General features: G+C 70.6%; 84 protein-coding genes. 33 read left to right on the forward strand and 51 right to left on the reverse strand.

What is annotated here, in order from left to right; genetic code table 11:
* Positions 1-552 precede the first annotated feature (552 nt).
* The gene (trpS, locus tag ACFY1E_RS05155) at positions 553-1,590 is read left to right on the forward strand and encodes a tryptophan--tRNA ligase (protein ID WP_389071658.1); all 1,038 of its coding nucleotides are present in this window, start codon (positions 553-555) and stop codon (positions 1,588-1,590) included.
* Here the strand turns inward: trpS and ACFY1E_RS05160 are convergent.
* The gene (locus tag ACFY1E_RS05160) at positions 1,518-2,549 is read right to left on the reverse strand and encodes a GlxA family transcriptional regulator (protein ID WP_389071660.1); all 1,032 of its coding nucleotides are present in this window, start codon (positions 2,547-2,549) and stop codon (positions 1,518-1,520) included. The genes trpS and ACFY1E_RS05160 overlap by 73 nt on opposite strands.
* 75 nt (positions 2,550-2,624) lie before the next feature.
* On the opposite strand from ACFY1E_RS05160, the gene ACFY1E_RS05165 reads away from it, so the two are divergent.
* Positions 2,625-3,212 (forward strand): cysteine hydrolase family protein, encoded by a 588-nt coding sequence (locus ACFY1E_RS05165; RefSeq protein WP_389071662.1) that lies wholly within the window; start codon positions 2,625-2,627, stop codon positions 3,210-3,212.
* A gap of 197 nt (positions 3,213-3,409) precedes the next feature.
* Here ACFY1E_RS05165 and proC read toward each other — a convergent pair whose 3' ends face one another.
* The 3 genes from proC to ACFY1E_RS05180 all read right to left on the reverse strand — a co-directional run bounded on the left by proC (position 3,410) and on the right by ACFY1E_RS05180 (position 6,096).
* A complete protein-coding gene (gene proC, locus ACFY1E_RS05170) occupies positions 3,410-4,222 on the reverse strand; it encodes a pyrroline-5-carboxylate reductase (RefSeq protein WP_389071664.1) in 813 nt (270 codons plus the stop codon).
* Positions 4,223-4,510: 288 nt separating this feature from the next.
* Positions 4,511-5,302: an ABC transporter permease gene (locus tag ACFY1E_RS05175; protein ID WP_389071666.1), complete on the reverse strand. Its 792-nt coding sequence runs from the start codon at positions 5,300-5,302 to the stop codon at positions 4,511-4,513.
* Positions 5,299-6,096: an ABC transporter ATP-binding protein gene (locus ACFY1E_RS05180; protein WP_389071668.1), complete on the reverse strand. Its 798-nt coding sequence runs from the start codon at positions 6,094-6,096 to the stop codon at positions 5,299-5,301. Before ACFY1E_RS05180 ends, ACFY1E_RS05175 begins: the two co-directional genes overlap by 4 nt.
* Before the next feature lie 249 nt (positions 6,097-6,345).
* Between ACFY1E_RS05180 and ACFY1E_RS05185 the strand changes: the two genes are divergently transcribed.
* Positions 6,346-7,779, forward strand: coding sequence for a SulP family inorganic anion transporter (locus ACFY1E_RS05185; protein WP_389071671.1), 1,434 nt, complete (start codon positions 6,346-6,348; stop codon positions 7,777-7,779).
* Here the strand turns inward: ACFY1E_RS05185 and ACFY1E_RS05190 are convergent.
* The 4 genes from ACFY1E_RS05190 to ACFY1E_RS05205 all read right to left on the reverse strand — a co-directional run bounded on the left by ACFY1E_RS05190 (position 7,743) and on the right by ACFY1E_RS05205 (position 10,186).
* Positions 7,743-8,513 carry a class I SAM-dependent methyltransferase gene (locus ACFY1E_RS05190; RefSeq protein ID WP_389071673.1) on the reverse strand — a complete coding sequence of 257 codons (771 nt, stop codon included), beginning with the start codon at positions 8,511-8,513 and terminating at the stop codon, positions 7,743-7,745. The genes ACFY1E_RS05185 and ACFY1E_RS05190 overlap by 37 nt on opposite strands.
* Positions 8,514-8,947: 434 nt before the next feature.
* Complete coding sequence (locus ACFY1E_RS05195) at positions 8,948-9,451, reverse strand: EamA/RhaT family transporter (RefSeq protein ID WP_389071675.1); 504 nt, start codon at positions 9,449-9,451, stop codon at positions 8,948-8,950.
* Between the two features lie 43 nt (positions 9,452-9,494).
* On the reverse strand, positions 9,495-9,665 hold the full coding sequence (locus tag ACFY1E_RS05200; RefSeq protein WP_389071678.1) for a hypothetical protein: 171 nt from the start codon (positions 9,663-9,665) through the stop codon (positions 9,495-9,497).
* A 194-nt stretch (positions 9,666-9,859) separates the two neighbouring features.
* Complete coding sequence (locus ACFY1E_RS05205; RefSeq protein WP_389071680.1) at positions 9,860-10,186, reverse strand: SH3 domain-containing protein; 327 nt, start codon at positions 10,184-10,186, stop codon at positions 9,860-9,862.
* Positions 10,187-10,368: 182 nt separating this feature from the next.
* Here ACFY1E_RS05205 and ACFY1E_RS05210 point away from each other — a divergent pair, with 182 nt between their 5' ends.
* On the forward strand, positions 10,369-12,483 hold the full coding sequence (locus ACFY1E_RS05210) for a serine/threonine-protein kinase (protein ID WP_389071683.1): 2,115 nt from the start codon (positions 10,369-10,371) through the stop codon (positions 12,481-12,483).
* Positions 12,484-12,532: 49 nt separating this feature from the next.
* On the opposite strand, the gene ilvD is transcribed toward ACFY1E_RS05210, so the two are convergent.
* The 4 genes from ilvD to ACFY1E_RS05230 form a co-directional block, all read right to left on the reverse strand.
* On the reverse strand, positions 12,533-14,386 hold the full coding sequence (ilvD, locus tag ACFY1E_RS05215) for a dihydroxy-acid dehydratase (RefSeq protein ID WP_389071685.1): 1,854 nt from the start codon (positions 14,384-14,386) through the stop codon (positions 12,533-12,535).
* Positions 14,387-14,534: 148 nt separating this feature from the next.
* Entirely contained in the window at positions 14,535-15,149 is a 615-nt protein-coding gene (locus tag ACFY1E_RS05220) for a TetR family transcriptional regulator (RefSeq protein WP_389071687.1), read from the reverse strand.
* Positions 15,146-15,967 carry a sugar phosphate isomerase/epimerase family protein gene (locus ACFY1E_RS05225; RefSeq protein WP_389071690.1) on the reverse strand — a complete coding sequence of 274 codons (822 nt, stop codon included), beginning with the start codon at positions 15,965-15,967 and terminating at the stop codon, positions 15,146-15,148. The genes ACFY1E_RS05220 and ACFY1E_RS05225 overlap by 4 nt, the downstream gene beginning before the upstream one ends.
* Before the next feature lie 150 nt (positions 15,968-16,117).
* Positions 16,118-17,050, reverse strand: coding sequence for a Ppx/GppA family phosphatase (locus ACFY1E_RS05230; RefSeq protein WP_389071692.1), 933 nt, complete (start codon positions 17,048-17,050; stop codon positions 16,118-16,120).
* 71 nt (positions 17,051-17,121) lie between these two features.
* On the opposite strand from ACFY1E_RS05230, the gene ACFY1E_RS05235 reads away from it, so the two are divergent.
* Positions 17,122-17,997, forward strand: a complete 876-nt coding sequence (locus ACFY1E_RS05235) for a hypothetical protein (RefSeq protein ID WP_389071695.1) — start codon at positions 17,122-17,124, stop codon at positions 17,995-17,997.
* Between the two features lie 12 nt (positions 17,998-18,009).
* On the opposite strand, the gene ACFY1E_RS05240 is transcribed toward ACFY1E_RS05235, so the two are convergent.
* Complete coding sequence (locus tag ACFY1E_RS05240) at positions 18,010-19,692, reverse strand: hypothetical protein (protein ID WP_389071697.1); 1,683 nt, start codon at positions 19,690-19,692, stop codon at positions 18,010-18,012.
* A 230-nt stretch (positions 19,693-19,922) separates the two neighbouring features.
* Here ACFY1E_RS05240 and radA point away from each other — a divergent pair, with 230 nt between their 5' ends.
* Positions 19,923-21,332 carry a DNA repair protein RadA gene (gene radA / locus ACFY1E_RS05245; protein ID WP_389071700.1) on the forward strand — a complete coding sequence of 470 codons (1,410 nt, stop codon included), beginning with the start codon at positions 19,923-19,925 and terminating at the stop codon, positions 21,330-21,332.
* An 81-nt stretch (positions 21,333-21,413) separates the two neighbouring features.
* Positions 21,414-22,538, forward strand: coding sequence for a DNA integrity scanning diadenylate cyclase DisA (disA, locus tag ACFY1E_RS05250; protein WP_123966706.1), 1,125 nt, complete (start codon positions 21,414-21,416; stop codon positions 22,536-22,538).
* A 156-nt stretch (positions 22,539-22,694) separates the two neighbouring features.
* Here disA and ACFY1E_RS05255 read toward each other — a convergent pair whose 3' ends face one another.
* Positions 22,695-23,507: a hypothetical protein gene (locus ACFY1E_RS05255; protein WP_389071702.1), complete on the reverse strand. Its 813-nt coding sequence runs from the start codon at positions 23,505-23,507 to the stop codon at positions 22,695-22,697.
* Positions 23,508-23,657: 150 nt separating this feature from the next.
* On the opposite strand from ACFY1E_RS05255, the gene ACFY1E_RS05260 reads away from it, so the two are divergent.
* The 5 genes from ACFY1E_RS05260 (at position 23,658) to cseC (ending at position 28,185) form a co-directional block, all read left to right on the forward strand.
* Positions 23,658-24,605, forward strand: coding sequence for an A/G-specific adenine glycosylase (locus ACFY1E_RS05260; protein ID WP_389071704.1), 948 nt, complete (start codon positions 23,658-23,660; stop codon positions 24,603-24,605).
* 262 nt (positions 24,606-24,867) lie between these two features.
* Complete coding sequence (locus tag ACFY1E_RS05265; RefSeq protein ID WP_030942678.1) at positions 24,868-25,407, forward strand: SigE family RNA polymerase sigma factor; 540 nt, start codon at positions 24,868-24,870, stop codon at positions 25,405-25,407.
* Positions 25,395-26,039: a hypothetical protein gene (locus ACFY1E_RS05270; protein ID WP_389071707.1), complete on the forward strand. Its 645-nt coding sequence runs from the start codon at positions 25,395-25,397 to the stop codon at positions 26,037-26,039. Before ACFY1E_RS05265 ends, ACFY1E_RS05270 begins: the two co-directional genes overlap by 13 nt.
* 77 nt (positions 26,040-26,116) lie before the next feature.
* Complete coding sequence (gene cseB / locus ACFY1E_RS05275; RefSeq protein ID WP_344406213.1) at positions 26,117-26,821, forward strand: two-component system response regulator CseB; 705 nt, start codon at positions 26,117-26,119, stop codon at positions 26,819-26,821.
* Positions 26,710-28,185, forward strand: a complete 1,476-nt coding sequence (cseC, locus tag ACFY1E_RS05280; protein WP_389073316.1) for a two-component system sensor histidine kinase CseC — start codon at positions 26,710-26,712, stop codon at positions 28,183-28,185. The genes cseB and cseC overlap by 112 nt, the downstream gene beginning before the upstream one ends.
* A gap of 268 nt (positions 28,186-28,453) precedes the next feature.
* On the opposite strand, the gene ACFY1E_RS05285 is transcribed toward cseC, so the two are convergent.
* Complete coding sequence (locus ACFY1E_RS05285; protein WP_389071709.1) at positions 28,454-30,031, reverse strand: MDR family MFS transporter; 1,578 nt, start codon at positions 30,029-30,031, stop codon at positions 28,454-28,456.
* Positions 30,032-30,156: 125 nt separating this feature from the next.
* Here ACFY1E_RS05285 and ACFY1E_RS05290 point away from each other — a divergent pair, with 125 nt between their 5' ends.
* Positions 30,157-30,753: a TetR/AcrR family transcriptional regulator gene (locus ACFY1E_RS05290; RefSeq protein WP_389071712.1), complete on the forward strand. Its 597-nt coding sequence runs from the start codon at positions 30,157-30,159 to the stop codon at positions 30,751-30,753.
* 14 nt (positions 30,754-30,767) lie between these two features.
* Here ACFY1E_RS05290 and ACFY1E_RS05295 read toward each other — a convergent pair whose 3' ends face one another.
* Complete coding sequence (locus tag ACFY1E_RS05295) at positions 30,768-31,463, reverse strand: M23 family metallopeptidase (RefSeq protein ID WP_389071714.1); 696 nt, start codon at positions 31,461-31,463, stop codon at positions 30,768-30,770.
* A gap of 459 nt (positions 31,464-31,922) precedes the next feature.
* Here ACFY1E_RS05295 and ACFY1E_RS05300 point away from each other — a divergent pair, with 459 nt between their 5' ends.
* Positions 31,923-32,522, forward strand: coding sequence for an HAD family acid phosphatase (locus ACFY1E_RS05300; protein WP_389071717.1), 600 nt, complete (start codon positions 31,923-31,925; stop codon positions 32,520-32,522).
* A 69-nt stretch (positions 32,523-32,591) separates the two neighbouring features.
* Here the strand turns inward: ACFY1E_RS05300 and ACFY1E_RS05305 are convergent, their stop codons facing one another.
* The gene (locus ACFY1E_RS05305; protein ID WP_115906674.1) at positions 32,592-35,117 is read right to left on the reverse strand and encodes an ATP-dependent Clp protease ATP-binding subunit; all 2,526 of its coding nucleotides are present in this window, start codon (positions 35,115-35,117) and stop codon (positions 32,592-32,594) included.
* A 430-nt stretch (positions 35,118-35,547) separates the two neighbouring features.
* On the opposite strand from ACFY1E_RS05305, the gene ACFY1E_RS05310 reads away from it, so the two are divergent.
* Complete coding sequence (locus ACFY1E_RS05310) at positions 35,548-36,159, forward strand: SCO3374 family protein (RefSeq protein ID WP_389071719.1); 612 nt, start codon at positions 35,548-35,550, stop codon at positions 36,157-36,159.
* Positions 36,160-36,167: 8 nt separating this feature from the next.
* On the opposite strand, the gene ACFY1E_RS05315 is transcribed toward ACFY1E_RS05310, so the two are convergent.
* From ACFY1E_RS05315 to ACFY1E_RS05360, 10 genes are all read right to left on the reverse strand, one after another.
* A complete protein-coding gene (locus tag ACFY1E_RS05315) occupies positions 36,168-36,503 on the reverse strand; it encodes an Lsr2 family protein (RefSeq protein ID WP_007498879.1) in 336 nt (111 codons plus the stop codon).
* Positions 36,504-36,788: 285 nt separating this feature from the next.
* Positions 36,789-37,340 carry an amino-acid N-acetyltransferase gene (locus ACFY1E_RS05320; protein WP_389071721.1) on the reverse strand — a complete coding sequence of 184 codons (552 nt, stop codon included), beginning with the start codon at positions 37,338-37,340 and terminating at the stop codon, positions 36,789-36,791.
* Positions 37,341-37,349: 9 nt separating this feature from the next.
* Positions 37,350-37,757: a BlaI/MecI/CopY family transcriptional regulator gene (locus ACFY1E_RS05325; protein WP_389073318.1), complete on the reverse strand. Its 408-nt coding sequence runs from the start codon at positions 37,755-37,757 to the stop codon at positions 37,350-37,352.
* A gap of 180 nt (positions 37,758-37,937) precedes the next feature.
* Positions 37,938-38,117: a hypothetical protein gene (locus ACFY1E_RS05330; RefSeq protein ID WP_389071723.1), complete on the reverse strand. Its 180-nt coding sequence runs from the start codon at positions 38,115-38,117 to the stop codon at positions 37,938-37,940.
* A gap of 73 nt (positions 38,118-38,190) precedes the next feature.
* On the reverse strand, positions 38,191-38,850 hold the full coding sequence (locus ACFY1E_RS05335; RefSeq protein ID WP_389073320.1) for a hypothetical protein: 660 nt from the start codon (positions 38,848-38,850) through the stop codon (positions 38,191-38,193).
* Between the two features lie 129 nt (positions 38,851-38,979).
* Positions 38,980-39,777: a type III pantothenate kinase gene (locus ACFY1E_RS05340; RefSeq protein WP_030942637.1), complete on the reverse strand. Its 798-nt coding sequence runs from the start codon at positions 39,775-39,777 to the stop codon at positions 38,980-38,982.
* Between the two features lie 9 nt (positions 39,778-39,786).
* Entirely contained in the window at positions 39,787-40,764 is a 978-nt protein-coding gene (nadC, locus tag ACFY1E_RS05345; RefSeq protein ID WP_389071725.1) for a carboxylating nicotinate-nucleotide diphosphorylase, read from the reverse strand.
* A gap of 5 nt (positions 40,765-40,769) precedes the next feature.
* Positions 40,770-42,491 (reverse strand): L-aspartate oxidase, encoded by a 1,722-nt coding sequence (locus ACFY1E_RS05350; protein WP_389071728.1) that lies wholly within the window; start codon positions 42,489-42,491, stop codon positions 40,770-40,772.
* The gene (gene panC / locus ACFY1E_RS05355) at positions 42,488-43,486 is read right to left on the reverse strand and encodes a pantoate--beta-alanine ligase (protein ID WP_389071730.1); all 999 of its coding nucleotides are present in this window, start codon (positions 43,484-43,486) and stop codon (positions 42,488-42,490) included. Before panC ends, ACFY1E_RS05350 begins: the two co-directional genes overlap by 4 nt.
* A complete protein-coding gene (locus ACFY1E_RS05360) occupies positions 43,483-44,412 on the reverse strand; it encodes a DUF2520 domain-containing protein (RefSeq protein WP_344406231.1) in 930 nt (309 codons plus the stop codon). Before ACFY1E_RS05360 ends, panC begins: the two co-directional genes overlap by 4 nt.
* Positions 44,413-44,598: 186 nt before the next feature.
* Here ACFY1E_RS05360 and ACFY1E_RS05365 point away from each other — a divergent pair, with 186 nt between their 5' ends.
* Positions 44,599-45,849, forward strand: a complete 1,251-nt coding sequence (locus tag ACFY1E_RS05365) for a threonine aldolase family protein (protein WP_389071732.1) — start codon at positions 44,599-44,601, stop codon at positions 45,847-45,849.
* Here the strand turns inward: ACFY1E_RS05365 and ACFY1E_RS05370 are convergent.
* Positions 45,839-46,054: a hypothetical protein gene (locus ACFY1E_RS05370; protein WP_389071735.1), complete on the reverse strand. Its 216-nt coding sequence runs from the start codon at positions 46,052-46,054 to the stop codon at positions 45,839-45,841. The two genes, ACFY1E_RS05365 and ACFY1E_RS05370, sit on opposite strands and share 11 nt — an antisense overlap.
* Positions 46,055-46,211: 157 nt before the next feature.
* Between ACFY1E_RS05370 and ACFY1E_RS05375 the strand changes: the two genes are divergently transcribed.
* Positions 46,212-47,315, forward strand: a complete 1,104-nt coding sequence (locus tag ACFY1E_RS05375) for a DUF5937 family protein (protein WP_389071737.1) — start codon at positions 46,212-46,214, stop codon at positions 47,313-47,315.
* 42 nt (positions 47,316-47,357) lie between these two features.
* Here the strand turns inward: ACFY1E_RS05375 and ACFY1E_RS05380 are convergent, their stop codons facing one another.
* From ACFY1E_RS05380 to ACFY1E_RS05390, 3 genes are all read right to left on the reverse strand, one after another.
* Complete coding sequence (locus ACFY1E_RS05380; RefSeq protein ID WP_389071739.1) at positions 47,358-47,990, reverse strand: AAA family ATPase; 633 nt, start codon at positions 47,988-47,990, stop codon at positions 47,358-47,360.
* 50 nt (positions 47,991-48,040) lie between these two features.
* Complete coding sequence (locus ACFY1E_RS05385) at positions 48,041-48,712, reverse strand: response regulator transcription factor (RefSeq protein WP_115906689.1); 672 nt, start codon at positions 48,710-48,712, stop codon at positions 48,041-48,043.
* A gap of 114 nt (positions 48,713-48,826) precedes the next feature.
* On the reverse strand, positions 48,827-50,026 hold the full coding sequence (locus ACFY1E_RS05390) for a sensor histidine kinase (protein ID WP_389071741.1): 1,200 nt from the start codon (positions 50,024-50,026) through the stop codon (positions 48,827-48,829).
* 118 nt (positions 50,027-50,144) lie between these two features.
* Here ACFY1E_RS05390 and ACFY1E_RS05395 point away from each other — a divergent pair, with 118 nt between their 5' ends.
* Entirely contained in the window at positions 50,145-51,158 is a 1,014-nt protein-coding gene (locus tag ACFY1E_RS05395; RefSeq protein WP_389071743.1) for an SAM-dependent methyltransferase, read from the forward strand.
* Positions 51,159-51,183: 25 nt separating this feature from the next.
* Here ACFY1E_RS05395 and ACFY1E_RS05400 read toward each other — a convergent pair whose 3' ends face one another.
* Positions 51,184-52,335, reverse strand: a complete 1,152-nt coding sequence (locus ACFY1E_RS05400) for an NADH-quinone oxidoreductase subunit D (RefSeq protein WP_389071744.1) — start codon at positions 52,333-52,335, stop codon at positions 51,184-51,186.
* A gap of 31 nt (positions 52,336-52,366) precedes the next feature.
* Here ACFY1E_RS05400 and ACFY1E_RS05405 point away from each other — a divergent pair, with 31 nt between their 5' ends.
* Together ACFY1E_RS05405 and ACFY1E_RS05410 are read left to right on the forward strand one after the other, a co-directional pair.
* A complete protein-coding gene (locus ACFY1E_RS05405; protein WP_389071747.1) occupies positions 52,367-52,879 on the forward strand; it encodes a PH domain-containing protein in 513 nt (170 codons plus the stop codon).
* Complete coding sequence (locus ACFY1E_RS05410; protein WP_389071749.1) at positions 52,876-54,213, forward strand: PH domain-containing protein; 1,338 nt, start codon at positions 52,876-52,878, stop codon at positions 54,211-54,213. The genes ACFY1E_RS05405 and ACFY1E_RS05410 overlap by 4 nt, the downstream gene beginning before the upstream one ends.
* Positions 54,214-54,668: 455 nt before the next feature.
* Here ACFY1E_RS05410 and ACFY1E_RS05415 read toward each other — a convergent pair whose 3' ends face one another.
* Both ACFY1E_RS05415 and ACFY1E_RS05420 read right to left on the reverse strand, forming a co-directional pair.
* Complete coding sequence (locus ACFY1E_RS05415; protein WP_389071752.1) at positions 54,669-56,039, reverse strand: hypothetical protein; 1,371 nt, start codon at positions 56,037-56,039, stop codon at positions 54,669-54,671.
* 135 nt (positions 56,040-56,174) lie between these two features.
* Positions 56,175-57,302: an alpha/beta hydrolase gene (locus ACFY1E_RS05420; RefSeq protein WP_389071754.1), complete on the reverse strand. Its 1,128-nt coding sequence runs from the start codon at positions 57,300-57,302 to the stop codon at positions 56,175-56,177.
* Between the two features lie 224 nt (positions 57,303-57,526).
* On the opposite strand from ACFY1E_RS05420, the gene ACFY1E_RS05425 reads away from it, so the two are divergent.
* From ACFY1E_RS05425 to ACFY1E_RS05450, 6 genes are all read left to right on the forward strand, one after another.
* On the forward strand, positions 57,527-59,335 hold the full coding sequence (locus ACFY1E_RS05425) for a phosphatidylglycerol lysyltransferase domain-containing protein (RefSeq protein WP_389071756.1): 1,809 nt from the start codon (positions 57,527-57,529) through the stop codon (positions 59,333-59,335).
* Between the two features lie 129 nt (positions 59,336-59,464).
* Positions 59,465-60,343: a dihydropteroate synthase gene (gene folP / locus ACFY1E_RS05430; protein WP_389071758.1), complete on the forward strand. Its 879-nt coding sequence runs from the start codon at positions 59,465-59,467 to the stop codon at positions 60,341-60,343.
* The gene (locus tag ACFY1E_RS05435; protein WP_389071760.1) at positions 60,340-60,843 is read left to right on the forward strand and encodes a nuclear transport factor 2 family protein; all 504 of its coding nucleotides are present in this window, start codon (positions 60,340-60,342) and stop codon (positions 60,841-60,843) included. The genes folP and ACFY1E_RS05435 overlap by 4 nt, the downstream gene beginning before the upstream one ends.
* A 248-nt stretch (positions 60,844-61,091) precedes the next feature.
* Positions 61,092-61,451: a dihydroneopterin aldolase gene (folB, locus tag ACFY1E_RS05440; protein WP_389071763.1), complete on the forward strand. Its 360-nt coding sequence runs from the start codon at positions 61,092-61,094 to the stop codon at positions 61,449-61,451.
* Complete coding sequence (gene folK / locus ACFY1E_RS05445) at positions 61,448-62,059, forward strand: 2-amino-4-hydroxy-6-hydroxymethyldihydropteridine diphosphokinase (protein WP_389071765.1); 612 nt, start codon at positions 61,448-61,450, stop codon at positions 62,057-62,059. The genes folB and folK overlap by 4 nt, the downstream gene beginning before the upstream one ends.
* 68 nt (positions 62,060-62,127) lie before the next feature.
* Positions 62,128-62,613, forward strand: coding sequence for a DUF3180 domain-containing protein (locus ACFY1E_RS05450; protein ID WP_389071768.1), 486 nt, complete (start codon positions 62,128-62,130; stop codon positions 62,611-62,613).
* Positions 62,614-62,666: 53 nt separating this feature from the next.
* Here the strand turns inward: ACFY1E_RS05450 and folE are convergent, their stop codons facing one another.
* The 6 genes from folE to dacB form a co-directional block, all read right to left on the reverse strand.
* The gene (gene folE, locus ACFY1E_RS05455; protein WP_389071770.1) at positions 62,667-63,272 is read right to left on the reverse strand and encodes a GTP cyclohydrolase I FolE; all 606 of its coding nucleotides are present in this window, start codon (positions 63,270-63,272) and stop codon (positions 62,667-62,669) included.
* A gap of 141 nt (positions 63,273-63,413) precedes the next feature.
* Complete coding sequence (gene ftsH, locus ACFY1E_RS05460) at positions 63,414-65,453, reverse strand: ATP-dependent zinc metalloprotease FtsH (protein WP_389071772.1); 2,040 nt, start codon at positions 65,451-65,453, stop codon at positions 63,414-63,416.
* A gap of 195 nt (positions 65,454-65,648) precedes the next feature.
* Positions 65,649-66,209 carry a hypoxanthine phosphoribosyltransferase gene (gene hpt, locus ACFY1E_RS05465; RefSeq protein WP_030942590.1) on the reverse strand — a complete coding sequence of 187 codons (561 nt, stop codon included), beginning with the start codon at positions 66,207-66,209 and terminating at the stop codon, positions 65,649-65,651.
* A 53-nt stretch (positions 66,210-66,262) separates the two neighbouring features.
* Complete coding sequence (gene tilS / locus ACFY1E_RS05470) at positions 66,263-67,306, reverse strand: tRNA lysidine(34) synthetase TilS (RefSeq protein WP_115906706.1); 1,044 nt, start codon at positions 67,304-67,306, stop codon at positions 66,263-66,265.
* 192 nt (positions 67,307-67,498) lie between these two features.
* Positions 67,499-68,623 carry a zinc-dependent metalloprotease gene (locus ACFY1E_RS05475; RefSeq protein WP_389071776.1) on the reverse strand — a complete coding sequence of 375 codons (1,125 nt, stop codon included), beginning with the start codon at positions 68,621-68,623 and terminating at the stop codon, positions 67,499-67,501.
* Positions 68,624-68,701: 78 nt separating this feature from the next.
* Positions 68,702-70,321 (reverse strand): D-alanyl-D-alanine carboxypeptidase/D-alanyl-D-alanine-endopeptidase, encoded by a 1,620-nt coding sequence (gene dacB / locus ACFY1E_RS05480; protein ID WP_389071778.1) that lies wholly within the window; start codon positions 70,319-70,321, stop codon positions 68,702-68,704.
* Positions 70,322-70,400: 79 nt separating this feature from the next.
* Here dacB and ACFY1E_RS05485 point away from each other — a divergent pair, with 79 nt between their 5' ends.
* Both ACFY1E_RS05485 and ACFY1E_RS05490 read left to right on the forward strand, forming a co-directional pair.
* A complete protein-coding gene (locus tag ACFY1E_RS05485; protein ID WP_010044289.1) occupies positions 70,401-70,892 on the forward strand; it encodes an inorganic diphosphatase in 492 nt (163 codons plus the stop codon).
* Positions 70,893-70,996: 104 nt separating this feature from the next.
* Complete coding sequence (locus ACFY1E_RS05490; RefSeq protein ID WP_389071781.1) at positions 70,997-72,667, forward strand: threonine/serine exporter ThrE family protein; 1,671 nt, start codon at positions 70,997-70,999, stop codon at positions 72,665-72,667.
* A 90-nt stretch (positions 72,668-72,757) separates the two neighbouring features.
* Here the strand turns inward: ACFY1E_RS05490 and ACFY1E_RS05495 are convergent, their stop codons facing one another.
* Positions 72,758-73,615, reverse strand: a complete 858-nt coding sequence (locus ACFY1E_RS05495) for a DedA family protein (protein WP_389071783.1) — start codon at positions 73,613-73,615, stop codon at positions 72,758-72,760.
* A gap of 177 nt (positions 73,616-73,792) precedes the next feature.
* On the reverse strand, positions 73,793-74,575 hold the full coding sequence (locus ACFY1E_RS05500) for a MerR family transcriptional regulator (protein WP_389071786.1): 783 nt from the start codon (positions 74,573-74,575) through the stop codon (positions 73,793-73,795).
* A gap of 278 nt (positions 74,576-74,853) precedes the next feature.
* On the opposite strand from ACFY1E_RS05500, the gene ACFY1E_RS05505 reads away from it, so the two are divergent.
* Positions 74,854-76,254 (forward strand): glutamate decarboxylase, encoded by a 1,401-nt coding sequence (locus tag ACFY1E_RS05505; protein ID WP_389071788.1) that lies wholly within the window; start codon positions 74,854-74,856, stop codon positions 76,252-76,254.
* Between the two features lie 191 nt (positions 76,255-76,445).
* On the opposite strand, the gene ACFY1E_RS05510 is transcribed toward ACFY1E_RS05505, so the two are convergent.
* Both ACFY1E_RS05510 and ACFY1E_RS05515 read right to left on the reverse strand, forming a co-directional pair.
* Positions 76,446-77,087 carry a PadR family transcriptional regulator gene (locus ACFY1E_RS05510; protein ID WP_389071791.1) on the reverse strand — a complete coding sequence of 214 codons (642 nt, stop codon included), beginning with the start codon at positions 77,085-77,087 and terminating at the stop codon, positions 76,446-76,448.
* 24 nt (positions 77,088-77,111) lie between these two features.
* Positions 77,112-77,651 (reverse strand): DinB family protein, encoded by a 540-nt coding sequence (locus ACFY1E_RS05515; protein WP_389071793.1) that lies wholly within the window; start codon positions 77,649-77,651, stop codon positions 77,112-77,114.
* Between the two features lie 267 nt (positions 77,652-77,918).
* Between ACFY1E_RS05515 and ACFY1E_RS05520 the strand changes: the two genes are divergently transcribed.
* Complete coding sequence (locus ACFY1E_RS05520) at positions 77,919-78,401, forward strand: hypothetical protein (protein WP_389071795.1); 483 nt, start codon at positions 77,919-77,921, stop codon at positions 78,399-78,401.
* A 42-nt stretch (positions 78,402-78,443) separates the two neighbouring features.
* On the opposite strand, the gene ACFY1E_RS05525 is transcribed toward ACFY1E_RS05520, so the two are convergent.
* Complete coding sequence (locus ACFY1E_RS05525) at positions 78,444-79,904, reverse strand: aldehyde dehydrogenase family protein (protein ID WP_389071798.1); 1,461 nt, start codon at positions 79,902-79,904, stop codon at positions 78,444-78,446.
* Between the two features lie 95 nt (positions 79,905-79,999).
* Positions 80,000-80,824 carry a helix-turn-helix domain-containing protein gene (locus ACFY1E_RS05530; protein WP_389073323.1) on the reverse strand — a complete coding sequence of 275 codons (825 nt, stop codon included), beginning with the start codon at positions 80,822-80,824 and terminating at the stop codon, positions 80,000-80,002.
* A gap of 355 nt (positions 80,825-81,179) precedes the next feature.
* On the opposite strand from ACFY1E_RS05530, the gene ACFY1E_RS05535 reads away from it, so the two are divergent.
* Positions 81,180-81,674 (forward strand): ATP-binding protein, encoded by a 495-nt coding sequence (locus ACFY1E_RS05535; protein WP_389071800.1) that lies wholly within the window; start codon positions 81,180-81,182, stop codon positions 81,672-81,674.
* 93 nt (positions 81,675-81,767) lie between these two features.
* Here the strand turns inward: ACFY1E_RS05535 and ACFY1E_RS05540 are convergent, their stop codons facing one another.
* The 5 genes from ACFY1E_RS05540 to rpmG all read right to left on the reverse strand — a co-directional run bounded on the left by ACFY1E_RS05540 (position 81,768) and on the right by rpmG (position 84,119).
* Positions 81,768-81,986, reverse strand: a complete 219-nt coding sequence (locus ACFY1E_RS05540) for a DUF397 domain-containing protein (RefSeq protein WP_115913352.1) — start codon at positions 81,984-81,986, stop codon at positions 81,768-81,770.
* A 305-nt stretch (positions 81,987-82,291) separates the two neighbouring features.
* A complete protein-coding gene (rpsR, locus tag ACFY1E_RS05545) occupies positions 82,292-82,561 on the reverse strand; it encodes a 30S ribosomal protein S18 (RefSeq protein ID WP_389071803.1) in 270 nt (89 codons plus the stop codon).
* A gap of 5 nt (positions 82,562-82,566) precedes the next feature.
* On the reverse strand, positions 82,567-83,694 hold the full coding sequence (locus ACFY1E_RS05550) for a GTP-binding protein (protein ID WP_389071805.1): 1,128 nt from the start codon (positions 83,692-83,694) through the stop codon (positions 82,567-82,569).
* Positions 83,691-83,945 carry a type B 50S ribosomal protein L31 gene (locus tag ACFY1E_RS05555; RefSeq protein WP_389071808.1) on the reverse strand — a complete coding sequence of 85 codons (255 nt, stop codon included), beginning with the start codon at positions 83,943-83,945 and terminating at the stop codon, positions 83,691-83,693. Before ACFY1E_RS05555 ends, ACFY1E_RS05550 begins: the two co-directional genes overlap by 4 nt.
* A gap of 9 nt (positions 83,946-83,954) precedes the next feature.
* The gene (gene rpmG, locus ACFY1E_RS05560; protein ID WP_389071810.1) at positions 83,955-84,119 is read right to left on the reverse strand and encodes a 50S ribosomal protein L33; all 165 of its coding nucleotides are present in this window, start codon (positions 84,117-84,119) and stop codon (positions 83,955-83,957) included.
* Positions 84,120-84,193: 74 nt separating this feature from the next.
* On the opposite strand from rpmG, the gene rpmB reads away from it, so the two are divergent.
* Positions 84,194-84,430: a 50S ribosomal protein L28 gene (gene rpmB, locus ACFY1E_RS05565; RefSeq protein WP_389071813.1), complete on the forward strand. Its 237-nt coding sequence runs from the start codon at positions 84,194-84,196 to the stop codon at positions 84,428-84,430.
* Entirely contained in the window at positions 84,430-84,735 is a 306-nt protein-coding gene (gene rpsN, locus ACFY1E_RS05570) for a 30S ribosomal protein S14 (RefSeq protein ID WP_389071815.1), read from the forward strand. Before rpmB ends, rpsN begins: the two co-directional genes overlap by 1 nt.
* Positions 84,736-84,819: the final 84 nt, after the last annotated feature.

Genomic DNA, 84,819 nt, shown 5'->3' on the forward strand with positions numbered 1-84,819 from the left:
CTTTCCAGGTTCCCGCTTTCGCGTTTCCCTTTCCGGCGGTTCCGACTCTATCAGATCCTTTCGGGCCTGACTCCCAGTCAGAGGGGCTGTCCTCCTGGCCGTTGGGCCGTTCCGACGAGTGAGACTTTAGCGGATTCCCGGCCCCCGAGCTAATCGGGGTCCGCGTCCTTTCGAACGTGGATTCCTCATTTCGCAAATACGCATGCCAATAAAGCGACGCCAGACAGATCGACTGGTCGTCGAGTAGTGGTTGGTACTTGCGAAGTGGCTGTCCGGGGACCGACCGCAGTCGGCGCTCACGTCGGACAACTCGGAGAACACTACGTAGCGCGCGGGGGTGTGTCAACTTGCCTCCCGGCGGCACCCGGGAGGCGTACCCTGAACGGCATGACTACGCGTACGTGTACCCAGCAGTGGTGGGCCGCCTGACGGCGGCCGTACTGACGTATGCGTTCAACGGCCGCCGCCTCGGCGGCCGTTCTCGTTTCTCCCTCCAGAGCTCCTGAGGGTCGGCCGCCGGGACGGCGGTCTCGACCAGGAGGTGGAGAAGAGATGACGCGGGTTTTCAGCGGGATCAAGCCGACCGGGCACCTGACGCTGGGGAACTACCTGGGAGCCATGCGGCAGTGGGCCGCGGTGGACCAGCACCGGGCGGATGCGCTGTTCTGCATCGTCGATCTGCATGCGCTGACCGTGGACCACGATCCGGCCCGGGTGCGCAGGCTCAGTCGGCAGGCGGCGACGCTGTTGCTGGCAGTGGGTCTGGATCCGGCGCTGTGCACCGTGTTCGTACAGAGTCATGTCGATGAGCACGCGCGGCTGTCGTACGTCCTCGAGTGTGTGGCGACCGACGGTGAGATGCGGCGGATGATCCAGTACAAGGAGAAGGCTGCGCGTGAGCGCGAGCGGGGTGGGAGTGTGCGGCTGTCCCTGCTGACGTATCCCGTGCTGATGGCGGCGGACATCCTGGTGTATGGGACGGACGAGGTGCCGGTGGGGGACGACCAGGCGCAGCATGTGGAGCTGACGCGGGATCTGGCGGTGCGGTTCAACCAGCGGTACGGACATACGTTCGTGGTGCCGAAGGCCACGCTTCCTGCGGTCGCGGCGCGGGTCATGAATCTGCAGGAACCGACGTCGAAGATGGGGAAGTCGGACGACCGCGGGCCGGGGATCGTCTATCTGCTCGACGAGCCGGACGTGGTGCGGAAGAAGATCATGCGCGCAGTGACCGACAGTGGGCGGGAGATCGTGTACGACAGGGAGGAACGGCCCGGCGTGACGAATCTGCTCGAGATCCTGGCGGCTTGCACGGGTGGGAACCCGGAGACCTTGAGCGGTGTATATGAGTCGTACGGGTCCTTGAAGAAGGACACCGCAGAGGCCGTGGTCGAGCTCCTCAGGCCCGTACAGGAGAGGCACAGGGCGCTGTGCGCTGATCCTGGCTATGTGGAGGGGGTGCTGCGGGATGGTGCGGAGAGGGCGCGGGCGTTGGCCCGGCCGACCGTGGATGCCGCTTATCGCGCGATCGGGTTGCTGCCGGCTGCTTCTGATACCGGTGCGGGTGTGGTGCTGAACGCTGCGCGGTAGGCGCGCGGGCTGGTGGCGAGGCGCGATGCGAAGTGCTGGCGCATCGTGACCTCGCTGCCGAAGCCGGCGCGGCGGGCCACTTCGGGCATGGGCAGGTCGGTGCGTTCGAGGAGTTTCTGCGCTGCGGCGATGCGCTGGTCGAGGAGCCAGCGGAGCGGGGGCGTGCCGGTCTGCGCGGTGAAGTGGCGGGCGAAGCTGCGCGGGGACATGCCTGCGTGGGCGGCCAGGTCGGCCACGGTGAGCGGTTCGTGCAGGTGGCGCAGGGCGTGCTCGCGTACGGCGGCGAGGGTGTCGGCGTCGCGGTCCGCACGGGGTGTGGGGTGCTCGATGAACTGTGCCTGGGTGCCGGTGCGGAAGGGGGCGGTGACCATCGAGCGGGCGATGGTGGCTGCGGCTTCGGCGCCGTGGGACCGGCGGACGAGGTGGAGGCAGAGGTCGATGCCGGCCGCGGTGCCGGCTGCGGTCCAGAGGTTGTGGTCCTCGATGAACAGGGCGTCGGGGACGACGGTGACTTGGGGGTGGTGTGCGCGGAGGAGGCTGACGAGGTTCCAGTGGGTGATGGCGCGGCGGCCGTCGAGGAGGCCGGCCTGGGCGAGGGTGAAGGCGCCGCCGCAGAGGGCCGCGATGGTGGTGCCGTGGGCGTGTGCGCGTCGGAGCGCGTCGAGGACGGGGGTGGGTGCGGGTGTGAGGTGGTCGTCGAGGCCGGGGATCACGATGAGGTCGGCGCGGGACAGCCAGCTGAGGGTGCGGTCGGGGTGGAGGGTCATGCCTCCGCGCATGGGGACGGGGGTGGTGGCGTCGGCGGCGACCCGGCGCAGGTCGAAGGCGGGGGCGCCACGGTCGGTGCGGTCGGTGCCCCAGACCTCGGTGATGACGGAGACGTCGAAGGCGCGGATGCCGGGGAAAGCGACGAGGGCGACGCGGTATGTGTCCTCTGCTGCGTTCTCCGCGTTTCCCATGGGTGGCAGTAAACCATCGATCGCTGGCTTTTCACCCTCTGGGGTGGTGGTGCTCCCGGCGGCAGGATCGTGGGCATGGAGATCGCAGAGAACGCAGCGCTGGTGGTCGTGGACGTGCAGAAGGGCTTCGACGAGGCCGACTTCTGGGGGCCGCGGAACAACCCGGAGGCCGATGACAACATCGCTTCGCTCATCGACGCGTGGCAGGTGACGGGACGGCCGGTCGTCTTCGTACGGCATGACTCGCCGAAGCCCCGGTCGCCGCTGCGGCCGGGGTACGAGGGGAACGCGTTCAAGGAGTACGTGGAGCAGCGGCGCGGCAAGGGCGCCGGTGGGGCCGAGCTGTTGATCACGAAGAGCGTGAACTCGGCGTTCTACGGGACGCCGGATCTGGATGCCTGGCTGAAGGCGGAGGGGATTTCGCAGCTCGTCGTGGCCGGGATCCAGACCAATATGTGCGTGGAGACGACGGCTCGGATGGGCGGCAATCTGGGCTACGACGTGCTGGTCGCGTATGACGCGACGTACACCTTCGATCTGGAGGGGCCGTTCGGCTGGCGGCGGAGTGCCGACGAGGTTGCGCAGGCGTCGGCGGTGTCGCTGCACGGGGGCGGTTTTGCGCGTGTGGTGGCCACGAAGGAGGTGGTGGACGCGGCGGGGTGACCGCCCCCGGTGGGCGCTGGGGTCTGTCGTTCGGGTCAGGTCCGCTGTAGCTGACGGCGCTTCCCGGCTGCCCAGAGCGGGGTCATGGGGGTCCCCCCGCTCGAGCAAAGCCGAGGGGGCGCGTGCAGCTGCAAGGCGGAGGAGGCTGTGACGTCAGCCGCTGCCGCGGCGGGCGGCGCGGAGCCGAACGACAGGTACTAGTCCTTCTTGCCGGAGGCGAGTTCGCGGCTGCGGTCGCGGGCGGCTTCGAGGGCGGCGATGAGGGCGGCTCGGACGCCGTGGTTCTCGAGTTCGCGGATGGCGTTGATGGTCGTGCCCGCGGGGGACGTGACGTTCTCGCGGAGCTTGACCGGGTGTTCGCCGCTGTCGCGGAGCATCGTCGCGGCGCCGATCGCGGACTGGACGATCAGGTCGTGGGCCTTGTCGCGGGGCAGGCCGAGCAGGATGCCGGCGTCCGTCATGGCTTCGACCAGGTAGAAGAAGTACGCCGGACCGGAGCCGGAGAGCGCGGTGCAGGCGTCCTGCTGGGACTCGGGGACGCGCAGCGTCTTGCCGACGGCGCCGAAGATCTCCTCGGCGTGGGCGAGGTGGTCGGCGGTGGCGTGGCTGCCGGCGGAGATGACCGACATGGCCTCGTCGACGAGGGCGGGGGTGTTCGTCATGACGCGGACGACCGGGGTGCCGGTGGCGAGGCGGTCCTCGATGGAGGCGGTGGTGATGCCGGCGGCTCCGCTGATGACCAGGCGGTCGGCGGGGACGTGGGGGGCGAGTTCGTCGAGGAGGGTGCCCATGTCCTGCGGCTTGACCGTGAGGATCAGGGTGTCGGCGGTCTTGGCGGCTTCCGGGTTGGTGACCGGGGTGACGCCGTAGCGGGTGCGGAGTTCTTCGGCTCGCTCCGGGCGGCGGGCGGTGACCAGGAGGTCGGCGGGGGGCCAGCCGCCGCGGATCATTCCGCTGAGCAGGGCTTCGCCGATCTTTCCGGTGCCGAGGACTGCGACTTTCTGGGTCATGGCTGGGGTGCCCTCCGGGGGTGCGTCGTCCGGGGTACATCGTCGCACCGGGGGTGGGTGGGTGGCTCGGGTGTCCGGTGGGCGGGACGTTGGCGGGTGGGTCCCCGTCGGGTTTCTCGCCCCCGCCGCCCCTACCCATCCCATCCCCAGGGGCTCCGCCCCTTCGACCCCGCCAGGGGGCTCCGCCCCCTGCACCCCCCATCGGCCTGAACGGCCTCGTCCTCAAACGCCGGACGGGCTGACAATGCGGACCGCCCAGGAAAAGGGAACGGGCCGCGGTGACGAGGTTCATGCCGTCCTTCGCCTCAGTGTTGCCGCCCCCAAGCCCAGTACCAGCAGGGCGCAGCCCGCCACGATCAGGGCGTCGCGGATGAAGTTGGCGGTCATGTCGGTGTGTTTGAGGACCTCGTTCATGCCGTCCACGGCGTAGGACATGGGCAGGACGTCGGAGATCGCTTTCAGGGCCGGGTGCATGTTGTCGCGCGGGGTGAACAGGCCGCAGAGGAGGAGTTGGGGGAAGATCACGGCCGGCATGAACTGGACCGCCTGGAATTCGGAGGCGGCGAAGGCCGAGACGAAGAGGCCGAGGGCGGTGCCGAGGAGGGCGTCCAGGAGGGCGACCAGGAGGAGCAGCCAGGGGCTGCCCGTGACGTCCAGGCCGAGGAACCAGACCGCGAGGCCCGTGGCGAGGGCGGACTGGATGATCGCGAGGGTGCCGAAGGCGAGGGCGTAGCCCGCGATCAGGTCGCCCTTGCCCAGGGGCATGGCGAGGAGGCGTTCGAGCGTGCCCGAGGTGCGTTCGCGCAGCGTGGCGATGGACGTGACCAGGAACATCGTGATGAGGGGGAAGATGCCGAGGAGTGATGCGCCGATGTTGTCGAAGGTGCGCGGGCTGCCGTCGAAGACGTAGCGGAGCAGGAACAGCATCACGCAGGGGATGAGGATCATCATCGCGATGGTGCGCGGGTCGTGGCGGAGCTGGCGCAGGACCCGGGCCGCGGTGGCGGCGGTGCGGGAGGCGTTCAGGGCACCGGTGGGGGCGGGTGTCGTCGCCGTACCGGTCGGGGTCGTCGTGCTCATCGGGTGGTCTCCTTCTCGCGGGCGGCGGTGGCCGCCTCGTCGACCAGGTGCAGGAAGGCCGCCTCGACCGTTTCGGAGCCGGTGCGGGTGCGCAGGGCTTCGGGGGTGTCGTCGGCGAGGATCTCGCCCTCGCGCATCAGCAGGAGGCGGTGGCAGCGCTCGGCCTCGTCCATGACGTGGGAGGAGATGAGGAGGGTCGCGCCGCGGTCGGCGGCGATGGAGTGGAAGAGGGCCCACAGGTCGCGGCGGAGGACCGGGTCCAGGCCGACGGTGGGTTCGTCGAGGACCAGGAGTTCGGGGGCGCCCAGCAGGGCGACCGCCAGGGAGACTCGGTTGCGCTGGCCGCCGGAGAGGTTGCCGGCGAGGGCGTCGGCGTGGGAGGTGAGGTCGACGTCGGTGAGGACGCGGTCGATCTCGCTGCGGCGGTCGGAGGTGGAGCGGCCCGGGGCGAGGATCGCCGTGAAGTAGTCGAGGTTCTGGCGGACCGTCAGGTCGTCGTAGACGGAGGGGGCCTGGGTGACGTAGCCGATGCGGGTGCGGAGGGTGGGGTGGCCGGCCGGGCTGCCCAGGACCTCCAGGGTGCCGGTGACCTTGGCCTGGGTGCCGACGATCGAGCGCATGAGGGTCGACTTGCCGCAGCCGGAGGGGCCGAGGAGGCCGGTGATCTGGCCGCGCGGGACGGTGAAGTCGAGGCCGCGCAGGACGGTGCGGGGCCCGCGGGTGACGGTGAGGCCTTTGGCCCGGACGGCGGGGGGCGGGGGGTCCGCGGTGCCGCCCTCGGAGTAATTCATCATGCGATGAATAATGCTCCGGGGCGGTAGCGCCGTCAAGCGATTCCGTCGGGGGGTGCGTTCGGCAGCGCAGGCGCGTGGCGGCGCGATCGGAGGGGGAGAGTCCGGTCTGCGCGCCTCCGCGTTCACCGGTCGGAAACGCGAACCGGATGCGGAACCAACTCCCGTTCCTGACAATGGATTTCACTTCGCCGTGCCCTCCCCCGGCTCGGCGCCCACGCATCTCCCCTCACCGATGGAGGTGCTGTTGTCATGCGCTGTCGCATACGCAAGGCCGATCTGTTCGCTTCGCTGGTCGTCTTCCTGGTCGCGCTGCCGCTGTGTGTGGGCGTGGCCATCGCTTCCGGAGTCCCCGCCGAGCTGGGGCTGGTCACCGGGATCGTCGGCGGGTTGGTCGCCGGGGCGCTGCCCGGCAGCAGCCTGCAGGTGAGCGGGCCGGCGGCGGGCCTGACGGTGCTCGTCTACGAGGCCGTCGACACGTACGGCGTCCAGGCGCTCGGCGTGCTGGTGTTGGGGGCCGGGCTGCTGCAGCTGGGGCTCGGGGCGCTGCGGCTCGGGCGGTGGTTCCGGGCCGTGTCCGTGGCCGTGGTGCAGGGGATGCTCGCCGGGATCGGGCTGCTGCTGGTCGCCGGGCAGGTGTATGCGATGGGCGATGCGGCCGCGCCGGCGAGCGGGCCGGGGAAGATCGCCGGGCTGGTGTGGCTGCCCGGGCGGGTGGATGCGGGGGCGTTGTCAGTGGCGGGTGCCACTATGGCCGTACTGCTGCTGTGGCCGCGTTGGCGCAGGGGTGCGCGGGTGGTGCCTGCGCCGTTGGTCGCGGTGGCGGTGGTGTCGGCCGTGACCGGGGTGTGCGGCCTGGATGTGCGGCGGGTCGAGGTGCGGGGGCTCGTCGATGCGGTGCGGGTGCCGGGGGCGGCGGACTTCGGGCGGCTTACGGAAGTGGGGGTGATCGGGACCGTTGTGGCGTTCGCGTTGATCGCGTCGGCGGAGTCGTTGTTCAGCGCGGCGGCGGTGGACCGGCTGCACCGGGGGCCGCGGACGGACTTCGACCGGGAGCTGATGGCACAGGGCGCGGGGAACGCGGTGTGCGGGGTGCTGGGAGCGTTGCCGATGACCGCGGTGATCGTACGCAGCGCGGCCAACGTTCAGGCGGGGGCGCGGACCAAGGCCTCTCGGGTGCTGCACGGGGGGTGGCTGCTGCTGTTCACGGTCGTCCTGCCCGGTGTGCTCGGGCTGATTCCGGTGGCGGCGCTGGCCGCGCTGCTGGTGCACGCCGGGTGCAGGCTCCTGCCGGTGCGGGAGGCGCGGGTGCTGTGGCGCGAGCACCGTGGGGAGGTCGTGGTGCTGGCGGTGACGGCTGGGGCGATCGTGCTGGGGAATCTGCTGGAGGGGGTGTTGGTGGGGCTGACGCTGGCCGTGGCGAAGACGGCGTGGGACATCAGCCATGTGCATGTGGAGACCGAGGACCGGGGAGAGGCGGGGATCGTCGTACGGGTGCTGGGGCATGCGACGTTCCTGCGGCTGCCGAAGCTGCTGGACGCGTTGGACGCACTGCCGCACGACCGGGAGGTGCGGCTGGAGTTGGGCGGGCTGCGGCATGTGGACCATGCGTGTGCGGCGGCCCTGGAGGGGTGGGCCGCCGCGCGCGGTCATGAGTTGATCGCCACGAGCAGGTCGACGACGTAGGTCTCCTCCAGGATCCCGTCCGGGAAGGCGGCGAGCAGGTGGTCGCGTTCGTCGCCGAGGATGGCCGCCCGGCGTTCCTCGGTCTGCACGAGGAACGCCGAGTGGCTGCCGATGTTGGCGAGGTGCGTGTCGATGGTGACCGGGCGGCTCCAGCGGACATGGCGGCGGGTGAAGTCGAGGGTGCCGGTCGGGTCGGCGAGGGCGGTGGGGGCTCCGTTGCCGGTCCGGTCGACCTCGCGCCTGATGCCGAAGTGGCGCTCCAGGCGGCCGGCTTGGGCAGCCTGCCACGGGACGCCGAGGTCGGTGGTGTTCCACCACAGGGCCAGCGCTCCGCCCGGCCGCAGCACGCGCAGGGCCTCCGGGACCGAGCGGGCGGGTTCGGTCCAGTGCCAGGCCTGGGCGTAGGTGAGGAGGTCGGCGGAGGCGGTGGCGAGCGGCAGCTCGTTGCCGTTGCCCCGGACGATCGGGAGGCCGGGGTGGGCGCGGCGGAACTCGACCGCCATCCCGTCGCCGGGCTCCACGGCGACGACGTTCGCGCCGCGGGCAGCCAGAAGCGCGGTCGCGATGCCCGTACCGGCGCCGATGTCCGCGACGCGGGCGCCCTGGATGGGCCGGCCGGTCAGATCCTCGATGACGTCGAAGAGGGCCGGTGGATAGGAGGGGCGGTTGGCGGCGTACTGGGCTGCGGCGGCGTTGAAGGAGTGGGCGCGGGTGGACTGCGAGGGGGCGGTCATGAGGCCATGGTGGCGTGGGTTGGGTGCAGGGGGCAGCGAGTTTTCGGTGAGAGAACCAGGCTCCGGCGGGTGGTCTGTGCTGCGCGCCGAGCTGTGCGGCGCCTGGCTCGGGGCCGCGGGCCGGACTGCAGCGCGGGGCGGCGGCCGATGACAGCCGCGGCTTCGACGATCCGGCAACCTTGTGCGCGTGCCGACGACGCTGCTTGCGGCCCTGCGGCGCGGGCCGGACCGGACCTGACCTGGCCGAGCCGAGAGCAGCAGCGCCCAGCCGATCGACGCCGGCCGAACCAAGCCCGGCACCGCCCGGCCGATCGCCCCGGGCTGAGCCGAACTCTGCAGGTCAGCCAGCCCCAGCCGAAGCCACCCATCGGCCTCCAGCCAAGCCGAGCCCACAGGCCCAACAGCCCAACCGCGGCGCGGCGGAGACGCACCGCTCAGGAACGGCGGCGTTTCTTCGACGGGTTGCCTGTGCGGCGGGTGGTGCGGTTCCTCTGTCGGGTGAGGGCTGCCTCGTACTCCTCGCGGTGGAGCTTTTCGCCGGGGGCCTCCGTGAGGGAGCGGAAGAAGTAGGCGAGCAGGGAGCCGACGAAGCCGATGGCCAGGAGGCCGCGGAGGGAGGCCTGGCGGGCGGGGTCGGGGCGCTTGCCGAAGCCGTCCCAGGTGTTGCGGAAGGCGAGGGCGCTGCAGATCGCGAACATGGCGACGACGAGGACGGTCACGAAGGCGCCGCTGTCGGCGAGTTGGAGGCCCTGGTAGGCGAGGCGGAGGACCACGCAGGAGGCGGCGGCGGTCAGGAGGGAACCGGCGGCCACCCCGATGCGGCGGGATGTGTAGCCGCTGTCGTGGTTCACCCAGGTGGTGCCGAAGAAGCGCAGGGGTTCTGGGCGGGGGCCGCCGGGGGAGCCCGCGGTGCCGTCGGTGCCGGTTTCGTCGCTCACGGGACGATTATGGCTCCGGGGCGGCGCGGGCTCCCTTCGGGGATCAGCCGCAGCGGGAGGCTACGTAGCCGTCGGTGCCGGTGTTGACGTAGGCGTCGGAGACGTATTCGCCGCTGTCGATGTTGTCCCAGATGTTCGACGTGCCGTAGTAGCCGGAGACCGTCGTGCCCGTGGTCTGGCAGAAGATCGGGACCCTCGTGTCCGCGGGCAGCACCCGCACGATGGTGTAGTTCGTGCCGGGTCCGCTGCGAACGTTCAGCCGGACCCTGGAGCCGTCGGGTAAGTGGGTACGGTCGTCGCGTCCGCCGTGGCTGCCGAACCCATCACCATGAGAAGGGCACCGGCGGCGCCCCCCAAAAGGGCAGATCTACGTCTACGGGAAGTCATCAGGATCCCTCAGGTTGGGCGTCAGCCGCAGCGCGGAGCCACGTAGCCGTCGCTGCCGGTGAGGACGTAGGCGTCCGAGACGAACTGGCTGTCGTCGATGTTGTCCCAGATGTTCGAGGTGCCGTACGGACCCGACACCGATGTCCCCGGGGTCTGGCAGTAGATCGGGACCTTCGCGCCTTCGGGCAGGATCCGGACGATGCTGTACTGGGTCCCCGGGCCGCTGCGGACATTGAGGCGGACGCCCGGTGCCACCGAGTAGTAGCGCACGGACGCCGTCACGGCGGCTGCCGTCGTGACGGCCTCCCCCTCGTCTCTCGCGGCCTCTTCGATGCGGTCAACAGACATGAAAAACCTCCCCCGTTGTGCCCCATGAAAGCCATGGGGTCCCGTTCATTCCCCTAAAACACGCCATGAAACACATGTACGCGACTGGCACGCGAACGCTAGCAAGCCGCCTCCGTATCGCACGAGTCATCGACTAGGCTCCGTGCGTCGCGCGCGCGGACGAACAGTACGGGGGTGGTTCCATGGCGCCGCATCAGAACACCGGGGCGGGCGCGGAAGCGGAACTTCCCGAGTACGCCGGTCACTACCGTCTGGAGTCGTGTCTCGGCTCGGGCGGCATGGGTGTCGTGCACCTCGCGCGGAGCACCTCCGGCATGAAGCTCGCGGTGAAGGTCGTGCACACCGAGTTCGCCAAGGACCCCGAGTTCAGAGGGCGTTTTCGGCAGGAGGTGGCGGCGGCTCGGCGGGTGAGCGGTGCCTTCACGGCCTCCGTCGTCGACGCCGATCCGGAAGCGGAACGGCCGTGGATGGCCACACTGTTCATTCCGGGCCCGACCCTCTCCGAACACGTGAAGCGGAACGGGCCGATGCCCCCGGCGCAGCTGCGTCGGCTGATGGCGGGACTGTCCGAGGCACTGCGCGACATCCATCGGGTCGGGGTGGTGCACCGGGACCTGAAACCGAGCAATGTGCTGCTCGCCGAGGACGGTCCCAAGGTCATCGACTTCGGTATTTCTCGGCCAAAGGACAGCGAACTGCGGACCGAGACCGGGAAGTTGATCGGTACGCCGCCGTTCATGGCGCCCGAGCAGTTCCGTCGGCCCCGGGAGGTCGGGCCGGCTGCCGACATCTTCGCGCTCGGGTCCGTGCTGGTGCATGCGGCGACGGGCCGCGGCCCGTTCGACTCCGACAGTCCGTACGTGGTCGCCTACCAGGTCGTGCACGACGAGCCGGACCTGACCGGCGTACCGAAGGACCTGGCGCCGTTCGTGTTGCGCTGTCTCGCCAAGGAGCCCGAGGACCGGCCCACCCCGGACGAACTGATGCGGGAGTTGCGGTCGGTCGCGGCCTCGTACGACACGCAGGCGTTCATACCGGCGCAGCGGCGGACGCTCGAGGCCCCACCGTCTGCGGAACCCCGTGTCGAGGAGCCGGAGTCGGAGCCGCAGCGGCCGTCCGAGCGGCACCTGCGCAAGAAGGTGCTGCTGGCGGCCGGGGCACTCGTGCTCGTGGCAGGTGGGCTGCTCACCACGGTTCAACTGCTCGGTGACGCACCCGCCCCGTCGCACGGCACGGCGCCCACCGCATCCCCCGCGAGGTTCCGTGCGTGGACGGCGAAGCCCGTGTCCGGGGGCGCCGGGCCGGTCAGGTGTTCGTACGGAGCGGGAAAGCTGCTCTGCGCCCAGCCCGGTCTGGTGTTCGCCCTCGACGCCTCGGACGGCGGTCTGCTGTGGCGGCACCGCACCGACACGACCCGTTGGATCGCTCCGCCGGTCCTGTCGGGCGGTCTCGTGCAGCTGCCTCTCACCGACCGGGGCCGGCATCTGGAAGCGCTCGATCCTGCCTCGGGCAAGGTGCGCTGGGAGCGGAAGGTGCCGGCGTACGACTCGGTGCAGCCGGCGCGGAACATGCTTCTGCTGGTCCGTGCGGACGGCACGGTCACCGGCGTGGACAGCGCGTCCGGGACCACCAGGTGGTCCCGAGCGATACGTGGGCACAAGGCGCTGGCCTTCTCCTCCTTCGCCGGTGATCCGCTGGCGTACCTGGCGAGCGTCTCCGGCGACGGGGCGCACACGCGTGTCAGCGCCGTGGATCCCGTCACGGGTGAGGTGCGGTGGGACGCCCGGCTGAAGGGCGCTCTGCAGCCCTGCGGCTCCTCGGGCGGCTTCGTCTTCTTCACGGCCGTCGACGGGGTCTACGGCGACACACAGGCGGTGGTTCGCTACGACCCGCGGTCCGGGTCGGCGCGGAGAGCGGCGCTTTCCCTCCCCCTGACGAGTGCCCGTGCCGGCGTGCGCGAGGGCGTGGTCCAGCTGCTGGCCACCGGCGGGTCCCTGGAAGCCGTGGACACGGGCACGGGCAAGCAGCTGTGGACCATCGAGACCTCGGTGAGCCGGGGTTCGGCACCGGTCTCCGACGGCCGCCATGTCTACGTCAGCGCCGCCGACGGACGGCTGCTCGCGGTCGACGCACGCAAGGGGATCCTGGAAGGGCAGACTCCGGCCCGTCTGGGCAGGAACCAGGACCAGGTGATGGACACCATCCCCGCACCCGTCCTCGCCGACGGCCACGTCTACGCCACCGCCCCCGACGGCACCGTCTTCGCCGTCGACGCCCGCAAGCCCTCGGACTGGTGACGCGGAGAGGGCCGCCCCGCAGGGGACGGCCCTCTCGGAAGTGCAGTGCTCAGCCCAGCTTCGAAACGTCCCGCACCGCGCCCTTGTCCGCGCTGGTTGCCATTGCCGCGTAGGCCCGCAGGGCCGCCGACACCTTGCGCTCCCGGTTCTTGGGCGCGTACACGCCGCCCAGGGCCTGCTCGCGGCGGGCGAGCTCGGCCTCGTCGACCAGGAGCTCGATCGTGCGGTTCGGGATGTCGATGCGGATGCGGTCGCCGTCCTCGACGAGCGCGATCGTGCCGCCGGAGGCCGCCTCCGGGGAGGCGTGGCCGATCGAGAGGCCAGAGGTGCCGCCGGAGAAGCGGCCGTCGGTGATCAGGGCGCAGGTCTTGCCGAGGCCGCGGCCCTTGAGGAAGGACGTCGGGTAGAGCATCTCCTGCATGCCGGGGCCGCCCTTGGGGCCCTCGTAGCGGATGACCACGACATCGCCGTCGGTCACCTGCTTGTTGAGGATCTTCTCGACGGCCTCCTCCTGCGACTCGCAGACGACGGCCGGGCCCTCGAAGGTCCAGATCGACTCGTCGACGCCGGCCGTCTTGACCACGCAGCCGTCCACGGCGAGGTTGCCCTTGAGCACCGCGAGGCCGCCGTCCTTGGAGTACGCGTGCTCGGCGGAGCGGATGCAGCCCTCCGCCGCGTCCTCGTCCAGCGCCTCCCAGCGCTCGGACTGGGAGAAGGCCTCGGCGGAGCGGACGCAGCCGGGGGCCGCGTGCCACAGTTCCACCGCCTCGGGGGACGGGGAGCCGCCTCGCACGTCCCACGTCTTCAGCCAGTCCGCCAGGGACGGGCTGTGCACCGCGTGCACGTTCTCGTTGAGGAGACCGGCCCGGTGCAGTTCACCCAGCAGGGCCGGGATGCCGCCGGCGCGGTGCACGTCCTCCATGTAGTACGTGCGGGTCTTCGCGACGTTCGGAGCGACCTTCGCCAGGCACGGCACGCGCCGCGAGACCTCGTTGATCTCCTCCAGGCCGAACGGGACGCCCGCCTCCTGAGCCGCGGCCAGCAGGTGCAGGATCGTGTTCGTCGAGCCGCCCATCGCGATGTCGAGGGCCATCGCGTTCTCGAAGGCGGAGAAGGTCGCGATCGAGCGCGGCAGGACCGTGTCGTCGTCCTGCTCGTAGTGGCGGCGGGTGATGTCCATGACGGTGCGGGCAGCGTCGACGTAGAGCTGCTTGCGGGCCGTGTGGGTGGCCAGGACCGAGCCGTTGCCCGGGAGGGAGAGGCCGATGGCCTCGGTCAGGCAGTTCATCGAGTTGGCGGTGAACATGCCGGAACAGCTGCCGCAGGTCGGGCAGGCGTTCTCCTCGATACGGAGGATGTCCTCGTCCGAGATCTTGTCGTTCACGGCATCCGAGATCGCGTCGACCAGGTCGAGCGTGCGGACCGTGCCGTCGACGAGGGTGGCGCGGCCGGCCTCCATGGGGCCGCCGGAGACGAAGACCGTCGGGATGTTCAGGCGCAGCGCCGCCATCAGCATGCCGGGCGTGATCTTGTCGCAGTTGGAGATGCAGACCAGGGCGTCGGCGCAGTGCGCCTCGACCATGTACTCCACGCTGTCCGCGATCAGGTCGCGGGACGGGAGCGAGTAGAGCATTCCTCCATGCCCCATCGCGATGCCGTCGTCCACGGCGATGGTGTTGAACTCGCGCGGGATGCCGCCTGCCTCGGTGATCGCCTCGCTGACGATCCGGCCGACCGGCTGCAGATGGGTGTGGCCCGGCACGAACTCCGTGAAGGAGTTGGCGACCGCGATGATCGGCTTGCGGCCGATGTCCGCGCCGGGTACACCGGAGGCGCGCATAAGGGCGCGGGCGCCCGCCATGTTGCGGCCGTGGGTGACTGTGCGGGACCTCAGCTCGGGCATCGTCGCTCGCTCCTTCAGAGTCTGCTGTCAGAGAGTTCGGAGAGTTCTGACTGAGTCGAGCGTACGCCCGTTGCTCCAAGGGATGGACACCGTGTCCGGAATGCGGGACGTGCGTCTCGCACACAGGGCAGGACCTCGCATCGGGGCGTCAGGGCCCGGTCAGGTGCCCCTGCACCACCGGCGCCACCCGCGCGATGATCTGCTCCACGTCTGCCGACGCCAGCGGCTCCACCTTGATCACGTATCGCAGCATCGCGCACCCCACCAGCTGCGCCGCCGCCAGCTCGGCGCGCAGCTCCGCGTCCGGCCGGTCCAGCTGGGCGGCGACGCGGCGCAACAGCTGGGAGGCGACCAGCCGGCGGAAGACGGCCGCGGCGGCCTCGTTGTTGACGGCGGAGCGCACGATCGCCAGCAGGGGCGTACGGGTGGTGGGGTTCTCCCAGATGCCGAAGATGAAGCGGGTGAGCCGCTCGCCGACGCCGTCCGGCGGACCGTCGGCGAGCGCCTCCGGCGCGTTCAGCGCGGGCGCGAAGGCGACCTCGATCGCGGCCTCGAAGACCTGCTCCTTGGTGCCGAAGTAGTGGTGCACCAGCGCCGAGTCCACGCCGGCCGCCTTGGCGATGCCGCGCACGGAGGTCTTCTCGTACCCGCGCTCGGAGAACTCCTCGCGGGCCACGGTCAGGATGCGGTCGCGGGTGTCGGCGGACTCCGTACGGGGGCGCCGGCCACGGCGGCGTGCGGTCGGGTCGGGGGCCTCGGTCACGGTCTGGGCACCCGCACCGCGGAGGCGAGGTGGAGGCGGGTGAAGGCCAGCGCCTCCGCCAGATCGGCCTCGCGTTCGGCGCCGGACATGGCGCGCCTGGTGTTGACCTCGATGACGACGTGACCGTCGAAACCGGTCAGGGCGAGACGTTCCAGCAGCTCGGCGCAGGGCTGGTTGCCGCGGCCGGGGACGAGGTGCTCGTCCTTGGCCGATCCCCTGCCGTCGGCGAGGTGGACATGGCCGAGGCGGTCTCCCATGCGGTCGACCATGTGCAGCGCGTCGGAGCGGGCCGTGGCGCTGTGACTGAGGTCGATCGTGAAGTGACGGTAGTCCTCCTTCGTCACGTCCCAGTCGGGGGCGTACGCGAGCATCTCGCGGTCGCGGTAGCGCCAGGGGTACATGTTCTCGACGGCGAACCGCACGTCCGTCTCGTCGGCCATGCGCCAGATTCCGGTGACGAAGTCACGGGCGTACTGGCGCTGCCAGCGGAACGGCGGGTGGACGACGACCGTGGTCGCCCCGAGCTTCTCGGCGGCCGCCTGGGCGCGCTGGAGCTTGGTCCACGGGTCGGTGGACCACACCCGCTGCGTGATGAGCAGGCAGGGGGCGTGCACGGCGAGGATCGGGATGCGGTGGTAGTCGCTGAGTCTGCGCAGCGCCTCGATGTCCTGGCTGACCGGGTCGGTCCACACCATGACCTCGACACCGTCGTACCCGAGGCGCGCGGCGATCTCGAAGGCCGTTGCCGTGGACTCCGGGTACACGGAGGCCGTGGACAGCGCGACCTTCGCATCCGGGATGCAGACTGGCTCCGCCATGCCGACAGGTTACGGGGTGCGGTGGGTCGTCTGCGGTGCGCCTGTTCGCCGTTGTGGGGTTCGCCACTGGCGGGTGCGGCTTTCGTTGCGGCTTGTCGCGCCCCGCGACGGAGTCGCTGATGTCACAGCCCCGCGCCCCTACCGGGGCGCTCACACCGAGCCCATGTGGTCCAGTTTGCGGAGGATCACGCCCTCCCTGAGTGCCCACGGGCAGATTTCCAGGCTCTCCACGCCGAACAAGTCCATGGCGCCCTCCGCCACCAGGGCGCCCGCCAGTATCTGGCCCGCTCGGCCCTCGCTCACGCCCGGGAGTTCCGCCCGCTGGGCCGCCGACATGCCCGCCAGCTGCGGGACCCACGCTTCCAGGGACTCGCGCTTCAGATCGCGCTGGACGTACAGGCCCTCCGTCGACCGGGCCGCGCCCGCGATACGCGCGAGCTGCTTGAAGGTCTTCGAGGTCGCCACGACGTGATCGGGCGCGCCGAAGCGGCTGAATTCGCCGACCGTGCGGGCGATCTGCGCCCTCACGTGGCGGCGCAGGGCCCTTACGGACTCCGGGTCCGGCGGGTCGCCGGGCAGCCAGCCGGCGGTGAGGCGGCCGGCGCCGAGCGGGAGGGAGACGGCCGCGTCCGGCTCCTCGTCGATGCCGTACGCGATCTCCAGGGAGCCGCCGCCGATGTCGAGGACGAGCAGCTTGCCCGCGGACCAGCCGAACCAGCGGCGGACGGCGAGGAAGGTGAGCCGGGCCTCCTCCTCACCGGAGAGGACCTGCAGCTCCACGCCGGTCTCGGCCTGCACGCGCGCGAGGACGTCGTCGGCGTTGCCGGCCTCGCGGACGGCGGAGGTCGCGAAGGGGAGCACGTCCTCGACGCCCTTGTCCTCGGCGGCCTGCAGGCACTCGTGGACGACGGCGATCAGTTTGTCGACCCCCTCGGGGCCGATCGCTCCGCTCTCGTCGAGCAGTTGGGCAAGGCGCAGCTCCGCCTTGTGCGAGTGCGCGGGCAGCGGGCGCGCGCCCGGGTGCGCATCCACCACCAGCAGATGCACCGTGTTCGATCCCACGTCGAGGACACCGAGTCTCATGTACGGAACGCTACTGCCACCTGGGCGGTCCTCCGTATGGGATGGCGCCGAGAGACCCGTACGCTGGTCCTGTGCCAAAGACGAAAAGGGCGAAGGACGACAAGGCAGCCAAGGCTGCCAAGGCTGCCGAGTCCGCCAAGGGTTCTTCGCAGGTGAAGCCACCGCAGTCGGCGAAGCTGTCGAAGAAGGCCAGGGAAGCGGACGAGAAGGGCCTCGACTTCGCGCGCGCGTGGGTGGAGTTCCCTGATCCGGCGGACGACGAGCAGGTCTTCCGCTGCGATCTGACATGGCTCACCTCTCGCTGGAACTGCATCTTCGGCAGCGGCTGCCAGGGCATCCAGGCGGGCCGCGCGGACGACGGGTGCTGCACGCTGGGCGCCCACTTCTCCGACGAGGACGACGAGAAGCGCGTCGCCGGGCATGTGGCGAGGCTCACGCCCGACATCTGGCAGCACCATGACGAGGGCAGGAAGCACGGCTGGGTGTCCGAGGACGAGGACGGCGACCGTCAGACCCGTCCTTTCCAGGGCTCCTGCATCTTCCAGAACCGGCCCGGGTTCGCGGGCGGCGCGGGCTGCTCGTTGCACATCCTGGCGCTGAAGGAGGGCCGCGAGCCGCTGGAGACAAAGCCGGACGTGTGCTGGCAGCTGCCGGTGCGGAGGACGTACGACTGGATCGACCGGCCCGACGACACCCGTGTGCTGCAGGTGTCGATCGGTGAGTACGACCGCCGGGGCTGGGGCCCGGGCGGCCACGACCTGCACTGGTGGTGCACGTCGGCGACCTCGGCGCACGGCGCTGGCGACCCGGTGTACGTGTCCTACCGGCCGGAGCTGACCGAGCTGATGGGCAAGGCCGGCTACGACCGCCTCGTGGAGCTGTGCGAGCAGCGCCTGGCCGCGCAGCTGCCGCTGGTCGCGCCGCATCCGGCGGACCCGGTCGACTGACGCGGGCTGCGCTCACGACGCCGTAGGGCTGGGGTTCCCGCTGTCGGCGGGCGGTGGTGCCGGGTCGGACGGGGCGGTGTCGGTGGGCGTGGGATCGGGGGCAGGGGACGAGGGCGGGGCGCTCGGGGTGGGGTCCGAGGCGGTCGGGGTCGGTTGCGGGTCCGGCGGGGGCGGCGGGGTGCCGGGGCTGCTCGGTCCGGGGGCGGTCGGGCTGGGTGCGGCGCCGTAGCCCTCGATGGAGACGACGGCCCCGGACGGTGAGACGGCCACGTGTGCGCTCCACGGTCCGGACGGCTCGCGCAGATGGTCGACGTACACCTTGATCGTCAACGATTCGCCGGGTGCGAGCGTTCCCGAGGACTGGCTGAGGTAGAGCCAGGCGGCTCCGGTCGACGCGGACCAGTGCACGGGCGCGGGTCCGGTCGCGGTGAGGGTCACGAGCGTGGTGTCGCCGTGATGGCCTGCCGACACATGGAGGTGCCCGGCGCTCTTCCCGCTGAGGCCGGTGACGCTGATGACCTCCACGGAGATGTCGGGCCGTCTGTGGCCTCTGCCGAAGTCGCCGCCGGGCCGGGGGCCGGCGTTGCCGGCGTTCTCGTAGCCCCCGCCGGACGCCTCGCCGCCCAGGCTGACCGGGCCGTGCGCCTCGCCGGCGGTGGCCGAGCGGCCGTCCGCGCCCTCGGCCGGTGAGCCCCGGTAGGCGGCCCACAGGGCGAACACGGGGGCCGCCACCACGGTCGCGACGACCGTCGTCGTGACGGCACGCGCGCGTAGGCGGTCGCGGCGGGCGGCGCGGTCCTTGGGGTCCATCGGGAAGCCGCGCCGGTCGAACCGGGGAAGAGCGCCGCCACGCGCGCGTGGCTGATGGGTGACCGCCATGTGCAGGGCCGCGCGGGGCGCCTCGAGGACGGGCAGCTCGGCGGGGGTGATCGTCGCACCGGGCCAGCGGCCGGGGATGGCACGCTCGGCGCTGCGGCGACATCGCGGGCAGTCGTCCACGTGCCGGACGAGCTCCTTGCGCAGGGCCGAGCTGAGCACGAGCTGGTTGTCACCGGTGAGCCGGGCGACGTCCGGGCAGCCGCCGGTCTCGACGACGGCGAGGGCCGCGCGCGTGCGCTCCACCTCGCAGGCGGCACAGGCCAGCAGTTCGCGGGCGGTGGCGAGGCCGAGGCCCAGTACGGCGGCGACCTCGTGGGCGGCGAGGTGGTGGCGTACGGCGAGTTCGAGCGCCTCGCGCTGCTCCGGGCTGGTGCCGGCGGCCTCCGGCCAGGCCAGCAGGGCGAGTTCGCGGCGGCGCTCCTCCTGGATCTCGTCGGCGACGGGGGGCTCTGCCGACCGCTGCTTGTCGGTGCTGCGCCGGCCCGCCGCGTGCGTGCCCTGACGTTTCTGCCTGGCCTCTGCCAGCTTGCGCAGACAGGCCCAGCGTGCCAGTGCGTACAGCCAGGCGCGGCGGTCCCCCGGCGCCTGGGGCCCACGGCGTTTCTCGGCGAGCGCGAGGGCCTCGCCCAGGGCGGCGGTCGCCGCGTCGTGGTCGCACAGCACCGACAGGCAGTAGGTGAACAGTCCGTCCAGATACGGCTCGTAACGGCCGGGTGGCCGCTGCGCGAGCGTGCGCGCAGCGGCACGGTCACGTGCCTCCCGGCGCGCCTGGTCTGCGCCGGTGATACGGGGCGAGGTCTCCGGGCTGCTGCTCATCCGTGGACCGTAGGCGGCTCGGGATGAACCCTTCTTCCACCTTGAGCACTTTTAATCCATACGGGTGAAACGATCCCTCAATCGGGTACAGGAACCGCGTGTTCCGTGGCTGATTACCGACGGTGATGGCCGGTTCGTGGAGTGTCGGATCATGTGCTCGGTGGGCGCGCGGCCAGCGTCCGCGCCCGGACCGTCCCGCGTTGTCAGTGGGCTCGGTTACGGTTCTCCGCATGGCTGCCCGTACCAAGTCCACCAAGGACCGCCCGTCCTACCGCTGCACCGAGTGCGGCTGGCAGACGGCCAAGTGGCTCGGCCGCTGCCCCGAGTGCCAGGCGTGGGGGACGATCGAGGAGTACGGCGCGCCCGCGGTCCGTACGACGACACCGGGGCGCGTCACCACCTCCGCGGTGCCCATCGGCCAGGTGGACGGGCGCCAGGCCACCGCCCGCTCGACCGGTGTGCCCGAGCTGGACCGGGTGCTCGGTGGCGGGCTGGTGCCCGGCGCGGTGGTGCTGCTCGCGGGCGAGCCGGGCGTCGGCAAGTCGACGCTGCTGCTGGACGTGGCGGCGAAGTCGGCGAGCGACGAGCACCGCACGCTGTATGTCACCGGTGAGGAGTCGGCGAGCCAGGTGCGGCTGCGCGCCGACCGCATCAAGGCCATCGACGACCATCTGTATCTCGCCGCCGAGACCGATCTGGCCGCCGTGCTCGGCCACTTGGACGCGGTGAAGCCGTCGCTGCTGATCCTGGACTCGGTGCAGACCGTGGCCTCGCCGGAGATCGACGGCGCCCCCGGCGGCATGGCGCAGGTGCGCGAGGTGGCCGGCGCTCTCATCCGCGCCTCCAAGGAGCGCGGGATGTCCACCCTCCTTGTGGGGCATGTCACCAAGGACGGGGCCATCGCCGGGCCCCGGCTCCTGGAACACCTCGTGGACGTCGTCCTCCACTTCGAGGGCGACCGGCACGCGCGCCTGCGGCTGGTCCGGGGCGTCAAGAACCGCTACGGCGCCACGGACGAGGTCGGCTGCTTCGAACTGCACGACGAGGGCATCACGGGCCTCGCCGACCCGAGCGGACTCTTCCTGACCAGACGTGCCGAACCGGTCCCCGGTACCTGTCTGACGGTCACCCTGGAGGGCCGCCGCCCCCTGGTCGCCGAGGTCCAGGCGCTCACCGTCGACTCGCAGATCCCCTCGCCGCGCCGTACCACCTCGGGCCTGGAGACCTCCCGCGTCTCGATGATGCTCGCCGTCCTGGAGCAGCGCGGCCGGATCAGCGCGCTCGGAAAGCGGGACATCTACTCCGCGACGGTCGGCGGGGTGAAGCTCTCGGAGCCCGCCGCCGACCTCGCCGTCGCCCTCGCGCTGGCCTCTGCGGCCAGCGACACCCCGCTGCCCAAGAACCTGGTCGCGATCGGCGAGGTCGGCCTCGCGGGCGAGGTCAGACGGGTCACGGGCGTCCAGCGGCGACTCGCCGAAGCACACCGTCTGGGCTTCACACACGCGCTCGTTCCGGGCGACCCGGGCAAGATCCCTCCGGGGATGAAGGTCCTGGAAGTCGCCGACATAGGGGACGCTCTGAGAGTCCTTCCACGCTCCCGTCGCCGAGAGGCCCCACGGGACGAGGAGGACCGCCGGTAGACTTTGCCCTGGTCTCGCCCGTCCGTACGAACAGAATGTGTGACACGGGGGCGCCCCAGAACCTGCGACCGGAGGAGTGCAGTGGCAGCCAACGACCGGGCGGCAGCTCCCGGAAAGTCCGGCGGGAGTTCCGGTGCCGATGGCCTGATGCGCGCCTCATTGAGCGCCGTGGCTCCCGGCACGGGCCTGCGCGACGGACTCGAGCGGGTACTCCGCGGCAACACGGGCGGTCTCATCGTGCTCGGCTTCGACAGGACCGTCGAAACCATGTGCACCGGCGGTTTCGTGCTGGACGTCGAGTTCACGGCCACCCGCCTGCGCGAGCTGTGCAAGCTCGACGGCGGCATCGTGCTCTCCTCCGACCTGTCGAAGATCCTCCGGGCGGGCGTGCAGTTCGTGCCCGACGCGACGATCCCGACCGAGGAGACGGGCACCCGGCACCGCACCGCGGACCGCATCTCCAAGCAGGTCGGCTTCCCGGTCGTCTCCGTGTCCCAGTCGATGCGTCTGATCGCCCTGTACGTCGACGGTCAGCGCCGCGTGCTGGAGGACTCCGCGGCGATCCTGTCCCGCGCGAACCAGGCCCTCGCGACCCTGGAGCGCTACAAGCTCCGCCTGGACGAGGTCGCGGGCACCCTGTCGGCGCTGGAGATCGAGGACCTGGTGACGGTCCGCGATGTGTCGGCGGTGGCCCAGCGCCTGGAGATGGTGCGCCGCATCGCCACCGAAATCGCGGAATACGTGGTCGAACTGGGCACCGACGGGCGTCTCCTCGCCCTGCAGCTCGACGAGTTGATCGCAGGCGTGGAGCCCGAACGCGAGCTGGTCGTCCGGGACTACGTCCCCGAGCCCACCGCCAAGCGCTCCCGCACCGTCGACGAGGCCCTCTACGAGCTGGACGCCCTCACCCACGCCGAGCTCCTCGAACTGCCCACGGTGGCAAGGGCGCTGGGCTACACGGGCTCGCCGGAGGCACTCGACTCGGCGGTCTCGCCCCGCGGCTTCCGCCTCCTGGCCAAGGTGCCGCGCCTCCCGGGCGCCATCATCGACCGTCTCGTGGAGCACTTCGGAGGCCTGCAGAAACTGCTCGCCGCAAGCGTCGACGACCTCCAGACGGTCGACGGCGTGGGCGAGGCCCGCGCCCGCAGCGTACGCGAGGGCCTGTCCAGGCTGGCGGAGTCGTCGATCCTGGAGCGGTACGTCTAGCCAAGCCGCACTGAGACCGCTGCGGTTCGGCCGCGTCCCTCAGGGGCGCGGGGCTGTGTCGACATGCGGCTCCGCCGCGCGGGCGCGACCAGCCACGACGCGGCCGCAGACGAACGACGGCCCATCGCGGCGCACCCCAGCGGAGCGCCCAAGCGCCTAGTCGTCCTTGAGCATGAACGAAATCTTCGATTTCGCGAACCCCGGCGCCGCCGCCTCCACCAGATACGTACCCGCCCCGGCCGACCCCGCCGGAGGCGTCGCGCACTGGGGGGCGCTCGGCTTGCGGTCCCACTTCACGGTGTAAGTGATGCTGCTGCGGTTGGGCACCCGGAACACCAGGCTGCCCGGGCCCTGGGGGCAGTCGGCGGACGACCAGTAGTTGTTGTCGCTGCCCGCCTCGGTGATCGTCAGCACGGCACTCTTCGGCCCGAGGTCGATCTTGCAGTCGAGCCCCGAGGTGTTCGTCGCGGTCAGCAGCAGAGTCGGCGTCTGGCCGGGCGAGTACGTGTTGTGGAGGCTCCGCACCGTCAACGTCACTGCGCTCGTGGTGCAGTTGGGGATGGAGGAACTCGCCGGAATCGTGTCGCCCCGGCCGACCCCGATACCGGAGCCGGCACCGGCCGTACCGCCGCCGGCCGACCCGTCGGAGCCCCCGGACCCGGAACCTGAACCGGAACCGGACCCCGAACTGCCCCCGGAATCCGACCCGCTGGAGCCCCCGCCGCTCGACTCGTCCCGCCCGCCCGGCGCTTGACTGATCGCGGGACCCGAACTCGACGGCCCCGCAGTGATCGTGGGCGCGGGGGTGTGGCCGTTCGCCCCGTCGTCCTTCTTGCCGCCGCCACCGCCCGACAGGACGATCCACGTGATCAGCAGCGCCAACAAGGCAACCACAGACACGAGTACGGCCCTCCGGCGCCAGTAGATGGAGGAGGGGAGCGGCCCGACAGGATTGCGCAGAGATCCCACGGCGCAAACTGTACGAGAGATCGGGCGGTTCGCTGGCCCCACCCGCCGCCGGTTCGTCAACTTTTCCGGATCATCATTCCGGTCCGCACGACGCACCGCGCGCGGGACGGCGGCCCAACCGACCGGGGCCATGGCAGGATCGGAAACGCCATGACTGCGCCCACGAAGCCCCCGCACAGCAGCCCCGCCGACGGCCCGGCCGACACGCTCGCCGGCTCCCCTCTCGGTGAGGACCTTCACGCCCCTGTCATCGACTGGTTCGACGAACACGCCCGCGACCTTCCGTGGCGGCTCCCGGAAGCCGGCCCCTGGGGTGTGATGGTCAGCGAGTTCATGCTGCAGCAGACGCCGGTCAGCCGTGTGCTGCCCGTCTACGAGCAGTGGCTGGCCCGCTGGCCGCGCCCCGCCGACCTGGCCCGGGAGGCACCGGGTGAGGCGGTCCGCGCCTGGGGCCGGCTCGGCTACCCGCGCCGCGCCCTCAGGCTGCACGGCGCCGCCGTGGCCATAACGGAACGGCACGGCGGCGACGTCCCGACCGACCACGCCCAGCTCCTCGCACTGCCCGGCATCGGCGAGTACACGGCCGCGGCCGTCGCCTCCTTCGCGTACGGGCAGCGGCACGCGGTGCTCGACACCAACGTCCGGCGGGTCTTCGCGCGTGCCGTCACCGGCGTCCAGTACCCCCCGAACGCGACCACCGCCGCCGAACGCAAGCTCGCCCGCGCGCTGTTGCCCGAGGACGAGAGGACCGCGGCGCGCTGGGCGGCCGCCTCCATGGAGCTCGGCGCGCTGGTCTGCACCGCCAAGAACGAGACCTGCCACCGCTGCCCCATCGCCGCGCAGTGTGCGTGGCGGCTCGCGGGCAAGCCCGAGCACGAGGGGCCGCCGCGGCGCGGCCAGACGTACGCGGGGACGGACCGGCAGGTGCGCGGCAAGCTGCTCGCCGTCCTGCGTGAGGCCCATGCGCCCGTGCCGCAGTCGGCCCTCGACCGGGTGTGGCACGAGCCGGTGCAGCGCGCGCGGGCGCTCGACGGGCTCGTGGCGGACGGTCTCGTGGAGCCGCTGTCCGGTGGTTTGTATCGGCTGCCGTTGACGTAACCCCTCGTAACGTCACGCCGGATTACATACACCCGACCTGCCAAATCGCCCCATAGCAGCGCAATTCGGTGTAGCTGTTTACCCCGTTCCTACGTCCGTTACACAACCGACGTACAGCCGATTGCTAGCCGAGCGTTGTCTCGGACAGCGCCGTGACAACACCTCCGTAGCTTCATTTGCGTGCCCGGCAGAAGCGGGCTGTTACGGAGCAGGCCGACGGCGATCAAGCCGGCGGGCAACGGGGATCAGGAGGCGGTTCGACATGGCGCAGGGCGAGGTGCTCGAGTTCGAGGAGTATGTCCGCACGCGGCAGGACGCGCTGCTGCGCAGCGCCCGCCGGCTGGTCCCGGACCCCGTGGACGCGCAGGACCTGCTCCAGACCGCGCTGGTGCGGACCTACGGCCGCTGGGAGGGCATCGCGGACAAGCGGCTCGCGGACGCCTACCTGCGGCGCGTGATGATCAACACGCGGACCGAGTGGTGGCGGGCCCGGAAACTGGAGGAGGTCCCCACCGAGCAGCTGCCGGACGCCTCGGTCGACGACTCCACCGAGCAGCACGCGGACCGCGCCCTGCTGATGGACATCATGAAGGTGCTGGCTCCCAAGCAGCGAAGCGTCGTGGTCCTGCGACACTGGGAACAGATGTCGACGGAGGAGACGGCCGCGGCCCTGGGCATGTCGGCCGGAACGGTCAAGAGCACGCTGCACCGGGCGCTCGCCCGGCTCCGTGAGGAGCTGGAGAGCCGCGATCTGGACGCACGCGCGCTGGAGCGTGGGGAGCAGGAGCGTTGCGCGGTCTGACCGACTCGGGCCGAGGGACCTTGCAGGCGGCGTACACGGCGATGGCCGTGCTCGCCGCCCTCGCCCTTTTCGCCTCCGCCTGCGGTACCGGCGGCACCGGAGCCCGTGACGAGGGCCCGGCGCACGCCGACTCGGTGCTGGGCGCCGCTGCCACGCCCACCGCCTCGCCCATGCCCAGCCCGTCGAAGACGGTGCATGTGGACGCGGCCAAGCTCGTCAAGGACGATCCGATGGTCTCGGCGGAGGTCAAACACGGCCTGAAGCCGTGCGTCGCGGACAAGTACCCGATCGAGGTGTCGTACGGCAGACTGACCGGCGGATACTCCGACGACGTGGTGGTGAACGTGCTGACCTGCGGGGACGAGATCGGAGTCGGCTCGTACGTGTATCGCGAACACGGCGGTCGGTACGAGAATGTCTTCCGGACCGAGGAACCCCCGGTCTACGCGGAGATAGACCGCGGCGACCTGGTGGTGACCAAGCAGGTGTACCAGAAGGACGATCCGATGACGAGTCCGTCCGGTGAGATCGTGACCACGTACATCTGGGCCTCGGGCCACTTCGTCAAGCGGTTCATCACGCGCAACGACTACAGCAACGCCGTCGGGGGCGACGCGACGCCGTCTTCGTGAACCGTTCGGGCCGCTCGGACCGATCACCCGGCAGCAGTGCGTACGCCACGACCGACACGAGAACTGAGAGCAGCGGGATGGCAGACCAGACCCACGTCCTGTTCGTCGAGGACGACGACGTCATCCGCGAGGCCACCCAGCTCGCCCTGGAGCGGGACGGCTTCGCGGTCACCGCGATGCCCGACGGGCTGTCCGGCCTGGAGGCGTTCCGGGCGAACCGCCCCGACATCGCGCTGCTCGACGTCATGGTGCCCGGACTGGACGGCGTCAGCCTGTGCCGCCGAATCCGTGACGAGTCGACCGTGCCGGTGATCATGCTGTCGGCGCGGGCCGACTCGATCGACGTCGTACTGGGCCTGGAGGCGGGCGCCGACGACTATGTGACCAAGCCGTTCGACGGTGCCGTGCTGGTCGCGCGCATCCGGGCGGTGCTGCGGCGCTTCGGGCACGCAAGCGGCGGCGACCGGGCTGACGAGGGGCCTGCCGAGGTGGCCGGCGGGGTGCTGAGCTTCGGCGAACTGGAGATCGACACCGAGGGCATGGAGGTGCGCCGGGCCGGGCAGCCGGTGGCGCTGACGCCGACCGAGATGCGGCTCCTGTTGGAGTTCTCCTCCGCGCCGGGCACGGTCCTGTCGCGCGACAAACTGCTGGAGCGGGTGTGGGACTACGGCTGGGGCGGGGACACGCGCGTGGTGGACGTCCACGTGCAGCGACTGCGCACGAAGATCGGCCAGGACCGGATCGAGACGGTCCGCGGCTTCGGCTACAAGTTGAAGGCCTGAGCGGGGACACCAGGGACATGCGGGGGATCTTCAGAAGCCCGGCCGCTGCGAGCGTTGCAGACGGTACGGGCATGCGCACGGGCCTCAGATGGAAGCTCAGCGCGGCCATCGCCCTGGTCGGCGCGCTGATCGCGATCGCGCTGAGCCTGGTCGTGCACAACGCGGCCCGGGTCTCGATGCTGGACAACGCGCGCGATCTCGCGGACGAGCGCATCCGGATCGCGGCGCGCAACTACGAGATCCCCAGCCGGACCCTCTTCCCCAACATCAAGATCGACGACCCGCGGCTGCCCTCGGCGCTGCGGGCGAAGGTCGAGGAGAACCGGGTGGCGACGTACGTGACCGACCGGCCGGGCGGCGCGCCCGACATCTGGGCGGCCATGCCGGTCAAGGACGGGCATGTGCTGTCGCTGCACACCGGGTTCACCGACCGCAGCACGGACATCCTCAGGGACCTCGACCAGGCCCTGGTGATCGGCTCCATCGCGGTCGTCCTCGGCGGCAGTGCGCTGGGCGTGCTCATCGGCGGCCAGCTCTCGCGCCGACTGCGCAAGGCGGCGGCCGCGGCGAACCAGGTCGCCAGGGGCGAGTCGGACGTACGGGTGCGGGACGCCATCGGCGGGGTCGTACGGGACGAGACCGACGACCTGGCGCGGGCGGTGGACGCCATGGCGGACACGCTGCAGCAGCGGCTCGAGGCCGAGCGCCGGGTCACCGCGGACATCGCGCACGAGCTGCGCACCCCGGTGACGGGCCTGCTGACGGCCGCCGAACTGCTTCCGCCGGGCCGGCCGACGGAGCTGGTCCTGGACCGCGCGAAGGCCATGCGCACCCTCGTGGAGGACGTCCTGGAGGTGGCCCGCCTCGACAGCGCCTCCGAGCGGGCCGAGCTGCAGGACATCCTGCTCGGCGAGTTCGTCACCCGGCGGGTGGCGGCGAAGGACCCGGCCGTCGAGGTACGGGTGGTGCACGAGTCGATGGTCACGACCGATCCGCGCCGCCTGGAGCGCGTGCTGATCAACCTGCTCGCCAACGCCGCCCGGCACGGCAAGCCGCCGATCCAGGTCACCGTCGAGGGCCGGGTCATCCGGGTCCGCGACCACGGCCCCGGCTTCCCGTCCGACCTCCTCGCCGAGGGCCCGAGCCGCTTCCGCACGGGCAGCGCCGACCGCGCCGGCCACGGCCACGGCCTCGGCCTCACGATCGCCGCCGGACAGGCCCGCGTGCTGGGAGCCCGCCTGACCTTCCGCAACGTACGCCCGGCGGGCGCACCCGATCATGTGCCGGCGGAGGGCGCGGTGGCGGTGCTGTGGCTGCCGGAGCATGCGCCGACGAACACGGGCAGTTACCCGCTGCTGCCGTAGGGCTTTCCTCTGCCGTAGGGCCTTCGGCATCGAGGGCTTTCGGGGTCAGGTGATGGCGACCAGCAGCGCCTCCCCTCTTGACGGCCGCAGGCCGCCCGTCCCCGCGAAGGCGCGCAGGCTGCCTCCCGATCGAGGCCGAGAGGGCACAGCCTCGGCCGGGGTCGAAGGGGCGGAGCCCCTGGGACGGGACGAGGCGGCGGGGCGAGGAAGCACGACGAAGGCCCCCCGGGGCGGACACCCACCGGGGGACCTTCGGCTCACTCGTGGATCAGACCGCCTCGACGATCGGCGCCTGCGCCACCGTCTCGTCGCCGGACTTGGGTGCAGCCGGCCCGGTCCCCCGCAGCGCGACCTCCTTCACAAAGACCGCTGCGACCAGCGCGCCCACGGCCACCACGGACCCCAGCAGGAAGGCGGAGTGCGTACCCGCGGACACCGCGTGCTGGTACGCCTCCCGCACCACGGCCGGCAGCTTCGCCAGGCTCTTGGCGTCAAGGGCCGCCGACTTCTCGGTGATCTTCGCCCCCAGCGAGCCGGCCCGCTCCGCCATGACGTGCTGGACCCGGTTGTTGAACAGCGCGCCCATGATCGCGACACCGAAGGACGAACCGAGCGTACGGAACAGGGTGGTCGAGGAGGACGCCACACCCATGTCCTTCATCTCCACGCTGTTCTGCGCCACCAGCATGGTGATCTGCATCAGGCAGCCCATGCCCAGCCCCACGACCGCCATGAACACACCGGACGTGAACCGCGAGGTGCCGGTGTCCATCGTGGACAGCAGGTAGAGCCCGACGGTCATCAGGACACTGCCGACGACCGGGAAGACCTTGTAGCGGCCGGTGTTGGTGGTCACCCGTCCCGCCACCATCGAGGTCACCAGCATCGCGCCGAGCATCGGCAGCAGCAGCAACCCGGAGTTGGTCGCGGACGCACCCTGCACGGACTGCTGGTACAGCGGCAGGTACAGCGTCGCGCCGAACATCACGAACCCGGTGATGAAGCCGATGAGAGACATCAGCGTGAAGTTACGGCTGCGGAAGATGTGCAGCGGCACGATCGGCTCCGCGGCCTTCGTCTGCCAGAACACGAACCCGATGAGCGCGGCGACGCCGATCCCGATGAGTTCCATGATCCGCGCGGACGTCCACGCGTACTGCGTGCCGCCCCAGGTGGTGACCAGCACGATCGAGGTGATGCCGATGGTCAGCAGGGCGACACCGAGGTAGTCGATACCCGCCTTGGCCCGCTTCTTCGGCAGATGCAGTACGGCACTGATCAGACCGAGCGACACCACGCCGAGCGGCAGGTTGATGTAGAACGACCAGCGCCAGCCCCAGTTGTCGGTGATGGTGCCGCCGACCAGCGGACCGCCGATCATCGCGAGCGCCATGACGCCGGCCATCATGCCCTGGTACTTGCCCCGCTCCCGCGGCGGTATCAGATCACCGATGATCGCCATGACGCCGACCATCAGGCCACCCGCGCCGAGCCCCTGGATCGCGCGGAAACCGATCAGCTGGCCCATGTTCTGCGCCATGCCGCTGAGCGCGGAGCCGATCAGGAAGATCACGATCGACGTCATGAAGGAGCCCTTGCGCCCGTACATGTCGCCGAGCTTGCCCCAGATCGGGGTGGAGGCCGCGGTCGCCAGCGTGTACGCCGTGACCACCCAGGACAGATGCTCGAGTCCCCCGAGCTCGCCCACGATGGTCGGCATCGCGGTGCCCACGATCATGTTGTCGAGCATCGCGAGCATCATGGTGATCATGAGCGCGAGCAGCACGACCCGTATGCTCTTCGGCTGTTTGTCCGGCTTCGTCTCGGCCGTCTGTGTGTCCGCCATCGTCCCCACTCCCCTGGGCATCTCCCCCCGGTCGGCCACTTACTTGCCGCCCGGCTAGTTGACTACACTGGGAAGGTAGCCCCGTAACTAGCCGGGCGTCAAGTAAGTTTCTCTGGAGTGCGAGGATGGGCGGCACCATGGACGGCACCAAGCAGCAGCGCCGCGGAGACACCCGCCAGCGCATTCAGGACGTGGCGCTCGAACTCTTCGCCGAGCAGGGGTACGAGAAGACGTCACTGCGCGAGATCGCCGAGCGCCTCGACGTCACCAAGGCGGCGCTCTACTACCACTTCAAGACGAAGGAAGAGATCCTCGTCAGCATCTTCGACGACCTCTCGCAGCCGATCGTGGAACTGATCGAGTGGGGCAGGCGACAGCCGCAGTCGTTGGAGACCAAGCACGAGATCATCCGGCGTTACAGCGACACCCTGGCCGGCGCGGCCCCGCTCTTCCGCTTCATGCAGGAGAACCAGAGCACGGTCAAGGAACTGCGCATCGGCGAGATCTTCCGCAACCGCATGATGGGCATGCGCGACATCCTCATCGACCCGGACGCCGAGCTGATCGACCAGGTGCGCTGCGTCAGCGCGATGTTCACGCTCCATGCCGGGATGTTCGCTCTCAACGACATCGAGGCCGACCCCGAGGACAAGCGCAAGGCGGTCCTCGAGGTCGCCACCGACCTGGTGACGCGGGCGCACCAGGCCTCACACCCGTCCTAGGCGGCCGGCAGGCCTCAGACGGTCACACCCTTGGAGCGCAGGAAGGCGACCGGGTCGACGGCCGACCCGTAGTTCGGGGTCGTACGGATCTCGAAGTGCAGATGCGGGCCGCTGGAGTTACCGGTGTTCCCGGACCGGGCTATGTGCTGTCCGGTGGCGACGACCTGGCCGACCCTGACGTCGATCCGCGACAGATGGGCGTACTGCGAGTAGGTCCCGTTGCCGTGCCTGATCACGATGGCGTTGCCGTACGCGGGCCCGTCACCGGCGCCGTTGCCGCCGGCCTTGACGACGGTGCCGCCGTGCGCGGCGACGACGTCCGTGCCGCTCGGCACCGCGAAGTCCTGCCCGCTGTGCCGGGACTGCCACATGCCGCCGGCCTGGTTGAAGCTGGCGGACAGCCGGTACTTCTCCACCGGATGCATCCAGGAGGCGGCCTTCCGGGCGGCAGCGGCCTTGGCGGCCTTCTCGGCGGCCGCCTTCTTGGCAGCGGCGGCCCGGGCGGCCTTCTTCGCGCTCGCGGCGGCCTTGGCCTGCGCGGCGGCCTGCGCCTTCACGGCGCTCGCAGCACTGGACGCGGAGGTGGCATCGGCTGCGGCCGCGACCCCTGCCCCCAGCACAACCGACATTCCGAGGCCGGCGGCCAGGACGGCCGCGCGGCTGCGCAGCAGGGACGTACGGGAGGAGCGGGACGTGACACGCGAAGACATGGAAACCTCGGAAAGACGGGGGCAGAGAAAACCACCCGGCGCACAAGCGGCTGCCGGATGGACCATCCCTTGGTAACCCCGAGACCCGCCAAGCCCAAAACATGTGATGTACGACGGCCCCTAGTACTTCACCCCAAAACTTCCCTCTTCTTGACACAGCGCCAATAACGGACGATTCGGAACGCGACGGCGGAATCCCCCTTCGGGTTCCGAGGAAATTCCAGAAAAGCGACCTCTTTGCCTTCCCGTCGCGCCGCCCACTATCCGCCCTAGTACCGGCCGAATCGCCTGTGCGTCATGTCACCGACCGACAAGATCCACCCTCCTTCCAGAACAACCGTCATGTGACGCACATCTCTGGCCACTTACCACCCAGTAACCCTACGGTTCCCCTCACGCCACCCTCGGCGCCGAACATGCACAGGACAACGGCATACGGACGTGAGAGGACCCCCCACCATGACGAGCAGACGCCCCTGGGCGCTCCGCGCAGTGGTCACCGCAGTCTCCGCAGCTGCCCTCGTGGCGCTGGCCACCCCCGCCGACGCGGCGACGAGCACCTCGGGCGTCGACTACGCGACCTGGCAGAAGGACTGCCAGGCGGTGATGGACCAGGCGCTGCCGTATCTGAAGGAGCGGATCGCAGCGGCCCAGCCGGGCGAGAAGCAGGCGATCGTCTTCGACATCGACAACACCACGCTGGAGACGGACTTCGGCTTCAGCTTCCCGCAGCCGGCCAACAAGCCCGTCCTGGACGTCGCCCAGTACGCCCAGGAGCACGGCGTCTCGCTCTTCTTCGTCACCGCTCGCCCGGGCATCATCTACGCGCCCACCGAGTGGAACCTCGAGCACGACGGCTACGACGTCTCCGGCCTGTACGTCCGCGGCTTCTTCGACCTGTTCAAGGACGTCGCCGCCTACAAGACCGCCCAGCGCGTCGACATCGAGAACAAGGGCTACGACATCATCGCGAACATCGGCAACAGCGCCACCGACCTCTCGGGCGGCCACGCCGACAAGGCGTTCAAGCTCCCGGACTACAACGGGCAGTTGTCGTAACCCGAGGGCGGACATGACGAAGGGGCCGGTGCTCGAAAGCACCGGCCCCTTCTGGCGTCGCCGTGAGGCCTACGCCTCCTTGCTCAGGTTCGGCCCGGCACCGCCGGCCGCCTGCTCGATCGGCGGGACGTCGGGCAGCGCCGACTTCTCCTCGCCGCGGAAGGTGAAGGTCTGGCTGTCGCCCTCGCCCTCGGTGTCCACGACCACGATGTGACCGGGACGCAGCTCACCGAAGAGGATCTTCTCGGAGAGCGTGTCCTCGATCTCGCGCTGGATGGTGCGGCGCAGCGGCCGCGCACCCAGCACCGGGTCGTAACCCTTCTTGGACAGCAGTTCCTTGCTGGACTGGGAGAGCTCGATGCCCATGTCCCGGTCCTTGAGGCGCTCGTCCACCTTGCTGATCATCAGGTCGACGATCGCGAGGATGTCGGCCTGGGTCAGCTGCGGGAAGACGACCACGTCGTCGACGCGGTTGAGGAACTCGGGCCGGAAGTGCTGCTTGAGCTCGTCCGAGACCTTGTTCTTCATGCGCTCGTAGTTGGACTTGGTGTCACCCTGGGCCGCGAAGCCCAGGTTGAAGCCCTTGGAGATGTCCCGGGTGCCGAGGTTGGTCGTCATGATGATGACCGTGTTCTTGAAGTCCACGACCCGGCCCTGGGAGTCGGTCAGACGACCGTCCTCCAGGATCTGCAGCAGCGAGTTGAAGATGTCCGGGTGGGCCTTCTCCACCTCGTCGAAGAGGACGACGGAGAACGGCTTGCGGCGGACCTTCTCGGTCAGCTGGCCGCCCTCCTCGTAGCCCACGTATCCGGGGGGCGAACCGAAGAGACGCGACACCGTGTGCTTCTCGCTGAACTCCGACATGTCGAGGGAGATCAGCGCGTCCTCGTCACCGAAGAGGAACTCCGCGAGGGCCTTGGACAGTTCGGTCTTACCGACACCGGACGGGCCGGCGAAGATGAACGAACCACCGGGACGCTTCGGGTCCTTGAGGCCCGCGCGCGTACGACGGATCGCCTTCGACAGCGCCTTGACGGCGTCGACCTGGCCGATGACCCGCTTGTGGAGCTCGTCCTCCATGCGCAGCAGACGCGAGGACTCCTCCTCGGTCAGCTTGAAGACCGGGATGCCGGTGGCGGTCGCGAGGACCTCGGCGATCAGCTCGCCGTCGACCTCGGCGACGACGTCCATGTCGCCGGCCTTCCACTCCTTCTCCCGCTTGGCCTTGGCGGCCAGGAGCTGCTTCTCCTTGTCACGCAGGGAGGCGGCCTTCTCGAAGTCCTGCGAGTCGATCGCGGACTCCTTGTCGCGGCGCACGCCCGCGATCTTCTCGTCGAACTCGCGCAGGTCCGGCGGCGCGGTCATCCGGCGGATGCGCATCCTCGAGCCGGCCTCGTCGATCAGGTCGATCGCCTTGTCCGGCAGGAAGCGGTCCGAGATGTACCGGTCGGCCAGGGTGGCGGCCTGGACCAGCGCCTCGTCGGTGATGGAGACGCGGTGGTGGGCCTCGTACCGGTCGCGCAGACCCTTGAGGATCTCGATCGTGTGCGGCAGGGACGGCTCGGCGACCTGGATCGGCTGGAAGCGGCGCTCGAGGGCCGCGTCCTTCTCCAGGTGCTTGCGGTACTCGTCCAGCGTGGTCGCACCGATGGTCTGCAGCTCACCGCGGGCCAGCATCGGCTTCAGGATCGAAGCGGCGTCGATGGCGCCCTCGGCGGCACCCGCACCGACCAGCGTGTGCAGCTCGTCGATGAACAGGATGATGTCGCCGCGGGTGCGGATCTCCTTGAGCACCTTCTTCAGGCGCTCCTCGAAGTCACCGCGGTAGCGGGAGCCGGCGACCAGCGCGCCGAGGTCCAGGGTGTAGAGGTGCTTGTCCTTGAGGGTCTCGGGCACCTCGCCCTTGACGATGGCCTGGGCGAGACCCTCGACGACGGCGGTCTTGCCGACGCCGGGCTCACCGATCAGGACCGGGTTGTTCTTGGTACGGCGGGACAGCACCTGCATGACCCGCTCGATCTCCTTCTCGCGCCCGATGACCGGGTCGAGCTTGGACTCACGAGCGGCCTGGGTGAGGTTCCGGCCGAACTGGTCGAGGACCAGGGACGTCGAGGGGGTGCCCTCGGCAGGCCCGCCGGCGGCGGCGGTCTCCTTGCCCTGGTAACCGGAGAGCAGCTGGATGACCTGCTGCCGCACCCGGTTGAGATCTGCGCCCAGCTTGACCAGGACCTGGGCGGCGACGCCCTCGCCCTCACGGATCAGGCCGAGCAGGATGTGCTCCGTGCCGATGTAGTTGTGGCCCAGCTGAAGGGCCTCGCGGAGCGACAGCTCCAGGACCTTCTTGGCACGGGGGGTGAAGGGGATGTGCCCGGACGGGGCCTGCTGGCCCTGGCCGATGATCTCCTCCACCTGCTGGCGGACCGCCTCGAGCGAAATCCCGAGGCTCTCAAGGGCCTTGGCGGCGACACCCTCACCCTCGTGGATCAGGCCCAGGAGGATGTGCTCGGTGCCGATGTAGTTGTGGTTGAGCATCCGGGCTTCTTCCTGAGCCAGGACGACAACCCGCCGCGCGCGGTCGGTGAACCTCTCGAACATCGTTAATCGCTCCTCAGAGCGGTCAGGCAGTGGGGGGAACTTCCCCTCCCTGTCCTTCCGCAGCTTAGTCCCGCAAGCGGGGACCGCTCATTCCAACTGCCGACACCGTCGATGGCCTCCTGACCCGTGACGCCGACATCTGCTCCAACCCGATGGTGCGAGACGATGTTCCCGCAGGCCAGGTGGTTACCCTCACCATCAGTACGCCGATGGCGAACGTGAGACCAGCTTGCCTGCGTGTCGCCCCCTCCCACTAGGGATGTCTTACCCGCTGGGACTGACACTCCATGCCGCGCGCACCGGTTCCCTCCGCTATGGGCGAACAACCTTGCGCTACCCCGCACCCCCGCACGCCCCCTTTTTGGACACTCTGCGCATTCATCAGTGCACCCAGCGTAACTTGCAAGCTCTTCGGGCGGTTGCCCTTGGCATGGTTGGCAGCCTCCCCACGGTCCCGCTCCCCCGTCGGCCGCTCGATCCGGGCGACCGGGTCACCCGGTTCTACGAGAACGAACTGGGCTGGGCGACAGTGCCCGCACGCACGGGAGGCCCCGGGTCTCCGGTACGGCTCCGCGTGGGCGACCGCTTCGACGTCCTGGACGTCCCGGCCGAGGCGGGCCGGGCGGGCCTGCGCCATCTCGCGCCGGGTTCTCCGGTGGCCCTGCAGCGGGGCCGGATGCGGCTGCTGGTGGCCGCGGGCAGCGCGGAAGAGCTGCCGGGGCTGCTGGACTGGCTGGAGTGGGGGGCGCTGCCGCTCGACCTGAGGGCGCTCGGCGCGGGCTGCGTCATGGACGCGCCGCTGCCGCCCGGGATGCAGCCGGCGGGTGTACGGCCGGTGGGCCGCTCGGGCGTGCAGGGGGCCGCCGTATGGCTGCGGCCCCCCGAGCCGGGGTGCGCGGTCGAGGCCTCGCTGCCGACGCTGTCGGCTGTGAGGGGCGGTGGGGGCGCCCCCGATCTCGTGCGACTTGTGGACACGGTGGCAACGCACTGCCACCGATTGCGGCTGCGGCGCGCGTGCGCCCAGCCGTTGGCCCTGCCGTAGGCCTTGGATCAGGCGTTGGCCTTCTCGTAGGCCTCGCGGATGGACGCGGGGACACGGCCGCGGTCGTTGACCTCGTAACCGTTCTCCTTCGCCCAGGCGCGGATCTGCGCGGTGTCCTGGCTGCCACCGGAAGCGGCGCGTGCCTTTCCGCGTCCGCCCGAAGCGCGGCCTCCGGTACGACGACCACCCTTCACGTACGGCTCGAGAAGGCCACGGAGCTTGTCCGCATTGGCGGTCGTGAGATCGATCTCGTAAGTCTTGCCGTCCAACGCGAACGTGACGGTCTCGTCCGCCTCGCCGCCGTCGAGGTCGTCGACAAGAAGGACCTGAACCTTCTGTGCCACCGGATTTCCTTTCATCCATAACTTGAGGGCCGGGGGCCTGCGGCGTCCGCCGTTTCGCCGTCCCCTGTTATATGCAGTACTGCAGTACGTCGGAAAGCAAACCGCTTTTGCCGGAAAAACACAAACCCCTTGGAGAGACCGATCGAGAGACTGAGCGAGAGAGCCGGCGCGAGACCCAGTGCGGGCCGACTCCCGGGCAGAGACCCATCCCGTCCGGAAACATACGCGTTTCGGACATAGGGAACCAGGGCATGGGTGGGCGGAATACGTCTCGGTGATCGGCGATCACAGATGCAGAAGCATCCGGCTGTTGCCCAAGGTGTTCGGTTTCACCCGTTCGAGACCCAGGAACTCTGCTACGCCTTCGTCATAGGAACGCAGTAGCTCCGCGTAGACATCGGTGTCGACGGGTGTCTCCCCGATCTCGACGAAGCCGTGCTTGGCGAAGAACTCCACTTCGAAGGTCAGACAGAAAACGCGACGAACGCCCAGCCAGCGCGCGGTGTGCAGCAACTTCTCCAGCAACTGGTGTCCGACACCGGCGCCCTTCAGGCCGGGCTTCACAGCAAGAGTGCGGACTTCCGCGAGGTCTTCCCACATCACATGCAGCGCACCGCAGCCGACCACCTCGGCGTTGTCGTCCCGTTCGGCGACCCAGAACTCCTGGATGTCCTCGTAAAGGGTGACCGTCGCTTTGTCGAGCAGGATGCGGCCGCGTACGTAGGTGTCAAGGAGACGGCGCACGGCGGCGACATCGCTGGTGCGGGCCCGCCGGACAGTGATGGCTTTAGCGCTGACTTCGGGGCCTTCGGGACCTTCGGGACTGACTGCTGACATGAGCGGACGCTATCGCCCGTCGGCCTCCTGTGCCGAGCCGGGGTTCTCGGCGACGGTATCGCTGCCGGTATCGGGGGCCGCTTCGGGTGTTTCCGGCCCTTGGACGATGCGCACGGCGTCACTGAGGGCCCCTCGCTGTTCATCGCTCATCATCCCGAAGAAGGCGACGAGAGCGGCTGCGGGGTTGTCGCTCTGCGACCAGGCATCGTTCATCAGAGCAGCCGCGTAGGCGGCCCTGGTGGAGACGGCCTCATATCGATAGGCGCGGCCTTCCGCCTCCCGGCGCACCCAGCCCTTCTGATGGAGATTGTCCAAAACGGTCATCACCGTGGTGTACGCGATGGACCGTTCCTGCTGAAGGTCTTCCAGGACTTCTCGAACGGTCACCGGGCGGTTCCACTTCCACACCCGCGTCATGACCGCGTCTTCGAGTTCTCCCAATGGGCGAGGCACACCTCAGCACAATAGTGGGAGAACTCGCCATTGGCGCCCCGGAGGGGCACTTTTACTGCCGTACGGCAACAAAAGGGGCGTACGGCTCGAAGGCGCAGGGACGCGCGGAAGCCGTACGCCGAGGGGGCGCCGCCCCGGAGGGACTCAGCCGTCGGTCTTGGCGGGGCCCTGCCGGACCCCTTCGGCGCCCGCGATGGCGGCGTCGACGGCCGCGTCCTCCTTGGCCTTGTTGGCCCCGCCCTGGGTCTTCACGATCACCCTGATCACGCCGATGAAGAACACGGCCATGACGACCGGGGGCACAAGCGCGGAGACGTAGTCCATGCGTCCAGGGTAGCCACGGGGTGGCGGGGCGGGCGGGGCGGGGTTGGGGTGGTTCCGGACGGTTCGGGCCGGGTCAGCCGGCGGCGAGGTGCCGGGGCGGGTTGGAGCCGGACGGCGGGGTCGGTTTGCGGCGGGGGAAGACCTCGCCCGGGGTCGGGATGGGGCGGGCCGGTTTCGGGGCGGCGGGAGCAGGGGCCGGTTTGGGAGCCGCGGGCTTCTCGGCGGGCTTCTTCTCGGGCTTCCTGGCGGGGTCCCGGTCGACGTCCGGCCCGAGGTGCCTCTCGGCGCCCTTGAGGCCGCCTTGGAGGGCCGTGAGGCGGTTGCGGGCGGCGGGGACGGTCGGGGCCGCCGGGCGGGCCGGATCGCGCGCGAGGCGGGCGCGCACGTCCTGCTCGGCGAGCATCCGGCAGCGCCCCAGGAGGACGGAGGCCGCCGGGTTGCCGCGCAGCGCCCGGAGGGCGGCGAGGTCGTCGGGGTCCGGCCGGTACCCGGCGCCCAGCGCCTCCTCGAGGAGCACCAGGTAGTCGGCGGTGGTGCCGGGCAGGGCGGCGCGGTAGCGCGCGAGGTCGGCCACCAGGAAGGCACGCAGTCTGGCGCCCTCGCGCATCGCCTCGTCGAGCGACTCGGCGAGACGGAGGCAGTCCTGGACGTCCCCGGCAGGAGTGGGGCCTGGCTGAAGGGCGAGGGCGAGGGCGCGGCGGAGCACACGCAGCTCCTCCACACCGAACGCCATGCCGCCGCGTGATCCGTATGGCGTGGGCATGCGGCGACGATACGCGCTAATCAGACAAATTCGACATATTTCGCTACAGGGGACGGGTGTGGCGCGGCCGAGCCACCCGGTTGCCCCGCGGGACCGGTCTCACATGCGCGCCACGTTCCGCTCGTACACCAGCCGCAGCCCGACCAGGGTCAGCCACGGCTCGTGCTCGTCGATCACCGAGGACTCGCCCAGCACCATCGGTGCCAGTCCGCCGGTCGCGATCACCGTCACGTCGTCCGGGTCCTCCGCCAGCTCCCGCGCCATCCGGCTCACGACCCCGTCGACCTGGCCGGCGAACCCGTAGATGATCCCGGACTGCATCGCCTCGACCGTGTTCTTGCCGATCACGCTCCGCGGCCGGGCCACCTCGATCTTCCGCAGCTGTGCACCCCGGACACCGAGCGCCTCGACGGAGATCTCGATACCGGGCGCGATGACGCCGCCGATGTACTCCCCGCGCGCGGAGACGGCGTCGAAGGTCGTCGCCGTGCCGAAGTCCACGACGATCGCGGGCCCTCCGTACAGCTCGACCGCCGCCACCGCGTTGATGATGCGGTCGGCGCCGACCTCCTTGGGGTTGTCGGTCAGGATCGGCACGCCCGTCTTCACGCCCGGCTCCACCAGCACCGCGGGCACGTCGCCGTAGTACCGGCGCGTCACCTCGCGCAGCTCGTGCAGCACGGACGGCACGGTCGCGCAGATCGCGATCCCGTCGATGCCGTCGCCCAGTTCGTCGCCGAGCAGCGGGTGCATGCCCATCAGGCCCTGCAGCAGCACCGCCAGTTCGTCCGCCGTGCGGCGCGCGTCGGTGGAGATGCGCCAGTGCTCGACGATGTCGTCCCCGTCGAAGAGCCCGAGGACGGTGTGCGTGTTCCCTACGTCGATCGTCAGCAGCATGGCCGGTACCTACTCCGCCGCTCGCAGGTCGAGACCGATGTCGAGGATCGGCGAGGAGTGGGTCAGGGCTCCTACGGCGAGGTAGTCGACGCCGGTGTCGGCGTACGCCTTCGCGTTCTCCAGGGTGAGCCGGCCCGAGGCCTCCAGGGCCGCGCGGCCGTGCACCAGGGCCACCGCCTCCTCGCACTCACCGGGGGTGAAGTTGTCCAGGAGGATCAGATCGGCACCGGCGTCGACGACCTCGCGCAGCTGGTGCAGCGTGTCGACCTCGACCTCGATCGGGACGTCCGGGAAGGCCTCCCGTACGGCCTTGAAGGCCTGTGCGACCCCGCCCGCGGCGACCACGTGGTTGTCCTTGACCAGGGCCGCGTCCGACAGCGACATGCGGTGGTTGACGCCGCCGCCGCAGCGGACCGCGTACTTCTCCAGGGAGCGCAGACCCGGGGTCGTCTTCCGGGTGTCACGCACGCGTGCCTTCGAGCCCTCGAGAACGTCCGCCCACGCGCGCGTGGCGGTCGCGATGCCCGACAGCCGGCACAGGATGTTGAGCGCGCTGCGCTCGGCAGTGAGCAGGTCACGCGTGCGCGTGGTGACCGACAGGAGCTTCTGCCCGGCCCCCACCCGGTCGCCGTCCTCGACGTGCCGTTCGACCTCGAACTCGTCCGTGCATACCACCGAGAGCACCGCTTCGGCGACCCGGAGGCCCGCCACGACACCCGCCTCGCGCGCGGTGAAGTCGGCGGTGGCGACGGCCTCCTCGGGGATGGTGGCGACGGTCGTCACGTCCACACCGTGGTCGAGGTCCTCCTGGATGGCGACATTGGCGATGTCCTCGACCTCCACGGGGTCGAGTCCGGCGTCGGCCAGCAGCTGCGCGAGCGCGGGGTCGAGCCCGCACTCCAGGTACTCCGCGTCGGCGTCCGCGCCACAGGCACAGCCGTCGCCGCAGCCTCCGGACGAGGCGAGGGGAAGGTCGGGGGTGCTCACTTCTGTCACTGCTCCTGGGGACGGTGCTGCTGCCGGGTCGGGGGGAAGTCTGCGGTGTCCGTGGTGTGCACGGCCAGCGTCCGGTCGGGATTCAGCCGTACGACGATGTGGCGCCGCCAGGCGGTGTCGTCGCGCTCGGCGCGGTCCTCGCGCCAGTGGCAGCCGCGCGTCTCCTCGCGCAGCAGGGCGGCGGCGACCAGGACGCGGGCCACGCACAGGAGGTTGGTGGCCTCCCACGTGTCGACGCCGGGCTCGGACGTCTTGCCGTTCTCGTCGAGGGCGTCGCGGGCCTCTGCGTGCAGCTGGCTCAGCTGTTCGGCGGCCTTGGCGAGGGAGTCCGCGGAGCGCAGGACGCCCGCGCCGTCCGTCATGATCCGCTGGATCGCGAAACGGTCCTCGGGGGCGAGGAGGGGGTGGGCGGGCACCTCGGGGTGCTCGACCGGTTCGGGCACGCGCGCGTGGAGGCCGTTCTCCGCGTGGGCGGCGGCGATGTCCTCCGCGATGCGCTCGGCGTAGACGAGGCCTTCGAGGAGGGAGTTGGAGGCGAGGCGGTTGGCGCCGTGCACGCCGGTGCAGGCGACCTCTCCGCACGCGTACAGGCCGGGGACGGTCGTGCGGCCGTGGGAGTCCGTGCGGACGCCGCCGGAGGCGTAGTGGGCCGCGGGGGCGATCGGGATGGGGTCGGTGACCGGGTCGATGCCGTGGGCGCGGCAGGCGGCGAGGATCGTCGGGAAGCGGTGCTCCCACATGTCGGCGCCGAAGTGCCGGGCGTCGAGGAACATGTGCTCGGCGTCCTGCTCCAGCATGCGGCGCAGGATGCCCTTGGCGACGACGTCCCGGGGCGCGAGTTCGGCCAGTTCGTGCTGCCCCAGCATGAAGCGCACGCCGTCGGCGTCGACCAGGTGCGCGCCCTCGCCGCGCACGGCCTCGGAGACCAGGGGCTGCTGGCCCTCCGCGTCGGCGCCCAGGAACAGCACGGTCGGGTGGAACTGCACGAACTCCAGGTCGGAGACCTCCGCGCCGGCGCGCAGGGCGAGCGCCACGCCGTCGCCGGTGGAGACCGAGGGGTTGGTGGTCGCGGAGAACACCTGGCCCATGCCGCCGGTCGCGAGGACGACCGCGGGGGCGTGCACGGCGCCCACGCCGTCGTGCTGGCCCTCGCCCATGACGTGCAGGCTCACGCCCGCCGTGCGGCCCTCCGCGTCGGTGAGCAGGTCCAGCACCAGCGCGTTCTCGATCGTGCGCAGCCCACGCGCGTGTACGGCCTCGACGAGCGCCCGGGAGACCTCCGCGCCGGTCGCGTCGCCACCCGCGTGCGCGATGCGGCGGCGGTGGTGGCCGCCCTCGCGGGTGAGCTCCAGGTCGCCCGCTTCGGACTCGTCGAAGTGCGCGCCGGTCGCGATGAGGCGGCGCACGGCGTCCGGGCCCTCGGTGACGAGGATCCGTACGGCCTCCTCGTCGCACAGGCCCACGCCCGCCACCAGGGTGTCCTCCAGGTGCTGTTCGGGGGTGTCGCCCTCGCCGAGGGCGGCGGCGATGCCGCCCTGCGCCCAGCGGGTGGAGCCGTCGTCGAGGCGGGCCTTGGTGACGACGACCGTCTTCAGGCCGGCGGCGTCACAGCGCAGGGCCGCGGTGAGGCCGGCGACGCCGGAGCCCACGACCACGACGTCCGCGGCGATGGACCACCCTGGGGCGGGGGCGTGCAGTCGTATGCCTGTGCTGGTCACGAGGCGGCTCCGGGGGTTCCGAATACGAGTGGGATGTTGTCGATCAGCCGGGTCGTCCCGACCCGGGCGGCGACGGCGAGGACGGCCTCGCCGGTGAAGTCGTCGTCGATCTCGGTGAAGTCCGAGGGGTCGACGAGGGCCAGGTAGTCCAGTTCGAGCGGCGGCGTGAGCCGCGCTGCGTCGTCGAGGATCAGCCGGGCGGCCGCGCGGACGGCCGTCGGGGCGCCCGGGAGGGCCTTGGCGACGGCGTGCGCGTCGGCGGCCGCGCGGGACTCCCCTATGGCGCTGAGCGCCTCGGCACGCGCGTGCGTGGCGGGCACCTCGCGGGCCCGTGCGCGCAGCGCCTCCTGTGCCGCGTGCCGGTCGCTGCCCGCGAACAGCGCCCGCGAGAGGCTGAGCGCCGTGCGCCGCTGCTCGGGCGAGAGGTAGCGGTTGCGGCTGGAGAGGGCGAGGCCGTCCTCCTCGCGCACGGTGGGCACGCCGACGATCTCGACGCCGAAGTTCAGGTCCCGCACCATGCGGCGGATCAGGGCGAGCTGCTGGGCGTCCTTCTGGCCGTACAGGGCGAGGTCGGGGCGGGTGAGGTGCAGCAGCTTGGCGACGACGGTGAGCATGCCGTCGAAGTGGCCGGGGCGCGAGGCGCCCTCCAGGCGCGCCCCCATGGGGCCCGCGCTGATGCGGACCTGGGGCTCGCCCCCCGGGTAGACCTCGTCCACCGAGGGCGCGAACACCACGTCCGCGCCGGACAGTTCGGCGAGCTCGAGGTCGGCGTCCAGGGTGCGCGGATAGCGGTCGAGGTCCTCGCCCGCGCCGAACTGCAGGGGGTTCACGAAGACGGTGACGACGACCTCGCCGTCCGGCCCGGAGAGCTCGCGCGCAGTGCGGATCAGCGTGGCGTGGCCCTCGTGCAGGGCACCCATGGTCATCACCACGGCGCGGCGGCCGGCACGCGTGCGTGCGTGCAGTTCGTCGGCGGTGCGCAGCAGGGTGGTCATCGGGCGTCTCCCTCGGCGCCGTTGGTCCCGGTGGCGAGTACCCCGAGGAGGTCCTCGGCGAGCTCCGGCTTCAGCAGGCCGTGGGCGAGCGCCCGGTCGGCGGTCGCGCGGGCCATCGCCAGATAGCCGGCGACGGTCTGCGGGGCGTGCTTGCGCAGCTCCGCGACGTGCGCGGCGACCGTGCCGGCGTCCCCGCGCGCGACGGGGCCGGTCAGGGCCGCGTCGCCGGAGCGCAGGGCGTTGTCGAGGGCGGCGCCGAGCAGCGGGCCGAGCATCCGGTCGGGCGCCGCGACGCCCGCCTCGCGCAGCAGCTCCATGGACTGGGCGACCAGCGTGACCAGGTGGTTCGCACCGAGGGCGAGCGCCGCGTGGTACAGCGGGCGCATCTCCTCGGCGATCCACTCCGGCTCGCCGCCCATCTCGATCACGAGCGCCTCGGCGGCCAGCCGCAGCTCCTCGGGCGCCGTGACCCCGAAGGAGCACCCGGCGAGGCGCTGGACGTCCACGGGAGTGCCGGTGAAGGTCATCGCCGGATGCAGGGCCAGCGGCAGTGCGCCCGCGCGCAGGGCGGGGTCCAGGACCTTGGCGCCGTACCGCCCGGAGGTGTGCACGAGCAGCTGCCCCGGCCGTACGGCACCGGTCTCGGCGAGCCCCTCCACCAGGCCGGGCAGGGTGTCGTCGGGGACGGTCAGCAGGACCAGGTCGGCGCGCTCCAGTACCTCGGCGGGCGGCACCAGCGGCACGTCGGGCAGCAGCTGCGCGGCGCGCCTCCTGGAGGCGTCGGAGACCCCGGAGACGGCCACCGGACGGTGCCCGGCGAGCTGGAGGGACGCGGCCAGCGCGGGACCCACACGACCGGCGCCGACGACGCCTACGGTGAGCCGCGCGGGACGGTCCCTGGGGTCTGGCTGTTGGCTTGTACTCACGCGACGGCGGCCTTCCCGTTCCAGTCCGCTCCGGGTACCGGACGATTTCTCGTCATGTTAACGCGATCGGTTCGAAGGGCGTCCGGTTGTCCACAGGCTGTGGGTTACGCCACGGCGCCGCCGCCCCTGGCAAGCCTGGGGAAAACCGCGTGCCCGCCCCTACTCGCGCCAGGCATGATCCGGGGTATGAGCTATGCGGCGCAGCAGGTCGAGCGGCACTCCGACCCGACATCGGACGAAGACCAGATATCAGACGAAGAGCGGCGCAAGCGGCGCCGTAAGCGGCGCATCGGCGTGCACCGGAGCGCTGAGCGTGTCCTCGCGCGCCCCGGTTTCCTGGGCACGCTCCGGGAGCGCCTGCAGTCGCTGGACGGCGTGCAGGACGTGTACGACCTGGACGAGCCGGCGGACATCTATGGCAACGGCGTCGTCGAGGCCCTGGAGGAGAAGGTCGCGGGGCTGCTCGGCAAGGAGGCCGCCGCGTTCTTCCCGACGGGCACCATGGCGCAGCAGGTGGCACTGCGCTGCTGGGCGGGCCGCACCGGCAGCCCCACCGTCGCCCTGCACGCACTGGCCCATCCCGAGGTGCACGAGCGGAACGCGTTCAGCCAGGTCAGCGGGTTGCGCCCGGTACGGGTGGCGGGCGGGCCCCGGCTGCCGACCGCCGACGAGGTGCGCGACTTCGAGGAGCCCTTCGGGGCGCTGATGCTCGAACTGCCCCTCAGGGACGCCGGTTTCGTGCTGCCGTCCTGGGACGAACTCACCGAGGTCGTGGCGGCCGCCCGCGAAAGGGACGCCGTCGTGCACTTCGACGGCGCACGCCTGTGGGAGTCCACCGTCCACTTCGGCCGTCCGCTGGACGAGATCGCGGACCTCGCGGACAGCGTCTACGTGTCCTTCTACAAGTCCCTCGACGGCTTCGGCGGCGCCGCGCTCGCGGGCCCGAAGACCCTCATCGAGGAGGCGAAGGCCTGGCGGCACCGGTACGGCGGCCAGATCTTCCAGCAGTTCCCGACCGTGCTGTCGGCCCTTGCGGGGCTGGAGCGTGAGCTGCCCCGGCTGCCCGAGTACGTCGCCCACGCGCGTGTGGTGGCCGACGCACTGCGCGAGGGGTTCGCGGCGGCCGGGGTGCCCTGGGCGTGCGTCCTCCCCGAGGTGCCGCACACCAACGAGTTCCAGGTCTGGCTGCCGTACGACCCCGACGTGCTCGCGGAGGCCGCCATCCGGCACGGGGAGGAGACGGGCACCCTCCTGTTCGCGGACGCCTGGGACCCGAAGGGCCCGGGCCTGGCGTTCACCGAGGTGTCCGTCCGGGCCGCCGGCCTGGAGTGGACTGCCGAGGACGTGAAGTCGGCGGTCGCCGAGTTCGTGTCCCGGCTCGATGAGGAGGCCGGCAAGGCGGAAGCCGTCGGCGCGGCGGGGGCGGTCAGCAGGTAGAGCGCGGCCGCAGGTGCAGCCACCGGCCCAGGGTCTGCCGTGTCCGCCCATGGGCCGGACGTCCGGCGAGGACCGCACGGAACTGCCGGTGCTCGCGCACCTCGCGTACGACCTGCCAGTCCTCGGCCCCGGGCGCGGGCGGATCCGGTTCGCCGAGCTTCCGGGCCCGGTAGGTGTCGAGGAGGTACTGCTGCGTGATGCTCATGGCTGTTCGCCTTCTCGGGACGTGGAGAGGGTTTCGGCGGGTTCCGCGGCTGCCCCGGTGCTCCCAGACTGCGCCGCCGCGGCCGTGGAGTCGCGTCGATTGACGGCCGCCGTCAATCGACACGGGCGTTGTCAGTGGCGCGGTGCACCATGAGGTCATGAGCGTGCACATCGACATCGCGGGGCTGCGGCCGGAGAGGGTCGCCGTCGTCCCCTCACCCCTGGCCGAGCTCGGCATGGCGCTGCACGCGCTGTCCGAGCCGGGGCACCATCCCGGTCTGCAGGGCTGGGTGACGGGGGTGACGGCCCGGCTCGACTCCCATCTCGCCGACCGGATGTGCGAGGCGGACTTCCTGTGGCGGACGACGTTCTCGGACCTGTTCCTGCCCTGCGCGGGCATCCCGGGCGGCGCGGCACTCCCCGGGGCCACGCTCGCCGAGGAGCTCGACCTGCTGGACAAGCTGACGGACGAACAGTTCGTGGACGCCGCCCTGGAGTTCGGCTGCGCGATGCCCTACGGCGACGGGCCGAGCCCCCTTGTCGACGCCGGGCTGCGGCGACGCGCCCTTGAGCTGGCCGCCGCGCGGGGCCCGGGGCAGGTGCGGTTCAGCGAGCTGCTGCTGACCGACCCGCCGAGGATCCGGCGCTGGCTGCGTCAGTTCCTCCAGGACTGCGACGAGGCGTTCTTCGCGGAGGCCTGGTCCCGGCTGCGCCACCAACTGGCGGCGGACGCCCGCCACAAGACCGACCTCCTGCGGCACAAGGGCCTCGCGGAGGCGCTGGCCGCCGTCTCCCCCGTGGTCACGCTCGACGAGGCCGCCGGAAGGATCACGGTCGACAAGCTGAGCGTGGGCCGTACGGCAACGCAGGACGGCGGCCTCCTCCTCGTCCCGACCAGCCTCGGCTGGCCCCACCTGTCCGTCCTGTACCGGCACGGCTGGCAGCCGGCGCTGCACTACCCGGTCGGCTCCCCCGAACTCACCGCGCCGCCCTCCGTCGAGCAGCTGGCGCTGCGCATGACGGCCCTGTCCCACCCCGTCCGGATGCGCCTCTGCCGCTATCTGGCCCGCAGCGCCCACACCACGAGCGAGCTGGCGCAGACGCAGGGCATGACGGCCCCGGAGATATCCCGGCACCTCAGCGTCCTGAAGAAGGCGGGCCTGATCACCACGCGCCGCCGTGGCCGGTACGTCCAGCACCAGCTGGACATAGCGGTCGTGGCCCGGCTGGGCAGTGACTTCCTCGAAGGGATACTCCGCTAGGGCCTGCCTTCGGAGCGCGGCAGCACCTCCTGCGGAGGGCCGTCAGTCGAAGCGGATGTGCCGGATTCCCACCTGCATCTGCCGCATCCGCGTCCTGAGCGCGCCCTCGTTGTTCGGCCGGAGGCTCAGTCCGGCCAGTACGGCGATGCGGTCCGCCGTCTTCGGCACGGTCGAGTGGTCCGTCCACAGGTGCTCCGCGAACTCCGGCTCCTGCAGCCGCTCCAGGCAGTGGTCGAGCTGCTGCACGGCCCAGCTCTCCCTGCCCAGGCCGGAGTTTCTCCCGGTGACGTACTGAAGGAGGTGTCCGAAACCGCGTTCGCGCAACCGCTTGAGGACTGTCTCGCGCTGAGCAAGGAGAGTGAAGTGGTGTACGTCGTGGCCGAGTTCACGCAACCGGCCGACGGTCTGCTCGAAGCAGACCGGGTCGGTGACCGTCATGGGCGCGATCACGACCCCTTCCCGTTCGGTGAGGGCGAGGTCGAGCACCTCGACGACGCCCTGCCGCCAGGAGGCCAGGTCCTGGAAGTCGCCGCGCAGTTCGGGCGGGAGCATCCGGCGCAGACCGAAGCCGGGGTGCTCGGGGTCGCAGATGACGCTGCCGGGCAGGCGCCGCTGGATCTCGTGTGCGGTCTGTGTCTTGCCGCCGCCGAAAGGGCCGTTGATCCACAGGAGCATGCGCAGACCCTAGTGGGCGCCGGTTACGCGGGAATCACGTGCCCGGCGGCTCAGCCGTGCCCGCCCGCGCGCACCAGACCCGTCTCGTACGCCAGGACCACCACCTGCACCCGGTCCCGGAGCCCCAACTTGGTCAGGATGCGGCCCACATGGGTCTTCACGGTCGCCTCGGACAGCACCAGCCGGGCCGCGATCTCACCGTTGGACAGGCCCTGCGCGACCAGGATCATGACCTCGCGCTCGCGTTCGGTGAGCCGCTCCAGCTCCTTGTGCTGGGGCTCCTGCCCGACGCTCGGCAGCATCGGCGCGAACCGGTCGAGCAGGCGGCGCGTGGTCGAGGGTGCCACCACCGCGTCGCCGCTGTGCACGGCGCGGATGGCGGCGAGGAGTTCACCGGGCGGCACGTCCTTGAGCATGAAACCGGAGGCACCCGCCTTCAGCCCTGAGAAGGCGTACTCGTCGAGATCGAAGGTGGTCAGGATCAGCACCTTCGGCGGGTCGGGCTCCGAGCAGATACGACGGGTGGCCTCCACGCCGTCCAGCTTCGGCATGCGCACATCCATCAGCACCACGTCGACGGCGGTCGCGCGCAGCACCTGGAGGGCCTCGACGCCGTCCCCCGCCTCCGCGACGACCTCCATGTCCGGCTGGGCGGCGAGCACCATCCGGAACCCGGTGCGCAGCAGCACCTGGTCGTCGACGAGCATCACGCGGATCGTCATCGGGACCTCTTCCGTTCTCTTCCGTTGCGGCGGTTTCCGCTTTACGGCGGTTTCCGTTTGCGGCAGTTGCTGTCCGCGGTCGTTACAGGTGTCAACGAGGTGCGTACGTAGACGTCAGTGTGCGGGTTTCAGCGGCAGCAGCGCACTGATCCGGAACCCGCCACCGGGCCGCGGCCCCGCGTCCAGCGTGCCGCCGACCATACCGACCCGTTCGCGCATGCCGATCAGGCCGTGGCCCTGGCCGTCGGCGCCGCCCTCCTCGTACAGCTCGTGCGGGGCGCCCTTGCCGTCGTCCTCGACGAGCAGGCCGAGGCCGTCGTCGAAGTAGACCAGGCGCACGCTGGCGCCCGCGTTCGGACCGCCGTGCTTGCGCGTGTTGGTCAGCGCCTCCTGCACGATGCGGTACGCGGTCAGCTCGACGCCGCTGGGCAGCGGGCGCGGGGTGCCCTCGACCTTGAAGTCGACGGGCAGACCGGAGGTGCGGCACTGCTCGATCAGCTCGTCGATCTGGTCGACGTCGGGCTGCGGAACGTACTCGCCGGCCTCCGTGTGCTCGCCGGTGCGCAGTACGCCGAGCAGGCGGCGCATCTCGGCGAGGGCCTGGCGGCCGGTGGAGGAGATGGTCTCCAGGGCCTTCTTGGCCTGGTCGGGGGCGGCGTCCAGGACATAGGCGGCGCCGTCGGCCTGCACCACCATCACCGACACGTTGTGCGCGACGACGTCGTGCAACTCGCGGGCGATCCGGGCCCGTTCGGCCGCGACCGCGACCTTGGCCTGCGCCTCCCGCTCCTTCTCCAGCCGGGCGGCGCGCTCCTCCAGCTGCGCGAAATAGGCGCGGCGGGTGCGGATGGAGTCGCCGAGCACCCAGGCGAGCGCGAACGGCACGGTCAGGAAGACCGCCTTCGCGGCATTGCCCAGCGCGCTTCCGTCCAGCGGCCAGCGCGTCTGCGCCATCGGCGCCGCGCACAGCCCCACGGCCAGCGCGAGCCTGGAGGCCCATCGGTTGCCCGTCGTGGCCACCGTGTAGACGATCACCAGCATCGCGAAGTCGGCGGCCATCGTCTGGACGTTCAGCGCCAGCTGCGCCAGACCGAGCCCGATCGTCAGCAGCAGCATCTTCTCCGGCATGCGCCGGCGCAGCGCGATCACCAGGCACAGCAGAAACGCGATCGGAACGATCAGCGCCGGTGAGTCGGTGCCCCGGACGGCCGAACTGGCGGTTCCGCTCAGCAGCGAGATCCCGAACAGGAAGACGGCCCAGAGGGTGTCGACCCCTGTCGGGTGTCTGCGGAGGAAGTCATAGAGGCGCTGCACGTAACCCAGCGTAGGGAAGCGAGATGCATGCAGGGGTCAACCGGAGGGCCGATCCACACCCGGCGTACATACTCCCCAAGGTGGAGGCCCCCCTCTCCTGCGCGCTTAGCCTGGCCCGGTGACGGAAGAGACATCGAGCCGGTGGCAGGGCTGGCGGGCGGCGGCGCAGGACGCGCTGTACGGGCCCGGTGGGTTCTATCGCAGGCCGGAGGGGCCGGCCGGGCACTTCCGTACGTCCGTGCATGCGTCCCCGCTGTTCGCCGAGGCGGTGGCGCGGCTGCTGTGCCGGGTCGACGAGGCCCTGGGGCGGCCCGGCGCGCTGGCCTTCGTCGACATGGCGGCGGGCCGGGGTGAGCTGGCCGGCGGTGTACTGGCCGCGCTGCCCGCCGAGGTGGCGGCACGCACGCGTGCGTACGCCGTCGAGATCGCCGGCCGCCCGGCGGGCCTCGACGACCGGATCGAGTGGCTCGCCGAGCCGCCACGGCAGGTCACCGGGCTGCTGTTCGCCAACGAGTGGCTGGACAACGTGCCGCTGGACGTCGCCGAGGTGGACGCGGCGGGCGTACCGCGGCACGTGCTCGTACGGCAGGACGGGGCCGAACGGCTCGGGGCGCCGGTCGGCGGTGCGGAAGCGGAGTGGCTCGCCCGGTGGTGGCCGCTGCCGGCCGAGGAGGGGCTGCGGGCCGAGATCGGGCTGCCCCGCGACGAGGCCTGGGCGGCCGCGGTCTCCTCGCTCGACCGGGGGCTCGCGGTCGCCGTGGACTACGCGCACACCCTGGACACGCGCCCCCCGTTCGGTACGCTCACCGGCTTCCGCGCGGGGCGCGAGACGGCGCCCGTGCCGGACGGGTCGTGCGACATCACGGCACATGTCGCCCTGGACGCGTGCGCGGCGCACGGGTCGGCGCGGATGCTCTCCGGCGCGCGCCTTCTGCCCCAGCGCGAGGCCTTGCGCGCCCTGGGCTTCACCGGCGCACGCCCCCCGCTCGCACTCGCGTCCAGCGAGCCCGCCGCCTACGTACGAGCCCTCGCGAGCGCCGGTGAAGCCGCCGAACTCACCGCACCGGGCGGCCTCGGCGACTTCGGCTGGCTGCTGCAGCCGGTGGGAATTCCGGACGCACTCCTCGGCTGACCGCGCCCGTCCCTGGCCCGCCGCGCTACTTGTCGATGTCCCCGACCACGAAGAACAGCGACCCCAGGATCGCCACCATGTCCGCGACCAGCGTCCCCGGCAGGAGTTCCACGAGCGCCTGGATGTTGTTGTACGAGGCCGAGCGCAGTTTCAGCCGGTACGGGGTCTTCTCGCCCTTGCTGACGAGGTAGTAGCCGTTGATGCCGAGCGGGTTCTCGGTCCAGGCGTAGGTGTGCCCCTCGGGCGCCTTCAGGACCTTGGGGAGCCGCTGGTTGATCGGCCCCGGCGGCAGCTCGGCGAGCCGGTCGAGGCAGGCGTCGGCGAGGTCGAGGGCGACGTGGGTCTGCTCCAGGAGCACCTCGAAGCGGGCGAGGCAGTCGCCCTCCTGCCGGGTGACGATCTTCAGGGTGTCCTGCAGTTCGCCGTACGCGAGATAGGGCTCGTCGCGGCGCAGGTCGAAGTCGACGCCCGAGGCGCGCGCGATCGGCCCGCTCACGCCGTAGGCGTGCACCGTCTCGGGCGCCAGCGCGCCCACGCCCCGCGTGCGCCCCCGGAAGATCTCGTTGCCGAGCACCAGGTCGTCGTAGACGTCCATGCGCGAGCGCACGGCGGCGACGGCGGCACGCGCGCGCGTGGCCCAGCCCGCCGGCAGGTCCTCCTTGAGGCCGCCGACGCGGTTGAACATGTAGTGCATGCGGCCGCCGGAGACCTCCTCCATGACGTTCTGGAGGACCTCGCGCTCCCGGAAGGCGTAGAAGACCGGCGTGATGCCGCCGAGCTCCAGCGGGTACGAGCCCAGGAACATCAGGTGGTTGAGCACCCGGTTGAGCTCCGCGAGCAGCGTGCGCGTCCATACCGCGCGCGTGGGGACCTCCATGCCCAGCATGCGCTCCACCGCGAGGACCACACCGAGCTCGTTCGAGAAGGCCGACAGCCAGTCGTGGCGGTTGGCGAGCATGATGATCTGGCGGTAGTCGCGCGCCTCGAAGAGCTTCTCCGCGCCGCGGTGCATGTACCCGATGACCGGCTCGGCGCGCATGATGCGCTCACCGTCCAGCACCAGGCGCAGCCGCAGCACGCCGTGCGTGGACGGGTGCTGTGGCCCGATGTTGAGCACCATGTCGGTGCTCTCCGCGGCGCCGCCGATACCGACCATGGTCTCCGTCGTAGGAGTCATGGACTCAGTCTCTCCTACGTACGCTGGCCGCATGGAGACGGGGAGCCCGCACAACACGGGGACGACGGGGGACGGGTCGGCGGAGCCGGTGTGGATCGGGCTGCCGCCCGGGCTGCTGCGGATGCGCCGACTGCTGTTGGTGGTGTGGCTGGGGCTGCTGGCCCTCGCCCTGGGCCTGCTGCTCGGGCTGCTCGCCGGACCGGGCTGGGCCGCCTTCGCGCTGCTGCCGCTGGCACTGGCGGCCTGGGGCTGGGTGCTGCTCGGCCGCAACTGGCGCTCCTGGCGGTACGCCGAGCGGGCCGACGACCTGCTGATCAGCCGGGGTGTGCTGTGGCGCGAGGAGACGGTGGTGCCGTACGGGCGGATGCAACTGGTCGAGGTGACGTCGGGGCCCGTCGAGCGCCATTTCGGGCTGGCCAGCGTGCAGCTGCACACGGCGGCCGCGGCGACCGACGCGACCATCCCGGGCCTTGACCCGGCCGAGGCGGAGCGGCTGCGCGACCGGCTCACCGAGCTCGGCGAGGCCCGATCGGCGGGTCTGTGACCGCGCCGGGCGTCGAGGACGCCGTAGCCGCGAAGGAACCCGTCGTCGAGCGGCGGCTGCACCCTGTGACGCCCCTGAGGCGGGCGTGGGCGCCGGTGGCCGTGATCATCGGGTGGGCCCTGCACGATCCCGACCAGGCGCAGCAGCAGCTGACTCGGCTGACCACCACGACCCTCCTGACAGCACTCGCCGTCCTCGTCCCGGCCGCCTCCCTGTACGGCTTTCTGACCTGGTGGTTCACGCACTTCGCGGTGACCGAGACCGAGCTGCGGATACGGACCGGTCTGCTGTTCCGGCGCACCGCGCACATCCGGCTGGAACGCATCCAGGCCGTCGACGTCACCCAGCCGCTCCTCGCGCGCGTGGCGGGCGTCGCCAAGCTCAAACTCGACGTCGTCGGGACCGACAAGAAGGACGAGCTCTCCTTCCTGGGGGAGCGCGAGGCGCGTGCGCTGCGCGCGGAACTGCTGGCGCGCGCCGCGGGTTTCGCGCCCGAGACCGCGCACGAGGTCGGTGAGGCGCCGTCGCGCGAGCTGTTGCGCACGCCGCCGCGCGATCTCGCGATCTCCGTCCTGCTGACGGGAGCCACCTGGGGCTCCCTGGCGGCCGCGCTCGTCGTCCCGCCGGTGCTCTGGCTGGCCACCCACAGCGTGTGGACGGTCCTCGCGACGGGCCTGCCGCTGCTGGGTGCGGCGGGCGCGAGCAGCGCGGGGCGGTTCGTCGGCGAGTACGACTGGACGGTGGGCGAGTCACCGGACGGGCTGCGCATCGACCACGGGCTCCTCGACCGTACGCACGAGACGGTGCCGCCCGGCCGGGTGCAGACGGTGCGGATCGTGGAGCCGCTGCTGTGGCGGCGGCTCGGCTGGGTGCGGGTGGAGCTGGATGTGGCCGGTTCGTCCAACTCCGTGCTGGTGCCGGTCGCTCCGCGGGCGGTCGCCGAGACGGTCGTCGCGCGCGTGCTGCCCGGGGTGACGGTGCCGTCGTCCGAGGCGCTGTCACGGCCGCCTCGGCGGGCGGGCTGGTGTCTGCCGGTGTGGTGGCGGGGCCGGGCAATCGCCGTCACCGACACGGTGTTCGCCGCCCGGCACGGCCTGCTGCGCCGGAACCTGGCGCTCGTACCCCATGCGAAGGTGCAGAGCGTGCGGCTGGTCCAGGGGCCCTGGAAACGGCTGTGGCGGCTCGCCGACGTCCATGTGGACACGGGAGCCGACAAGACCGTGACGGCCCGGCTGAGAGATGCCCAAGAGGCGTCGGACCTGCTGCAGGCACAGGCCGAACGCTCACGGACCGGGCGACGGGACGCGCTGCCGGACCGGTGGATGGCGCGATAGGCAATGCGCCGGCGGCAGCTCACGGCTGGTCCAGCAGCCCTGGAAACGGCCGTGACGACCCACCGAACGACAAGACCACGACGACCCCAACCGAGCCACACGCCCAAGACGCAGCGAACTCCTGCAAGGACAGGCCGAGCGGTCACGGACTGGGCGACGAGACCCACCGCCGGACCAGTGGATGGCGACGTAGGACCACGCCCCGGCGACAGCGCGCGGCTGGTCCAGCAGCCCTGGAAACGGCCGTGACAGCCCACCGAACGACAAGACCACGGCGGCAGGCAATGCCCCGGCGGAGCTCCGCGAAAGCCGGAGCCCGGGGATCCCAGGGCCCAGAATCCAAGTGCCCGGAAGCGAGGATCCCGGGCACGCGAGGATCCCTGGCACGCGAGGACCGGGCAAGCGGAAGCCCCGGGCCGTCAGTAAGCGCCCGGGGCCGTCAGGGGACCGAAAGTTCAGGAAACCGCGCTCCGCAGCCCCTGCACGTTGATCTGTTCGGTCTCGTCGTGGGCCGTCAGGTCGATGACCTGGCCCTCACCGCGCGCCTCCTTGTCGGCCGGCTTGAACTCCGCCTCGGCCTCGGCCTTGTGGACGGCGAGCGCCTCCTGGCCGACGACATCGGCGAGGTCCTCGTTCTGCACGGCTTCCAGGGCGTCCCGCGCCCCCTCGCTCTTCGTACCGAAGAAGTCGAATCCGCCCTCGATCGCCGGACGCCGCACGGGGGCGGCCGGTACGACGGCCACCGCTGTCGGTGCGACGAAGTGACCGGCGGGCTGCTGCACGGGCCGGGCGGCCGGGACCTGACTGGCCGAAGTGGTGGCGGCCGCGTGCTCGTGCCCGTCGACCGCCTGGGGCTGCCCCTGCGACTCATCCTCCTGCGCCGCGGCCTCGGCCTCACCGGTGGCGGCGGGATCGGCGGCGACGGTCCCGGTCGCGGCCGCCTCAGCCGCCGCTGAGTCCGAACCGGCCTTCACCGTCACCGGCTCGCTCTTCGGGGAGACGTCCTTCGCAGGTTCGTCACCCCTGGGAGAGCCGCCGCCCTTCGGCGAATCGTCGCCCTCGGGGTCGGTGTCGTCCTCGGCCTCGGCCTCGGCGCCCGCGTCGTCCTGCGAGTCCGCCGCACCGTCCGCGCCGCCGTCGTCCTTCGGAGAACCGTCACCGTCCTCGTCGAACTTCTTCAGCGCCGCCTGCGCCCGCAGGAACAGCTTGGAACCCTCCGGCGAGAAGATCGCCGGCGCCGCCGGTTCGTCGGCAGTGCCCTCGGAGACGTCCGCCGAGGCAGCCACAGCCCCGGTCTCCTCCGCCACGGGCGCCGTCTTCGCAGTCGCCGTGTCGGCCGCCGGCACGGGCGGCAGCGCGCGGGCCGGCGCCCCGGTCTCTATCTCGAGCAGGCGGCGGCCCTCCAGGGCGCTCGCACGCTCGGTCTCGGCGGTGGCGTACCGCCGCAGCAGCGCCGCGTGTTCGTTGCGCAGTCCCGCCAGTTCGGCGCGCTTGGCCCGCAGCCGCTGCTCCAGCTTGGCGCGCAGCTCGCGCGACTCCTCGAGGTCGGTCTCCAGCTCGGCGACCCGCTCCTCGTGCCGCCACTCGTCGCTCGCACGCGCGCGCGTGAGGTCGGCGACCTGCTTGCCGGCCTGGGTGTCCCAACGGCGCATGACGGCCGCGCCGACGACCGCCGTCGCCGCGGCGCCCGCGGCTATGACACGGAGCACGGCCTGTTGTGAGAACACCCACGGACCGAAGGCGCAGACGAAAGAGACGCCTGCGATCGCCGACGGTGGCAGCAGTCTGTGCAAGGGCGGGGAATGGCGGTGACGTCCACGTGGCATGGCCAGAAACTTACCGCGCGTACGCGAGCGTTGGTGCCCCGCCCCGTAAAAACACAGCCATACCGAAACGTTCACAGGGCATCAGGAATAGGCCTTTGCCGAATTCAGCAAGATCATCACCTGAGGGAACCCCGGTCACCGCTCGCTCAGCCGTCCGCTGATCCACTGCAGAGTCGCGGGAATCTCCCGCCGCCAGGTGTTGAAGTTGTGGCCGCCGCTGTCAAGGATGATCGACGAGATCCGCGTCCGGTTCGTGGCCCGCACGGCCTCTATGAACTTCAGCGTCGACTTGTAGTTGGATTCCCCGATCTTGCTGCTGGTGACGAGCAGTGAAGTGTCCGGACCGGGCAGGTGCTTGAGGCACCACCACAGGCTGGCGCGGTTGCGCAGCCCCTTGTCGCCCTGGAAGAGATCGCCCGTCGTGGGGTCGGTCGGCGCCTTGTAGTACGGCGACAGACCCGCCGCTGCGGCATACACACCGGGGTGGTGCATGGCGAGCTTCAGCGCACAGTAGCCGCCTGTGGAATCGCCGATGATGCCCCAGCTGCCCGGCTTTTTGCCCACCCTGTAGTGCGCGAGTACGGCATCGGGCAGGTCCTTGGCGAAGAACGTCTCCGTCTGCGGGCCGCCCGGGATGTCCACGCATTCCGTGTCCCTCGGCGGCGCCACCGTCGGCCGCAGCATCACCAGGATCATCGGCTGCATACGGCCGTTCTTCGCGAGGCCCTGTGCCGTACTCGGATAGTGCAGCTTGTCCACGAGCGCCTGGGCGGTGCCCGGATATCCGGTGAGGACGACCACCGCGGGGAAGGTACGCGTGCGGTACTGCGGCTGGAAGTACTCCGGCGGCAGATACACATACGCGGGTGTGGCGATGTTCGTCGTACGGCCGACGATGTCCACCTTCTGGATCTGGCCGCCCGCCTGCGGCTCGGGACCGCCGGCTCCATGCACGTGTGCCGTGTCGATCACCTGCAGCGGGCCGCCGACGGCGCCGGACGCCGTGTGGTTCACGACCACCCCCTGGGCCTTCTCCTGACCGAAGAGGTCCGCCCAGCTGGCGTAGAAACCGAAGGCCTGGTTCGCGGCGAGGCCGACCGACAGGAAGAGGGCGAGCTGGGTGCCGAACAACAGCCCGACGCGTCCGCTCACGGCGCGCCAGTTGCGCCGTGCCAGACGGGGCCACACCCACACCGTGCCTACGAACAGCAGTACGGCGAACATCACTGCCAGCAGCAGCACTTTGTTGCTCGTAAGACCCATGACCTGCTTCCTGCCTGCGGTTTCCACCCGGATCCCGCGCACCTTCGCGAGAGCTTGTCCGGAACTTTCCTCGGCCTTTGAACCGGCTTTGAGGAGAGATTGGAACCTCGCTCCCCGAGACACCGTCCTAGAGGGCGCAATGTCGCCGGATGCCCGAATCGGGCCCGGATCCAAGGTCTCTCGCAGAACTACGGGATGCGATGTCTGTCAGGACAGATGAGGAAATGTCGGGTGGGGTTCCCACCCCATCACGCAGCGCGCGGCGCGTATTCCGTGGTCCGCGCCCCGAGGCGGTCCCCGTCCTCGTCGCCAGAGCCTGCACCCTCGTGGGCGTGCTGGACATCGCCGCGGGCGTCTTCCCGCGCTTCAGGCACAGCCGTATGCACACGATCGCCGAGGTGCTGCCCGGGTCGTTCGGCCCGTTCGCGGCCGCGCTCTCGCTCAGCGCCGGCATCCTGCTGCTGCTCGCACACGGCCTGAGGCGCGGCAAACGCCGGGCGTGGCGCGCCGCGGTGGCGCTGCTGCCGGCAGGCGCTGTGGCGCAGTTCACATATCGCCACTCCCTCCTCGGAGTGATCATCTCGCTGGCACTGCTCGCACCGCTGCTGCGCCACCGCGACCAGTTCGCGGCGCTGCCCGACCCGCGCAGCAGGTGGCGGGCGCTCGCCAACTTCGTCCTGATGGGCGCAGGATCCCTCGCCCTCGGACTGGTCATCGTCAGCGCCCACCAGAACCGGATGGTCGGCGACCCGAGCCTGGCCGATCGCATCACGCACGTCCTGTACGGCCTGTTCGGCTTCGAGGGCCCCGTCGACTACCAGGGCGACACCTCCTGGACCGTCGGCTTCTCACTGGGCGCCCTCGGCCTGCTGACGGCGGTCACGACGATCTACCTCGCCTTCCGGCCCGAACACCCCGCGGCCCGGCTGACGGAGGACGACGAGGCACGCCTGCGCGCCCTGCTGGAGAAGCACGGCCGCCGCGACTCCCTCGGCCACTTCGCGCTGCGCCGCGACAAGGCGGTCGTCTTCTCGCCCAGCGGCAAGGCGGCGGTCACGTACCGGGTCGTGTCCGGCGTGATGCTCGCCAGTGGCGACCCCATCGGCGACGTCGAGGCCTGGCCGGGCGCCATCGAGCGGTTCATGGACGAGGCCAGGGCCCACTCCTGGACGCCTGCCGTCATGGGCTGCTCGGAGACGGGCGGCGAGGTGTGGACCCGCGAGACCGGCCTCGACGCCCTGGAACTGGGCGACGAGGCGGTGGTGGACGTAGCGGATTTCTCCCTCGCCGGCCGCGCGATGCGCAACGTGCGCCAGATGGTCAAGCGCATCGAGCGCGCCGGTTACGAAACCCGCGTACGACGTATTCGTGACCTGGGCGACGCCGAGCTGGAGCGGATCCGCAACGCTGCCGAGGACTGGCGCGGCACCGACACCGAGCGCGGGTTCTCGATGGCGCTGGGCCGCATCGGCGACGCCGCCGACGGCGACTGCCTGATCGCCACCGCCCACAAGGCGGACGACCAGCCCGGTGAGTACGGCGACCTGAAGGCGATCCTGCACTTCGTCCCGTGGGGCCCCGACGGCGCCTCCCTGGACCTGATGCGCCGCGACCGCTCGGCCGACCCCGGCATGAACGAACTGCTCATCGTCGCGGCCCTCCAGGCGGCGCCGAAATTCGGCATCACGCGCGTGTCGCTCAACTTCGCGATGTTCCGCTCGGCACTCGCGCGTGGCGAGAAGATCGGCGCGGGCCCCGTGCTGCGCGCCTGGCGCGGCCTGCTGGTCTTCCTGTCCCGCTGGTTCCAGATCGAGTCCCTGTACAAGTTCAACGCCAAGTTCCAGCCGCGCTGGGAGCCCCGCTTCGTGGTCTACCGCGCATCGGCCGACCTGCCGCGCATCGGCTTCGCCGCCATGCAGGCGGAGGGCTTCGTCAACTTCGCCCTGCCGCTGCCGCGCTTCCTGCGCCGCCGCAGGACCGCCCCGCGCGTGTGCACGCACGCAGTCGCGGAGCGCGGCGTACGCGCGGCATGACCGCCTGACCGAGGCACCGGACGCCGGACACCGTGCAGAACGGGCCCGGACGGAAACTCCCCTCCAACCGGGAGGCTTCCGTCCGGGCCGTGGCGTCTCGCGGCCGCGGCCGGGGCCTACGCTGAACGTATGAGCAAGCAGAGCGGACGCGGGCGCGTCGCGGGCCTTCCGGAGTGGGACCGCTGCGCGGTCATGGGAGTGGTGAACGTCACGCCCGACTCCTTCTCCGACGGCGGCCGCTTCTTCGACACGACGAACGCCGTCAAACACGGCCTCGAACTGGTCGCCGAGGGCGCGGACCTGGTCGACGTCGGCGGCGAGTCCACCCGGCCGGGCGCCACCCGCGTCGACGAGGCCGAGGAGCTCAAGCGGGTCATTCCCGTCGTCCGCGGCCTCGCCTCGGAGGGCGTCAGCGTCTCCGTCGACACCATGCGCGCCTCCGTCGCCGAACGGGCCCTCGCCGCCGGCGCAGCGCTCGTCAACGACGTCAGCGGCGGCCTGGCCGACCCCGCGATGATCCCGGTGGTGGCGGCGGCCGGAGCCCCCTTCGTCGTCATGCACTGGCGCGGCTTCCTGGAGGGCGGCAACGTCAAGGGCGTGTACGGCGACGTCGTCACCGAAGTCGCCGGCGAACTGCACGCACGCGTGGAGGCCGTCCTGGCCGGCGGCGTCGCCCCCGACCGCATCGTCGTCGACCCCGGTCTCGGCTTCTCCAAGGACGCCGAGCACGACCTGGTGCTGCTCGCCCACCTGGACCGGCTGCTCGGGCTCGGCCATCCCCTGCTCGTCGCCGCCTCCCGCAAGCGGTTCCTCGGCCGGGTCCTCGCCGGACCGGAGGGAGCGCCCCCGCCCGCGCGCGAGCGCGACGCCGCCACGGCCGCCGTCTCCGCACTCGCCGCGCACGCCGGCGCATGGGCGGTGCGCGTGCACGAGGTGCGCGCGACGGCGGACGCCGTACGGGTCGCGCGCGCAGTGGAGGGCGCGCGCGCTGCCGAAGGAGCCCGGTGAGCGCCCCCCACACCGACGTCGAGCAGGTGGAAGCCGCCAACACCGCCTTCTACGAGGCCATGGAACGCGGCGACTTCGAGGACCTGTCCGCGCTCTGGCTCGCGCCGTCCGACCTGGGGGTCGACGAGGAGTACCACGACCCGGCCGACACCGGTGTGATCTCGTGCGTGCACCCCGGCTGGCCCGCGCTCATCGGCCGCGGCGAGGTCCTGAGGTCGTATGCGCTGATCATGGCGAACACCGACTACATCCAGTTCTTCCTCACCGACGTGCATGTCTCCGTGACCGGCGACACCGCCCTGGTGACCTGCACCGAGAACATCCTCAGCGGCGGCCCCGCCCCCAGGGGCAGCGAGGAACTCGGCCCGCTCGTCGGCCAGCTGGTGGTCGCCACCAACGTCTTCCGCCGCACCCCGGCAGGCTGGAAACTCTGGTCCCACCACGCCTCCCCCGTGATGACCGAAAACGACGAGGAAGAAGGCGACGACACACCCTCCTGAGTGGGTAGGCGCCCCCTTGAGGACCAAGAAGTGGTTGGAATCACGGACCCCTGGGTAGGGGCGGCTACCAGCCCATGAGCCGCCGGGTTCCCCAGGGGAAACACACGATGAACCCTCCTGGTCCCGGCACGGGCCGCGCCCCGGTGGCCCGGTCCTGTCAGTGCCCGCAGGTAGATTCGTTCGAGGCCGGTGTGCCGCCCGCACACGGCATCGACCGGCCGTCACCGACGATTGCAGGAGTGATTCGCGTGGATCGTGTCGCGCTGCGCGGCCTCAAGGCCCGTGGGCACCACGGGGTGTTCCCCAAGGAGCGCGAGGAGGGCCAGACCTTCATCGTGGACCTCGTCCTCGGCCTGGACACCCGCCCGGCCGCCGCCGAGGACGACCTGGCGAAGACGGTGCACTACGGCATCGTGGCGGAGGAGGTCGTGGCCGTCGTCGAGGGCGAGCCCGTCAACCTCATCGAGACGCTCGCCGAGCGCATCGCCCAGGCCTGTCTGAAGCACGACGGGGTCCAGGAGGTCGAGGTCTGCGTCCACAAACCGGACGCCCCGATCACGGTCCCCTTCGACGACGTGACCGTCACCATCACCCGGAGCCGAGTATGACCGCGTCCTTCGCCACGGGTTCGAGCGACCCGACCGTACAGCCGGTGCCTGCCTCCGTCGTGGCACAGGTGGACGCCGCCGACACGACGCTCCACAACCCGAAACGGGCGGTGATCTCGCTCGGCGCGAACCTGGGCAACCGCCTGGAGACCCTCCAGGGCGCCATCGACGCCCTGGAGGACACGCCGGGCGTCCGCATCAAGGCCGTCTCCCCGGTGTACGAGACGGAGCCGTGGGGCGTCGAGCCCGGCAGCCAGCCCTCGTACTTCAACGCGGTCGTCGTCCTGAAGACCACCCTGCCGCCGTCCTCGCTGCTGGAGCGGGCTCACGCGGTCGAGGAGGCCTTCCACCGGGTACGGGACGAGCGCTGGGGTGCGCGCACCCTCGACATCGACATCGTCGCGTACGCCGACGTCATCGACGACGACCCGCACCTCACGCTCCCCCACCCGCGCGCCCACGAGCGTGCCTTCGTCCTCGCCCCCTGGCACGACATGGAGCCGGAGGCGCAGCTGCCCGGCCGCGGCGCGGTCGCCGCGCTCCTCGACACCGTCACCCGCGAGGGCGTGACCGCGCGCAAGGACCTGGAACTCCACCTGCCCGAGTAGTCGTTAAGGTCAGGACGACCACTGTCCGCGGGACGGTCCGCAGGACCCGGGGGAGTTGAAGGGACACAGTGAGAGAGCTGCGCATCAGGGTGCTGGCCGGAGTTTTCGTCGTGGCCGGAATCCTGTCCTGGGCGGGCGCCCGCCTCTGGAACTCGATCGGGACCCTCCCCAGCGTCCCCCTCGCCGCCCCCATCGTCCTCGCGCTGATCGCGGTGGTCCTGACGGCCACGGCGCTCTCCCTGCGCGGCCGTCTCAAGGCCCAGCGCGAGCGCCGCCCGGAGGCCAAGGGCGTCGACCCGCTGATGGCGGCCCGCGCGGTCGTCTTCGGTCAGGCCAGCGCCCTGGTGGCCGCCCTGGTCGCCGGCATGTACGGCGGCACGGGCGTCTTCCTCCTGGAGCTCCTCGACATCCCGGCCCGCCGCGACCAGGCCATCTACGCCGGCTTCTCGGTCGTGGCGGGGATCGCGGTGATAGTGGCGGCCATCTTCCTGGAGCGCGTGTGCAGACTCCCGGAGGACGACGAGCACAACAACGGGGCGGCGTCGGCGGCCTGAGGGAGCAGAGCCTCTCCGAATGGCCGCCTGTCCGCCTGTCCGCCCGTCCGGCGTCAGTGCGCCATGATCAGGCTCATCGCCTCGTTGCGGGTCGCGGGATCACGCAGCTGGCCACGCACCGCCGACGTTATGGTCTTCGCCCCGGGCTTGCGCACACCCCGCATGGACATGCACATGTGCTCGCACTCGACGACGACGATCACCCCGCGCGGCTCCAGGATCTGCATCAGCGAGTCGGCGATCTGCGTGGTGAGTCGTTCCTGCACCTGCGGGCGCCGGGCGTAGACGTCCACCAGCCGGGCCAGCTTCGAAAGCCCCGTGATCTTGCCGTCGGTGGACGGGATGTACCCGACGTGGGCCACCCCGACGAAGGGCACGAGATGGTGCTCACAGGAGCTGAGCACCTCGATGTCCTTCACCAGGACCATCTCGTCGTGCCCCAGGTCGAACGTCGTCGTCAGCACGTCCTCGGGCTTCTGCCACAGACCCGCGAAGATCTCCCGGTACGCCCGCGCCACCCGTGCCGGTGTCTCCCTCAGCCCCTCCCGGTCAGGGTCCTCGCCGACCGCGATCAGCAGTTCGCGTACGGCGTTCTCGGCGCGCTTCTCGTCGAACTCGCCGATAGAGCCCTCGCCGTTCAGCGTCACGGGGTCGGTCATGTGGTGCCTCGTTCCTGTGCGGGTCACGCGTGTGGCCACGCGGCTCATCTGCGACCTGGCTGAAATGCCGCACCCCCCAGGCTAGAACCTGGGGGGTGCGGCGTTCATTCCGGGCCGACGTGGCCGCCGGGAGAGCGGTGGTCAGCTCTCCGGGCGGTCCTCCGGGGCCGTCTCGATCGCCTGAGCGGACTCCGTCGACGTCGACTTGGCCGTGCTGATCGCCGGGGTCGCGCCGTTGGCGCCGTTCGTCAGTGCGAGCTCCTTCGGGGAGAGCACCGGCGGGCGGGTGGACGGCGTGCGGCGGGAGGAGCCGGTCCAGGCGGGCCTGGCCGGGCGCTTGACGATGGCGGAGAAGATCTCGGCGATCTCCTCCTTGCCCAGCGTCTCCTTCTCCAGCAGCTGCAGGACGAGGTTGTCGAGGACGTCACGGTTCTCGACCAGGATCTCCCAGGCCTCGTTGTGCGCGTTCTCGATGAGCTTCTTGACTTCCTCGTCCACCAGCGCGGCGACCTCTTCCGAGTAGTCGCGCTGGTGAGCCATCTCACGTCCGAGGAACGGCTCGCTGTTGTCGCCGCCGAACTTGATGGCGCCGAGCCGCTCGGTCATGCCGTACTGCGTGACCATCGCGCGGGCCGTGGCGGTGGCCTTCTCGATGTCGTTCGCGGCACCCGTGGTCGGGTCGTGGAAGACGAGCTCCTCGGCCGCGCGGCCGCCCAGCATGTAGGCCAGCTGGTCCAGCATCTCGTTGCGGGTCGTGGAGTACTTGTCCTCGTCCGGCAGGACCATCGTGTAGCCGAGGGCACGGCCTCTCGACAGGATCGTGATCTTGTGGACCGGGTCGGAGTTCGGGGAGGCCGCCGCGACCAGGGCGTGACCGCCCTCGTGGTACGCGGTGATCTTCTTCTCCTTGTCCGACATGATCCGGGTCCGCTTCTGCGGGCCCGCCACCACGCGGTCGATCGCCTCGTCCAGCATGGAGTTGTCGATCAGCTTCTTGTCGCTGCGGGCGGTGAGCAGCGCGGCCTCGTTGAGGACGTTGCTCAGGTCGGCGCCGGTGAAGCCCGGCGTACGGCGGGCGACGGCGGCGAGGTCGACGTCCGGAGCGACCGGCTTGCCCTTCTGGTGAACCTTGAGGATCTCCAGACGGCCCTGCAGGTCCGGCGGGTCGACCGCGATCTGGCGGTCGAAGCGGCCGGGGCGCAGCAGCGCCGGGTCGAGGATGTCCGGGCGGTTCGTCGCAGCGATGAGAATCACACCGCCCTTGACGTCGAAGCCGTCCATCTCGACGAGCAGCTGGTTCAGCGTCTGCTCACGCTCGTCGTGACCGCCGCCGAGGCCGGCGCCGCGGTGGCGGCCGACCGCGTCGATCTCGTCGACGAAGACGATCGCCGGGGCGTTCGCCTTGGCCTGCTCGAACAGGTCGCGGACCCGGGAGGCACCGACACCGACGAACATCTCGACGAAGTCGGAACCGGAGATCGAGTAGAACGGGACTCCCGCCTCGCCGGCGACGGCACGCGCGAGCAGCGTCTTGCCGGTACCGGGACGGCCGTAGAGCAGCACGCCCTTGGGGATCTTGGCGCCGACGGCCTGGAACTTCGCCGGCTCCTGCAGGAACTCCTTGATCTCGTGGAGCTCCTCGACGGCCTCGTCACAGCCCGCGACGTCCGAGAACGTCGTCTTGGGGGTGTCCTTGGTGATGAGCTTGGCCTTGGACTTGCCGAAGTTCATGACCCTGGAGCCGCCGCCCTGCATCTGATTCATCAGGAACAGGAAGACGACCACGATCAGGACGAAGGGGAGCAGGGAGAGCAGGATGCCCAGGAAGGGGTTCTGCTTGGACGGCGAAACCGTGTAGCCGTCCGGGATCTGCTTGTCCTGGTACTTGGTCTGCAGCGTGTTGGCGAGGTTCACACCCTGGTCGCCGATGTAGCTCGCCTGGATCTTCGAGCTGCCCTCGACCTTGAAACCATCTTTGAGCTGAGCCTTGACGGTCTGCTCGTCACCGGTGGTGAGCTTGACGCTCTCCACCTTGTTGTCGTTGATCGCTGCCACGACCTGGCCGGTGTCCACCGTCTTGTAGCCGCCGGACGAGCCGACGACCTGCATCAACACGACCACGGCAAGGACGGCCAGCACGATCCACATGACCGGCCCACGGAAGTATCGCTTCACGTCCATCCATACGGAGCGGTGTCGCCCCGTCCCTCCTGCCATAGTGAGTTTGATAAGACAGTTCTTCTGACGGTACCCCAGCATTGTCGCGCGAAGCCGCACGGGACGGCTGGCAAACCCGTCTGCATGCTCCAACGGCGCGAAACCCGCTGGGGTTCCCGATCGTCCTACAAAGAAGGCTCTGTCGGCTCAGAGGCCGGCTCAGCCGCCGTAGACGTGGGGCGCGAGCGTACCGACGAACGGGAGGTTGCGGTACTTCTCGGCGTAGTCGAGGCCGTAGCCCACCACGAACTCGTTCGGGATGTCGAAGCCGACCCATTCGACGTCGATGGCGACCTTGGCGGCGTCCGGCTTGCGCAGCAGTGTGCACACCTTGAGCGACTCGGGCTCGCGGGAGCCGAGGTTGGACAGCAGCCAGGACAGGGTCAGGCCGGAGTCGATGATGTCCTCGACGATGAGGACGTGCTTGCCCTTGATGTCGGTGTCGAGGTCCTTCAGGATCCGCACCACACCGGAGGACTGGGTGCCCGCGCCGTACGACGACACGGCCATCCAGTCCATGGTGACGGGGGTGGACAGCGCCCTGGCGAGGTCGGCCATGACCATCACTGCGCCCTTGAGGACGCCGACGATGAGCAGGTCCTTGCCCGCGTACTCCGCGTCGATCTTCGCGGCCAGCTCCACCAGCTTCGCGTCGATCTCTTCCTTGGTGATGAGCACCTGCTTGAGGTCGGTGCCCATGTCTTTCGCGTCCACCCGCATCACTTTCGGTCGTCCCACCGGCCGCCCATCACCCCCCAAAGGGGGTCAAGGTTTCAGCCTTGCCGAATCACCAGTCTGCCACCCTGGCGCTGGGCGACGACTTTGCCCGGGAGATTGATGGCCCCCTGGCCTCGCCAGCCGGTGATCAGCCGGTCGACTTCCTCGATATGGCGGGCGAACAGCGAACCGGCGGGGGCCCCGGCCTCGATGGCCGCGCGGCGCAGCACGCGGCGGCGCACGGCGGGCGGCAGGGCGTAGAGCTTGGCGCACTCCAGGAGGCCCGCTGCGTCGCGTACGGAGGCCGCGGCCTGGCCGGCCCAGGCGTCCAGGGCGTCGGCGTCGTCGCGGGAGAGCTGGGCGGTGCGGGCGAGGGCCTCGACGACGCCCTTGCCGAGCGCCTTCTCGAGGGCGGGCAGGCCTTCGTGGCGCAGCCGGGAGCGGGTGTACGCGGGGTCCGCGTTGTGGGGGTCGTCCCAGACGGGGAGCGACTGGACCATGCAGGCCTTGCGGGCGGTCTGCCGGTCGAGCTGGAGGAAGGGGCGGCGGTAACGGCCGCCGGCCCCCGAGACCGCGGCCATTCCGGACAGGGAGCGGATGCCCGAGCCGCGGGCGAGGCCGAGCAGTACGGTTTCGGCCTGGTCGTCGCGGGTGTGGCCGAGCAGGATCGCGGTGGCGCCGTGGCGGACGGCTGCGGCGTCGAGTGCGGCGTACCTGGCGTCGCGGGCGGCGGCTTCGGGACCGCCTTCGCGGCCCACGGTCACGGCGACGGAATCCACCGGATCGAGGCCCAGTTCGCGCAGCCGCAGGGCGACTTCGTCGGCGCGCAGGTCGGAGCCGGGCTGCAGCCCGTGGTCGACGGTGACGCCGCCGGCCCGGATGCCGAGTTTGGGGGCCTCGAAGGCGAGGGCGGAGGCGAGGGCCATGGAGTCGGCGCCGCCGGAGCACGCCACGAGCACGAGCGGCGAGGAGGGGCGCTCGTGCGGGGCCTGCGCCGAGAGCCCGGGGGCCTCGGAGGTGGCGCGGTGGCCGTTGAGGATGTCGTGGAGGACGTGGCGGACCGCCAGGCGTATCGCCGCGACCGCAGGATGGGGACCCATGTCCGGTTCCCTTCATGAAGTTTTCGGGGGGTGAGCCCGGGGTCGGTCACTCAGAGTGTGTAGATGGTGACAGAACCGGGCCGTTCCCCGAGCATCGCACGCCTACCCATGGCTCACGGTCCCTCGGACGGGTGATTGGAGGGGCGTTCGCCTGCCGTCGGCCGGATTCGTTTCACGACCTTCCCACGGGCTTCACGACTCACTCTTGCGGTGCACCCGCGCGACCCAGTCCGCCGGTTTGGCGATCTCCGCCTTGGTGGGCAGGGTGTTGGGGGACGTCCACACCCGGTTGAAGCCGTCCATGCCGACCTGGTCCACGACGGCCCGCACGAAGCGTTCGCCGTCGCGGTACTGCCTGAGTTTGGCATCCAGACCCAGCAGTTTGCGCAGGGCCATGTCCAGCCGTGAGGCGCCCTTCGCGCGGCGCTGCTGGAACTTCTCGCGGATCTCGGAGACGGACGGCACGACATCCGGACCCACCCCGTCCATCACGAAGTCGGCGTGACCCTCCAGGAGGGACATCACGGCGGTGAGGCGGCCGAGGATCTCCCGCTGCGCCGGGGTCTGCACGATCTCGACGAAGGACCGCCCGCCGTCGTCCTCCTCGGCGTCGGGGCGGCCGCCGGCGAGCGACTGGGCGGCCTCGCGGATGCGTTCCAGCACGGTCATGGGGTCGACGTCGGTCTCCCCCAAGAACGACTGGATTTCGCCCTCGAGGTGGTCGCGCAGCCAGGGCACCGCGCTGAACTGGGTGCGGTGCGTCTCCTCGTGCAGACAGACCCAGAGGCGGAAGTCGTGGGGTTGTACGTCGAGTTCGCGCTCCACGTGCACGATGTTCGGGGCGACGAGCAGGAGCCGGCCGCCGCCGTTCTCCCCCGCGGGAAGTTCGCGGGTGGCCGGGGCGAAGGTCTCGTACTGGCCCAGCACTCGGGAGGCCAGGAACGACAGCAGCATGCCCAGCTCGACGCCAGTGACCTTGCCGCCGACCGCGCCGAGGACCGCGCCGCCGGGAGTGTTGCCGCGCCGCTCCTGCATCTTCTCCAGCAGCGGCTTGAGGATCTCCCGGAAGCCTGCGACGTTCGCCCGGACCCAGCCGGGGCGGTCGACGACCAGGATCGGGGTGTCGTGGGTCTCCTCCGTGCCCATACGAGTGAAGCCCCGGACGTGTTCCTCCGAGGCCTTGGCATGCCGGCGCAGTTCCGCGACGACGGCCCGGGCCTCGTCGCGGCTCACGTCGGGGCCCGGCCGCACGAGCCGGGTCGCGGTCGCCACCGCGAGATTCCAGTCGACCATCTCGGCACCACCGATGCTCGTCATGCGTCAACGGTACGTGAGCGTTCTCGCTTGGGGCAGGCCGCGGAGGTCGGCACCCGTGCCCGCAGCGGTGCGGAGCAGCTAGCTGCAGCCGCACGCCGCCAGTGCCGTGGCCGTGCGGTCCAGTGCGGACTGGGCCTGAGGGGCGCTGGTCGTGTCCGAGGCCAGGAAGGCGAACGCCAGCAGGCGGCCGTCCTGGTCCACGACCGTGCCGGCCAGGGTGTTCACGCCCGTCAGGGTGCCTGTCTTCGCTCGTACGACTCCTGCCGCGCCGCCCGTGTAGCGGCTGGTCAGGGTGCCGGTGAAACCGGCCACCGGGAGGCCCGTCAGGACCGGGCGGAGTTCGGGGTGGGCGGGGTCGCCGGCCTTCACCAGCAGGGCGGTGAGCAGGTCGGCCGTGAGCCGGTCGTCCCGGTCGAGGCCGCTGCCGTCGTGGAACTCGGCGCCCTTGAGGGGCAGTCCGAGCTTCTTCAGTGCACCGGCGATCGCGGACGCGCCGCCGTCGAAGCTCGCGGGCCTTCCCGAGGCGGCGGCCGTCTGACGGGCCAGGGCCTCCGCGATGTCGTTGTCGCTGTTGGTCAGCATGCGTTCGACCAGGGACGAGAGCGGGGGCGAGGAGACGGCGGCGAGGTTCTCGGCACGGGTCGTCGCCTTGGACGGGCCGGGCGAGGTGGTCCGGATGCCGTGGCCGGCGAGGAACGAGCCGAACGTGCGGGCCGCCTCCGCCGCCGGGTCCGTCACGCGTTGGACGGGGCCGCTGGTCGAGTCGTCCGTGCGGCCCTCGTCGGCCATCAGGGCGCTCACGGGGGCGAGGTTGCCGTTGACGCCGATGGGGTGGAGTGCGGGCCCGGCGTACAGCGTGGTGTCGTACGAGAGCGTGACCTCCTTGATGCCGCGCTTCTGGAGGGCCGCAGCCGTCCGGTCGGCCAGGTCCCGCAGGCTGGCCCAGCCCTCGGCGTCCTGGTGCGCCGTGAGGGTCGGGTCGCCGCCGCCGACCAGGACGAGTTCCTTGGTGTCGGGTTCCAGGGCCGTGCGGGTGGTCAGGCGGTGGTCGGCGCCCAGTGTCGACAGCGCGGCGACCGCCGTGGCGATCTTCGTCACGGAGGCGGGGGTCATGGCGGTGTCGGCGCCCGTGCCGTAGAGGCGCTTGCCGGTGGCGACGTCGACGACCGCGGCGGTGTGCCGGGTGCCGAGCGCAGCGTCCGCCAGCAGGGGCCCCAGGACGCCGGAGAGGGCCGTACCGGTCGGGGCGGACTTCACGGTGTTCATGGCGCCGCCCAGGCCGGTCAGGACGGATGCGGCGCTGGGGGCGGGGCGCGGGCCTCCGGCCGCCGAATCGGACGTATCGGGATTACGTCCGTGATCTGCGCCACCCGTATGGTCCAGGGCGGCTGCCCGGTCCGCCTCGGCCGTACGCTGACCGGTGGAGTCCCAGGGGCCGGCGGCGGTCGCCACGGCGACGGCCAGCGTCACACCGACGGTGGCGGCGCCCGCGGTGTACTGCCAGGTCCTGACGGTCTTCGGCCAACTGATGCGGGTGGGCCGTACCCGTGCGAGCTGCGGTTTCGTAGCTGCCGCGGCTCGTTCGAGCTTCGGGCGCACAGCCTGGGCGGCCCGTGTCAGACGTGGTCGTACGGCGTTCGCGGCCCGCACCACACGCGGCCTCGCGGCCCGCCACGGCCTCAGCTCTGGCACGAACACCAGCCCCTTTCGCGATCACACACCTGCGTGAGGGACACTTAACCACCAGAACTATGTGTTGATCATGGAGGAGCCACCGGTGGAGTTCGACGTCACGATCGAGATCCCGAAGGGTTCGCGGAACAAGTACGAGGTGGACCACGAGACCGGTCGGATCCGCCTGGACCGTCGACTCTTCACCTCGACCGCCTACCCGACCGACTACGGCTTCGTCGAGAACACCCTCGGCGAGGACGGCGACCCGCTGGACGCGCTGGTCATTCTTGACGAGCCGACCTTCCCGGGCTGCCTCATCAAGTGCCGTGCGATCGGCATGTTCCGGATGACGGACGAGGCCGGCGGCGACGACAAGCTGCTGTGCGTGCCGGCGACGGACCCGCGCGTGGAGCACCTGCGTGACATCCACCACGTGTCGGAGTTCGACCGCCTGGAGATCCAGCACTTCTTCGAGGTCTACAAGGACCTGGAGCCCGGCAAGTCCGTCGAGGGCGCCAATTGGGTGGGCCGGACCGACGCCGAGATCGAGATCGAGCGCTCCTACAAGCGGTTCAAGGAGCAGGGCGGCCACTGAGCCCTGAGTCGTCCAACGGGCCGTACGCGCACGCGTGCGGCCCGTTCGTGTTTCTGTGCGCATACTGGCGTAGCTGCACGCGTCGTACAGGGAGCGTTACTCAAGTGACGGAGGCGGAGGACCGCAAGCCGCAGTCGGACGAGGCCAGGGGCACGTTCGATCCCGAGATCACCTCGGAGTTCGCCATTCCGGCGGGCTTCGCCGCCCCCAGAGTCGTCGTCGAACCGGAGACCACGTCCGAGTTCGCCGTCCCCGAGGGGCTGGACGTCCCGCAGCCGCCCGGCGCCGAGCCCGAGGGGTCGGCGTTCAGCCCGCCCAGCACCTACAGCGCCCACCACGCCCCGGCCGCCTTCACACCGGCGACCGGCATACCCGTGGTCAGCCTCACCAAGGACGTGCCCTGGCAGGACCGGATGCGCACGATGCTGCGGATGCCGGTGGCCGAGCGGCCCGCTCCGGAGCCGGGACCGAAGGCGGAGGAGGGCGGTCCGGCCGTCCCGCGCGTCCTCGACCTGACCCTGCGCATCGGCGAGTTGCTGCTGGCGGGCGGTGAGGGCGCGGAGGACGTGGAGGCCGCGATGTTCGCGGTCTGCCGGTCCTACGGCCTCGACCGCTGCGAGCCGAACGTCACCTTCACCCTGCTGTCGATCTCGTACCAGCCGTCCCTGGTCGACGACCCGGTGACGGCCTCGCGGACGGTGCGCCGCCGGGCCACCGACTACACACGGCTGGCGGCCGTGTTCCATCTGGTGGACGACCTCAGCGATCCGGAGACCACCATCTCGCTGGAGGAGGCCTACCGGCGGCTCGCCGAGATCCGCCGCAACCGGCACCCGTATCCGGGCTGGGTGCTGACCGGGGCGAGCGGGCTGCTCGCCGGGGCGGCCTCCGTGCTGGTCGGCGGTGACTGGATCGTCTTCATCGCGGCCATGCTCGGCGCGATGCTCGGCGACCGGCTGGCCTGGCTGTGTGCGGGGCGCGGGCTGCCGGAGTTCTACCAGTTCACCGTCGCCGCGATGCCTCCGGCCGCCATCGGGATCGCGCTGACCGTCGCAGGCGTCGACGTGAAGGCGTCCGCGGTCATCACCGGTGGACTGTTCGCGCTGCTGCCGGGGCGGGCGCTGGTGGCGGGCGTGCAGGACGGGCTGACCGGCTTCTACATCACCGCGTCGGCGCGGCTGCTCGAGGTCATGTATCTGTTCGTCGGCATCGTCGTGGGTGTGCTGGTGGTGCTGTACTTCGGGGTGAACCTGGGCGCCAAGCTCAACCCGGACGCGGCCCTGCAGATCGCCGAGCGGCCGCTGTGGCAGATCGGCGCCTCCATGTTGCTGTCGCTGACCTTCGCGGTGCTGCTGCAGCAGGAGCGGTCGACCGTGCTGTGGGTGACGCTGAACGGCGGCGTCGCGTGGTGTGTGTACGGCGCGCTGCACTATCCCGGCAAGCTGTCGCCGGTCGCCTCCACGGCTGTCGCGGCGGGGTTGGTGGGCCTGTTCGGGCAGTTGTTGTCGCGGTACCGGTTCGCTTCCGCCCTGCCGTACACGACGGCGGCGATCGGGCCCCTGTTGCCGGGGTCGGCCACTTATTTCGGATTGTTGTCGATCGCGCAGAACAATGTCGACAAGGGGTTGGTGTCCCTGGCCACGGCTGCCTCCTTGGCCATGGCCATCGCTATTGGCGTCAACCTGGGGTCGGAGATCTCGCGGTTGTTCCTGCGGGTTCCCGGCGGGGCTTCTGCGGCGGGGCGGCGGGCTGCGAAGCGGACGCGAGGTTTTTGAGCGCCTATTAGCTCGGGGGCTGATGCGCGGTGGCGCGTGCGGGTGCGTTGGGGTTCTCGCGCAGTTCCCCGCGCCCCTTCAGGGGCGCTTCTAGTACCCCTGGTTGTACGGGTACTGCTGGTTGCCGTACTGGTCCTGCTGGTACGGGTACTGCTGGGCGTACTGCTGGTCCGGGTAGTACGGCTGCTGCTGTGGCTGCTGCTGGTACTGCTGGTGGTGGTAGCCCTGGTCGTCGGCCGGGGGGATGCGGCGGAGCTGGGTCGTCGCGTCGTCCATGACGGGGGGCTCCTGCTGGTGCCGGGCCGGAGCCGGGGCCTCGGGGGTCTTCTTCTCCTTGGAGCGGGCGCGCAGGAACTCGATGATGATCGGGATCACCGAGACGAGGACGATCAGGATGAGGATCGCTTCGATGTTCTTGTTGACGAAGTCGACCTTGCCGAGCCAGGAGCCGAGCAGCGTGACGCCCGCGCCCCAGAGGACGCCGCCGATGACGTTGAAGACCACGAACGAGCGGTACTTCATGCCGCTGACACCCGCGATGATCGGCGTGAAGGTGCGCACGACGGGCACGAAACGGGCCAGGACCAGGGACTTCGGGCCGTACTTCTCGAAGAACTCGTGGGCCTTGACCACGTTCTCCTGCTTGAAGAGGCGGGAGTCGGGGCGGTTGAAGAGCGACGGGCCGACCTTCTTGCCGAACATGTAGCCCGCCTGGTCGCCCAGGACCGCGGCGACGCAGATCAGGGCGATGGCGGCCCACAGCGGGAAGTTCAGCTGGTTGGTCGTGATCAGCAGACCAGTGGTGAACAGCAGCGAGTCGCCCGGCAGGAAGAAGCCGATGAGCAGGCCCGATTCCGCGAAGACGATGAGGAGCAGGCCCCAGATGCCGAACGTGTCGAGAAGGTAGTTCGGATCCAGCCAGCTCGGGCCGAGGGCAAGCGTCGTCACGGTTCCGGGCTCCTGAAGGGGTGGATGAAGGTACGGCGTCCTTGTGCGGGCGCCCAAAGCTATCAACGCAAGGTGTCCGCCCCAGGTTCCACCGGTGTCTCCAGGATGCACTGTGCGCGCACTGGCACAAAGCTGTGAGGTCTCCCGGCCCGGGAGCGGTCCCCCGGGCCGGGAGGGCTACGCGGTGTGGCGGGACGCGTTCGCCTCGATGGCGTCCCTGAGGTGTTCCGCCAGGCCCGGGCCCATGGAGTCGTAGAACGCCTTGAACCGCTCGTCGGAGACGTACATCTGCCCGAAGCACCGGTGCATCTCGTACGGGACCTCGAAGTAGTACCTGGTGATGTGCTGCCGGTGTTCCTCGGCCAGGTCCATGGCGGCCTCGTCGGTGGGCTGCTCCCCGGCGGCCACCAGGGCGGCGTAGCGGCGGCCCCAGTCGTCGACCTCGGCCTGGATGCGCTTCCAGTCCTCCTTGGTGTACGTGGCGGCTCGGCGCTGCGACTCCGCGTACGCCTCCGTGTTGCCCCAGCGCGCCTCCGTCTCCTCGCGGTACTGCTCGGGGTCCTTGTCCCCGAACACCTCGAACCGCTCCTCGGGGGTGAGATTGATGCCCATCTTGCGTGCCTCCATGGCGTGCTCCACGGCCGCCGCCATCTTCTGCAGCTTCTCGATCCGGGCGGTCAGCAGTTCGTGCTGGCGGCGCAGGTGCGCGCGCGGATCCGCGGCCGGGTCGTCGAGCAGGGCGGCGACCTCGTCGAGCGGGAAGCCGAGCTCCCGGTAGAACAGGATCTGCTGCAGCCGGTCGAGATCGGCCTCGCTGTAACGCCGGTGGCCCGCGTGGCTGCGCTCGCTCGGGGCGAGCAGGCCGATGTCGTCGTAATGGTGCAGCGTGCGCACCGTGACGCCGGCGAAGCCAGCGACCTGTCCGACGGAGTAGCCGTCCTGTCCTGCCGAGTGGCTCACTTCGTCCGCTCCCTTCTCGGTACGCACTCCACGGTGAGCCCTCACGTCACGTGAGGTGCAAGCCGGATTCCCGGGCGGATCCCTCCGGATGTTGCGTCCGTTCTGCCCGCTTATGGTGGGCCTGTGGCGCGGGCGCGGGGTGCTGTTCGCCCTCTTACCGGCCGTTCACCCGGTGTCCGGTGTCACCGTAGGCGTCCTGGGCATTCCGGATGCGACTGCGCGGCGGTGGAACTCCGGTCCGCCGGCACCCGTTCTCGAGATGACACGAGGAGACGTCCATGCCGCTCCACGAAGGTTCCCGGAAGCCCGACGAGCGCCCGGGCTCGGTCAACCCCTTCTTCGGGGAGGCCAATCCGGTCGGCGGCATGACCGAGGCACCGCCCAAGCACCGACTGCCGGACGCCCCGCTGCCGCCGATGACTGCGTACCAGCTGGTGCACGACGAGCTGATGCTGGACGGCAACTCACGGCTGAATCTCGCCACTTTCGTCACCACCTGGATGGAGCCGCAGGCCGGCGTCCTGATGGCGGAGTGCCGGGACAAGAACATGATCGACAAGGACGAGTACCCGCGCACCGCCGAGCTGGAGCGGCGCTGTGTGGCGATGCTCGCCGACCTGTGGAACGCGCCGGATCCGTCGGCGGCGGTGGGCTGTTCGACGACCGGTTCGAGCGAGGCGTGCATGCTCGCCGGGATGGCGCTGAAACGGCGCTGGAGCAAGCGGAACCCAGCCCCGGGGGCCCGCCCCAACCTCGTCATGGGCGTCAACGTCCAGGTCTGCTGGGACAAGTTCTGCAACTTCTGGGAGGTGGAGGCGCGCCAGGTGCCCATGGAGGGCGACCGTTTCCACCTCGATCCGGAGGCCGCGGCCGCCCTCTGCGACGAGAACACCATCGGGGTCGTCGGCATCCTCGGCTCCACCTTCGACGGCTCCTACGAGCCCATCGCGGACCTGTGTGCGGCGCTCGACGCGCTCCAGGAGCGCACGGGTCTGGACATCCCGGTCCACGTGGACGGGGCGTCCGGCGGCATGGTCGCGCCCTTCCTCGACGAGGACCTGGTGTGGGACTTCCGCCTCCCGCGCGTGGCGTCCATCAACACCTCGGGGCACAAGTACGGGCTGGTCTACCCGGGCGTCGGCTGGGCGCTGTGGCGCGACAAGGAGGCGCTGCCCGAGGAGCTCGTCTTCCGCGTCAACTACCTGGGCGGCGACATGCCGACCTTCGCTCTCAACTTCTCGCGGCCGGGCGCGCAGGTGGTCGCGCAGTACTACACGTTCCTGCGGCTCGGCCGGGAGGGCTACCGGGCCGTGCAGCAGACCACCCGTGACGTGGCCACGGGCATCGCCGAACGGGTGGCGGCGCTCGACGACTTCCGGCTTCTGACCAGGGGCGACGAGCTGCCGGTGTTCGCCTTCACCACCGCGCCGGGCGTGGCGGCGTACGACGTCTTCGACGTGTCCCGGCGGATGCGCGAGAGCGGCTGGCTGCTGCCCGCGTACACCTTCCCGCCGAACCGCGAGGACCTGTCCGTACTGCGGGTGGTGTGCCGCAACGGCTTCTCCACCGACCTCGCCGACCTGTTCATGGAGGACCTGACCCGCCTGCTGCCGGAACTGCGCCGCCAGCCGCACCCCTTGACCAGGGACAAGGAGGCGGCCACCGGCTTCCATCACTAGCCCGCCGGCTGCTCAGGCGGGGGAACCTCCGCACCGCCGGCGGAAAGAACACCGCGAGCAGCCTGGGCGGCCGTACGACGGCCGCCCAGGACCAGGATCTGCACGGCCTGCACCAGCTCCGTGACCGTCGAGGTGCTCTCGGCCGGACGGAGTGACCGCGCGCGACAGCCGAACAGCAGGCAAAGGCACGCTCAGCGTGCGTCCCCCGGATGCCGGTCCCCGGTCGCATACGGGTTCTCCTCGCCCTCGGCGAGGACGCCGACGAACGGCGCGCCCTCCCCCGCGAAGGTGTACGCCCCGCTCTCGATGCGCCCGATCAGCCCCTGGGTCCACTCGGCCTCGGCATCGGCCGTGTGGACCCAGAGGTTCATGATCTCGCCGATGTGGCCGAGCTGTTCGGGGCCGTCCTGAGGGATGTAGTGCTCGGTGACGGCCCCCCGCCACTCCTCGATCCGCCGGATCCGCTCCTTGAGCAGGGCCACCGCCTCGGCGCGCGGCAGGTCGACCATGAAGCCGATGGCGGCCGACTTGACGTCCACCTTCTGGTCGTACGAGGTCAGCGCCTCGCGCAGCAGCCGGAAGAACTCCTCGGTGCCCCGGTCGGTGATCTCGTACTCCGTGCGCGGCGGGCCGCCGGCCGTGGACGGTGCGATCTCGTGCGCGTGCAGCAGCCCTTGCTTCGCCATCTGCTTGAGCGCGTGGTAGATCGAGCCGGGCTTGGCGTTGGACCACTCGTGCGCACCCCAGTACTCCAGGTCGCCCCGCACCTGGTAACCGTGGGCCCGCCCGTGCTGGCGGACCGCGCCGAGCACGAGGAGACGGATCGCGGACATGCCGCCCAGCTTATTGTCAAGGGCTCAGCCCGCTTGCTCCAGGGCGACCAGTTCGAACGCCGTCTTCCCGTCCAGGGACTCGCGGATGATGTCGGCGTGGCCCGCGTGCCGGGCCGTCTCGCGGATCAGGTGCAGACAGAGCCAGCGCACCGAGACCCGGCCCTCCGGCGGGAACCAGGGCTGGTCGGGGAGCGGGAAGGTGTCGTCGAGGCTCGGTACGGAGCGGATGTACGCCTCCGTCTCGGCAGCGACCTTCTCCCAGTAGGCGAGCTGCGACTCGACACTCTCGCCGTCGACGAGCCGGAAGGTCTCGTGCCAGTTGGTCTCGTCCCGCTTGACGACCGGCGGCTCCTGCTTGGCGCGGGCGATCCAGCCCTGCTCGACCTCGACGACATGCTTGAGCAGCCCGGAGAGGGAGAGCTCGCTGGCACTGGGCCTGCTCGCCGCCTGCTCCTCGGTCAGCCCGAGCAGCGCGCGCCGGATGCCGCCCCGCTGTTCCTCGATGAACGAGAGCAGTGCCCCGCGCTCGTCGCCGTGTGCCTCTGCCGGTACGTGCGTGACCATGACCGCCGCCTTTCGATGGACCGGGGCCTCTGGAGGCCTCCTGACACCGATGAAGTTACGGGGCCTCTAGGTCAGGTTCTGTCCTCGATCGGAGGGCGGCGCGAGGAAGTTCCACCCGGGGAGGATCATGACGCCAGAACGTCAGGGGAGGACGCAGTGGGCAGGGGATCCAGGAAACGGCGGGCACGCAGGAAGCGGGACGGCAAGCGTCCGGCGCGACCGAGACCGCCGTTGACCCCCACACGGCCCGCCAAGAAGGCGTCGCCGGTGAAGGCCGCATTGGCCGTGACGGTCTTCGTCCTGCTCTTCGGTCTGGCGCCACTGCTCGGAAGCGGCTACATGCTGGCGGGAGCGCTCGGCCTCGTGGGGCACCGGGGCGTCTTCACCGCCGTGTACTGCCACATGACCGGGTACGGCAAGAACCGCCACCACACCTGTGAGGGCGAACTGGTCGCCGCCCACCGGCCGCAGCGGTACGCCGCCATCGACGCGGAGGTGCCGCTGCAGCGGGCGACACGCGTCCAGGTGCTCCCCAGCGGCTCGCTGGAGACCGTCGGGCCGGCCGCGGTCACCGGCTGGTCGACGCTGGGCCTCGGCGGCCTCACCGTCCTGACCGCCGGTGCGCACACCGCGCTGCGGGGGCGCCTCGAGTCGCGGGCCCGCAGCCACGGGCGCCGACTGTGCCTCGCCCTGGCCTCGCTGACCGGTGCCGGACTCGTTGTCTACGTCGTCGTCCGGGTCGTCACGTGACGACGTACTGCCCCGATGGCCGGCGCCGGCCTCGGCGTGACGTCAGAACGGGAACCGGCTCCGCCCGTGCTGCACCGAGATCCACTTCTGCGTCGTGAAGCACTCGATGGTGCCCTCACCGTTCAGGCGGCCGAGGCCGGAGCTCTTCTCGCCGCCGAAGGGGACGAGGGGCTCGTCGTGGACGGTGCCGTCGTTCACATGGAACATCCCGGTGTCGATCTGCTTGGCGAAGGACACGCCCCGCTCGATGTCACCGGTGTGCACGGCGCCGCTCAGCCCGTACGGAGTGTCGTTGACGAGGCGTACGGCCTCCTCCTCGCCGTCGAAGGGGATGAGGAAGGCGACCGGGCCGAAGACCTCCTGGCGCAGCAGGGCCGAGCTGGTGGGGACGCCGGTCAGGACGGACGGTTCGACGAGGTTGTCGGTCCGGCCGCCGCGTACCAGAGCCGTGGCGCCCTCGGCGAGCGCCTGGTCGATCACGCCTGTCACAGCGTCCGCCTTGGAGCGGTTGATGAGCGGGCCGATGACCGTCTCTGGCTCGCGCGGATCTCCGGTCTTGAGCGTCTTCACCTTGGCGACGAACTTCTCGGTGAACTCGTCGAAGACCGAGCGGTCGACCAGGACGCGGTTGGCGGCCATGCAGATCTGGCCCTGGTGGATGTAGCGGCTGAAGACGGCCGCGTCGACGGCGTAGTCGACGTCGGCGTCGTCGAGGACCACCAGCGCGCTGTTGCCGCTCAGTTCGAGGACCGCGCGTTTGAGGTTCGCGGCGCATACGGCGGCGATGTGGCGCCCGACCTGGTCGGAGCCGGTGAAGGAGATGACCTTCAGGAGAGGGTGGTCGATGAAGGCGTCACCGGTCTCGGCTATGTCGGTGATGACGACGTTCAGCAGGCCGCCGGGCAGACCGGCGTCCTGGAAGATCTTGGCGACCAGTGAGCCGCCGACGATCGGGGTTTCCTGATGCGGCTTGAGGACGACCGCGTTGCCGAGGGCCAGGGCCGGGGCGACCGACTTGATCGAGAGGAGGAAGGGGAAGTTGTAGGAGCTGATCACACCCACCACGCCGACCGGAACGCGGTGGACGCGGTTCTCCTTGCCGTCGACGGGAGAGGGCAGGATCCTGCCTTCGGGGCTGAGTGCCTGGTAGGCCGCCTCGCGCAGGAACTCCTTGGCGAGGCGCAGTTCGAAGTCCGCCTTCAGCCGGGTGCCGCCGAGTTCGGTGATGATCGCGTCGGCAATCTCCTGCTCGCGTTCCTCGACCAGGCGCAGCGCCTTTTCGAGGACGGCTCGGCGGGCGTACGGATTGGTCGCGGCCCACTGCTTCTGGGCGCGGGCGGCCGCCTGGTAGGCCTGATCGACCTCGTCGACCGTGGCTATGGTGATCGAGGCCAGCTTCTCGCCGTCGTACGGGTTGAAGTCGATGACGTCCCAGGAACCGCTACCCGGGCGCCACTCACCGTCGATGTACTGCTGAGCCAGATCGGTGAAGTACGACGCCATGCGATCCCTCATCCCGACTTCAAGGTGTGATCACACGTCATCGTACTTGCGTTTCAAGTGAGTTGGGTGGCCCGGGTCACAGTCGAGGGAAAACCCTAGGACAGCTGGAGCAGGCCCCGCAGCACGTCCCGGCTCTCGTCCGGACCCGGGCTGTCCTGCTGCAGCTCCTTCATCGCCTTCTCGTACTGGGTGACGTCCTCGTGCTTGTCGAGGTAGAGCGCGCTGGTGAGCTGTTCCAGGTAGACGACGTCCGAGAGGTCCGACTCCGGGAAACTGAGGATGGTGAAGGCGCCGGACTCGCCGGAGTGGCCGCCGAAGCTGAACGGCATCACCTGCAGCCGCACGTTCGGGCGCTCGGAGACCTCGATGAGGTGCTGGAGCTGGCCGCGCATGACCTCGCGGTCGCCGTAGGGGCGGCGCAGGGCGGCCTCGTCCAGGACGATGTGGAACTCGGGGGCGTTCTCGGAGACCAGGTACTTCTGGCGCTCCAGGCGCAGCGCCACGCGCCGCTCGACGTCCGCCTTGCTCGCGCCCTTCATGCCGCGCCGCACGACCGCGCGGGCGTATTCCTCGGTCTGCAGCAGGCCGTGCACGAACTGCACCTCGTAGACACGGATGAGGCTGGCGGCGCCCTCCAGGCCGACGTAGGTGGGGAACCAGCTGGGCAGGACGTCCGAGTAACTGTGCCACCAGCCCGCGACGTTGGCCTCCCGGGCGAGGGAGAGCAGCGAGGTGCGCTCCTGCTCGTCAGTGATGCCGTACAGCGTCAACAGGTCTTCCACATCACGCGTCTTGAAGCTCACCCGGCCCAACTCCATCCGGCTGATCTTCGATTCGGAGGCGCGGATCGAGTAGCCCGCCGCCTCGCGCGTGATGCCGCGTGCCTCACGCAGTCGCCTGAGTTGCGAGCCGAGCAGCATGCGCCGCACCACCGATCCGGGCTCTCCCACGCTCACGTTCGCCAGCCTCCCCAACGCCTTCAGGGGCCGAAGTCTGCCACTAAATCACTCCGAGCAGTACTCGTCCGATTACAGAGAAGCAAAGAAGCCAAAGGTTCTGCGCAGGAAGGGGGAAGGAGTTGGCAAGCAGCGGGAGAGAAGATGGCGGAAAAAATGGCCAACAAGCGGTACGGGAGGGTCCAATTCGGTCGCGTGCACGTGCATCTGCACCTTGCATCTGCACCGCGCATCCAAGACCATGGTCTCGCGCAACCGCTGCATCGCAACGACCGCGAATTCCTCGGGAGTGCCTCGCATGGGGACGAATGGATCGACCATGCTCGAGCCGTTACGGCAGGGCCTTCCGCCGCTGGATCCCGCGGCCGTGTCCAACGCCGCCTCCTGCGCTCTGCCCGCCCGCTACGAAGCGGTGCGCGAGGCAAGGCTGTTCACCCGCAGAACGCTCGACCAGTGGAACATAGGCGACCGCTTCGACGACGTCTGTCTGGTGGTTTCCGAGCTGGTCACCAACTCGCTGCGGCACGGCCTGCCGGCCGGCACCCTGTGCACCGCCGACCAGAGCCCGCCCGTGCGTTTGCATCTGATGCGCTGGACGGAGCGGCTGGTGTGCGCGGTGCGCGACCCGAGTCACGCGACTCCGGCGCCGCGCGAGGCGGACGACTTCTCGGCGGAGTCGGGCCGCGGACTGTTCCTGGTGGACTCCTTCGCCGACAGCTGGGGCTGGCACCCGATGGCGGGCACGCTCGGCGGCAAGGTCGTCTGGGCGCTGTTCCAGCTGTCGCACCCGCCCCAGCCGCTGCCCGCCGAATAGCGCACCCCGGCGCCGTCCGACGCCGGGGTTCTACGCGCGTTACTGCACGTATGGCACCGATTGCCCCGAGTTGCACCCGGGGTGGGCCGGGTGTCAGCCCGCTATCAGATGGTCGAACTCGCCGTCCTTGATACCCAGGAGCATCGCCTCGATCTCCGCGCGCGTGTAGACGAGCGCCGGACCGTCGGGGAAGCGCGAGTTGCGCACGGCCACGTCCCCGCCGGGCAGCCGGGCGAACTCCACGCAGGAACCCTGCGAGTTGCTGTGCCGACTCTTCTGCCAGGCCACACCGTTCAGCTCCGTGGCAGCCATGCCGTTGTACACGTCGTGGTCCACAGGTCGCTCCCGGTGGTGCGGTGGCTTTGGGGCCAGTGATGCAGTGGTCAACTGGTCCGGATCATAGCCGTGTTCACGTGCGCCTGCATGAGCAGATGCACGTGCACGCGGGGTGGTTCTGTGGTTACAGCTGTGACGTACGGGGTGCTACATCCGTTCCAGCGCCTGCCCCGAACTCCGAACGGCATGCGCAGGGTCGAACCCCGTCCGCTGGAAGAGACGCGTACCGCGGCGTAGTTGTTCCAACCTCCAACCAATCGGCCGACATGTGGCCGAAAGCCTCATCGGCCCGCGTACGGCAGGAGGGCCATCTCGCGGGCGTTCTTGATCGCGCGGGCGAGCAGACGCTGCTGCTGGGCCGTGACACGGGTGACGCGGCGGCTGCGGATCTTGCCGCGGTCGCTGATGAACTTCCGCAGCAGGTCGGTGTCCTTGTAGTCGATGTACGTGACTCCGGCCGCGGCATGGGGGTCCCCCCGCTTGAGCGAATTCGAGAGTGGGGCAGGGTTGGGGCGGGACTTGGCGGGGCCGCGGTCGGGCTTGCGGGCCATGCGGGTCAGACCTCCAGGAGGGTGTCGAAGGCGGGCGGCAGCCGCTTCCAGGCGGCGCGCCCGGCGGCGTACTCGGCGTCGGTCAGCAGACAGGACTCCAGCAGGTGTTCGAGTCCGTCGCGGTCGAGGCCGGGCGAGGTGAAGACGAGGTGCTGGCAGCAGTCGCCGTGCTCGGGATGCCAGTCCAGCGCGGCGGCGGCCCGGCGCACGGGCGGGACCATGTCCCAGGCGGCGTCGGGGAGCGAGGCCAGCCACGGCCCCGCGCTCTCCACGCACAGGGCTCCGCCCGCCGCGTCCCAGTGCAGCAGGGTGTCCGGCTTGTCGGCGAGCCAGAACCGGCCCCGGCTGCGGGCGGCGGCGCAGGTCAGGTCCTCCAGGGCCGCGTACAGCCGCTCCGGGTGGAAGGGGCGGCTGCGGTGCCAGACGAGGGTGGAGACGCCGTGCGCGTCGGCCTCGGCGGGGAGGAGCGCGCAGGCCGGGTGCTGGGCGGCGGCCGCCGCCTCGACGTCGAAGCCCGCGAGGGCGGCCGCCGCCAGGTCGCCGTGGCCGATGACGACCTGGCGGGCCGTCGGGTGGAGCTGGGCGAGCAGCTCGCGGTCCTCGTCGTCGGCCTCCTCGGAGTCGGTGACGGCGAGGACGGGGGCGTACTCCAGCTGGCGCGCGAACGTGTCCGCGACCGTCCGCTGGTCCGTGGCCGCCGCGGCGAGGCCGCCGTCGGCGAGGTCGTCGCCGTTGCCGAGATACGGCAGGACGAGTGCCGGGTCCACGGCGGTGATCACGCCGGTGACGGTCAGACCTCCCGCGACGACCACCTCGGCCATGGCCTTGGGCTCCACGGAGTCCCACAGCTCGACCACGGCGAGGCGGGTGTCCCCCGCGTCCGCGAGCCGGCGCAGCTCGGGGACCAGGTCCTCCCTCAGCGCACAGCACGCGCAGTCGTTGACCAGGGGCGCCTCGCCGGCCGACACCAGACCGCCCGCGTCGCGGATCGTCCGTACGACCGTGCCCGCCGCGGCCGTGGCGAGGTCGTGGTGGAGCACGACGCTGCCGGGGGCGTCGGCCAGCAGCCGGGCCACGGCCGCCTTGCGGGCGTCGGCGTGCAGCCCGCCGACGATCACCACCGACAGGCTCACGCTCCGCCCCGCTTCCCGAACCGGCGCTCGAAGCGCTCCACACGGCCGGCGGTGTCCAGGACACGGGCGGTGCCGGTGTAGAAGGGGTGGCTGACGTTCGAGATCTCGGCGTCGACGACGGGGTACGTGTGGCCGTCCTCCCACTCGATCGTCTTGTCGCTGCTCATCGTGGAGCGGGTGAGGAAGGCGCGGTTCGCGGCACGGTCCCGGAAGACGACGGGACCGTAGGCCGGGTGGATTTCCTTGCGCATGACGGTGGTTCAGCGCTCCTCTCGGAAGTCGACATGGCGGCCGGCGACCGGGTCGTACTTGCGCAGGGTCATGCGGTCGGGGTCGTTGCGGCGGTTCTTGCGGGTCACGTAGGTGTAGCCGGTCCCTGCCGTGGACCGGAGCCTGATGACCGGGCGGAGTTCGTTGTGAGCCATGGTGGTACCTTACTGAAAATGAATTCCATTAGCGACATCGCTTCGGGGATCACTTCAGGAGAGGTACGTCACCCATGTCCGCGCACTGCATGCTGACCGGCGCCCAGCCCGGCTTCGGCAACCGCATCTCCCACTCCCACCGGCGGACCGCCCGCCGTTTCGACCCCAACATCCAGAGCAAGCGGTACTGGCTGCCGAGCGAGGGCCGGTACGTACGGCTGCGGCTGAGCGCGAAGGGGATCAAGACCGTCGACGCGATCGGCGTCGAGGCGGCCGTGGCGCGGATCCGTGCGCGGGGGGTGCGGGTCTGATGGCGAAGAAGAGCAAGATCGCGAAGAACGAGCGGCGCCAGGCGATCGTCGCCCGGTACGCCGAGCGGCGCGCCGAGCTGAAGGAGATCATCCGGCGGCCGTCGTCGACGGAGACGGAACGGCTCGCCGCCCAGCGCGAGTTGCGCCGCCAGCCGCGCGACGCCAGCGCGACCCGCGTACGCAACCGGGACCAGGTGGACGGGCGACCGCGGGGGTACTTCCGGGCGTTCGGACTGTCACGGGTGTCGTTGCGGGGACAGGCGCATGCGGGGTATCTGCCGGGGGTGCGCAAGTCGTCGTGGTGAGGGCGGGGGCGGGTGGGTCTGCTAGGGGGCGGGTTGGTCTGGTGTGGGGCGGGTGGGTCTGGTGGGCGTAGGTGGGCCGTGGGC

The sequence above is a fragment of the Streptomyces sp. NPDC001604 genome (assembly GCF_042893475.1).
Taxonomy (GTDB): domain Bacteria; phylum Actinomycetota; class Actinomycetes; order Streptomycetales; family Streptomycetaceae; genus Streptomyces.

What these genes read in the sequence shown, in the direction of transcription:
- ACFY1E_RS05260 (WP_389071704.1), top strand. Translation starts at nt 23,658, where the DNA reads ATGACTGCGCCCACGAAGCCCCCGCACAGCAGCCCCGCCGACGGCCCG.
- rpmG (WP_389071810.1), bottom strand. Translation starts at nt 84,119, where the DNA reads ATGGCTCACAACGAACTCCGCCCGGTCATCAGGCTCCGGTCCACGGCA.
- radA (WP_389071700.1), top strand. Translation starts at nt 19,923, where the DNA reads ATGGCTGCCCGTACCAAGTCCACCAAGGACCGCCCGTCCTACCGCTGC.
- ACFY1E_RS05265 (WP_030942678.1), top strand. Translation starts at nt 24,868, where the DNA reads ATGGCGCAGGGCGAGGTGCTCGAGTTCGAGGAGTATGTCCGCACGCGG.
- ACFY1E_RS05190 (WP_389071673.1), bottom strand. Translation starts at nt 8,513, where the DNA reads ATGACCGCCCCCTCGCAGTCCACCCGCGCCCACTCCTTCAACGCCGCC.
- proC (WP_389071664.1), bottom strand. Translation starts at nt 4,222, where the DNA reads ATGACCCAGAAAGTCGCAGTCCTCGGCACCGGAAAGATCGGCGAAGCC.
- ACFY1E_RS05415 (WP_389071752.1), bottom strand. Translation starts at nt 56,039, where the DNA reads ATGCCACGTGGACGTCACCGCCATTCCCCGCCCTTGCACAGACTGCTG.
- hpt (WP_030942590.1), bottom strand. Translation starts at nt 66,209, where the DNA reads ATGCGGGTGGACGCGAAAGACATGGGCACCGACCTCAAGCAGGTGCTC.
- trpS (WP_389071658.1), top strand. Translation starts at nt 553, where the DNA reads ATGACGCGGGTTTTCAGCGGGATCAAGCCGACCGGGCACCTGACGCTG.
- ACFY1E_RS05225 (WP_389071690.1), bottom strand. Translation starts at nt 15,967, where the DNA reads ATGGCGGAGCCAGTCTGCATCCCGGATGCGAAGGTCGCGCTGTCCACG.
- ACFY1E_RS05335 (WP_389073320.1), bottom strand. Translation starts at nt 38,850, where the DNA reads ATGGCGTTCGGTGTGGAGGAGCTGCGTGTGCTCCGCCGCGCCCTCGCC.
- ACFY1E_RS05385 (WP_115906689.1), bottom strand. Translation starts at nt 48,712, where the DNA reads ATGACGATCCGCGTGATGCTCGTCGACGACCAGGTGCTGCTGCGCACC.
- ACFY1E_RS05375 (WP_389071737.1), top strand. Translation starts at nt 46,212, where the DNA reads ATGAGCGTGCACATCGACATCGCGGGGCTGCGGCCGGAGAGGGTCGCC.
- ACFY1E_RS05180 (WP_389071668.1), bottom strand. Translation starts at nt 6,096, where the DNA reads ATGATGAATTACTCCGAGGGCGGCACCGCGGACCCCCCGCCCCCCGCC.
- ACFY1E_RS05305 (WP_115906674.1), bottom strand. Translation starts at nt 35,117, where the DNA reads ATGTTCGAGAGGTTCACCGACCGCGCGCGGCGGGTTGTCGTCCTGGCT.
- ACFY1E_RS05295 (WP_389071714.1), bottom strand. Translation starts at nt 31,463, where the DNA reads ATGTCTTCGCGTGTCACGTCCCGCTCCTCCCGTACGTCCCTGCTGCGC.
- ACFY1E_RS05535 (WP_389071800.1), top strand. Translation starts at nt 81,180, where the DNA reads ATGCTCGAGCCGTTACGGCAGGGCCTTCCGCCGCTGGATCCCGCGGCC.
- ACFY1E_RS05300 (WP_389071717.1), top strand. Translation starts at nt 31,923, where the DNA reads ATGACGAGCAGACGCCCCTGGGCGCTCCGCGCAGTGGTCACCGCAGTC.
- ACFY1E_RS05285 (WP_389071709.1), bottom strand. Translation starts at nt 30,031, where the DNA reads ATGGCGGACACACAGACGGCCGAGACGAAGCCGGACAAACAGCCGAAG.
- ACFY1E_RS05505 (WP_389071788.1), top strand. Translation starts at nt 74,854, where the DNA reads ATGCCGCTCCACGAAGGTTCCCGGAAGCCCGACGAGCGCCCGGGCTCG.
- ACFY1E_RS05525 (WP_389071798.1), bottom strand. Translation starts at nt 79,904, where the DNA reads ATGGCGTCGTACTTCACCGATCTGGCTCAGCAGTACATCGACGGTGAG.
- ACFY1E_RS05310 (WP_389071719.1), top strand. Translation starts at nt 35,548, where the DNA reads ATGGTTGGCAGCCTCCCCACGGTCCCGCTCCCCCGTCGGCCGCTCGAT.
- folE (WP_389071770.1), bottom strand. Translation starts at nt 63,272, where the DNA reads ATGACCGACCCCGTGACGCTGAACGGCGAGGGCTCTATCGGCGAGTTC.
- ACFY1E_RS05210 (WP_389071683.1), top strand. Translation starts at nt 10,369, where the DNA reads ATGGCGCCGCATCAGAACACCGGGGCGGGCGCGGAAGCGGAACTTCCC.
- ACFY1E_RS05205 (WP_389071680.1), bottom strand. Translation starts at nt 10,186, where the DNA reads ATGTCTGTTGACCGCATCGAAGAGGCCGCGAGAGACGAGGGGGAGGCC.
- ACFY1E_RS05475 (WP_389071776.1), bottom strand. Translation starts at nt 68,623, where the DNA reads ATGACGAGCATCGGTGGTGCCGAGATGGTCGACTGGAATCTCGCGGTG.
- ACFY1E_RS05175 (WP_389071666.1), bottom strand. Translation starts at nt 5,302, where the DNA reads ATGAGCACGACGACCCCGACCGGTACGGCGACGACACCCGCCCCCACC.
- rpsR (WP_389071803.1), bottom strand. Translation starts at nt 82,561, where the DNA reads ATGGCCCGCAAGCCCGACCGCGGCCCCGCCAAGTCCCGCCCCAACCCT.
- ACFY1E_RS05515 (WP_389071793.1), bottom strand. Translation starts at nt 77,651, where the DNA reads ATGGTCACGCACGTACCGGCAGAGGCACACGGCGACGAGCGCGGGGCA.
- ACFY1E_RS05230 (WP_389071692.1), bottom strand. Translation starts at nt 17,050, where the DNA reads ATGAGACTCGGTGTCCTCGACGTGGGATCGAACACGGTGCATCTGCTG.
- ACFY1E_RS05325 (WP_389073318.1), bottom strand. Translation starts at nt 37,757, where the DNA reads ATGACGCGGGTGTGGAAGTGGAACCGCCCGGTGACCGTTCGAGAAGTC.
- ACFY1E_RS05320 (WP_389071721.1), bottom strand. Translation starts at nt 37,340, where the DNA reads ATGTCAGCAGTCAGTCCCGAAGGTCCCGAAGGCCCCGAAGTCAGCGCT.
- ACFY1E_RS05540 (WP_115913352.1), bottom strand. Translation starts at nt 81,986, where the DNA reads ATGGCTGCCACGGAGCTGAACGGTGTGGCCTGGCAGAAGAGTCGGCAC.
- ACFY1E_RS05405 (WP_389071747.1), top strand. Translation starts at nt 52,367, where the DNA reads ATGGAGACGGGGAGCCCGCACAACACGGGGACGACGGGGGACGGGTCG.
- ACFY1E_RS05165 (WP_389071662.1), top strand. Translation starts at nt 2,625, where the DNA reads ATGGAGATCGCAGAGAACGCAGCGCTGGTGGTCGTGGACGTGCAGAAG.
- ilvD (WP_389071685.1), bottom strand. Translation starts at nt 14,386, where the DNA reads ATGCCCGAGCTGAGGTCCCGCACAGTCACCCACGGCCGCAACATGGCG.
- cseB (WP_344406213.1), top strand. Translation starts at nt 26,117, where the DNA reads ATGGCAGACCAGACCCACGTCCTGTTCGTCGAGGACGACGACGTCATC.
- ACFY1E_RS05530 (WP_389073323.1), bottom strand. Translation starts at nt 80,824, where the DNA reads ATGCTGCTCGGCTCGCAACTCAGGCGACTGCGTGAGGCACGCGGCATC.
- folP (WP_389071758.1), top strand. Translation starts at nt 59,465, where the DNA reads ATGAGCAAGCAGAGCGGACGCGGGCGCGTCGCGGGCCTTCCGGAGTGG.
- ACFY1E_RS05510 (WP_389071791.1), bottom strand. Translation starts at nt 77,087, where the DNA reads ATGTCCGCGATCCGTCTCCTCGTGCTCGGCGCGGTCCGCCAGCACGGG.
- ACFY1E_RS05340 (WP_030942637.1), bottom strand. Translation starts at nt 39,777, where the DNA reads ATGCTGCTGACGATCGACGTAGGGAACACGCACACCGTCCTCGGGCTC.
- ftsH (WP_389071772.1), bottom strand. Translation starts at nt 65,453, where the DNA reads ATGGACGTGAAGCGATACTTCCGTGGGCCGGTCATGTGGATCGTGCTG.
- ACFY1E_RS05400 (WP_389071744.1), bottom strand. Translation starts at nt 52,335, where the DNA reads ATGACTCCTACGACGGAGACCATGGTCGGTATCGGCGGCGCCGCGGAG.
- ACFY1E_RS05160 (WP_389071660.1), bottom strand. Translation starts at nt 2,549, where the DNA reads ATGGGAAACGCGGAGAACGCAGCAGAGGACACATACCGCGTCGCCCTC.
- ACFY1E_RS05365 (WP_389071732.1), top strand. Translation starts at nt 44,599, where the DNA reads ATGAGCTATGCGGCGCAGCAGGTCGAGCGGCACTCCGACCCGACATCG.
- folK (WP_389071765.1), top strand. Translation starts at nt 61,448, where the DNA reads ATGACCGCGTCCTTCGCCACGGGTTCGAGCGACCCGACCGTACAGCCG.
- ACFY1E_RS05380 (WP_389071739.1), bottom strand. Translation starts at nt 47,990, where the DNA reads ATGCTCCTGTGGATCAACGGCCCTTTCGGCGGCGGCAAGACACAGACC.
- ACFY1E_RS05425 (WP_389071756.1), top strand. Translation starts at nt 57,527, where the DNA reads ATGTCGGGTGGGGTTCCCACCCCATCACGCAGCGCGCGGCGCGTATTC.
- ACFY1E_RS05290 (WP_389071712.1), top strand. Translation starts at nt 30,157, where the DNA reads ATGGGCGGCACCATGGACGGCACCAAGCAGCAGCGCCGCGGAGACACC.
- ACFY1E_RS05330 (WP_389071723.1), bottom strand. Translation starts at nt 38,117, where the DNA reads ATGGACTACGTCTCCGCGCTTGTGCCCCCGGTCGTCATGGCCGTGTTC.
- ACFY1E_RS05420 (WP_389071754.1), bottom strand. Translation starts at nt 57,302, where the DNA reads ATGGGTCTTACGAGCAACAAAGTGCTGCTGCTGGCAGTGATGTTCGCC.
- rpmB (WP_389071813.1), top strand. Translation starts at nt 84,194, where the DNA reads ATGTCCGCGCACTGCATGCTGACCGGCGCCCAGCCCGGCTTCGGCAAC.
- ACFY1E_RS05370 (WP_389071735.1), bottom strand. Translation starts at nt 46,054, where the DNA reads ATGAGCATCACGCAGCAGTACCTCCTCGACACCTACCGGGCCCGGAAG.
- ACFY1E_RS05555 (WP_389071808.1), bottom strand. Translation starts at nt 83,945, where the DNA reads ATGCGCAAGGAAATCCACCCGGCCTACGGTCCCGTCGTCTTCCGGGAC.
- ACFY1E_RS05185 (WP_389071671.1), top strand. Translation starts at nt 6,346, where the DNA reads ATGCGCTGTCGCATACGCAAGGCCGATCTGTTCGCTTCGCTGGTCGTC.
- tilS (WP_115906706.1), bottom strand. Translation starts at nt 67,306, where the DNA reads ATGGGTCCCCATCCTGCGGTCGCGGCGATACGCCTGGCGGTCCGCCAC.
- rpsN (WP_389071815.1), top strand. Translation starts at nt 84,430, where the DNA reads ATGGCGAAGAAGAGCAAGATCGCGAAGAACGAGCGGCGCCAGGCGATC.
- ACFY1E_RS05240 (WP_389071697.1), bottom strand. Translation starts at nt 19,692, where the DNA reads ATGAGCAGCAGCCCGGAGACCTCGCCCCGTATCACCGGCGCAGACCAG.
- panC (WP_389071730.1), bottom strand. Translation starts at nt 43,486, where the DNA reads ATGACCACCCTGCTGCGCACCGCCGACGAACTGCACGCACGCACGCGT.